This is a genomic window from Brevibacillus sp. YAE8 (assembly GCF_057543335.1).
In genome coordinates, this window is sequence record NZ_BAAIYG010000006.1 from 1 (window position 1) to 115343 (window position 115343).

The window sequence follows — 115343 nt, forward strand, 5'->3', positions numbered from 1 at the left end:
TACCGTTCCATTCCACTGTCCATGTAAGCCCACAACTCGCACAGCGCTGGCGATACACGGGAACGGATACCCAGACGGTCCCCCAAGCAGGAACGAAACGATGACGAAGAATACGCCGTCCAGGACGGGCATGGTTGGTACTGGCTCGGAGACAGATCGGACAAAGATAACAAGCAGAATTCGGTTCCAGAACAGCGATCCAATCCGTTTCCGTTGTTTTTTCCCAATGAGTGAGATGGAATGATGGAAGTCTGACAAAGTCTGTGCTAAAATCAAGGCACAACGCAGATTTCCTCCTTTTCAGTGGTTGTCTCGACAACTCCCACGATAGAGGAACATCTGCGTTTTTTCAATGTCTAGCACGGGTTATGGTGATGAATCTAATTTATTGGAGAAGGAGGGATTCAAGTGAAAAACCGTTTTTGGTTTTGGCTCTCTTTGCTTTGCGGCCTGCTCGCTTCTGCAGGCTCCCTTGTTCTGTGGTACGTTTTGCTTTCTGAAAAGTCCCCCAGTTCTGCGCTGACGTTTCTTTGCCTCGGGCTTCCGGCGTTGCTCGGCTTGGTTGCTTCCTTTGTTAAGCCGCCCGTCATTCTGCTTTCCTTTGTCGTCTCTTTGCCGCTTTGCCTGTACTTGTCCATGAATGCAGACAAATTTTTCTTTTTCCTCATTGCCTCCTTGCTGTATTTGCTGTCCGGCGTGTTGAAATGCAAGACGGCAAAAGCCAGTTGGCTACCCTGGTAACTGGCAGCTTTGCGCTTTGTGCTTTCCGCAAACAGCCTGTCACCTCGCCTTCATCCTTTGCCCCGCAAGAGCCGGGCGACCGCAAACAACGCCCGCTCCAACTCGTCGTCTGCCGCATACGCATACGACAAGCGCAGATGTTGGCTGTCCGTCTGGTCGTACACGAAACCGGGATTGAGAAGGACGCCATCTGCCAGCGCCTGCGTAAACAGCTTGCGCATCGACACGGGCTGGCGCAGACGCAGCCAGATGTAAAAGCCGCCCTGCGGCATCTGCCAGTCGGCCAAGTCGGAAAACCAACGTTCGAGAAGCTCGCCCATCCGCCCTCTTCTCTCCTTGAGCGCCGTGCGGATTCGTTCGAGGTGACGTTGATAGCGCCCGCTCGTCAGCCATTCTGTCGCCGCCCATTGCGAGAGGGCGCTGGACCCGTAGTCAATCTGCATTTTCACATCGGCCAGCCGTTCAATCACAGGCTGCGGCCCGACGATCCAGCCGATTCGCAGGCCCGGGCTAAGCGTTTTCGACAAGCTGCCAAGGTAGAGCACCAACCCGCTCTGATCGCTCGCCTTGAGCGGCGCTGGCCCCGGCTCGTCCAGCCACAGCTCGCCGTACACATCGTCCTCCAGGACAGGCAGCCGCTCCTGTTCGCATACGGCCATGAGCTGCCGCTTGCGCTGTTCGCTCATCAAAATCCCGGTCGGATTGTGAAAAGCCGGGATCGTATAGAGCAGCGCTCCGTTATGAAGCTGCTTCTGCCGGACGACAGAGGCAGGCGCTATCCCTTCCCCATCCATCGCTACGCCAGCCAGCCTCATCCCTGACGACTGGAATAACGGCAGCGAAAACAAGTACGAGGGCTGCTCCAGCAAAATCGTCGAGCCACGGTGCAAAATCCCGAGCGAGATCAACTGCAAAGCCTGCAACGCACCGGATACAACCAAAATGGACGCCGGGGAAGCTTCGACCCCTCGCGTGCGCAGGTGAGCGCTGATCGCCTCGCGCAGCGGCAAAAGCCCCTTCGGCTCGGAGTAGCCGAGCTGAATCATTTTTCCCCGCAGGTCGCCAAGCACTTCCTCCATCTCCGCCGTCGGGATCAGCGCGGGCGAAAGCTCTCCTGTACCCAGGCGGATGAAGCGCGGGTTTGGCTCATAACGGTTAATGTCCTGGATCGTCGGCGAATTGGGCAGGTGCGTGCCCGCCCGCACATAGCCCAGCCAATCCGGCGGCGGTGTGGTCGTCAACAGCGACCATGTGTTGTTGCAGATGACCGAACCGCTCCCGACCGTCGATTCGATCAGCCCTTCCGCTTTCAGCTCCTCCAATGCAGTCACAACCGTGCTGCGGTTCACCTCGAAGGCAGCAGCCAATGCGCGCTGTGTAGGCAGCTTGCTGTTGACCGGCCACTCCCCTCCGGCAATTTTTCCTTTGATGTACGCGACAATTTGCGCGTAAACAGGCATGTCACCGGATTTGTCCGGCTTCCAGTCAATCGTCAGCATCCGTTCCCCTCTCCTTTGCTCTATTGTACAAATTGGTTGGTCCAGGAGTAAACCAATTGGCTGGAGACATTCTGCCCTTCCTCATGAATAATGTCCATAGCGCCATTATTTTGTTTGCTTCTATCGTAAAAGGAGGAAGGAATTGTGCTGGAAGCCATTTTGCACGGGTTTGTGCTCGCCTTCGGGCTGATTTTGCCGCTGGGTGCGCAAAACGTGTTTGTATTCAACCAAGGGGCCGCACAGCCTACGCTGTGGAGAGCCGCTCCCGTCGTCCTGACGGCAGCCGCCTGTGATGCGCTCCTGATTTTGCTCGCCGTCCTCGGCGTTTCGCTAGTCGTCTTGACTGTTGCCTGGCTGAAAACCGTCTTGTACGTCATCGGGGTTTGTTTTTTGCTGTACATGGGCTACCTGACCTGGCGCAGCCGACCAAGCCTGGATAACGGGGAAAAAGCAAGCTTTTCCGCCAAAAAGCAGATGATGTTCGCCGCTTCCGTCTCTTTGCTCAATCCGCACGCGATCCTCGACACAATCGGGGTCATCGGGACCAGCTCGCTCAGCTATGTCGGTGCAGAAAAATGGGGCTTCACCATCGCCTGCATCCTCGTCTCCTGCCTCTGGTTTTTCGGCTTGTCCGTGGCAGGCAGAATCATGGGCAAGCTGGATCGGTCCGGGTCCTTGCTGCGCAGCCTCAACATCGTCTCTGCGCTCATCATGTGGGGCGTCGCCGCCTACATGGCAAGCCAGCTATATTTTGCCTAGCTCTGCGAAAAGTGCATAAATGCTCCCGCCTCCACTTAAAATATCCCTAGTCGGATTCCTATGTGGAGGTCTTTTTATGCTTTTTACCAAATCGGACGCCCTGCTGGATGAGTTATACGCCATCGCCAAAAACGTGTACGACTCGGCCATTTATTTCAATAAGTATAAAATCAAGTCGCTGGATACGCTAAAACGCTTTTCCGAGGAAATGAAAGAGTATGAGTCAAAAGGCGACAAACTGATTCACGAGATCATCGTCCGGATCAACAAAACGTTTATTTCCGCGATTGAACGCGAGGACGTGCTGAATCTGGCCGTCAAGCTGGATGATGTGCTGGACGGCCTGGAGGGGTGTGCCGCTCGCCTGTACATGTACGACATCATGGAGCCGGATGAGACGATGGTCAAATTCGGCCAACTGATTGAGGATGCGACCCAGCAAATTTTGTTCGCGATTGAACTGTTGCAAAAACAAAAGCTGCCCGGCATGAAGGAGTACATCATTCGCATCAACGATCTGGAAAGCGCCGGCGATGAGCTGGTGCGGGAAAGCATCCGGCGGCTTTTCAAGTCGACGAGCGATCCGATTCACATCATGCAATTCAAGGAAATTTACGATGTGCTTGAGGATGTCATGGATCATTGCGAGGACGTCGCCGATGCGATGGAGACGGTGATTATGAGCAATACATAAACGAAGGAGGCTCCCTTCCATGCACACTAGCCTGCCTCTTGTGATCGCTGTCATTGTTCTGGCCGTTTCCTTTGACTTCATCAACGGCTTTCACGATACAGCCAATGCCATCGCCACCACAGTCTCGACCAAAGCTTTGCCGCCGAAAACCGCCATCGCCCTGGCCGCGATCATGAACTTCGTCGGCGCGCTTGCTTTTACAGGAGTCGCCAAAACAATCGGGGGAAAGATTGCCGATCCCGCCAAGCTGGAATACGGCGTGCTGATCGTGCTGGCTGCCTTGGTCGCGGCGATTTTCTGGAATCTGGTCACCTGGTGGTACGGCATTCCGAGCAGTTCGTCCCATGCGCTCATCGGTTCCGTCGTAGGTGCCGTTTTCGCCTCGGCTGGCGTTTCGCAAATCAACTGGAACGGCTTTTTGGAAATTTTCGAGGCGCTGATTTTGTCGCCGATCATCGCGCTTGTGGCTGCTTTTCTGCTCATGAAGCTGGTCTACGCCCTGTTCCGCAGCATCCAGATACCGCCCGCCAAAGTAAACCGGGGCTTTCGCTACTTCCAGATTCTCACCGCCGCCCTGCAATCTTTTACCCACGGCACCAACGACGCGCAAAAAGCAATGGGGATCATCGTCTTCGCCCTGGTGGCTGCCGATTTGCATGCGGATACCGCGTCGATTCCGTTTTGGGTCCAGCTTATTTGCGCGATTTCCATGGGGCTGGGAACGTCTGTCGGCGGCTGGAAGATCATCAAGACGGTCGGCGGCAAAATTACGAAAATCGAGCCGATCAACGGCGCTACCGCTGATTTAAGCTCCTCCACGATCATTTTTACATTTACGCAGTTGGGGCTTCCAGTCAGCTCGACACACGTGATTTCCTCGGGGATTATGGGGGTCGGCGCAGCGAAACGGTTGAAGGGCGTCAATTGGGGCGTCGCCAAACGGATCATCATCACCTGGTTTATTACGCTGCCGATCTCCGCACTGATTTCAGCGGCGCTCTACTACATGCTGAGTTTGTTTTTTTGAGCGAAGGCGATTGTAACCCTCTCTGGTATATAATGGACGAAAACCTGAATACAGCGGAGGATTGTTCATGACCATTCGCACAGAAGAACCGCAAGACTACCATACGACCGAGCAGGTGGTGCAAGCAGCGTTTGCTGGCCAGCCTTTCAGCGATCAAACGGAGCATCTGCTCGTCAAGCGCCTGCGGGAATCAGCCGAGTTCGTGCCTGCGCTCTCGCTCGTTTTCGAAGAGAACGGCCGCATCGTCGGCCATCTGCTGCTGAGCAAAATCAAGATCGAGCACGATGGCGGCTCCTTTGACGAGGCGCTTGCTCTCGCCCCCGTCTCCGTACTCCCCTCTCATCAGGGAAAAGGCATCGGGGCGGCACTCATCAACCATTCGATCAATGCCGCCCGAGCGCTCGGCTACAAAGCGCTTGTCGTGCTCGGACATGAGCGCTACTATCCCAAATTCGGCTTCCGCCCCGCCTCTCATTGGGGCATCCGCGCTCCGTTCGAGATTCCCGACGAGCTGTTTATGGCGCTGGAGCTTGCGCCCGGCAGCCTGGACGGGGTTCATGGCACGGTGCGTTATTCGCCTGCTTTTTCTGGCTGAAAAAAGCGTACAAAAAAGCCTTTTCCCTTCATCGCAACTGCTTTGCGCAGAGCGTAGACGGGAAAAGGCTTTTCTACTTCACGGCCATGTCCCCTCGTCGCCGACCGTGTTTCATCTCCCGCTGGTATTGGGCGAAGAGGCGGTCGACCAGAGAAGATGCGCCTTTTGGCTTTGGCCTCCTACTGCTTTTCCTCCAGCGCCTTCACGCCTTCTTGCAAAAACCGGGCATCCTGCCATTTCTGCTGCACGTTTGCGCGCCATTTTTCCGTCGTCAAAAGCGCTGCCAGATCGTCCCCGAACAGTTGCTGAATCCGGGAGCGAGTGACAGTCAGCGTCCGGTCCAAAAACCGGTAGTCAATCGTCTGCAAATTGTCGATCAAGGCGAAGGCGGCGACCGAATTGTAGAGCAGCATCTGCCGGATCGCTTTTTCATCCTCGCGCAGCTCGTCGGATTCGTAATGAACTTCTATGGCAAATTCGTCGGAGCGCAACTGATACGACCGTTTCAAGTCTTTCAACGGCAGATGGTTGAACAGATTCAGGTTGGAAACATCGCCCATGTACTTGTTTTTGTACGGCAAAATCGTTTGCAGATCGTGCGTCAGCGGGCTTTGCTGGTCAGCGAGGTACTGCTCGGCAGCAAGCTCCTTTTTCGGGAGAATCCAGCCTTGAATGACAGCAAACAGGCCAATCCCGAGCAAGGCGAGCAACAAAATCAGCTTATTTTGCACGTCACTCCTCCTCTCTCGCTTCGCATTTCATGATCGCTTCTGGCAGCGCGTGCAGCAAAAGCGGCACGATGATCGACACGGCGGGCAGCACGTACTCTACCGCTACCGTGGCAAACTGGTAAGGCCCTGACAGGCTGACCGCTCTGGCGAACCATATATGGCTGGCAAAGTGAATCGCTGTCGTGTACGCGAAAGAAACCGCCATATACAGCGCCCACAGCGACCACCCGATTTTGCGCAACCGAAACGCCGTGCGCAAATTCAGCTCGCTCTTTTTTGCGGCAGCGGACAGGCGCTTGCTCCGGAGCAAGACGGCGTAGACGATTCCTTCGAGCAAACACAGTACCAACAAGCCGTGGTTTACCGAAATGCCCATCCCCCAAATGCGCAGCGGCATCGTCGCAATCCAGGCTACCAAAGTGTAGAGCAGGGCCCGCTGCAGCAGCTCTTGCCAAAAAGCAAGGACGTAGACCGACCGGCTTTCCCCGACGAGCGAATCGACCGAGGGAAGCTGGTCTGTCGCCTTTTTCACCGCCTGTTCCAGCGGCATCCCGTCTGCGACCAGATCCGCCACTCGCGCCTCCAGATTGCTCAGCACTTCCCACTTCAGCTCTTCGATTTGCCTGCTGCTTTTGTACTTGGCGAACAGCTTTTCCACATGGATTTGCAGACTATGCATTACGCTTCCTCCCGCCTTTCGATAAGCTGATCGATTAATTGCCTGGCAACCTTCCAGGACGCGAGCGCACTGGCATACGCCGCTCTTCCTGCCTCGGTCACCTGATAATATTTGCGCCTTCCGCCCTGGCTCTCATCGCCCCAGTACGACACGATCAGCTTTTGCGCCTCCAACCTTTTCAGGCTCGTGTACAAGGAAGGCTCTTTCAGCTCGTATTGTTCACCGCTGTTTTTGAAAATCGTTTTGATGATCTCGTAGCCGTAGCTGTCTTTTTCGCACAGCACCCGCAAAATGATCGCATCAATATGCCCGCGAATAATGTCGCTGCTGATGCTTTTGTCGCCCATCCGGTTCACCTCGCATGTACAGCATAACACATATTACTATGCATGACAAAGTAATGTGTATGAAGAAGTATGGCGCGCATGCTTGAGCGCCCGCCGCCGCCCAGGCGCACTGGACCGATAACGCCGGAAGCTGTGCTGCTGTGCCCGTGCGCAAAACAAAAAAGCCCTCTTTTGCAAGAGAGCTTTTGCCGTCTGTCTGCCTGTATGCTGCTATTCGATCGCCGCCAGCTCGCGTCCGAGGAATTTGGCTACTTCCAGCATGCCGTAAATTCCCGAAGCCGCTTCGGCGTCCGAGTTGTAGTTCGTATTCGTGTTGATGTCATAGGTGAAAATTTCCCCGTCGCGGTTGCGGATGAACTCGATGCCTGCGACCTGGATTTTGTTCGCCGCCAAAAAGCGCTCGTACTGCTGGATAATCGGATCAGCAAAGCCTTCGATCACCTGGAATTTCGGCTTCGCAGGCACTTCCTCGCCCACCGGGCAGAACAGGTCGCCGATCTGGCACGCATCTGCCGGGCACAGCTCGAAGCCTTCCGACGTATCGACCTTCACCGCATAGATGAAGCGGCCGCCCACGAACTCACAGCGCGTAATGCACGGCTCCGGCGCCTGGATGTACTCCTGGATCAGCGTAATGCCGTCTACCGGCTCGTCAAAATCCGGGCCGTTCACATAAGCCGCCAACGCTTCCTGCGAATGGAACAACTGTACGCCCAGACCTTTTCCTGCGCGGTTATGCTTGGTGATGAACGGCTGGCCTGCAAACGACTGCGCCGCATTTATCAGTTGCTTGCGCCCGACGGTGGCGATCGTCTTCGGCGTGCGAATCCCGAACCCGCCAAGCGCGAGGTATTGCGCCACCTTGCTCACTTCCAGCCGAAGCGCGCTCGTGCCGTTAAACACCTTGCGCCCGTGGCTTTCCAGCCAGTTCAGAACCGCTGCCGTCAGCTCCGGCGCATAGCGATGGTCGCGGGTGTGGGAGGAAGCGCTCATGCGGCTGTAAAAAACGCCATTCGGCGGCTCTGCCGTCAAATCGACAGCGCCCTCGTCCAGATGCCATTCCTCATACGGCAGTCCCAGCTCTTGCAAACGTTTGGTCAAATGCACGGTCCACTCGCTGTTTTCATGGATGACGTAAATCTTTTTCATCGAAAAATCTCCTCTTTTCTGTCAGACTGCCCGCTCATCGCTGTGACCGGAACGGATGGCTTACGAAAGGCTGTGGCTCGCTTCGCGCAAGCTCTCTACCAGCGGCATGACTTCTTTGGCAAACCGCTCCATTTCCTCCAGTTGCGGCGAAAATTGCAGCAGCAGAAGATCAATGCCCGCTTTTTCGTAGGCGAGAATCGTCTTGGCGATATGCTCCGGCGTGCCGACCAGATTCGGGCGCAAGCCGCGGTTGGAGACGGAATAGTCCCGCAATTGAATCTGCGTTTCCAACTGGGATTTATTGATAAAGTCCTGATAGCCTGCATAGCCGCTCGATTCTTTCACGTCGGTGATGCGCGCCAGCTCCTCCTGCGCCTCTTCCTCCGTCGCGCGGCAAATGACGTAGGCCGCCATGCCAAACGCTGCAAACGGCGCTTGTCCCGTCGCCTGGCGACGCTGTTTCATGTCGTTGATTTTTCGCTCGATTTCCTCTACGGTGCCGCCGTGCATGACATAAGCATCGCACGCTGCGGAAATCACCTGCTTGCCACGCTCGCTTTCCCCGCCCGCGTACAATACCGGATTCGGCTTTTGCACTGGTTTTGGCGCAAGTTTGGCTTCGCGAATTTGATAAAATTTTCCGTCGTAGCTGAACGTTTCCTGTGTCCACAACCCTTTTAAAACGTCCAAAAATTCCAACGTTCTCTCGTAGCGCTCGTCGTGCTCGGTAAAAATGCCGCCGTACTGCCGGGCTTCTTCCTCCCACCAGGCCGAGACGACGTTCAAGGTAAAGCGTCCGTTGCTGATGTGGTCGATGTTTGCCGCCATTTTTGCCGTAACGGCCGGGTTGTGAAAACCAGGGCGCACAGCGGTCATGATCTCGATTTTTTCCGTCACGGCTGCCAGTGCCGCTGCTGTCGACCACGCTTCGAGCGAGTCTTGTTCCGGACCTTTGATGTCGTTCAAGTACAGCTCGGCGATGAGCGTCGTATCGAATCCCCACTTCTCCGCTGACTGGATGACTTGTTTTGCGTAATCAAAGGTAGGCGGCATTTGTTCATCTTCCACATTGCGAAGCCAACCGCCAAAGATCGGGAGCCAAAAGCCGTATTTCATCGTTCTCTACTCCTTTGCACGTGCGGGAATCGTGTTGCGCACTATAAAAGCAAAGTAATCCTACTACAAAAGTAAGGATATTTCAATACGGAGAATTGGCAAAGTGAGCGCGTATTTGCCGCTTGGAAAATTCCTCCCCCGCCACGCCTTTTGTTGCACGCATGCCAACATGAAAAAACTCCCGCCAGGAGAAAATCTTCCAGCAAGAGTTCGGGAATGCCCATCGTCTGTCGATGAGGAAAAATGTGTTTACTGTTCACAGAGTGGGGACAGGATAATAGTAACTTCATCATGTTATTGCCGCAAAGGAGCTGATTTGCAAATGTCTCGTCAATGGTTCCGGCAGCTTCGCTATCCCCTCATCGCACTGGCCGTAACATTAACGCTGCTTTGGACGCATCATCACCAGCGCTTGCATACTTCCTACGCCGCCACTACGCGGTCGCACACCGTCACGATCTCCAGCGCCGGCTTTTTGCCCAACCAGCTATCGGCGCGGGCAGGCGAGCGCGTCTCGTTAATGATCGTCAACGCGGATACGCGCCCGCACAATCTCTCCATTCGCGATCTGAACCTGTCCTCGACAGAGCTGAAGCCGACGCAGTCTACGATGCTGCAGTTTTCTGCCGATAAAAAAGGGCGGTTTTTCTTTGTCTCGGACGCCCCCGGCTACCCGGAGAGCGGCTACCAAGGCATGCTTGTCATTGAGTAGCCTCGACTTTGTCGTCGGGAGCCGCTTGCTTCCACGGCCCATACGTAATCAAAACAAGCGGAATGATCCCGATTACCGTGATGATGCCAAAAAACAAATAGATGCCTAGCGTAGAATACGAATCTTTGATCCAGCCAGCCACGAGATTGCACAGCATCGTCCCCAGCCCGCCTCCTACCGAAAAGAAGATGGCCAGCGCCGTCACCTGCAGGGAGGCGGGCGTATTTTCGCGCACAAACTGGGCAGCCGTCGCCAAGTAAAAACCTACCGAGATGCCTTGAATGAAAAACATGGCGATAACGAACGTCGTGCTGGGTGCCGAGCTGTACCAGAGCCAGCGCGCCGCCCCGCACACAGCAGCGAGCAGCAGCGTCAGCTCCAGGCCCCACCTCCGCACGAAAACGCCTGCCAGCTTCATAAACGGCGCTTCACTGCCTGCAAACAGCAGAAAAGCCAGCCCCACTCCCGCCACCGTGCCGCCAATCTCCTGATAAAACAAGGAAAACCAGATGTTGTTCGCGTTCACCGCGCCAAGCACGCAAAAGGACGCCAGCAAAAACAGCAGGTAGCGCGGAAGCCGCAGCAAATCCCGCATGCCAGCCAGCATGCCGACGCGAAAGCGCGACGTCTCCTCGGACTCGTCCGGCACCCGCAGCAAAAACAGCATGGCGATCAACAGCGCGAGACAGTAGGAGTAAAACAGCACGGATGGCCCCCACTGTTCGACGAGAAGCCCTGTCACAAAGGCGGCGAGCGCAAAGCCAACCGCTCCCCACAGCCGGATGTCGCCGAATTGCAGGCCGTTTTTTTTCGCGTAGCCCAAAGCCAGACTGTCCGAAATCGGAATGACGGCGCTCTGAAAAAATGAGAGGATTAAATAGAGCAGGAAAACAAAGGCGAAGCTGGACACGCCGACGAAGAAAAGTCCGGCCAGTCCCGAAGCGACAAGCGTCAGAATCAAGACAGTTTTGCGAATTTGAAAGCGGTCACAAAACAGCCCCCACATCGGCTGGGCGACAATCGAAACGATGGGAGCGACTGCGCTAATCAAGCCGATCTGGGTGCCCGTGAGCGAAATCGAGTTGTAGTACTGCGTAATCAGCGGAGAAAACGCACCAAACCCGTAGTAAACAAAAAGATAAAGGGCGCAAAGACTGAAGTATCTTCCGCCAGCGCCCGAAAGTCCCATACCGGAATGTGATCCTGGCATATCGTTCTCCTATTTCACCCTCGGCAATATTTTCTCCATGTCGACGGTTCGTTTCTTCTCCCATGTAGCCGGGTTGAACTCATCGAATTGCTCCAGGAAGGTAATCACTTCTTTGGTCAAAGGAGTTGGCGTGGAAGCGCCCGACGTCACCGCGACGTTTTTCTTTCCGCGCAGCCACTCGATGTCAAGCTCGGACAAATCCGCAATCCGATAGGACGGCACATTCGCGATCTCTTCCGACACCTGCGCCAGACGGTTGGAGTTGTTGCTGCGCGGATCGCCCACGACAATACACAGGTCTGCCTCGCCCGCCTGCGTCGCGACTGCTTCCTGGCGCACTTGGGTAGCCAGGCAAATTTCGTTGTGCACCTCTACCCCAGGGAAACGGTGCAGGATGGCATCCATTAAATGTTTGACATCCCACTGGCTCATCGTAGTCTGGTTAGTGACAATCAGCTTGTCGGTCGGGACGTCGAGCGCGTCCAGCTCTTCCAGCTTTTGCACGAGATGCACGCGGTCCGGCGCGATGCCGACTGCCCCCTCCGGCTCCGGATGCCCTTTTTTCCCGATGTAGATCACATGGTAGCCATCCGCAATTTTTTCGCGGATCAGGTCGTGCGTCTTCGTCACGTCCGGGCAGGTCGCATCGACAACGGTCAAGCCTTTGTCCCGCGCTTTTTTCCGCACCTCCGGAGAGACGCCATGGGCGGTGAAGATGACGGTTCCTTCGTTCACCTGGTCCAAAAGCGCCAGCCGATCTTCTCCATCCAATGTCTTAATGCCTTGCTTTTCAAACGCCTCGACGACGTGGGCATTGTGTACGATCATGCCCAAAATGTGAATCGGGCGGGGAAGATCAAAGTTTTGCGCTGTACGCAGCGCCAAAACCATGGCATCGACAACACCGTAGCAATATCCGCGGGGGGAAATCTTGATGACTTCCATCTGTACCCCTCCTAAATTTCTAATGACGTTCGCCCACTATTATACCTTATTTGCCTGCTGCCCGCTTCTGTTCGTAAACCTTCAGATTATTGTAGACAACTTTCAGGAGCGGCGTGGACAAGCCTTTTTGTTCGGCGTGCTTCAACAGGTAGCCTTGCAGGTGGTCGGCTTCGACCGGGAGTCCTTTTTCCATGTCGCGCAGCATGGACGATTTCGCTTGCGGGCGCTGGTTTTGGAACGTTTCCATTTGCTTTTCCACGATATCCGGCTTGATCGGCGCTTCCAGTGCCTGCATGACGGACACGATCTCCTCCGCCAACTGTCTGGTCAGCTCCACGCCGTAGGCGGACTCGCGAATCGGACCGACAGCCGAGTTCATGAGCGTCGTAATTCCGGAGAACGTCGCGATGAACAAATATTTGTGCCAAGCTTCGCGCTGGATGTTGTTGCTCGCCCGCATCGTTCCATTGATTTTGGAAAAAGCTTGCTCCAGCCGCTCTACGCGCTCGCTTTTTCCGCCTTCCCACTCGCCGAACACCGCATCGTGAATCGGACTTGTCTGCACGACGTCGCCTTCTGCGTTTAACGTCGTTTCAATGAAACAAAGGCCGCCAAGCACCCGTTCGCGTCCAAAGCGATCCCGTAGCGGCTCCATGTGAGCCATCCCGTTCAACAGCGGAATCACGATCGTGTCGTCTCCGACATAAGGGGCAATCGCATCCATGCTCTCTGCGAGCGTGTACGCTTTGTTGGACAAAAGGACGACGTCGAACGGCCCTGCCACCTCGCCCGCCTGAATCATCTGCGGACGCTCCAGGTGCAGGTCGCCATGGATGCTCTGCACCCGCAAGCCTCGCTCCTGCAGTTGCTTGTATCTACGTTCAAGCACCAGAAACGTTACATCCACACCCGACTCTGCCAGTCGGCCGCCAAAATAACCTCCGATTCCTCCTGCCCCCAGTACCAGTACCTTCATCATGATCGCCTCCGCGTTTATTCATAATAGTTCGTCTATATTCTACAAAAACGGAACCAAATTCTAAACCCCGCAATATCATGTTAGAAAAACTAACATTTGGAGTAAGAAAACATCTTGACGAACATTGTCTGTTATAGCTATAATTCGAAATATAGAAATTCACGAAAACACGAACAATAAATACTCAAATACGAAAATATTTCGCGAATGGAGTGGGTTGTTTTGGATATGAAAACGGTCTTGTCCACCATTGATGCAGAAAAAGTGGAATATGTGGACTTCCGCATTGTCGATTTGCTTGGCCGCCAGCACCATGTTACGGTTCCTGCTTACGCAGTAGACGAAGGCACTTTCCGTAACGGCGTCGCCTTCGACGGCTCCAGCCTCATCGGCTACAAATCCATCGAAGAGAGCGACATGGTCGCGATGCCTGATCCTTCCTCCGCTTTCATCGATCCGTTTGTCGAAGCGAAAACGATGAACATCATCTGTAACATTGTCAATCCGGACAACACCACATACACCCGCGATCCACGCGGCATTGCCCTCAAAGCAGAGGCGTATCTGCAACAAACCGGACTGGCTACGGCCGCCTACTTCGGCCCGGAATCGGAATTTTTCCTGTTCGACAGCGTGCGCTACGACTCCGGCCCATCCGGTTCGTTCTTCCACATCGACTCGGAGGAAGCGTTCTGGAACACCGGAAAAGAAGGGCAAAACCTGGGCTACAAAGTGCGCAACAAAGGCGGCTACTTCCCGGTACAGCCAACTGACTCGCAAATGGACATCCGCAACGAAATGTGCACTCTGATGACCAAAGCCGGCCTGCATGTAGAGCGTCATCACCACGAAGTGGCGACCGCCGGCCAAGGCGAGATCAACTTCCGCTTCGACACGTTGACTCGCACGGCTGACAACCTGCTCTTGTTCAAATACATCGTGCGCAACGTAGCAGCGAAGCACGGCAAAACAGCGACCTTCATGCCCAAGCCAATCGTCGGCGACAACGGTTCCGGCATGCACGTCCACCAAAGCTTGTTCAACGGCGACACTCCGCTGTTCTACGAGCAAGGAGGCTACGCCAACCTGAGCGAGACAGCGCTCTACTACATCGGCGGCATTTTGCACCACGCCCCAGCCCTGATCGCGCTGACCAACCCGAGCACCAACTCGTTCAAGCGTCTGGTTCCTGGCTACGAAGCGCCTGTTAACCTGGTCTTCTCCAAAGGAAACCGCTCTGCCGCCGTACGGATTCCAGTCGCCGCTGTAACGCCAAAAGCGTCCCGGATCGAATTCCGCACGCCAGACTCCACCGCCAACCCATACCTGGCCTTCGCTGCCATGCTGATGGCTGGCCTGGACGGCATCAAGCGCAAGCTCGACCCGCGCGAACTCGGCTACGGCCCGCTGGATCGCAACATCTACGACCTGTCCGACGCAGAAAAGCATGAAATCAAGCGCGCTCCTGGCTCCCTGGAGGAAGCCTTGACTGCCCTCGAACAAGACCACGCTTTCCTGCTCGAAGGCGACGTCTTCAACAAGGAAGTCATCGAAAGCTGGATCGCCCTGAAGCGCGCGGATATTCAACAAGTAGAGCGCACGGTGAATCCGAAAGAGTTTGAGTTGTACTACGATCTGTAAGATTTGTTCATACAAAATAGCCCGTTAATTACGCTGGTTTTTCACCCTTGATTCCTCAAAATAGGGACACTTCGGTGATAATTTACACAAAAAGGCACAGGTTTTACCCATAAAACAACTTAGCCCTTCCCGTTTGGGAGGGGCTCTTTATATTGGCGGGAACAATTTCTCGTAGGTAGGTAATTAATAAGATTAGAAATTTCGTTTGTGACAGAGTATTGAAAATAGTTAATATAGCCATAATGTTTCTTTGCAAATAGCTTGCAACAAACCACGGTTACTTCTCCCCTTCTTCTATCAATTGCCCCTCTTTTGTAGCCTTTTCTACCTCAGACATTTTTGCCTCCACATCAATAATATCCTTATCATTCTCCGATACGTTGCCAAACCAATCCTCCAGCTTTTGAACGGCTTTGAGCCTGACTGTCTTGTCGATATTTAACGCCACTTGTCCAATGGCAAACATCAGTACAGCGAAGTCATCCGTGTATCCAGCAGCAGGAATAATGTCTGGCACCAGGTCTACAGGAAAAGCGAGGTAGCCGAGCGCTCCGTAGATGCGAGCTTTGGCCCATGCAGACACTTTTGGATTTTCCAGAGCGTAATAACCGAGAAGGGCGGTATATACGACTTTTTTTCCTGCTTTGGCAGCATGCTTTGAGAGCTTTTCCCAAAAGGATTGTTCAGAGTAGTGCTTTTCATAATCTTTCGGATCAAAGTTCACGCTAACCCCTCCATGCTTTCACTATCTGCTCTTTTTCTTTCACCTAAACAATCTCGTAAAACGTCCAAAAAGTAAAGTCTTCCCCCTTGCCTTCCCGCCAGCGTCATCGTTTAGCGTTGATGTCAGTCATTCCGACTCACATACGAAAGGGGATTTTGTCATGTCTGATTATTACGTCATGCCCATGTTTGTAAAAGTAGAGGTCAAAAGCGTTTGACGAAGTCATGGGAGCGATGCGCTAACGGAGGCCACACTTTCCTTTCGCTCCTATCCGAAACCAAGACATGAATACAGTCGTATATACAAAAAAAGGATTTTTTGGAGGGGAAAACCGGATGGAATTGCTTTTTGCTTTGTTCGAGTTGATTGGAAACGTCATAGGGATGCTGCTACTGAAGAACGAGCGAAGCAAAAGCTAGCTCCAGCAGGGACAACTGCGCCTTCCACGTTTTCCATGTGCGGAAAGCTGCTTCCACACAGAAGCAGCCTCCCCAAAATCATTCGACTGTCAGGTGGAGGAAACCAAATGAGCAAACTGGAAAAGGGAATTATTTATTTGTTCAGCTTTATTTTTTGCCCCGTCGGGTTGATTGTCTGGATCGTTTCCATGTTTAATCAAAACCAGCAATTCAAAAGCGTCGGGCGAGTCGCCTTATACGTCGCCGCTACTTCTTTTTGCCTCCAGCTTATCATCGGGGTTTTGAATTTTGTTTGGTACTCAAACATTAAAATTTATTGAGACGGACTATACCTTCCATGCATGCTGCTACAAACTTACTTATGGATTGACGCAGGCAAAAGATTAGAGCCGTTTCCCGATTAAAAAATCGTCACGGCTACGGATCGGGGCCGCCAAACGTTTCGACATAGCCGCTCCCCCCACATCTCCGCCACATAAAAAAACGGCGCCGACCATGCTGCTCGTTTAGTCGCGCGCCTATCCCCAGTTGAACTTATACTAGATGACATTATTCATATCGACGGAATGGCGGCTGGCTTTCACATCTAAATAATGGAAATGCTCCCACGCTTCAGGCAAACCCTTTTTTCCACTTCTCCATCAAATCCCGATACGTCTCGCCGTATTTAATAGCGTGCTCGATGTGCGAATAGTTCAACACCATATCGTCGCCCTTGCTCTCGCAGCAGGCGAAAAACAGGCTTTCCATCAGGTTGTGGTTTTCGATCGAGTTCGTAATATGAATGCAATCATCAAGAGCGTCACTTGCGTCGTGCTTGTAAAACAGAAACGTCCCTTCCTTGAACGGCCCTTTTTGCGTGGCGTCCTTCCAGATCAGCATGCCGAGCGTAATGAAATAGCCCTCCTGAAAGCGGATGACTCCCGTAATCACAGAATCAATCGTGGTGGGAATGATCGCGATCGAGCTGCTTAGCCGATGGACGTATTCATACAAGGCTTTGTTGGTTTCTTTCAAATCAAAGCTCGAAACATGAACGAGCTCTTTATCCCTTAACTTCTCGACAAGCTGTTGCACACAGAGCGTCTTGTTCAAAGCTGAAATCACAATCTCACCACTTCTCCCGTTTTAAGTAGGTCCCTTCTCTTTTATTCGCTAGAAAAAGACATATCCCTACAAAATTCGCCGACTTTCTCAACGACCCGCTCGGGAGCCTGTCTCCGTACAGGCAAATGCGGCCCCGTCAGCAAACGAACAGAACAAGCGGTTAGTAAGTCAACAGGATAACGGGGAGTAAAACGACAGGACAAGCAGTAAGCGTGACGGTCCCAGACGGCTGCGCATAAGATAAAAAGGGCGGATATCCCTACGGAAATGAGGCTGGAAAATGAAGCAGAACAATGGTTTTTCTGCGGAAGATCTGGCGTTGATGGCTGCCGTGCTGGTTCTGTTGGGCGATTTTTTGGCCTTTTTATCAATCCTGAAAGACCGGCAGGAAAAAGCAGAAAAGAAGGACAAGTAAGCATGCAAAACAAGCGTGTTTACATACGCACCTTTCGCTACAGAAAAAAGGAAAAGCCCTTCTCGTCTTGTGCAGGCCGAGAAGGGCTTTTGGCGCGGGCTACGACTTTCCTGTCAAATACTCGTCTTTCGCCTTTTTTTCCTGTTCTTCGTTGGTCATTTCTTTTTCCAGGACATTGAACATGAGCTGGTCTTTGACTTTGCCGGGGAATTCTTTTTGCTCCACGCCAGCAAGCCCTGAGCTCAAGGAATCGTGTTCCATCGCGATACCTCCAGAGGAATTTTGAGGTTAAGATGCCCCAAAAAAACAGCGGCCATGCACGGCGCTCGGAAACCACCCATACACGGCGTTCGCCACCAATCAGCGCAATCCCCGTTATCCGGCAGGCAGGAAAAGCCCCATTGAAGAGAATGAGACAGCGCCAAGCAAAAGCGGTCATCCAAAACGTCAAACCGACCACAGGCTCAGCAGCCGCCCCCCTTCCTTATGCCCAAAACCGCGCGACGTTTGGCACGCAAAAAAGCGGCCGCCGAGACGACCGCTTGCCTGTACCTTATCTACCGGACCATCACCTGTCCGGCCAGCCGTGTTTTTAATTCCTCCAGCGAACACGGAATCCGTTCGCCCGCCTCCCGCCTCCATTCAGGCGGCAACGCTTCCCACAGCTCGGCGATCAGCGGCATGCCCAAATGCAGGCTTTCCAGCATTTCTCTTCGCGCCAGCGCCTCCTGGGGCTCTCCGGCAAAAATCAGCCGGCCTTCATCCATGACGCAAATCCACTCCGCCCATTCGAAAGCGATGTCCATATCGTGGGTCGCCATCAGCACGGTCGTGCCGTTTTGGTGAATGGCATCCAGCTCGCGCAGCAAATTTTTGGTCTGGTAACGGTCGAGGTAGGCCGTAGGCTCATCCAACAGCAGCAGCTCCGGCGCAAGCACCATGACCCCGGCAAGGGCGAGACGCCGCTTTTGTCCCAGGCTGAGGTGGTGAATCGGAACGTCCGCCAGCTCTGTCATGCCAAACGCGTCCAGGACAGCCCGCACTTTCTCGCGGATTACGTCGGCGGGCAAGTTCCGGTTGCACAGCCCGTAGGAAATATCCTCGGCGACCGTGCTGGCGATCAACTGATGCTCCGGGTCCTGGAAGACCAGCCCGACTTTTTGCGTCATCTCTTGCAAGGCAGCGCGTTTGTAGCTGAGGGGCGTTCCTCGCCACAGCACTTGCCCTTGCTGCGGCTGGATGATGCCGTTCCCGTGCAAAAACAAGGTGGACTTGCCGCAGCCGTTTCGCCCGAGCAAGGCGCATTTTTTCCCCTCCGGAATGCCCAGGGACAACCCTTTCAGGACAGGGCCACGGCCGCCTGGATAGGCGTAGTGCAAATCAACAAATTCCAACAGCCATGATGTCAAAGCATTACCCTCCTGTCCACCACTCCAGCAAAATCAGCAAAATACAGCCTGCGATTGACTCTGCTTCATATCGGCCGGAGCGAGAATGAGTGTGCAAGGAAAGCACCTGCAGGCTTTCCCCGAAGCCTCTCGCTGCCATCCCTTTGTACAGCGCATCGTACTTGCGCATGGACCTGACGAACAACTGCGCGGCCAGTCCGCTCGCATCCCGCAGCATCGCCCGGAACCCGCGATGGCCTCCGCGCGCGCGCTGGGCAATCCACAGTTGATGAGAGACGCCGAGCAGCACGAAAATAAAACTGTACATAATCATGAGCAAATCCGTCACGATGACCGGAAGTTTCAGCTTGCGCAGCACTTGCAAAATCTCGGCAAACGGCACGGTAAACAAGACAAAAGCAAAGCAGGCGAGGCTGGCCATCGTCCGCCAAAAAAGCAGCCACACCTTGTCGAGCGCGCTTGCCGGAACGTAGACCAGATACGGCCCGATCTTCCACGCCGCAACTGCCTGGACGACCGCCCCTGCATCCGCTCTTACTGCTTCCAGCAACAGCGCCGGAAGCCCCAGGACAAAAAACGACAGGGACAAGATGAAAAATCCGAAATAGAAACGGACGGGAATACGGGCATACACCATTACCCATACTCCCATCCATAGACAAATCGCCATCTGCAACCATTCATGTCCCGTCAAAACGAGCAAAATCAGCACGCCCGCAAACAGGAGCTTGTGCTCAGGCGGCAAAAATCGCAGCCGGTTTTGATAGGAAAGCGAATCAAGCTGCTGCCAATTCATTTTTTATGCTTATCCAGCCGGCCCTTGTACAATCCCACGGCATAGCCGACAACGCCCGCCCCGAGCGCCGCTTGCACCGCGAACAGCAAGCTCTCTGTCTCGCCGCCTGGCGGTTCAAGCAGCGGCTCGAACCACGGCTCGTAAGCAGGGGCGATTTCCTTGATCGCTTCCTCAGCCGCTCCATCTGCTCCCCCAAACTCCGAATCCTGCACCAACAGCAACGGCACAACCGCCAGCAAGACTACGCCCAGGAGCAGCAGCCAGTTCATCCCTTTTTTCACAGCGATTCCTCCCGTTTCAGCAGGCGAAGTTGCGCCAGCTCTTTTGCATTGTAAGACTGCAGCCAGTTCCAGACGAGCACGGTCAAAAGCCCTTCGCTGATCGCCAACGGAACTTGGGTGATGGCAAAAATTCCTGCGAATTTCGCGAACGATGCCATAACGCCGCCGGATTCAGCCGGGAAAGCCAAAGCCAACTGCACGGAGGTCACGACATAAGTAGCCAAGTCTGCGAGCGCAGCAGCAGCGAATACGGCCAAACGCTGTCCGCCGTTTCCGCGCACGATCAGGCGATAGACGCCGTAAGCTACCATCGGCCCTACTACTGCCATGGACACCGCATTGGCTCCAAGCGTCGTCAGCCCTCCATGCGCCAAAAGCAGCGCCTGGAACAGCAGCACCAGGCTGCCGAGCACGGACATGACCCACGGGCCAAACATGATCGCGCCAAGCCCGGTTCCCGTCGGGTGCGAGCTGCTGCCCGTCACCGAAGGAATTTTCAGCGCGGACAACACAAAGGCAAACGCGCCGGATACGCCGATCAGCAGCTTCATTTGCGGATGCTCCTTGACGATTTTGTTCAAGGAACGAATGCCGAGAATAAAAAATGGAATAAATACTACCCACCAAAACAGCGCCCAGCCCAGCGGCAAATACCCTTCCATGATGTGCATCGCGTGGGACGTCTGCGGTTCATTTACGAGAAAATAAAGGACAAAGCCTGCAATCAACAGACAGGTCGAAACGAAACGGGATCGATTCAAGACATTTCCTCCTCCTTTGCTGTTCTTTCTTTTTTCACCAACAAAAAAACCTCATCCGCTAGCAGACGAGGTATGCGCACAAAAACAACAGACCGTTGGCACAGTCCTATTGCTTCGTATTCACCGCTCCTTTCCGCGAAGGTATTCCTGGGTGTGGCAAGTAGGTAGGTCTCCTGGCTTTCAGCTCATCGCGCTCTTTGTCCTTCCCCATATGAATATGAGTGGCTCTATCTCAAAGAGAACTCCCTGATTACAGTGGCGGGACCGCTCGGGACTTTCACCCGATTCCCTGTTACCCTTTATGCGGCTTGCACATAAAGGCACCTATCGCCGACGATATGCAATTGTTAGATAGTTCTTGCTTGTCCCACATTATTATACAGAATCAAGGGAAAAAGCGGAAGAATATAATCAGCGGAGTATAACTGCGTAAAAAAACCGATGCCCCGCCATTCCGGGAGTCATCGGTCTTTGTTGCATCCGCTTCTTTTTTATGCTTACGACCTGGCGTCCACGCCGACCGCTTCGCTGATGTGGGAAAAGCCGTCGCGCTTCAACAGTTGCAAAAGCTTTTTGTTGATTTGCTTGGAGATGCCCGGGCCTTGATAAATCATTCCGGTGTACACTTGCACGAGACTTGCGCCCGCCCGGATTTTCGCGTACGCATCTTCCCCCGTGAAAATGCCCCCTACGCCAATGATCGGCACCTTGTCGCCCACTTCCTGGTAAATTTCTTTTACCCAGGCAGTCGAACGCTCTGTCAGCGGTTTTCCGCTCAGTCCTCCCGCTTCCTCGGCATAGTGATGCCCTTGAACGGCTTCACGCGACAAGGTCGTATTGGTGGCAATAATGCCGGAAATGCCCTCTTCCACCGCTCCTTGCACGACATCGCGCATGTGCTCGTCGGACATGTCGGGGGCTACTTTGAGCAGAATCGGCTTTTTCTGAATGCCGCGCACTTCCATTTCCGCCGCTTTTTCGCGCACCGCCCGCACCAGCAGCCGCATGCTCTCGGTTTCCTGCAAATCGCGAAGATTGGGCGTATTCGGAGAGCTGATATTAATGACGAAATAATGGCCGTACGAATAGAGCATGTCCAGGCATTTGATATAGTCAGAAGCCGCTTCCTCATTGGGAGTGACTTTGTTTTTGCCAATGTTGATCCCGATCGGAACATCGGAATACGCGTAATCAACCAGATGCTGCGAAGCCAAATAAGCACCGTGGTTGTTGAAGCCCATCCGGTTGATGATCGCCTCGTGCTCAGGCAGGCGAAACAGGCGCGGCCGCGGATTGCCCGGCTGTCCTTGCGGGGTCAATGTCCCGACTTCCACGAACCCGAACCCGAGCGCACCCAGTGCATGATACACTTCGGCATTTTTGTCAAAACCGGCGGCGAGCCCTACCGGATTGGGAAACGTCATTCCCCACAGCTTTGTGGCAAGACGCTCGTCCTTCACCTGAAACATCATTCGCAGCAAGCTTTTTCCCGGAGCAGAATCTTCCACCAGCTTCAGGGCACCAACCGTTCTTTCATGAATCTCTTCCGTATCCATCTGGAACAGATATTTTCTAATGAGCTTATACATCCCGGCTGCACTCCTTACTCCATTTTTACCTCATTGTAGAATACCACACTTTATTTATCGTGGGCTAACCTTTATACGCGATACATATTTCCAGCCGGGCAAACAAACCATAACAAAACCACCAAGTCGGGGGGACGTTGGTTCATGAAAGCAGACGGAAAAATCGGGATTGGCCAAGCGATCATGGTGATGATGCTGTCGATCGGAATCACCAATCATGTCACCCTTATCCCCCTGCTGCTCAGCAAAGCCGGGCGCGATGCCTGGCTGAGTGTCATCTTTGGCATGATCCCCTTTTGTGTTTGGGCGTACGCGCTCTATTTCATCAACAGCCGCATCGGACAGCAGTCGTTGTCCCACTGGCTCTTGCTCCGGTCCGGAAAAGCCGTCCGCTTCCTGCTGCTCATCCCCATCATGCTCTGCCTGTACATGATGGCACTCGTCAATCTGGTTGATACCCAAACGTGGACAACCGTCAACTATTTGCCGCAGACGCCCGAGTGGGTGACTGCGCTTGCCCTGATGATCTTGTGCGTTCTCGCATCCTACGGCGGCATTGCCTCAGTCGGCATTACTTCGGGCATATTGCTGCCCATTGTCTCCTTGCTTGGCATGTTCGTCGCATTCGGCAACGTACCGAAAAAAGACTACTCTCAGCTCTTGCCGCTGTTCCAGAACGGAATTGCCCCTACCGTGCACGCCATGGTTTTTGTCGGGGGTGGCTTTACCGAGCTGTTCCTGCTGCTGTTGCTGCAGCATCACGTGCGCAAACCGCTGCGGCTCATCCACTACATCGTCATGATTGCCATTACCTTGGTCCTGACGCTCAGCCCGCTGACGGGAGCCATCGCCGAGTTCGGGCCTGTGGAGTCGATGCGCCAGCGCTTTCCTGCCTTTGAACAATGGCGGCTTTTGACGATCGGAAAAGACATCGAAAACATGGAGTTTTTTTCCATCTTTCAATGGCTGTCCGGCTCGTTTATCCGCATTACGCTTTGCCTGCTGCTGCTCGGGGAGCTGCTGGTCCTGAAAACGAAAAAGCAGCGCAAGTACGTCATGCTCGCCCTCGGCGCCAGCATGATCGTTCTCACCAGCCTCCCCTACAACGACATGCAGTTCGTCACGTTTCTGTCGAAGATTTACTATCCGCTTTATTTGCTGGTTATGGTAGCTGTCACGCTCGTCTTGTTCCTGCTGTCGCTGCGCAAACCAACCGGATTGGAGGATGTGAGCCATGACCCTTGAAGAAGAGCTGCGAGAAAAATTCACGCATTGCGCGGATGTCATCTTTTTGCGGACAGTCACCCCCAACGATCAGTCGGTTCTCATGCTGTACTGCGAAGGTCTGGCCGACGTACGGCATTTGCAAGAGACGGCTTTGCCGCAATTGGAACGCTGCCTGACCGCCGGAGACTTGCGTTCGCTCCCGCTGATTCCGCTCTACACCAATCCTGAGCTGTGGACGGAGCGGCTCTTCTCGGGAGATTTGCTCATCTTTTTGAACGGGTCGCCGCCTTTTGCCTGGGACATTTCCAACCGTCCGCAGCGGGGCACGGAAGAAGCCAACACGGAGATTTCGATCAAAGGGCCGCGGGACGGCTTCGTGGAAGACTTGTCTACCAATGTGGCACTCATCCGCAAGCGGCTGCGCACGATCACGCTCGCCTATGAGCCGTTCATTCTCGGCACACGCTCTCGCAGCCGAATTGCGCTGATGTACATGACCGACAGCGCACCGCCTGACCTGGTGGAGATGATGCGCGACCGGCTGCTCTTCTGCGACAACAAAAAAATATTGAACAGCGCTCTTTTGGAAAAAATGCTGAGCGACAACCGCAATTCCTTGTTTCCTCTGGTAGATTACACAGGGCGGCCCGACTTCGCCATTTACATGCTGCTGCAAGGAAAAGTAATCGTGATGGTCGACGGCTCGCCTCTGGCGCTGATTGCTCCCGTCTCGCTGCTGGAGCTGATTAAATCTCCCGAGGACGACCAGTATCCGATCGTTTACGTCTGGCTGGAGCGCTTGCTGCGCCTCGGCGGGTTTTGGATCGCAGCGTTTCTCCCGGGGTTTTGGATTGCCCTGTCCGCCTACAACGTGGAGCAGTTCCCGTTTCAACTGCTCGCCACTGTCACCCAAGGGCGAAAAGGCTTGCCTTTTTCCGCGCCCATGGAGCTGTTCATGATTTTGTTCATCTTTGAATTTCTGCGCGAGGCCGGAGCCCGTCTGCCGAAAAACGTCGGTCAGACGCTGGCGCTTGTCGGCGCGCTGATTATCGGGGACGCTTCCATTCGCGCGGGACTGACTTCGCCCTCGATGCTGTTCGTAGGCTCCTTGACTGTCGTCGCATCCTTCACGCTGGTCAACCAGGCGCTCAGCGGCGCGGTTACGGTCGCCCGCTTCATTGTGTTCATCCTGTCCTCCACGATCGGCATGTACGGGTTCGTCATTGGCATGATCGCGATTATTTATTACTTGTCCACCTTGACCTCGTTCGGCAGACCATACTTGTTGATGGGCTCGTCGAACGTGCTCTCTGATCTGCACCTTGTCTTGTTCCGGCCGCTGATCTACTTTTTCCGAAAAAAACCGATGCGGAACGGAGGTGCCAAATGAAGGCCGCCCGAATCGCCTGTGCGCTGCTGCTCTTGGCCACCACGCTCCTCAGCGGCTGCTGGGACCAGAAATCGATTCAGGATTTGAGCTATTTGTCCGCGTTCGGCGTTGACTTTATCAACAACGAATACGTCCTTTACGCCCAGTCGGTCGACCTCGCAAGCGTAGCCAAACAGGAGACGAGCGCCACCCCGAAATCGCCTCCCGCCACGATTTCCATCGGAAGAGGCAAGACGCTGATGACCGCGTTTGACAATCTGCAAAAAAACTCGCAGATTCCGCTGTTTCTCGGGTTTGTGTCGTCCCTCGTTGTTCACGAGCGCATCTTGCAAAAAGGCATTATTTCGACGCATGACATTTTGAACCGCTACGGCTTGATTCGCTATACAAAATGGGTGTTCGGGACGCGGGAGCCGATCGACAAGGTGCTTGGCAACCATTCCCTTTCCGGCTTCTCCCCGCTTACGTCCCTCTTGCATCAGCCAAAGGACGTCTACGAGCAGCGCTCCTTTATCGAGCCGATGCAGTTTTACCGATTCATCTCCAATTTCTGGGAACCATCGAACACGGTGCTGCTGCCCAACATCACGATCTACGAGCGTTCCTGGAAAGAAAACAACCACTATGTTTCGCGGCTGACCATAGACGGGGTACACGCGCTCCACCGCGGCACATGGAAAGGGTATTTTCCGAGCCGGGACCTGATGGGACTGCGCTGGATGGACGAGGATACCGACTTTGCCGGACTCATCATCCGCGATGGCAACACCCCGAAAGCCACGATCCGCATCAAGCACGTCGGGCTGAAAATCGTCCCGGTTACGACCGGGCCTATGCCGCGCTACCATTTGCACGTCCATTTGCTCGGCTTCATTCGCGAGCTGATAAGCCCCGAGATCAGTCCAGAGCAGATCCAAAAAAACTCGGAGGAACAAGTGCGTGAGCAAATCCGCGGAACGTTTTTGAAGGGGGTGCAAAAAGGCACCGATCTGTACGGACTGGAAAGGGAGCTGTTCAAAAAAGACTACCGGGCGTGGCGAATGTATGAAAAAGCGCAGCGCACCGCGCCTACGCGCGACTCGATTGCCAGCATCCAAATCCACGTCCATTTGAGCGACTCGGGCAAGATGAAAATGGAATCCACCAAATACCCGTCCCCGCTCGGACGCGAGTAACAGCCCAGACAGCAAAAAACTGCTTGCCGACATCTGCGGCAAGCAGTTTTGTTTTCAGAAAACCGGATTAGTTTTTCACCAGCAGAACTTCTTCCACGGAAGCGTATGGCAGGTTGTGCGCATCGGCTACCGCTTTGTAGGTTACTTTTCCGTCGATGACGTTTACGCCTTTAGCCAGCGCGCGGTTGTCGCGGATCGCTTGAGCGTAGCCTTTGTTCGCCAGTTGCACAGCGTAAGGAACGGTTACGTTGGTCAGCGCCAGCGTGGAAGTGCGAGCTACCGCACCAGGCATGTTCGCTACTGCGTAGTGGATCACGCCGTATTTTTCATAAGTTGGGTTGTCGTGCGTCGTAATGCGGTCGATAGTTTCGATAGAACCGCCTTGGTCGATCGCCACGTCTACGATCACGGAACCAGGTGTCATCGCTTTGACCATGTCTTCCGTTACGAGACGAGGTGCGCGTGCGCCAGGGATCAGGACAGCGCCTACGAGCAGGTCTGCTTTTTTCACCGCGTTTGCGATGTTGAAGGAGTTGGAGATCAGCGTTTGCACGCGACCTTGGAACAGGTCATCCAACTGGCGCAGACGGTCTGCGTTCACGTCGATGATCGTTACGTTTGCACCGAGACCGAGCGCCATTTTCGCAGCGTTTGTCCCTACGATCCCGCCGCCGATGACGACGACCTCGCCTTTTGGCACGCCAGGTACGCCGCCGAGCAGCACGCCTTTTCCGCCGTATTGTTTTTCCAGGAACTGCGCCCCGATTTGCACGGACATGCGGCCCGCAACTTCGGACATCGGCATCAAGAGCGGCAGAGCGCCGTTGTCGAGCTGGATGGTTTCGTACGCGATTGCGATTACTTTTTTATCAATCAGTTCACGAGTCAGTTCAGGCTCTGGAGCGAGGTGCAAGTACGTGAACAGGATCAGACCTTCACGGAAGTAGCCGTACTCGGCTGGAAGCGGTTCTTTTACTTTCATGACCATGTCAGCGGCCCACGCATCTGCTGCGGTCGCGACAATCTCAGCGCCTACTGCAGTGTAGTCTTCATTGGTGAAACCGCTGCCTTGGCCTGCGCCGGTTTCTACGCGGACAGAGTGTCCGTTTTGCACCAGAGCGGCTACGCCTGCAGGCGTGATGGCTACGCGGTTTTCGTTATTTTTTATTTCTTTTGGAATGCCAACGATCATGATAGGTAGTCCTCCTTGGAAACGCCGATTTAATAAGATTACTATCATTGTACAGCGACAGTTGGTAGCGTTTCCTTGGGGATTCCTTTAATTTTGCCGTCCTTCTTTTTGTGAAAATTCACAAACGAACTATTGTTCCTGATCGAGCTTCGCCATTTTCAGCTCCAGGTAGAGCGCCGCCCGCTGGTTCATATTTTCCAGATCGACCCGCATGATTTCCTCGATCCGCCGCAGCCGGTAGCTCAGCGTGTTGATGTGGATGTGCAGCCGCTGGGCCGTTACGTTTACCTTGCCTGCGGCATCGAGAAACGTCTCCAGCGTCTCCAGCATCGCCGTCTGGTTGTCGCGGTCGTACTGCCGCAGCTTCTCCAGCCGTTCATTTTCGTAGCCTTGCTCCGCTTCCCACTGCTTCAACTGCAAAAGGTAGCGGTAAATGCCCAGCTCGTGGTAGCCGTAAACGCCTTCGTTTTCCTTTGGGAACAGCTTTTTGATCTTGAGCGCGTGCAGCGCCTCCCTGTAGCTTTTCACAATCTCCGAGTACGTCCGGTAGCCAAGCCCGTATCCGGCAACTACCTGGCGCCCTTCTGTGACGTGGGCTTCCAGCTTGCCCAAGGAATCGGCTAAAAACTGCTCGACCTTGCGAATCAGGACTTCGCGCACATCTTTTTTGCCGTCCTCGCTAAGCCCGATCAGCAGGATGATTTGCGAGCCGTCCACGACCCACAAAAGCTTGTCGCGCATGAGGAGCGGGTACAAATACTGGTCGAGCCGCGCTCCGGCCGCTTCGATAATGCATATCAAATAAGAGGTCGGAAGCTGCATTTGCAGGCTGTCCGCTTTTTGCCGGATGGCGCTCTCGCTCTTGTGGTTGCCGAGCAAAAGCTCCCATAAAAACTCCTTGCGCCGCTGCTCCTCGGCCTTGCGCTTGCCTTGCCGCTGCATGAGCCGCGAAACCGCTACCCGTGCCGCCTGGCGCAAAATCTCATCGTCTTCGGGCGTAATCGGCCGATTCACTTCCTGCGCCCAAATATACCCGAGCACATCGCTGCCCCGGCGAATGGCGATCGCCACCCGTTTGCCCAGGCCGACTTCATCCTTGGCCGGGATGTGCACCGGATCATCCTGCGTCAACAGCTCCTGAAACACGCCGTCCTTCCACAGCCGGGTCAGCACCTTTTCCGGCACCCTCCGCCCCATGATCGTCGACCAGCGCGCCTGATCCGTGCTGTCCCCGTGAGAGCTGTAGGCAATCAGCTTGTGATCCGCATCTTCAACCGTAATCGGGTTTTGCAAAAGCTCGCCAATCACATCGGCAAGTTCGTCTATATCGGCATGCTGATACTGTTGAAAATAGTTAGGCTCTACGGACACATTTCCACCTCTTTACCGCGCTTTCATACGTGTGCTTTTATTATACAAGAAAGCAGGAGAGGGACGCACTTTTTCCGGCGCAGCAGCGCATGGCTGCTCTCTTGGTAATCTCCCCTCATGGCAAGACTCAGGCATGCCTTTTCCTTGTTTTGGAGCAACTGGAGGGGGCCGCATAACAATGAGCCATGCGGATACTGCGCATAAAACAATCTAATGACGATCGACGAGACGTGGGTGGACGATCCGCCAAGTATGGCCGCCGTCTGTTGTCTTGAATAATTGATTTGGCGCCACTTGACTGGAAATGACGATCCATCCTACTTGATCCGTAACAAAATCAATCGAGACAATCCGGTCGCTATCCGCAACGGTTTTGTCGACTTCTCTGTTCTTGACCAGCATTTTCCAACTCATTGCAGAATCATTCGTGTGATACAAGTTTTCCCCGTCCGTAGTCCAACCAGTATGGATGGATACAAAATCGTAATTCATGTAAAAATTCGGGTTGTTGTATTTTAATACTGTATGATGGACCCAACTATCTCCGTCATTTGTTGTTTGGAAGAAATAGGTACACTGTTGGCGCTCACATTCACTGTGGAATACGAGGATTCCTTCTTTCTCGGAGAAAAACTTTGGCGAATCAAAAGTAAAGGGGGCAGGTTCCTCTAGTTTGGGAACAGTTAGGTACTGCTTCTTCCACGAAAGTCCCCCGTCTTTCGTATGAGAAAGCCAGGGTAATTCCTGCACCAATTGGACAGAACGAATCCAGCCAGTAGACCTATCGCGGAAGGAAATGCCCGTCTTATTTCCCTCTACGGGGACATTTCCTGTTTCGGTTGATTCCGATTCTGCAACCGTTCTCCATTTTCCACCACCATCTGTCGTTTGCAGAATTTGGACAGAATCCGCATTCATGGCTCTTTTAATCGATACCATCATCCAACCGCTTTTCTCGTCTGTGAAGAAAATCCGCGGAAAAATTCCTTTGGTTTTTATCTCCCCCATCGTTTCCCACGTTTTTCCTCCATCCCTAGTATGATGGATCGTTACCGTTGATTCATGATCTGATGCAATCCACGCTTGCTTATCGTCCAAGATAAAATACTGCCCTTCTGAAACTTTTACATCCGTTGGACTTGCTACTTTCCAATGGACGCCTCCGTCCGTTGTCCGTAAGAGTGACTCCTGAACAACCGACCACCCAATGTTTTCCGTGTTCATTATGATTTTAGGAAGGCTAATTGCTTCCGTGACATTTTCTGTTGGGGGAGTAACCGAGCAGGCGATTAATGTGGAAAGGCATAAAAGGATTCCTATATAAATCAGCTTGTTTAGTTTGCTCGCCAAATGTACGACCTCCTGTCATGTATAAAACACCTGAAGTCCGCAGACGCTATTCTCCATTCAGACCAGGAACTCCCCTGTTCAGCTTTATCTTGAGAAACCTGACAGCAAAACTGCGGCACGCACGGCACGCAAACCCATTGGCGAATACATCGACTCCCCCAACGAACGTCCCCGCAAAAAACTCGGCGACCGCTCCCCTGCACAATACCGGGAAGCGATCGCCGCATAGGTTGACCATTTTTCTACTGCTCTTTTTCCGCAACCGAATTGACGCACAAAAAACGGACGACCTCTCCGGTGCGGTTCAGCCAGTTGTGCGGCGTGGAGGACTCCATGTGGATGCTGTCTCCCGGGTACAAGTCGTGCTCCTCCTCGCCCAAAAGCAGCGTCAGCACGCCCTCCAGCACGTAGATGAACTCCTGTCCTTTGTGCACAAAAGGCGTTCCGTTGTCCTCATGCGGCTGTAAGGTGACGAGGATCGGCTCCAGCAGACGAGTCGCCAGATCGCCGGACAAGTCCTCGTACACAAACGGGAAGTCGCTTGGCGCAGCCGGCTTGTTGCCGCCCCGGCGCACACGGTCAGTCCTGTTCGCGGGCTTCTCCGAAAAGAAATAGCTCGGGCTGACCTCCAGCGCCTCCGAAATTTTTTTCAGCGACTCCAGCGTAATCGAGGACTTCCCCCGTTCCACCTGGGACAAAAAGCTTATCGACAGTTCGGTTTTTTCCGATATTTGCTTCAGGGTCTTTTTCTTGCCAAGCCGCAACGACTTAATCAAGACGCCAATAGTAGGTTTCATCCGCTCTACCTCGAATTGAATTTTGCAGGATAGGTTTATCATACCGTGTGTGCAGAAAAGGTGCAAAACGCTCTTGCGGCAAATATTATTATCTTTTATAATCTTTACTATTATCAGACAAAAAGCGCTTTCGCTTTTTTTTACGCCCGAAAATTGAAGTGTCACTTCAACTATAAATTGAAGTATCACTTCAATTCGGTGTCGCCAGCTTCCCTTTTCCTTACTTGTGCAAAAATCCGGAAAGGCAGGTGGTCTGCTGCGCCACGCACCCACTTTACAACTAACATCATCCTACACACCAAGGGAGGATCTGAAAACTGATGGCACTTCAACCACAAGCGGGAGTTTCCAGGCAAGTTCAAAACAAGGCGCTGTTCGCCAGTCTGATTGGCAGCTCGATTGAATGGTTCGACTTTTTTCTTTATGGCACGATGGCGTCTCTCGTCTTCAACAAGCTGTTTTTCCCTTCTACCGATCCAACTGTAGGCTTACTGCTCTCTTATTTGTCGTTTGGTCTTCCTTTTTTCATCCGTCCGCTTGGCGGGGTCATTTTCAGCCACATCGGTGACAAGATCGGCCGCAAGAAGACGCTGGTGCTGACGCTCTCGCTCATGGGCAGCGCGACCGTGCTGATCGGCTTGCTGCCTGATTACGACTCCATCGGCGTCTGGGCTCCGATCTTGCTCGTGCTCATGCGTCTGGTCCAGGGCTTGGGGATCGGCGGGGAGTGGGGCGGCGCGCTCTTGCTCGCGGTTGAGTATTCCGGCAAAGGCCGTCGCGGCTTTTTCGGCAGCATCCCGCAAATGGGCGTAACGATTGGCATGCTGCTCGGCACTTTGGCGATTTCCTTGATGAGTGCGCTTCCCGAGGAACAGTTTTTGTCCTGGGGCTGGCGTGTCCCGTTCATTTTGAGTGCTGCGCTCGTTTTCGTGGGATTGTGGATTCGCAATGGCATTGACGAAACGCCGGCGTTCCAGACGGCGAAAGCCAGTGGCAACATCGCCAAGGTGCCGATTGTCGATACGTTCCGCTACCATTGGAAGTCCGTGCTGATTGCGGTCGGGGCAAAAGTCGTGGAGACGGGGCCGTTCTACATTTTCTCCACGTTTGTCATCGCCTACGCGACGAATTACTTGGAGTACGACCGGATTACCGCGCTCAATGCCGTCACTATCGCCACGCTGGTCACGACGATTGCGATTCCGTTCATGGGCAAGCTCTCGGACAAAATCGGCCGGAAGCCGCTGTACATCGGCGGTACGATTGCGATGATGCTCTTTGCCTTCCCTTACTTTTACATGCTGTCCACGAAGTCTGCGCTGTGGCTGACAGTCGCCACGGTCATCGGTCTGGGCATTCTCTGGGCTCCGGTGACGGCCGTGCTCGGTACGCTTTTCTCCGAGATTTTCAGCACGAATGTGCGCTATACTGGGGTAACTGTGGGGTATCAGCTCGGTGCAGCCCTGGCTGGCGGCACTGCGCCGCTGATCGCGACTGCGCTGCTCAGCTCTTTTAACTCGTGGGTTCCTGTCGCCCTGTACATTGTGCTTTGCGGAATGATCTCACTCGTTGCCATCTTCGCAACGAAGGAAACGAAGGATTTCGATTTTGACAAATCCTGATGGAAAGGATGAGCAACATGTTGGTCTTGAGCCGCGAAAATATTGAACAAATCTACACGATGAAAGATTGCCTGGAGGACGTGGAGCACGTCTTTCGCGCCCATATGCAAGGAGAGGTCACCACGCCTGTGCGGACCGCGATTGACCATCCGAAGTACGGCGCCACCAGCCTGTACATGCCTTCCTACCTGGCTGGCGACGACTATGTGGCGGTGAAAGTCATCAGTATTTTCCCGGAGAACCACAAGCACAACATCAAGTCGCTGCAGAGCGTCATCCTGCTGACCGAAGCCAAAACCGGACAGCATGTCGCGATGATGGACGCGAGCCTTTTGACCGTCATGCGCACAGGGGCAAGCAGCGGCGTCGCCACCAAATACTTGGCAAAAGAAGATGCCGACACTTGCGCAGTGCTTGGCTGCGGGGCCCAGTCCATCGGCCAGATTCAGGCGGTCATGGAGGTTCGCCCGCTGCGGCGCATTTTCCTCTACAACCGCACTCGGGCAAAAGCGGACGAAATGAAAGCGAGCCTGCGGGCGCTCTATCCGGATTGGCAAGGAGAGCTGACGGTCGTGGACAATGCCGACGAAGCGGTCGCGCAGGCACAGATCGTCATCTGCAGCACCAAAGCGACCGAGCCGCTGTTTGCCGCCGCGAGCCTGCGCCCTGGCACCCATATCAATGCCATTGGCGCGTTTCTCCCGCACATGCGCGAGGTGGACGCTGCCACGGTGCAAAAAAGCAAGGTCGTCGTCGACACGCTGGAAGGCGCCGAGCACGAGGCAGGCGATCTGCTCATTCCGATTGAGCAAAACGAATGGAGCTTCGCGCAATTGCATGCGGAATTGGGCGAAATTTTGATCGGCGCAAAGCCGGGCAGGGAAACCGAAGAGGAAATTACGTTGTACAAGTCGGTAGGAATCGCCTATCTCGATACAGCGGTAGCCAAGACGGTGTACGAACGGGCCAAAGCCGCCGGAATCGGCACGGAAGTTTCCTTGTAACGCGTCAAAAGTTGCACGCAAACAGCCGCCAGAGCACATCGCTTTGGCGGCTGTTTCCTGTTCGCTTACAGCAAGCGTGAAATCGCATCGAGAATTTGCTCTTTTTGAAAAGGCTTGATGACGAAGTCGCTCGCCCCCGTCTTCATCGCCTCCAGCACCTTTTGTCGATGGCCGACTGCCGAGCAAATCAACACCTTGGCATCCCGATCGTAATCCAGTATTTTGCGCATGGCTTCAATCCCGTGCATGTGCGGCATCGTGATGTCCATCGTCACGATGTCCGGCTTCAATTCCTTGTATTTTTCAATCGCTTCCAAGCCATTGCTCGCCTCTCCGCAAATTTCGTGCTGCTCGCCTAGCATATCCGTCAGCATCCTTCTCGTGAAGGCTGCGTCATCTACAATCAGCAATCGGGCCATGGTGTCCTATCCCCTCACATCTTGCTCGCATTCTACCTATTACTTTTGCAGAAATCGCAAGCCTTGTCCACGAGAGAAAATGACTTCTTTTGTCGAAACAAACGTTTGCAGCACACTCCCCTATGGAAGAAAGCCGATTGGCCCTGTAGCATCTCCTGTACCGCGCTCGCCAACCGACTGCTCGCCCGCGCCCGAAGCAAGCGGACTCTCCGGCTTCGGGTGCGGGGTCGTCTCGCCTATTTCCGGCAAATCGACCTGTCTCACTTCATCCGGTATATCGGTTTGCGGGATTTCCACGATCTCTTTTTCCATGACAGACGCCTCCCTTTTTTATCGCTTTTGCTGCGTATTTTTCCTCCTTAGCGTGTCCTGATCCGTTTTTTCCATGCAGCTCCACCTGCCTCCATCATTTCCTCTTTTTTTCATCGCGGCACTTTTCCGATATAATAGGAGTGCACTTCTTTGCCGATTACTTGAATCTACGCCTGTTTCCTTTGGAGGAGAATTTATCCATGCTCAAGCTGAAGCCTTTTTTTGCCCTGTTCACCGCTTTGGTTGTCGGGCTGCTTCTGCTCATTACCAGCCAGTTCATCACCAGTATGAAGCATTTGGAAGAGGTCATGAATGAACGCGGGCCTTCTTCTGACATATTGCGTGTGGCCTTGCTGCTGGAAGGTCCTACCTACGACCAGGGCTGGAACAGCAGCGCGATGGAAAGCATCACGGAAATGCAAAAAAGATTCGGCTTTTCCCTGGAAATCGCGAACAATTTAAAGCCGGAGCAAATTATGAACGTGGCGCAAAAATACGCCGCCAATGACTACGATCTCATCCTGGGACATGGCGTGATTTTTTCCGAACCGTTTACCCGCGTGGCGCTGCAATATCCGCATACCCGCTTTGTTTCTTTTAACGGGGAAGCCCCGCATCCCAACCAGACGACGATTCGCTACGACATGAAGCCCGCAGGCAAGCTCGTCGGCATGCTCGCAGCGAAAATGTCCCGCGCCCGCAAAGTCGGCTATATTTTGGTGGACAAACCGCCGGAACTTGCCCAGGCCGAGGGCTTTCGCGAAGGGGTAAAAAAGGTTTCCCCGAAAACGGAGGTCGTGATCGGAAAAGTGTCAGATTTTAATGACATAGAAAATGCGGTGCAGAAGACACGCGAGATGATCGCCCGCGGCGTCGATGTCATCTACACGACCGGCGACAGCTTCAACCTCGCCGTCATTACCGAAGCGCAGCGGGCCAAGGTGTACACCATCGGCTACATCGCGGACCAGCGCTACATTGCGCCGGACTACGTTCTCGCCTCGCTGGTGCAGGACGTGCGCCAGTGCTACCGGATTATTTTGGAGCAGTACATGGCAGGCCGGCTTCCGAGCGGCAAAGTCGTGTACGGCCTGGCCGAAGGCGTGAACCATTTCAGCCCGTTCGGCCCGATGGTGCCCCCGGAAATTCGTGAAGATATTGAACGGGAATTGCAGCGTCTCACTTCTTCCCGTGGCTCATTTGGAGGTTAATTTGCATGTCCCTGTTCAGCAATCTTGGATTTCAGAAAAAAATCATGCTCAGCTATCTCGTCATGATGCTTTTGATCGGATGTGTCACCAGCCTGTTCAGCTACCAGATGACAAAGGTAACCTCCGATGAAGTGCACCTGACGCAAAACGTCTTGCCGCAAACGAGCGCGCTGTTGGAGGTCAAAAACCAGATTTACACCAAGACGTACGCCCTGAACATGTACACCTTGACCCGCGACGAGTCGTATCTCGACCAGTATTACACCAATCTGATCGACACCGCCCGCTTTGCCTCGCTGACGAAAACAGAGGAAAACAGCGGCTTGTTCTCCATCATCGAATCGATTTCCAGGCTGGATTTTCTTTTTTTGAACAAAATCAATCCGCTGCTCAAGGCAAACAACGTGCCCGCGGTCAGCTATGTGCTCAGCCAGGAAGTCCAGCCTTTGATCGACCAGTTGGAGCGAGACTTGTCCTTCTCGCTCAACCAACTAGAGTACAAGACGAACAAAGAGTTTAAGCACACGAACGAAAGCATTCGCGTATCGCTCATTCTCACCTACACCGTTTCGGTCGCGGCGATTTTGTTCGGCTTTTTCTGCACGTTTTACTTCCGCAACGAGCTGCTTCGCCCCATCGAGTCGTTGATGCAGCAAGCTCGCGAAGTGTCCAAAGGGACGTTCGGGCAGCAAATCGTGTACACCCACCAGGACGAATTCCGCGAGCTGGCCCACGAGTTCAACAAGATGTCGAGCAACATCGCCAACTTGTTTGCCCAGGACGCGATGCAACGGCAAATTTTGACGGAAGAAAAAAATATTCGCGAGCAAATTCTCAACTCGTTGCCTGTCGGGATCATTACCCACCCGCACGCCGGGGCTGGCATTCACGTCAACAAGCTGGCAAACCATCTGGTCAAGGTCGACGAGGCGGGCTATCCGATGTGCAAGGACGCTTCGTTTGCGGCCTCGACCGGCAGCGAGGAATCACCCTGGTTCGTCAATCGCAAAATGACGCTGTACAAGCAGGATGATACGCCATTTACCGCGCTCGTCTCGTATGTACCGCTGCACAATCACCAGCACGATCAGGAGTCGGGCTGGATGGTCGCTTTTCTCGACATAACAGAGCAGGAGCAGATTCAAGAATACTTGAACCAGTCGGAAAAACTCGCAATGGTCGGCCAATTGGCAGCCGGAGCCGCGCATGAAATCCGCAATCCGCTGACGGTCATCTACGGCTTTATCCAGTTGCTGGAGCAGCGCCTGTCCGATCAGGAGCGGGACCGTTACTATCTCCCGCTCATTTTGCAGGAAATCGAGCGCGTCAACCGGATTGTCACCGAGCTGTTGATGCTCTCCAAGCCATCGAAGCCGGACTATCGCGAGGTCAATCTCGCGAGCGTCATCCACTCGATTCTCCCGTTGATGAACGCCGAGGCCATGCTGCACGGCATCGAGATCGTGGACCGCTGTGCGCCCAATATTCGCCTGCATGTCGATGTCGAGCAGCTCAAGCAAATTTTGCTGAACCTGATGAAAAACAGCATCGAGGCCATGAAAGAAGGCGGCCTTCTTGCGATCGAAAGCCACCTGGACGAAAAAGCGGTGCATATAAAAGTGAAAGATACGGGAGAAGGGATTCCTCCGGAGTATCTCGTGCGGATTTTTGACCCGTTCTTCTCGCTGAAAGAAGACGGAACCGGACTTGGCTTGCCGATCTCGCGCCGCATGGTCGAAAACCACGGCGGCGAGCTGCAAGTGAAAAGCAAGCCCGGACAAGGGACGGAGATTACGATTACTTTGCCGCTCACGCCGAAGGACGACTAGGGCGATCAGGTCGCAGCCTGCGCGGAAACGGTCCGCTCCTGGCCGCGTTCATCCAGCCAGGCGAACATTTTGCGCGTGTACAACTCAATCTCTTCTCCGACAAACAGATGGCTGGCCCCTTCCGCCAGCCATTTTTCGTGGCGGACACCGGCCTGACTGAGCGCCTCTGCCAGCCTGTGGGCATGCTCCACGCTCACGTTTTCATCCTCTGTGCCGTGGATGATAAGCACCGGGCAAGCGATCTCTGCCGCCCGATGCAGCGGCGTGCGGTAGCGGTACGCTTCCTCCTGCTTGCGCGGGTGCCCGATCAGCCTACGTAGCATTCTCCGCATGTCCACCCGCTCCTCGTACGTCAACACCATGTCGCTGACGCCGCCCCAGACGACCGTCGCCAGCAAGCCTTTGCACTCCATCGCCGCAAACAACGCCATGACCCCGCCCCGGGAAAAGCCGTACGCGCTGATCCGGCGTGCGTCGACGATGTTCAGCTTGCCAAGCAGCTCGTAAGCCGCAAACACGTCCTGCCGATCGGCTCCGCCAAACTCGTCGCGCCCCTCCCCGCCTTCGTTTCCCCGATAGTGCGGGGCGAGGATCACGTAGCCAAAGGCCGCCATCTGGCTGATCCGCTCCGGCCTGACCCGGCCAATCCCTTTGATCCCGCCACGGCAGTAGAGCAGCGCCGGGAGTCTGGCCCCGTCGGCCAGAAAGCTCTCCGGTACAGCCAAAGCCGCCTTGACCAACAAGCCGTCGCTGTAGTAGCTGACCGTGTAGAGCGCGACGTTCGGCACTACCGACTCTTCGCAAGTGACAGCAACAAATGGCGATAAATCAACCTGCATCCTGCTCACGCTTCCTCTCTCTTCGCTCTTTTTGACGTCCATTTTTCTACAAGAAACTGCATCGACGGGGACAGCCACTTCTTTTGGTGGTAGACCAACTGGATGAAAAACGGAGGCTTGTCGTTTTGAAAAGGCACGGCAGCAAGCACCCCCTCCGCCTGCTCTCTGCGCACAGCCATGGACGGCAAGAGCGCTACTCCCAACCCGCAGCGCACGCACTGCTTGATCGCTTCCGGGTTGCTGAACTGGCACGCGATCCGATGAGCAATGCCTTCTTCGTTCAACACGTCAATCAGCATTCCCCGGTACGTGCAGCCTTCCTCTGTGAGAATGAACGATTCGTTTTCCAGATCGCGGGCGGTGAGCGTAGGCAAGCCCGCCAGCCGATGCTCGGGAGGCATGACGATCACGAGTTCCTCCTGGGCAATGGTCTCAGCGACAAGCTCTTTGTCGGTACAGCGGCGATCAAAAATGATCCCGAGGTCCAGATATCCTTCGTGAAGCTGCTGCAAAATCGCTTCCTCGCCGGCCGTGCGCAACACGAGATCCACTTTGGGATAATGCTCGCGAAAGCTCTGCAAATACGGCGGCAAAAAGAAAGCCGCCAGCGTGTCAATCGTGCCAATCGTCAGCGGACCGCTCTCCTGGCGGTTCACGACCTCCTTGGATTCCCCATATAGCCGAATCATTTCCCTCGCATACGGCAAAAGTGCTTCTCCAGCCTGGGTCAGCCGCAGTTTGCGCCCATAGCGCTCGAACAGCGGCACCCCGTACGACTGCTCCAGTTTTTGCATCTGGGCGGTCACCGTCGGCTGCGCATAGCCAAGCTCCTCTGCCGCCCTGGTAAAGCTGCCCCATCTGGCCACCTCGCGAAACGTATGCAGATACACCAGCTCCATGGCGGCTCCCTCCTGTTCATCTATAGAAATGGATGATGATGTTTATTGAATAGTATAGATAACGGTGATGATTCGATCAATGCTAAGCTGAAGTTGAAGTTGAGATCATCTCAAGCCAAGGAGGATGTCACATGTCCATGCGAATCTCAAGCGTATTGCAAACCCCAGCCGCTCCCCTGGCGCAAGCGCAGCGTCATTTTCTCGCCAAGCTCGCTCTGGAAACAGATGTGTCCAACGTTGCGCACGACCTGCAAAACGGCGTAGCCGATTTTGTCATTCTCGACGCCCGCAGCGAAAAGGCGTATCGAGAGTGCCACGTTTCTGGCGCCTTTTCGCTGCCCCACCCGCTGATCTCAGCAGAGACGACCGCTTTCCTGGACCGTTCCAAGCTGCTCGTCGTCTACTGCTGGGGCCCGGCCTGCAACGGTGCAGCGAAAGCGTGCGCCAAGCTTGCCGAACTGGGCTTTGCCGTCAAGGAGATGCTCGGGGGATGGAGTATTGGCAGCGGGAGGGGAAGGGGGTGGAACGAACGCCCCATGATGGCGTTAGCGACTGCTCCCAAGCCTGAAAGCTCGTCTAATCAGGTTGTTAATAAAAACGGGCAACAAGAAGAGATGGCTGTCATCCATGTAGAAGGATAACAGCCATCTTCTTCCCGTCCGTCTTGGTGTGGCAGCGGAGTTTGTTTATGCCAGGGGCATCACTTGGCTTAACCGCTGCCAAATGGTCCATCCTGCCAAACAAATCCTGCTACGTATTTCCTTTTTTCTCGTATTACATTTCCTGTTTTTTCTATTTATGCAATTTTATATAACAGAATTTGATATGATGGGAAAGTACGAAAACCGTGTTTTGCACGAAAAGGGGGGACTTCCGTGCGAAAGTGGCTTCTTTCCTTGCTGCTTTTCATCCTCGCTCTGACGGCCTGTTCATCCAAGGATGATGTGAAACTGCGCTGGCTTACTACTCCAGAAGCAGCCATTCAAGACGGTCTTGAGCTTGAGGGCTTAACCAAAAGTGACGTGCTGGATGAAATCGCCAAAGATGGGGAGACACTCATTATTTATAAAATGACGCTGCCTGATGGCACAGGTCTTGGCGTCGCAAGCCTTGCCAAAACAGAAGGCAAGTTTGCCTGGTACCGAACGAACAATCCCGTTCATGTTCAAAACAACAATCAAGAACCCGCACCTGTCGCGAAAACAACTGTTACGACACGATCAAACAAAACTTTTACAATCTACCTTGGAGCAACGAGAAATCCAAACCAAACCATTGAGACTGAAAACGGCGTTGTCACGCCGATTATCGACCAAAAATCGGGTCTTTTTTATTGTTTGGAATAATCCCTGCCACTTTCATCAAGTTGGCCTTTAACCAACCAGCAATTCACTGGTTGGCGGGCATAAGCTAGATCTCTCCTTTTTTATTTCGCAAACAACGGCGTCTCTGCCTGCCGCACAAGCTTGTCGATGTCTTCCAGCTCCTGTGCACTGAGCCGCTCATCTATGTAGCGCACAGCTTCCGTCACATGCGTGGGCCGGGATGCGCCCAAAATGGCGGAGGTCACCACAGGGTTGCTCAGCACCCAGTTCAGCGCCAGTTGGGGCAGCGTCCAGCCGCGCCTCTCGGCCAATGGCTTGAGTCCCTCGACGATGTGAAAATGACGCTCCTGCTCCAATAGAGCAAGCAACCGCTGCTCGCCTGCGGCCCCTCGGCTGCCCTGCGGCGGCGCTTCTCCCTGGCGGTACTTCCCGGTCAGCAGCCCTCGCCCCAACGGGCTGTACACAATCACGCCGACCGACTCCGCCTCGGCAAAAGGCAGCAGCTCCTGCTCGATGTCGCGCCTGAGAATGCTGTACTCCGGCTGGATGCTCTCAAAGCGGTGCAGTTGGAGCCTGTCGCTGATGCCGTGCGCCTTGGCCAACTGCCACGCCGCGAAGTTGGAAGCCCCGATGTAGCTCACCTTGCCTTGGCGGACCAGGTCGTCCAGCGCCCGCAGCGTCTCCTCCAACGGCGTCTGCGGATCAAAACGGTGTACCTGGTACAAGTCGATATGGTCGGTTTGCAACCTGCGCAGGCTGTTTTCGACCGCGCGAATGATGTGGAAGCGGCTCAGCCCGGCATCATTGACCCCGTTGCCCACCCGGCCGTTTACTTTCGTTGCCAGCACGACCTGATTCCGCTTTCCTTGCAGCAGCCTGCCCAGGATTTCCTCCGATTCGCCCGTCAAAAGCGGATTGTTCTGGTCCATCCCCCTGCCGTACACATCTGCCGTATCGATCAGGTTGATTCCGGCATCCAGCGCCGCATCGAGCACCTGCCCCGCTTCCTGTTCCCCGATCCAGCGCCCGAAGGCCATCGTGCCCAGGCTTACTTTCGACACTTTCAAGCCTGTCCTGCCCAGTCGTTGATACTGCATTCCCCTCGCCTCTTTCCTTCATGATTGATCCCGTCTTCCAAACCGTTCTGGCTGCACCGGATGAATCCCTGCCAGCACTGTACGGGTTTACCCGCTGTAATGGTCCCGCCATTTAAGCCACCTTTTCTCCAAATAGCGCACCAGCGAATCGGTCGCCTTGCCGACCAGCGCAAAGATCACGATGCCGACAAACACGATGGCCGTTTGGGAAAACTGGCGGGCATCCATAATCAGGTAGCCGACTCCTTCGCTCGACCCCATCAATTCCGCCACGACCAGCCCCAGCCAGGCGGCTCCCAGGGACAGCCGGACGCCGAGCAGGATGTTCGGCAGCGCCGCCGGAATAATCAACTGGGTGATCTGCTTCCAGCGGCTGAACTGAAGCACTCTGGCGACGTCAAACAGCTTGGCGTCCACACTGCGTATCCCCAGGAATGTATTCACGTAGAGCGGGAAAAATGCTCCTTTGGCAATCAAAAGCGCCTTGGACAGCTCGCCGAAGCCAAACCACAAAATAAACAGCGGAATCACCGCCAGATGCGGAATCGTTCGGAGCATTTGCACCGATGGATCGAGCGCATGCTCCACCCGGCTGGAAAAGCCGACCGCAAGTCCTGCCAGCAACCCGACCGCCCCTCCGAGCAAAAAGCCTGTCGCCGCCCGCATGATGCTGATTTGCAAATGCCCGAACAGCTCCCCGCTCGCCAACAACTCGCCCGCCGCAGCCAAAATTTGCAGCGGTGTCGGAAGCATCGTTTCCGACACCAGCCCAAGCTCGCCTGCCGTCTGCCAGACGAGCAGGACGGCAGCGGGCAGGACCAAGCCTTTTAACCAGACAGCCAGCTTGGCGTTATTGCCTGGCTTCGCTTTTGCTTTCGTCGGCAGGACGGGTTTGGCAGAAGCGGTCGCGGCGGCCTGGATTCCTTCTGCTTGATTGCTCATTCTCGTTCACCTCCGTCAAATCCCTGAGCTATCGACCAATTCCAGTTCGTCCACCTTTTCAAACTCGTTCAAGACGAGGTGGCGCAGCTCCTGAAAGGAACGATTTGCCTTTTTCCGGGGAAAAGGCAGGTCGATCGGGACGATGCGCTTGATGAAACCTGGGCGCGCGTTCATGATGACGACCCGGTTGCCCAGGTAGATCGCTTCGTCGATGTCGTGTGTCACGAAGATCATCGTCGTCTTGTTTTCCTGCCAAATATCGAGCAGCACCTCCTGCATGTGCGAGCGGGTAAAGGCATCCAGCGCCCCGAACGGTTCATCCAGCAAAAGCACCCGGGGACTGCGCAAAAGCGCCCGGGCAATCGCCACCCGCTGCGCCATCCCGCCTGACAGCTCGCGCGGATACGACTTGGCAAATCCCTCGAGACGGACAAGCCGGATCAGCTCATCTACGCGCTGGCGAATCGCCGGATCTTTGAGCGACAGGTTGGCGGCGATGTTTTTTTCTACCGTCAGCCATGGAAAAAGCCGCGGCTCCTGAAAAATGAAGCCTTTGTCGATACCGGGGCCGCTCACTGGCTGTCCGGCAAGCTGGACGCTCCCGGCGTATTCCGTGTCCAGCCCGGCAATGATTTTCAGCAGTGTGCTCTTCCCGCAGCCGCTCGGCCCGATGACGGTGAGGAACTCGCCTTCCTTGACAGTCAGCCGGATGTCGCGGAGCGCCTGCGTCGCTCCTTTGGCCGTTTCAAATGTCTTGTCGAGTCGCGTGATCTCCAGGAGTGCAGTCATACGCGGACTCCTTTTGCCTGCTGTCTTTGCTCCAGCTTCTGTTTGACGGCAGGCAGCAGCAGCTCGCCAGTAATCGCCGCTTCCTCCAGATGGGGGTACCCGGACAAAATAAAGGACGAGATGCCCAGATCAATGTATTCCACAATGCGGTCCGATACTTGATCCGGGGTGCCTACGAGCAGGACGGCGCCGCCCCCGCGCACGGTAGACAAGCCCGACCACAGATTGGGGCCGATGACGTAGTTGTCTTTTTTGGAGGCTTCCCGCAGCTCGTTTTGCCGCTTTTGGCCGATGGCATCCGTCTGGGTGAACCGCTGGCCGGACTGCTGGAGCGCCTCCGGATCTACCTTGCTGATGATTTCCCACGCCTCTTTCCACGCTTCTTCCTCCGTCTCGCGCACCAGCACCTGGGCGCGCAGTCCGTAGCGCAGCTCGCGGTCGCGGCCAAGCTCTTGCTTGAGCGCCTCCACCTCCGCGATCTGCTCGCGAATCCACGCCAGCGGCTCCGCCCACATCAAGTAAACGTCCGCTGTCTGGACCGCCACCCGTTTGCCTGTGGGCGAGCTGCCTCCGTAGTAGAGCGGCGGGTGCGGCTGCTGCACGGGGGCAGGCAGGCTTGCCCCTCCCTTGATCTCGTAGTGGCGGCCGGAATAGTGAAGCGGCTGCGTCCCCTGCTGGGCAGTCTGGTTGCTCGCCAAAAACCGCTCCGGCTGGGCGTGCGAATTCGTCCAGACGCTTTTGACAATCTCCAGAAACTCCCGCGTGCGCTCATAGCGACCGTCATGATCGTGAGCGAGCGGATCGCCTGTGGCGAGCAAATCTTGCGGGCTGCCGCCTGTCACGACGTTAATCAGCGCCCTGCCGCCCGACACTTGGTCCAACGAAGCGGCCATCCGCGCCGCCAGCACAGGAGCAATCAGACCGGGACGCATGGCGACCAGCGGCTTGAGCACCTGCGTGTGGGCGGCGATTGTGGACCCGACGATCCAGGAATCAATGCAGGCTCCCCCTGTCGGAATCAAGGCAAAAGTAAAGCCTGCCCGCTCGGCTGTTTGCGCCACCTGCACCATGTAGTCCGCAGTCGACTCGCGCTCCGGCTTGACGCCGATGTACTTGCCGTCTCCGGTCGTTGGAATGAACCAACCAAATTCGACTTGGTGTACGGATTTCCCCATCTGCTCCACTCCTTTAATTGATTTGGAACGAAAAAAGAAGGCACAGTCGCGGTCCACGAGACTGTGCCTCCAGTTTTCTGGTTGGCAAAAGCATATTATTCACACTAGAATGGTCGGTATTGTGCGTAATCGTACCATCGGCTTCCAAACGCTGTCAATAGGGGCAAAAAGAAATTTAACTCGCTATTCCCGCTATTCTCACTATTTCCAGTTGACTCCTTTGCCTTTTGTTGCTATCATCCATTTCATACTTTGCAACTCGGAATTTCCTCACTCGCCGACCGGATCACTGGAGGCCTCCTTCCAACAGCGCATCATCGCTGTTTGGGACGAGGTCTTTTGTGCGTCCTGCACTCCCAACTTTTCCTAGAGGTGATAGACATGGGCAATCAAAAACGCAAGCTCCACCTGAATCTGTTTTTAGCGAGCATGGGTCATCACGAGGCGGCATGGCGCCATCCGTCCTCTCCCGTGCAGGACATCATCGACTTTTCCCACTTTCAGCGGCTGGCGCAAAAAGCGGAGCAGGCCAAGCTCGATTCCCTCTTTTTGGCCGACCGCTACGCCACCTCGCGCAAAGCGGTCAAGTACGGAGCGATCAGCGGGCTGGAACCGCTCACCCTCCTGTCCGCGCTTGCCGTCGTGACCAGCCGGATCGGGCTGATCGGCACGGTCTCTACGAGCTTCAACGAACCGTTCAACGTCGCCCGCCGCTTCGCATCGCTCGACCATCTGAGCAAAGGCCGGGCGGGCTGGAACATCATCACGTCCGGAACAGATGGCGAGGCGCAGAACTTCAACTACGAACGAATCCCCGAGCATCACGTTCGCTACGAACGGGCACAGGAGTTTCTCGACGTCACCCTCAAGCTGTGGGACAGTTGGGAAGCCGACGCGCTGCTCCAGGACAAAGCCTCGGGCATTTACGCCGACAACAGCAAGGTGCACGAGTTCAACCACAAAGGCAAGCATTTTGCCGTGCGCGGCCCGCTGAACTTGCCGCGCTCGCCCCAGGGACGCCCGCTGCTCGTCCAGGCCGGCTCTTCCGAGGACGGAAAAGATTTCGCCGCCCGGTATGCCGAGGCTATTTTCACGGCGCAGCAATCGCTGGCGGATGCCCAGGCGTTTTACGCGGACGTCAAATCGCGCGTCGCCCGCTACGGACGCTCCCCTGAGCAGGTCATCATCTTGCCCGGCATTTGCCCGATCATCGGCGAGAGCGAAGCAGAGGCAAAAGAAAAAGAAGCCCAGTTGCACGAGTTGACGCATCCCGCCTACAGCCTGCTGCAGCTCTCCAACCGAATCGGCCACGATCTGTCCGCCTACCCGCTGGACGGCCCTTTGCCCGAGCTGCCCGCAACGGAAGAAATCGTCGGCCACCAGAGCCGTACCCAGTTGATCCGCGACCTGGCCGAGCGGGAAAACTTGACGATTCGCCAACTGCTGCTGCGGCTCGCCGGAGGGCGCGGCCATCGGACGATCACAGGCACTGCCGAGCAAGTGACAGACGAACTGGAGGCGTGGTTTACCCAAGGCGCGGCTGACGGCTTCAACATCATGCCGCAGTTGACGAGCGGAGGGCTGGAAGACTTCCTCGACAAAGTCGTGCCAAAGCTCCAGCAAAGGGGGTTGTTCCGCACGGAGTACACCGGGAACACCTTGCGCGAGCATTACGGACTCGACGTTCCAGCCAGCCAGTTTGCCAGTGCCTCTCAAGTCTATTAAGTCCTCATTGACCATCAGAAAGGATGAACAAACATATGCAGCCATCTCTCCCCAAAATCGGCTGGCTTCGCCTGGCCATAGTCCTGTCCTTGCTGCTTCTGAGCGCTTGCGGCAAGGCGTCGGCGCCCCAGCAGGAGCAGACCTCTGCCAGCGCGGAGGCAAAAGAAAAAGTCGTCGTCAACATCGGCATCCAGGGCAGCACAGGCATTTTTTCCTACGCCCGGGACAAGGGCCTCTTTGAAAAAGCGTTTGCCCAGGCCGGAGCCGAAGTGAAGTGGCATGAATTTGCCAGCGGTCCTCCCCACTTCGAAGCGATTGCCTCCGGACGGCTCGACTTCGGAGCGACAGGCGGCACCCCGGTCGTCTCGGCGCAAACCGGAGGCGTCGATTTCCGGGCGATCGCCGTCACCAGCGACGGCAAGCGCAACAACGCGATCGTCATTCCGAAAGACAGCCCGATCACTGACATCAAGCAGCTCAAGGGCAAAAAGATCGCCGTCGCCAAAGGCAGCAGCGCCTACAACTTCCTGTACATGGTGCTGGATCGGGCCGGGCTGAAAGACAAGGACGTGGAAATCATTCACCTGCAGCCGGATGAAGCGCGGCCCGCCCTCGACACCGGAGCCATTGATGCGTGGTCTACCTGGGAGCCTTACGTGACGACCGCCGTCGTGCAAACGCAAGCCAAAACGCTCGTGACAGGGGACGATCTGAACATTTTTGCTCCCGGCTTTTTGATCGCGCGCACCGGCTTTACCGCAGACCACCCTGAGCTGACCGTCCTGTTCCTCAAAACCTATGAAGAAGTGCGCCGCTACTACGTCAGCCACCTCGACGAAGTGACGGATGAATTTGTCAAAACGAAGAAGCTGGAGCGGGAGATCATCAGCAAGGTTCTGCAAAACTCAGACCCGATCCTCTCCCCGATCACGCCGGAATTTGCCAAGGCCCATCAGGAGCAGGCCGACTTCCTCTACTCCGTGGGCGCGATCAAAAAGAAGCTGGACACTTCCCAGGTCATGGAGAGCAAATTCGTCGAGCAGGCGTTGAAGGAGCTTGGGAATTAATCTATTAGCGCACGCAAAAAGGCAAGGGATTCCCTTGCCTTTTCCTAGCTTTCAAGCGTAAAAAAAAGACGGGATATCCCGTCCTTCTTCCGTTATCACAAGGCCACAAAGCGCTGGGAACTCTAGAAAGGAGTTAGTATCCATCGATGCAAAGAAGGGATCTAAATATATTCGTACAGCCATAAGAAATATAAAACATTTATAAATTTTACATTTTTATACAAAAAGCTTTTTGTATGGTATAAACAAGTTAAGAAGGGAAGTGATTTCTAGTAAGTAAAAGATATAGTAAGGTTGTCACCCAGTCATTTATGGTAGGCTTACTTATTGGAGTAAGTGCAACGGCAGTTTATGCATCTGCTGCAGAAAGCCGAGTGTACAACTTTGGTCCAATTGGTGGCTATTCATACTACAATCAGGCAACTGTTGAAAAAACTGGTGACAACGTGTATTATACAGCAGAGATTGGAAATCAAAATTCGGGTAAAATACCAGTGGGATATATGAGTGCAGGTCCAAGGCTGTTTAAAGGAGATGCTTTGTGTAAAGCTTCAGAAATGACTTACAACTCTTCTGCAACAGCCTCCATGAGGGTTGGAACGTATGGCAACTGCGGCTCAGGTATCTATAACAGCCGAGGTGCAACTGAAGTTTTTGATGGTAGCGGCTATCGAACCTATCTCACAAACGTTACTCCAAATATCAACTTTTAGGAGGTGAACCCAATGCAAATTAAGCGACTTGGTGTACGAACTGTAATTGTCTATGCTACTTTGTTAACCGGGATTGTAATAGGATCTTTTGGTTCTGGCATTGCATTAGGACTTGATAAAGACCCTACACCTGTTCCAGAGTTCCCAATAAACGAGCAAGGACAAACTTATGGTTCTGCATTAAATGTCACTTCCCTAGGGGCAGAGCCGGATTTAATTAAGGCATATGGCGTGGACGGGACTCTTGGATACGTTCGCTCTGAGGATTTAAGAGGGGTGAAGCCCAAGAATCCGAGTGAAGCAGTAGCCTTGACCAAACAGCTTAATGCGAAGGGAAGTCGCCACATCCCTCTGTATGACGTTGATGGAAAGACTGTTATTGGCCAATTTAGCATCGGTGACGGAAAAGTCACTGAGGAACGGATAAAGGAATAGTGCAAAATAGACAAAATGACCGCCTTTGAGCTTTGACAAGCCAAGGCGGTCATTTTGTTTATTTTGCAATTAAGCCTTAAACAAGGGCCGACTTTTGTACCACCGGACATCGTGTCTTTCCACTGTGTCGTTTTTTTGTAAACCCAAGAAGAACAAGGTAAAGCCAGAACTCGGGAATTAATCTATTAGCGCACGCAAAAAGGCAGGGGATTCCCCTGCCTTTTCTTAGCTTCCAAGCGTAAAAAAAAGACGGGATATCCCGTCCTTCTTCCGTTATCACAAGGCTTTAATAGCCACGTTTTGCGTTCTTTTTGTTGATAGTCGCAAGGTTCTCTTCGCTGTGCTTCAACCATTTTTTCAATTTGTCCTCGAAGGAAGCAGCGCTATCGCGTTTTGTATTTCCTCCGCGGTCGCCTCCACGATATCCACCACCACGGCGCTCTTCGCGCTCCGGACGCTCAGGCGCTGGGAGTGCGGCGCGAACCGAAAGCGAGATTTTACCTGCATCATCAATGGAGAGAACTTTGACCTTTACTTGTGCCCCCACGGTAAAGTGATCGTTGATATCCTTTACAAAACCGTTTGCTACTTGGGAAATGTGGACCAGCCCCTGCTCGGTTTCGCTGACTGCTACGAACATCCCAAACGGTTTAATCGCTGTCACTTTTCCTTCGATGATGCTTCCCACTTGTACTGCCATCCAGTTTGCACTCCTTTTATTATTTCAGAAAAATGGTGAGAACCTCAAACCAGAAGCCTCATTCTCCTAGTATAGCAGAGAAATTCCAATACTGAAAAGCCTATTCTTTCTAGGTGACGCACTTCAAGCTATTGAAAAGACAGCTCGTAGGCGTCTGTAGCCATTACAAGCTCCTCGTTGGTAGGAATTACCATGACCTTTACCGGAGAGTATTCGGTACTGATAAACGCTTCGCCTTTGCTTGCCCGGTTCGCTTCGCGGTCCAAGTTGACCCCGGCGAATTCCAGCCCGGTGCAAACCATTTCACGGACGGTAGCACTATTTTCTCCAACACCTGCCGTAAAAATAATTCCGTCGACGCCATTTAGTCGCGCGAGATACAGCCCGATATGTTTATGCAGGATCGTCGTGAACAATTCCAGGGCAAGCTGGCTGCGGTAATGCCCTTCTGCCGCCTTTTCCATGACGTCGCGCAAATCGTTGGAGACGCCGGAGACGCCCATCAGTCCGCTCTTGTTGTTCAAAATCGTAATCGCGCCCGCTGTGTCCGTCTTTTCGATCTCTTCAATGTAAGGAATGATGCCAGGGTCGATGTTGCCGCTGCGCGTTCCCATCGACAGTCCCGCCAACGGCGTCATGCCCATCGACGTGTCAAACGATTCTCCGTAGCGGATCGCCGTGATGCTGACGCCGCTGCCGATGTGGCAACTGATAAGCCTGAGCTGCTCCTTCGGCCGGTTCAACATCTCCTCTGCCCGGCTCATCACATAGCGGTGGGACGTGCCGTGGAAGCCGTACTTGCGGATGCCGTAATGCTCGTAATACTCGTATGGCAACGCGTACAAGTAAGAGGATGGCGGCATAGTTTGGTGAAACGCGGTATCAAAAACAGCCACGTGCTTCAGTTCAGGATAGATGCTTTGCGCGATCTCGATCCCGGTCAGGTTGATCGGGTTGTGCAGCGGCGCAAAGCGGGACAGGCTGCGAATCTCCGCTTTTACCTGTTCGTCGATGACGACGGACTGTTTGAATGCTTCTCCGCCGTGAACGACCCGGTGCGAGATAATGTCAATGCGGTATTGCTTTAATGTTTCAAACACGCCACGAATCGTATCTTCGTATTCGTCGCGTTGAATTTGTTGTAAATAATCTTGGGCGAGCAATGTTTTGCCCGGCATCTCATAAAGCTTGTACTTCACCGAGGAACTGCCGCAGTTCAGTACGAGCACGTTCTTTTTGTCTGACACGAATCTCATCCACTCCCTAATCTCTCAATAAGCAACAGCCCCGGTCAGGATGGCGGTCGCTCACTTCATTTTATAATGATATGCTCTTCGTGAATACATGTAATTGAGAAGAATTATCAACAACATCGTGACAGAACCCGACAAATCCAACAGAACGTCGTTCACCATTCCTGTCCGATCCGGGGTAAACGTCTGATGCCACTCGTCCAAAACCGCCGCCAGCAAGCTGCAAAAGGCGCTCCAGGGCAATGCTACAGCAAATGCAAGACGGTGGGAAAACACGCGGTAAAAGCTGAACGCCAGCAGGGCAAACACGGTAAAATGCGTTCCTTTGCGGAGGAAAAACTCGATAAAGCCTGCGGCTCCCTTGTTCTCGACGCTGATTTCGCGTCCGGCATACGGAATGGTAATCCCTTCCATCCGTTCGTTCCAGCTTTTTTCATCTACGACTTTGGATATGGTTCCCCGCAAATCCTGTTTGTAGTATGGCTGGGAGGACGACAGGAACAAGCCCACCAAAATCGCAGTCAACAGCAAGTAATCCAACAGTTTTCGATAGCGGCGCACGCCTGGGTTCCCTCCCATACTCCGTTCTTCCCTCATCTTACCCGAGATCGCGCCAAAAGTCCTTGCCGAGCCTGTGAACAAATAAGAAAACCTTTATCATCGCCTTCTCAAAGCTGAGCGACCGCGTTTCAGCGGAAGGTTGTTTCAGTCAAGAAAAAGACGCCAGCCGTTACGGCTTGGCGTCGTCTGTGCCTGTCGGGAGCGGCAAAAAGTCCTCCTGCGACAAAGCTTTTTTCGAATTGGCGGAGCTGTCCTGCTGTTCCTTGCGCAGCTCGTTTGCGAGCTGCTTTTGTCTGCGCTTTACTTCCCTCAAGTCGCGACGGCGAATCCGCTCGTTGTCCTGCCAGTCGCGAAGGCGTCGCACGAGCACGGGCAGCGACAAATCCGACTGGACGTTCTCGCGCCATTGGGCTGCGTGCTGCATGCCCGGCACGAGCACGAGGGTGACAAAAGAAGCGAACACGGTCCCGAACAACAAACTGCTGGCAAAAGAGGCAAACGACTCGCCGCCTGCCATCCACCTGCCGACAACGGGCAGGCAGGCGATGGCGACCGCAGCGGCCACACCCGCCTGAGCTGCCCACGCGCGTTTTGCCCCGACACGCACACCTTCCCAGATGCTCGGCTGCTCGTCATGGGCTGCCGACAGTTCGTCGAGGTGAAGCAAGGCCAGCGAGATGAGCAGGGCAGCCGCTGCCGCGATGCCGTAGAAGCCCATCACGTTCATCGGGTGATCCAGCAAAAGCAGCCCGAGCGTCACTCCCCCTGACAGGACGGGCAGCAGGATCAGGGCGAACCAGCCATCCCGCGTTCTACGCCGCAAGAGCAGGCTCGCCATCAGGACGACAGCGACCATCGCGATCATCACGATGAACCGGCCGCTCCAGTCTTTTTTGTCTGACTGCTCCTCGCTCAGCTTTTTCAGTTCATCCTCGTTGAGAATCGTATAGCCTTCCGGGACGTTGATCTTTTCTTGCATCGCCAGCGGCAGGTTGTACGCGAGGTTGTCAATCCACCTCGGGTCGGCGATGGCGCTGCTGACCTTGACCACGTACATGCCGTCCTGGCGCTCATACACTTGCGGCTGCCCGCCGCTGGACCAGTCGACCAGATCGGCCAGGCGAACAGGCCCTTGCTGGGTGCGGATGAGAATCTGCTTCACCTGCTCCGGGTGGTCCATCCACTTGTCCGGGAAGCGGGCGACTACGGAAACATTGCGCTCGTTTACGTGGATGCTTCCCGCCCGCTTTTCCCCCAGATAGCTTTCCAGTTGGCGCTTGATCTCCTCTTCGCTCAGATGATAGCGCGCGAGCATCTCCGCTTTCGGGCGAATGTCAATCAACGCGGTTTGCGGCTTCGGCCCGATCCGTTCATCGGTCACGATCTCCCGGCCGTCATTGTCGCGCCACCTCATTTGCTGCAAGTATTCGAGAATTTTCTTGGCAATATGGTTCGCCGTCTCCTGCGAAGGGCCCTTGACCGTAAATTCCAGACGCGTTTTCTGCTCCTCGTTGACGACCAGCGCGAACGGGTCCGTCTGCGGGATATCGCGCAGCCTTTTGTCCAGCTCTTTTTCCAGATCGAGAACGGAGCGGGTCCAATCCGCTTTGTCCGTCAGCTTCAGATGCATCGTCAACCGCTCGCGCGAAGCAACTGTGTACAGGTCAGCCACCTCTGCCAGGCCGCGCAGCCGTTCCTCGGCCGTCTGGGCCGCCTTGATCGCATCGTCTACGGTGCTTTCCTGAACCATCGGCAGCGACAACGTCTTGCCGTTTGGCTTCACGTCGCGAAACGGCTCCACCAGAACAAACGATTGCAAGAGCAAAACAAAGACGACGGACGATACGAGCGTAAGGCCAAATGGCAAGTAGCCTTGCTGCACCAGCCGCTCCCAGCGGGCAACGAGTGTGCGCGTCAACCGTCCTGGCGCGCGCGGACTGCTTTCGTCCGCTGGCGTCTCTCTTGCTGTCAGCCACGTTCCGGCCAGCACCGGAACGACCCAGCCGTACACGAGCGCAAGGCTCGCCGCACCCAAAACGAGCACGGGCCAGGCGTCGAACAGGACGACCTTGTCTTCGGCTTTGAGCATATCCGTCATGACGACGGTGAACCAGGCGGCCGCCATGACGACAAGCGCGAGCAGCAGCGGCTTCATCACCGTCCAGGCGGTCTTCAGGCTGCCCGAGAACGAGTAGGCGCCAAGCCTGTCCAGACGGGAAAAGAAAGCAACGCCCGCAATCAGGTAAACAATCGTAAACACGAGCAGCGGACCCAGTGTGAAGAAGGTCAGTTTCAGCCCAAACAACCACATGCCGCCCAGCACGCCCCCCGCCGCCATGAACACTGCGAGCAGCGACAGAACAGCAGGGCCTGTGCGTTTCAAGGAAGCGAACAGGAAAAGCGCGCAGAGCAGCGCAGCCAATCCTGCGAGCAAAGCCAACTGCCCGGTCGCCGCCGAGATGGGCAAGGCGTGATCTTCGAACAGATCCAGCTCATACTTGCCAGCCGCCTCTTCGTTCAGCTCGGCCACCATGTTGGCTATTTCTTTGCGGATGGAAGGGATTTGTCCCACTTCCGCCGCGTAGACCGAGATTCCTACCGCCGGGGAGCCGCGATATACACTCACCTCTTCGCCTTTGCTGCCTCGCGTGTCGCGGATATCCGCCAGCAGCGAGAGCGGCACATATCCTTTGCCAGTCGCGATCAGTTGCTTGCCGAGCCCTTGTGGCCCTTCCGTTTGGCTCGTCCACGTAAAGGCGGTGCGATCCGCCGTCTTTCCGACTGTACCGATTTCTTCCCCGATCACGTCACTCGGAAGCTGGTTCAGCACATCCCCCGGAGTCAAGCCATACACGAGCAGCATGGAAGGGCGAAAAACGACCTCGATCTGCTCGCGAACCGGCTGGCCGTCCACTTCCACACGGGCAACCCCCGGCGTCTGGATCAGCTTTTCATAGACGGTATAGCGCGCAACATTGGACAGCGTCTGGACATCGCTGCCATGAAGCAGGTAAAACCCGACCAGGCTGTCTCCCAGCTTTTCCTGGCTGATGCTGTACTCCTGGACAGGCAGCGTCTTCGCGACCTGTGACAGCTTCTGTTCCAGACGTTCCTTGTAATCGGAGCCGAGGTTTTCCGCCGTCTGCACCGTAATCGTGCCCGCGCCGGGGCGAGAGTCGGTGGAAATCATCACAGCGCTGCCCATCGCGCGCACGGCTTCCTCGACTTTTCGCGTGACCGACGCTTCTACCTGATCCGCCGTCAGTCCTGGCGCGATGAGGTTGATGTTGTACTCCGGCAATCCCCGGTCGGAAAACGTCTGCACATCCATTCTGAACAAAGCGCTGATCGCAAACAGGCAGAGAAGCACAGCGATCAGGCGGGCGAGGGCAGGAGCTATTGACAGAAACGCTTTGTTATTCATCCGCCACCTTCACCGCCTCGCCGTCCACCACGTAGGAAAGACCCGATCCGACAATCTGATCGCCCGGCTCAAGCCCTTCCAGGACTTCGTAAAACGTACCGTGCAGCGCTCCTACTTTGACAGGTGTCTTTGCCACGGTGTTCTCGTTGATTTTCATGACGTAATACTCTTCTTCCGCAACGCCGATGCTTGCGACGGGCACGAGCACCCCTTGTTTCCCGGACAGCGCGTACTGGCAAGTGACCGTCATGCCGCCCTTCCAGTTCACCGCGCTGCCGTTGACCGTCACCTCGACCGGATACGCCCCTACATTTTGATCCATGGTCGGCGAGACAAACGTCACTTTGCCCTCGGCCTCGCTGCCGTCCGCCGCTTTTACGTGCACGGTCGCCCCGGTCTGCCAGTTGCCGATCTGCTCGCTGTCCACCTGCAGCTTGACAATCCAGGTGCTCGTATCGACCAGGCGAATGACTTCACTGCCAGGTCCGGTCTGCTGGGTGGCAACTTGCGAGATTTCGGCCACGACTCCGGAAAAAGGCGCTTTCAGCACGGCGTCGGCCGCCTCTTGCTTCGCGCGGCTGAGCTGGACGTTCGCCTGGCTCACCCCGACCTCTGCCTCTTCGACGTCCAGTCGATCCGCACCCTGCATCAGTTTGTTGTAGGCGACCTCTTCTTCCTCCAGGCTGAGCCTGGCCTGCTTTTGCGCCAGAGCCAGCCTGTCCAGCTCATCCTTGGAAATCGCGCCGTTGGCAAACAGTATGGTGGCTTGCGAATATTCCCGCTCGGCCTTCAAGGCCAGCTCCTTCGCCTTTTCCACTTGCAGCTTTTGCGTCTGCACCTCGTGGCTCTCCGGCCCGGACAGCGCCTTGCTGCGCCTGATCGCCGCGCTCGCGACTTGCCCGGAAGCGGCCTGAATCCCCGCCTGCAATCCCGACTGGTCCAGCGTCGCCAACGTCTGGCCCGCTTTCACGCTCGCCCCCTTCTGGACGAGAATGCTCGCGATTTTCCCAGAGGTGCCAAACGACAGCCCCAGCTCCTGGCGAGGCGTCACCACGCCGGGCACCTCCATCGTGCGCACGTTCTGGTTATCCTCTACCGTATAAGCATTTACCGTTTTTACCTTAATCACAGTCTCTTCTTCCATCCGCTTGAGCTGTCCGGTTCTTTCGTCCAGCTTTTCGCAGCCTGTCAAAAGCAGGGCAACAATCGTGAGGCTGATCCATTTTTTCATACTTTCACTCCTGCAACCTTCCATAATCCGCCCGCTTCATCCAGCGAACGCCTCGCTGAACAGCGGCAAGTCATCTGACTTGAATCAAGAAGAATAATCATTGACAAAATATATTTTACAGAAAATAAAAACAGTTGTATCACTTTTCTGTCATTTTTTATATTTTTTTATTATCGGGCGGATTCTCGTCACTTGTTTGTAACTCGTATCTTGTATGATGGAAGGGCGGAAATATTCAAGCAATTGTCCGATTGCTTGTTAGCGCTTACAAAAAGCCTTTACTCGCGTACAACGACATTTTTTCATGGTGGGAGTGATCGTCATGGCAAAAATTTACTCTTCTTATGCGGAGATCGTGGCAGATATTCACGATGGAGCTACCCTTTTGGTCGGCGGCTTCGGACTGGTCGGCATTCCGGAAAATCTCATTATCGCCCTGCGCGACAAAGCAGTGAAAAACCTCACTGTCGTCTCCAACAACTGCGGCGTGGATGATTGGGGCCTGGGCCTGCTCCTGCGCGAAAAGCAGATCAAAAAAATGGTCTCCTCCTACGTCGGGGAAAACAAGGAATTTGAACGCCAGTTCCTGTCTGGCGAACTGGAAGTCGAGCTGACGCCGCAAGGCACGCTGGCGGAAAGAATCCGCGCTGGCGGCGCTGGCATCCCTGCCTTCTACACGCCTGCGGGCGTCGGCACTCCGATTGCGGAAGGCCGCGAGACGCGCGTCTTCAACGGCAAGGAGTATTTGCTGGAGCATGCGATCACGGGCGACTTCGCGCTCATCAAGGCGTGGAAAGCCGACAAGATGGGCAATCTCGTCTTCCGCAAGACCGCGCAAAACTTCAATCCGATGATGGCCGCCGCCGGAAAAATCACGATTGTCGAGGTAGAAGAAATCGTGGAAACAGGCGAGCTGGACCCGGATCACATCCATACGCCAAGCGTGTACGTCCAGCGGCTGATTCAGGCGCCATCGTTTGAAAAACGGATTGAGCGGCGCACGGTCCGCTCCTAACCGACGACACGATCACATACAAAGGTCATTCAAGGGAGGAAACAGATATGTCGCTTACTCGTGAGCAAATTGCCACTCGTGCTGCCAAAGAAATCGAGGATGGCTTTTACGTGAATCTCGGAATCGGGATGCCTACACTCGTCGCCAACTACATCCCGGAAGGAAAAACCGTCGTGCTGCAATCGGAAAACGGCCTGCTCGGAATCGGCCCTTATCCGACCGAGGACGAACTCGATCCCGATCTGATTAACGCCGGAAAAGAAACCGTCACGGCGATTCCCGGCGCGGCTTACTTCTCCAGCGCCGAGTCGTTTGCGATGATTCGCGGCGGGCACATCGACCTGGCCATTCTCGGAGCCATGGAAGTTTCTGCCGAGGGCGATCTGGCGAACTGGATGATTCCCGGCAAGATGGTCAAAGGGATGGGCGGAGCGATGGACCTCGTGCACGGCGCGAAAAAAATCGTCGTCATCATGGACCACGTCAACAAACATGGCGAAACGAAAATTTTGAACAAGTGCGCTCTCCCGCTCACTGGCAAAAAAGTAGTCAACCGGATCATCACGGACAGAGCCGTTCTCGATGTGACACCGGACGGCCTGCTTTTGGTCGAAGTCGCGGAAGGCTATACGCCAGAAGACATCCAGGCGTGCACAGAACCGAAGCTACTCATTTCGCCAGAGCTGAAAACGATTGGCCTGTAACCTTTTGACCAGCCCTACACCTGACAGCTTCATTCCTGCTCGCCGCTTTCACAAAATCGGCCTCCTCCTACCGGGATGGGGCCTTTTTGCTTTCACTCGCAAGCTGCACCCGCGCAGTCGCTTCTCGCCCGCATTCGGTATATAATACGTACACAAAGCAAATTCCCAACATTTGAGAGGAAGAGATTACGATGTCAGGAACAGTCGGTTGTCTGCTCATCCACGGATTCGCCGGAGACATCAACGACGTTTTGCCTCTCGCCAAAGCGCTGCGCGAGGCTGGCTACCAGGTCGAGTGTCCCACTCTGGAAGGGCACGGGACGACTCGCCGCCAAATGGCCCGAAGCACCCGCAAAGACTGGCTGCGCTCTGCGGAGGAAGGCTACAAACGCCTCTCCATGCGCGCAGACACGATCGTCATTATCGGGTTTTCCATGGGCGGCCTGCTCGCCTTTCATCTGACGACCCGCTACCCTGTCGAGCTGCTGATTACGATCAATACTCCGTACAAGTACTGGGACGTAAAGGAAGCCATACACTACTTGCGCGAGGACTTCCCTACCCATTCGCGCCGCTACGTAAGAAGCATCGGCAGAATCCCTGTCAGCAGCATGCTGGAGTTTCGCCGACTTTTGTCGGAAACGAAGCCGCTCCTGGGCCAGATCAAGACCCCGTACCTTTTGCTGCAGGCAAAGCGGGACGACACGGTGCATGCTATCAGCGCACAGCTTCTCGCCAAAAGCGTAGACGAGTCCGCCTCGCCGCAAATCACCTGGTACGAGCACTCCAATCACATGCTGCTGCACGGCCCGGACAAGGAAGCGGCCATCGCTCGCGTCCTCGCTGCGCTCAAGGAGCGCTTTCCAGACTCTCCCGTCTCTGTCTGACGCTCCACGCCGCAGCTATAAGCAGAAGCGCTGCGGCAAGCCCGACGTACATGACGGACAGCCCGGCATGCTCATCAAGCCAAAAGGCGAATAGCGGTCCCAAGGCTGCTCCCAGGTCTGTGATGACGGAATAAAACGTCATTACCGCTGTGCTGTTCGCATGCCTGGCTGCTTCATCTGCCGCGAGCGTGTCCATCACCGTGGTGATGATCGTCGCGGTCAACTGGATGCCGAGCAGCACCGCAAACCACGCGCCAAGCGGCACCCCCGCCTGAATGAGCGCAAACAGCAGCGCGCCTGCAAAAAGGGTGGCGGCAAACATTTTCCTTCTGCCGTACCGATCCGCCAGCCTGCCGACAACAGGCGCGGCCCACGGCTCCCAGCACCAGCGCAGCCCTTGCACCAGGCTCGCGAGCACGGCAGCTCCCAGCACGATGCCCCCGAGCGCGAGAAACGGTGTCCGCTGCTCTACCAGCCTGCTCAGCGTGGACGCAAACATCCCTTGATAAATCATGGTGACGAGCAGCGCGGTCAGCATGGTCTTTTGCATGGCCGCCTGTCGCCACAACCTCAGCCTGTGCGACTCCCCGCCTTCCTCTACGGCTGCCGCCGTCCGGTTGGTAAAGCCCGGGCGAATGTAGAGAAAGACGAGCAACAGCGCAAACAGCGAGCAGCAGGCGAGCAGAAGCGAAGCCGGCAGCAAGCCGTACCAGGAGGCGAACAGCGCCCCCGCGAGCATTCCCCCCAAGCTGCCGAGACGGTACAGGCCGTTGTACAGCCCCATCAACTGCCCGCGGTTATGTTCGTCTGCGACAGCCACAATCAAGGAATACGCCCCCAGCCGCAAAAACGTCCAGGCGACGCCCCACAAAGAGCGCATCAAAAGCCACAGCCAAAAACCTTGGAAGCCGTACGACAGCGTCGTCACAAAAGCAAGCACCACTGCGAGAACCAGTCCGGCGCGCCCTCCCGTCCGCTCGTACCACTTCCCGACGAGCGGCCCGAGCGGAACCCGGACGAAGCGATTGATCGACAACAGCACGCCCACTTCCCACAGCGAACCAAGCCCGGCCTCCTGCCAATAGAGCGGCAACACCACATACAACATCGAATCTCCGAGCATGCACAGCGCCGTCACCAATGCAACCGCGACGACCTGCGTTTTCCCGCTGATTTCTCTCATCTCTTTTTGCTCCTTTACTTCCCGTCGTCCTATGGATTACCATACAAGGAATCATTCATCGGATCTAATACATATTGTTGCGCAATTCATAAACAACAGTTATGAATGGAGGAGCAAAATGAACCTGCATGCCTTGCGAATTTTTGTGGAGGTAGCCTTGCGCCAAAGCGTGACCGAAGCCGCCGCTGCCCTCGCAATCAGCCAGCCGGCGGTCAGCGCGCAAATCCGCAAGCTGGAAAACGAGCTGGGCGTTGCGCTCGTCGCCCCTCGCGGCCGGGGAATTGCCTTGACCGACGAAGGCCGCTTCCTGTTGGAAAAAGCCCGCCGCATTTACGACTGGGAGCGCGAGATCGAGTGGCAGCTCGCAGAAATCAAACAGGGCAAAAAGGGCAAACTGCGCATCTCTTCCACCTACCTGCCCTCCCACTATCTGGTGCCCAAGTGGCTCGCCGCATTCAAGCGGCAGTACGAACAGGTCGATGTGGAAATCCGCACCCGCAACTCCGCCCAGTCCATCGAGCTTTTGCTCGGCGGGCAGGTCGATCTGGCCATCGTCATCAAGGAATCGTGGGACGAGCTGCCCGTCCGGCGCGTACACATGACCGATGTGCTTTACTGGTTCATCCTGCCTGCCGATCACCCGTATGCGGGCAAAGAGGTGAGCATGGAGCAGCTTGTGCAGGAGCCGTTTTTGCTGCGGGAGCAAGGCAGCTCGACGCGGGAATGGCTGTTTTCCCTCTGCCGCGAGCACGGCGTCAAGCGCCCGCGCGTCGGGCTGCAATACCACGGGCTGGTCGAGTCGATCCAATCTGTACGCGCAGGGTACGGAACGATGCTTGCCCCTGCGCTGGCCGTCAAGGAAATGGTCGATCGCAACGAAATCGGGCGCGTGACCGTCCCCGGCGTGGAGATCAAGCGCCCTGTCTACATCTGCACGCGCGAGGAGGAAGTCAGCCATCGCCCGGTGGTGGAGCGGTTTTTGGGGATGGTTTTGGGGACTGCCGTTTCAGATAAAAAAGCTGATCCATAGTAGTTAATGGACCAGCTTTTGCTCCAGAAAGCCAGTCAAAACCGACTTCCTGGACAGATTGGTAATATTCACTGAATACTCGATAAGCTAATCTTTCTTATTGGTTATTTTGTTCTTTAATGTTTCGACTGATGAGTTGATTTTTTTAAGTGTATTTAAAATACTTAGCAAAATAACGAACAGAATAATAAATGCAACAGTAAAATTTAAATCCAAGAGAATTCCTCCCTATATATAAATTAAGTTTTTCTCATTCATTCTCGCTATTTCACCGTTTCTCAATTTCTGACTGGAACGATAACGAACTCAAATTCGCCATGATGCTCCGTGGCACCGTGTCACCTCCCGTATTCGCTCGTTACCGTCTTCTCGGTCTTCCTGTTGCGACTGCATCATGCTTTTCATAGTTGAATTCCGTGTTGAGTTCCGTTTCTAGCAACGACTGCAGAGTTTCCGCAAACAGCTTTTTCAGTGTATAGGTGTCCGTTAGTTACGCAACTTGCGGACACCTCGCACCGTACCAAGAGGGCTCTTTTTCTTTCAAATTCCAAATTATTTACTAATGGAATGGTCCTGAAAATCTTTAATTTATTTCAAGTTCACTTAATAGAGAGAGAGATAAATAAGTAGGAACTATTGAGGCCATTTCTTCTTCATTTATACTGTATTTATAGCCGCCGTTACTACCTTGAAATTTTTGCAGTATTTTTACGGGATCTAATTTCTCAAAGTTACTATTTAATATCAATAGTGATTTAATTGCTGAGTAATTTACCATAAAGCTACTATCATTTTTATACGTAAATAAACCAGAAGTGTGATCATACTTATTTATTATAAAATTGAATGATTTTTTTCTACGACAGACCAATTAACTAACAAGGATTTCCAATGCCTCTTTCGAAGTAGTAAATAGCTATTTTGATGGAGGTTTTCATATGCCCTTGCCCAAAAATCGTGTCATTCCTGAAAGGAAGATTTATTTTCGTCCGGAAATTCAGAATTGCCCTCATTGCGGTACGAAGCTTAAACGGCATCATACTGCATGGAAAAAGAATATTATTACGCTCTCCGGCGTTATCCAAGCTTGGAGCATGGCTTATGCTTGCAGAACTTCGGATTGCCTGCACCCCAAGACCTACTATAAATCTGCGGAAGCGGAACTTCTCAGCATGAAACATACTTCCTACGGTTTTGATGTGCTGGCGCTCGTCGGACAGCTTCGGTTTCAGCAACACATGACCATCGGCGAAATTACGAAAGAGTTGAATCAACGAGGGGTAGCCACGTCAGAACGCAATTCCCAAAGACTGTACGAACGTTATCTAACCTTGCTCCGCACAAGCGTTACGGATCACATAAAACAAGCATTAAAGCAAGTGGTTACGGACCATGGCGGCATCATGATTTCCATGGATGGAGTGCAACCCGAGAAAGGAAATGAGACGCTCTACGTCATACGAGAAATTTTCAGCGGTACCATTCTGTCAGCCCAAAATCTCAAGAGTAGTTCCGCCGAAGAACTGAAAAAGCTCATCCTTCCCGTTATCGAGTTGGGCTTTCCCATCATTGGGATCGTTACGGACGGCCAGCAATCCATTCGACTGGCCATGGAATCGCTGTTGCCGGACGTACCGTACCAATACTGTCAGTACCATTACCTAAAGGATATTGCCAAGCCTGTTGTCGATTTAGACCGCAAACTCAAGACAGGGATTAAGAAAAGCCTTCGCGGGATACGCGAAATAGAGAGGAAAATCGGGAGCGACACATCTGCCGACGCTAAGGTCGCTAAGGAATACGTAGCGGCCATTCGTTCCGTGCTTCTCGAGGATGGCAATCCACCGCTTGATCTGCCGGGCATACGGGTTTATGAAAATGCAAAAGCCATTCAGGCTTCCCTCGAGCGATGCCTGGATAAAAAAGGGGCCCTCCCTACTCCGAAACCTAATCGGAATTTTCGGTAAATTACACGACTTCGAGGAGCAGTATGCTGCGGTGAAACGATGGGCGTTCCCGATTCATCGCGTTGCCGAAATCTTGAATCCAGACGTAGACAAGCGCAGTGAGACGGTTCAATGTCCCCCGAACGAACAATGACCATGAGCGCTTCTTTCGTCAAACGAAAACCCGGCATCGACGGACGACCGGGTTACGAAGTTGGAACGAATATATTCTACGAAGCGGCGAGATGGTCGTGTTTGTCGATGATGCACTCTGTCAGAGTGATGTCTTGAGCAGACTTCAAGCTGTCGACTACCTTGCCTATCGCGATGAATGTTTTCGCTGGTCTTCTCGGTTGAGTGAAGCGACGAAACGCAGACGCTTCAGAACTAACCCTGAACTATACCTACAAAGGATAGAAGAAACTTATTGTATATTAATTGGTCAGCCGTAGAAAAAAAACAAATTGCAATAACTAAAATAGAAATGAGGGGATATTGATGAAATTACAAGTTCTTTGTCTAGTATTACTCTGTTTAATTGGATGTGAAACGAAAGATAACATCCATTCTTTGTCCTCTTCCTCCATCGTGGACCGTGATAAACTTGTAGATCAGTACCATCTCATTCACGATTTTAATTCTGGTGAGGAGTTCGACTCACAGAAACTAAGCGAAATACAAAATGATTCAAATCGGCAAGATTATAAAAAAGTGCTCGATGATTTCCTCACCCACCATTTAGAGAAAGAGATGGAGTCATTTCAAACGATTCATAAAAGCGAGCATGAACGCCACATTCTTGTTATAACAAAAGATCAGTGGTTATTCAGAGTGAGTTTAAAACAATGGCCAGATTATAAGAATATTTGGACAGTAGATATGTATGGTGGGTTCCCGTTGTCCCAGTAAAACGGAGAATGGGAGGAGCTATTTGCCTCCGCTTTTGTACACGCCCCGTCCACTGACAGGTTGCATTCATCGCTACCAAGCAAAGCATCTTGAGCAGGGCCTTATCCGAAGGGAAATACTCTTTCCTTTCGTGACCTTGCGAAGCTGACGACGGTAACTCTCGAACCTGTGTGCAGTGGAGATCAACTTGCGGATTTCTTGCGGATCCTTGCAAAAAGGTGGGAAACTCCTCTCTGTTGTTACGCCAAGAGCGGACAATCAGGAGTATTTGTTGAAAATATAGGAAGAAAGGGCAAAATGAAAAATGAAAAGAATGTTCCTGTTCCTTTTGCTTGTTAGTTTGTCTCTCCTGATAACCTCCTGCACTACAAATTCATCCGAACCATTACATAATCAATTTCAAATTACGTTAACGGATGTATGGAAACATCAACATGCACATTTGATCTATCAGTTCGAATTTATTACGAACGAACTGTCAAAAGGAAAGGACAAAGAAAAATTTGCTTATCTCTCAGGAATGATTGATAGCAATCTCATTGATAATCCCACTTTCCTTCCAGTGGCTATCTTAACCAATGAGGAAACCAAACAAATCATAGCCGATGAACAATTGCAATCTCAAGTCTTGATACTCTATCAGAATATCAAAGATTATCTTACAAAGTTGAATCGCTCATAGAACAGTATGATCTAATCGAAATCCAAAACAGGCAAGAAGAATTAAAGAAACTCAGTACCCTTATGGAGAAAATCAATGATAGTCGGCTTTTCAGTCATGAGCAGTCAAAAATCGAGTCCTATAAAGAAGACCTCGGATTGGTTATCCAACAATTTCCGAAGTAACGGTATTTACCACACGTCCCGTATCAGCTGTGGCGGTTCCGCCACTTGGACGGCGACCGAGATCAACAACAGCTTTCCGCTTCAGTGCCAACAAGCTTCCCCGGGCAGGGAAGCTTGTTGGCCTATTCAGCAAAACAGGCAAAACAAACAAGCCGTTTTGCCCGCTACCATTTTTACGGAAACACAATCGTCTTGTTGCCGTACACCAGCACACGGTCTTCCAGATGCCAGCGGACGGCGCGCGCCAGCACGGTGCGCTCCACCTGGCGTCCGAGCTGCTTCAACGCTTCGACATCCTCCTGATGCGAGACGCGCTGCACGTCCTGCTCGATGATCGGACCTGCGTCCAGCTCCTCGGTGACGTAGTGCGCGGTCGCCCCGATCAGCTTCACGCCGCGGCGATACGCCTGCTCGTAAGGCTTGGCACCCACGAAGGCAGGCAGGAACGAATGGTGGATGTTGATGATCCGCATCGCGTAGTCCGTAAGAAAGCGCGGGGACAAAATCTGCATGTAGCGCGCCAGGACGATCAGGTCGACGCCCGCTGCCGCTTCCAGTTGTTCTTGTTCCGCCTGCGGCTTGTTTTCCTTCGTCACCGGAATGCAGCGGTACGGGATGCCAAACGACTCCACCGTCTCCTGCATGTCCGGATGGTTGCTGACCACAACGGATATATCCGCGTGCAGTTCGCCGGACTTCCAGCGCCACAGCAGCTCCAACAGACAGTGGTCTTCCTTCGAAACAAACAAGGCAACCTTTTTGCGCTTGTTCGCTTCGACCAGGGACCAGTCCATGCCGAAGCTGTCGGCTACCTGACCGAACTCCGCCTTGATCGCCTCGAAGCGCTCTTGCAGGTTGACCAGATCAAATTCAATCCGCATGAAAAAGCGGCCTGTCTCCGGGTCAGTCGTGTACTGGTCAGACTGGACGATGTTTGCGCCCTGCTGAAACAAAAAATTCGAGACCGCCGCCACGATCCCCGCACGGTCCGGGCAGGAAATCAGCATGCGCGCGCGGTCTTTGTTTTTTTCCCGATACGCGAGCCATTCTCTCTCTGATAACAAATGCATGGTTTCTCTCCTCCAAAAGCAAACAGCAAAAAGTTGTTTGCAATTATACCATTCCTCGGCGGATTTTCTAGAGGCAATTTGAGAGAAAACGCTTGCTTATCGATAAAAAATCATTTTCCAATCCCGTTCAGCAAAATATCGACGGTCATAGCAATTTGCTCTTCATCGCTGTAGGCTGCATAATCGTCCTCGTCCAGCACCTGGCGAAACAGCACCAGGCCGATCATCGCAGACAGCACGACGCGAAAGACCGCCTGGCTCGGCAGCGGACGCAGCTCGCCCTCAGCCACTTTTGCTTCGATCAGCTTTTGCGCCATCAGTTTGGCATCCTTAAAGACAGTCGCGATCAGCGCTTCCCGAATCTCGTCGTGGAAAAACGCCTCCTGGAGCAAGATGCGAATGTGCTTTTCGTTGGCGACGACCAGGTTCAGGCGATTCCGGTACAGCTCCGTGACGATTTCGCCAAACGGCTTTTGCGCCTGCTCCTTGAAGATCTCGCGCACGTCCTTCAGGATGAACGGCGCCGCGAATTTCACCAGCACGGGTGCCACGACGGCAAGCAAAATGTCTTTTTTCGATTTGTAATGGCGGAAAATCGTCCCTTCAGCCACTCCCGCCTCTTTGGCGATTTCCGAGGTAGAGCTGGCATGGAAGCCTTTTTCCGCGAACAGCTTGACGGAGGCCCGCAAAATATTGCGCTGCTTTTCCGTCATCTCGCTCTCGTCTTTCAGCTCTTCCACATATTGCAACAGGCCCTCTTCAAACGACGGCGGCTTGTTCATACGACGTTTACGCTCCTCTATTCGATCTTTTTGCGGAATCTGCCGATGGCAACGGCCAAAATGACCAGGCTGAATGCGCCCATCCCGACGATCTCTTTCCAGAGTGCCTCGGCGCCTACGCCTTTCAAAAAGATTCCCCGCAAAATTTCCAGAAAATAGGTCAACGGGACAAGCCCGCCTAACCATTGTATCACGACCGGCATCGAATCGCGCGGGAACATGAACCCGGACAAAAGCACGCTGGGCAGGATGAGCGCGAAGGCCATCTGCATCGCCTGAAGCTGCGTCTTCGCTACGGTCGAGATCAAAATTCCCAGCAGCAGCGTGGTCACGAGAAACAGGACGGACAAGGCGACCAACAGGCCAATGCTTCCTTTGACCGGAACCCCGAACCAGGCAGTCCCAACGAAGAGCACGAGGCAAAACGAAAACAGCCCGACGCCGACATACGGCGTAATTTTGCCAAGCATCAGCTCCAGCGGGCGAATCGGCGTCACGACGAGTTGCTCCATCGTGCCCCGTTCTTTTTCACGGACGAGCGAAAAGGCGGTCAAAATCATCGTGACGTTTTGCATAATCAGCCCGATCAGGCCAGGGATATTGAAGACGATGCTCTCCATATTCGGATTGAACAGCACGCGCGTCTCCAGCGCAAGCGGCAGCGTCAGCTCGCCCATTCCCTGCTTTTCCAGCTTCTTTTCCTGCAAGCTGATCGCCTGGTGCTGCACGATCAGTTGGGCGTTGGACACAGCCGTGCGCGCGATGTTCGGATCGGAGCCGTTGACGAGAAGCTGAATATGCGCTGGCTCGCCGCGGTCTTTTTGCCGCGTGTAGTCCGGCCCGATCACCAGCCCGACATCTGCCGTTCCCTCGTCCAGCATCGCCTCCAGCTCCCGGTAGCCGCCGACACTCGCCGTCGCCTGAAAAATTTTCGTGTGCACGAACTGATCGACCAGCTCCCGGCTTGCGGCTGACGGACTCTGGTTCCAGACCGCCATGCGGATGTCGTTCACATCCGTGTTGACTGCGTACCCGAACAAAAACAAAAGCATCAGCGGCATGACCAGCGCAATCGCCAGGCTGGGCCGATCGCGTTTGATCTGGATCACTTCCTTTTTGACGACGGACCAGTAGCGCCCCCAGACAAACCGTCTCATCGCGCTCCCCCCTCCGCTACCTGCCGCGCTTCTTCGCGCCGCACCAGCTCGATGAACACGTCCTCCAGATTGTCCGCGCCCATCTGCTCGATCAATTCCTGCGGGGTTCCTTCCGCAAGCAGGTTGCCGAAAAAAATGAACCCGATCCAGTCGCACGTCTGGGCCTCATCCATGTAGTGCGTCGTCACCAGCACGGTAATTCCTTGCTCAGCCAGTTCGTGAATTACTTCCCAGAAAATGCGCCGCGATACCGGGTCGACTCCGGCCGTCGGTTCGTCGAGAATCAGCAGCTCCGGCTTGTGCAAAAGGGCGCAGGACAAGGCGAGACGCTGCTTCCAGCCGCCGGACAGCGAGCCTGCGAGTTGCTTCTCCCGGCCTGTCAGCCCTGCCATTTCGATCAGCTCCGCCTTTCTTTTCCGCCGCTCTGCTGCGCCAAGCTGGTAGACGCCCGCGTAAAAATCGAGGTTTTCTTCCACTGTCAAATCTTCATACAGGCTGAACTTTTGCGACATGTAGCCGATGCGTTGCTTGATCTCTTCGCTCTGTGTCATGACGTCATAGCCGAGCACCGTTCCGCTGCCCGTCGTCGGCGTCATCAGCCCGCACAGCATGCGAATCGTCGTCGATTTTCCCGAGCCGTTCGGGCCGAGGAAGCCGTAAATCGAGCCTTTTGGCACCGTCAAGGTCAGGCTGTTGACGGCGACCCGCTCTCCGAAGCGCTTGGTCAGTTGCTGGCACGTAATGGCGGCGGCGCTCATCGGCCTCCCTCCCCGTCTGGCAGCAGCACATCGGCAGGCATGCCCGGCTTGAGTTTGTCCTGGCCTTTATCGACGTCAATCGTGACGGCAAACACAAGCTTGGTCCGCTCGTCTTGCGTCTGCACATTGCGCGGCGTAAACTCCGCTTTGTCCGCGATGCGGCTGATCGTGCCCGTAAACGTCTCATCCGGGTACGCATCGACCTTGATGCCGACCTCCTGCCCTTTTTGCACCCGGTTCAACTGCGCTTCCGGGATGTACACCACGAGCTTGAGCTGGTCTGCCTTCATCATCGTAAACAACGTAGCCCCCGGTTTGGCGACCTCTCCCTGCTCGATGGAGGAGCGCAGCAAAACGCCGTCTTCTGCGGCGACAATCCGCGTCTTTTCAAGCTGCAGCATCGCCTGGTCGAGCCTCGCCTGCGCCTGCTCCTCCGCTGCCAGCAGTGCCCGGATGGCGTAGTCCGTACTGCCTGCCCGCACCAGATCAAGCTCGGCTTGCGCTCCTTGCTGCTGGGCTTTTGCTGTGCCGACCTGGGCAGCCGCCGCAGCCGCGTCCTCCTGGGCAAAACGATACGCCGCCTTGGCCTGCGCCACCTGTGCCGTCCACTGGTTCAACTGGGTAGTCGCCTGGCTGACCGCCTCTTTTTGCGTATCCAGATCCTTTTGCGAGATCGCTCCTTTTTCATACAAGGCCGTCGCCTCTTGCAGCCGTTTTTGCTGGTAGCGCAGCGTCTCTTCCGCTCCTGCGCGCTGTGCTTCGGCCTGGGCCAGTTGCTCCTGCGCCCGGGCAATTCCAGCCTCTGCCTGGCTTTTTCTCGCCTGCGCCAAACGGATGCTGGCATTCGCCTGCTGAACGGCGGCCACTCCCTTCTGAATCGTCTGGTCGCGCGAGCCTGCCTTCGCTTCCTCCAGCCTGGCCCTCGCCTGCTCCCATGCTGCCTTGGCCTCCGCCACGCTGATCTGGTAGCTGCGCGGGTCGATTTCCGCCAGCACCTCGCCTTTTTTCACCTCGCTACCTTCCTCGGCGATCACCTTCGTCACCAGCCCGCCTACCTCGGCCACGATCGGCCATTCATCCGCCTCGATTGTCCCCGACAGTGGCTGCTGCTTTTCCCCGAGCAGGCCGCAGCCTGACAGAGCGAGAATCAGGCTGCCGATACTTACAGCGCGCAAGACACGTTTCATGCAGAACCTCTCCCATCTGTAATGAGTGAGTAATCACTTTATTTTTACGGCCAAAAAACGGGCAGTTTGCCCTCTTTGTGCAGATCATGATGCATGTCGCCGGATGAACTTCACGAAAAGCGAGTGATTACTCACTTCTTACTGTGAGTATATGCCCCCTGCGCCTAACTTGCAATTTTTATTTTGTGAACACGCGTCAACAGCCAAAAACGCTCCCGCCAGAACCAGGGATTCGTCCCCAGTCCGACCGGAGCGTTTTTGGCTGGCGGAGGTTTTTTGGTAGTGGAGCGTTCTTTGTTGCTGCAGTGCCGGGACCTGGGATGCCACTCGACGAGCGCATCCGTCAGCGGCTCTCGCTGGCTTTCGGCGGCGTTCCGCGGGCTGCTCTCCCCCCATTACGCCAACTGGGACTGGGAAGCAAGCGTGTAATGGCTTTTCGTGTACACATACCCTTCCAAAATCATCCGGGCTGTGCGCACAACTTTGATCGCGCTGATGTGGCCCGCGACAAATTCGGCCTTCGTTTCGATGATGCCGCCGGGATGCGCGAGCCGCAGCACCTCCCGCTTGATGTCGATCAGTTCGGAGAGGACAGTGCCAGGCAGAAAAGCGGCCGCCGTGGTGCAGATCGCTCCCGTGATCGCCAGCGCCTGGTGCGGCTTTTGCATCGACATCATGCGAATGGAAAGATCCATGTCCGCCGCTTTGCGATAAGTGCCAGTCAGGTCGGTGTAATCCGTCGGCGCCGCGACGATGGTCAGCTTCGGTACAGCCGGTGACTTGAGCGTCGCTTCTTTGCGGTCGGCGAATTTGCACATCTCGGCGGCAATCGAACGAATTTCCTCCAGCTCCTGCAACTTGCTGGCCGTGAAGTCAGCAGGCAGCTCTGTTCCGGTAAGCCCGATGTCTTTGGCCCGGACGAAGACAAGCGGATTGGCGACGTCCACAATCGACACGGGAATCAGCCGCCCGTTGGCTTTTATCATGTCGATCGGATTGCCGGTCGGAAAAAGCTTTCCGGTCACTGCTCCCTCCGCTTGCGTAAACGACAGGTAGATCGGCGAGCCTGTGCCTGGAACGCCTGGAATCGCGCACTGTCCCTCTACCTTTACCCGTCCGTTTTCCACCTCGACTTCGGCGACAATCAGCTTTTTCGTGTTCGTGTTCCAGATGCGCACGGTCGTGATCGGCTCCTGCGGCTGCACAAGCCCTTGCTCGATGGCATACGGGCCTACCGCTGCAGAGATGTTCCCGCAATTCCCTTTGAAATCGACCATTTGCTGGTCAATACTCACCTGGGCAAACGTATATTCCACGTCAAAGTCCGGCGAATCGGCTTTTTTGATAATCGCCGCCTTGCTCGTCAACGAATTGGCCCCGCCCAGTCCGTCAATCTGGCGCTGATCGGGGCTGCCCATCACATCGAGCAGAAACGGTTCCCAGAGCGACTCGTTTTTCGGCATATGCGCGTGATTCAAAAAAACTCCTTTGCTTGTACCGCCCCTCATGATTACGACAGGTACTTTCATCGCCACAACCACCTTTTCTTGTTCAATGAAAGTATCGTATGATAAGCTATATCATAAGTGAAATACATGTTTTTTTCTGATTTTGATAAAAAACTTTTATAGTCTGTTTTGGAGGCGAATGCGCTTGGATGAAAAAGATTGGCTGGCCATCCGCGTTTTATATGAGGAAAAAAACATCAGCCGCGCTGCAGAGCGCCTGTATGTTTCCCAGCCGGCCCTGACCTATCGGCTGAAAAATCTGGAGAAGGAGTTTGGCACAAGCCTGTTTTACAAGGTCAAAAACGGGATTGAATTTACGTCGGAAGGCATTTACCTGGCGGACTACGCGGAGGAAATGATTAAGAAGCTGCAAAAGACAAAGGACTACATTCTCAACATGCAAAACGAAGTGCGCGGCACGCTGCGGCTCGGCGTCTCCAGCAACTTCGCCCAGTACAAGCTGCCGAAAATTTTGAAAAAGTTTTCCGCACAGTTTCCGCACGTGCAGTTCAGCGTCCATACAGGCTGGAGCACCGATATTATGCATCTGTTAAACTCTGCGAGCGTCCAGCTTGGCATTTTGCGCGGCAATTACGAATGGTACGGCCTGAAAACGCTTTTGCACAAAGAACGGCTCTGCCTGATTTCCAAGGACGAGGTCGATCTGGACGACCTGCCTTCGCTGCCGTTTATCAACTACAAAACCGACAGCTCGCTGAAAAACTTGATAAACGGCTGGTGGCGCGACCGCTTCTCTGACCCGCCGCTGGTCACGATGGAAAACGATCGGCAGGAAACGTGCAAGGAAATGGTGAAGCAAGGTCTTGGCGTCTCCATCCTGCCGGAAATTTGCCTGCAGCCATCGGACAATTTGCATACCTACGGGCTTTCCTACAAAAACGGCGAGCCTGTGCTGCGCAATACCTGGCTCATGTACAACCAGGATGTGCTGCGGCTGTCTACCGTGAAGCATTTTATCGACTTCCTGAACAAGACAGCGAGCCTCTAACCTTGATACGACGCAAGATTCGCTCTTGCGTTGTTCGTTTATAAGTTTTTTTTTCGAAATCAGCAAAAAAATATGTATTTCCTTTATCTCGCCATTTGCTCTAAGCTACGAGTAACCATTCACCATACCCCAATATGAAAGCGATTGCTTCTTTGAAGGAGGGACTCTTGTGTTAACTTTTCTCGGATTGGCTATGGTCATCATCTTTACGTACCTTATCATGACAAAGCGGTTAACCCCGGTTGCCGCGCTCACGGTTGTACCGATTGTCTTTGCCCTGCTGGGTGGCTTTGGTTCCGAGCTTGGAGAAATGATGCTCAGTGGATTGAAAACGGTTGCACCATCCGCCGCCCTGCTCCTGTTTGCAATTTTGTTCTTCGGGGTTTTGATCGATGCCGGGCTGTTCGATCCGCTCATCCGCAAGATACTGAATATTGTGAAAGGTGATCCCGTCAAAATCGCCATCGGGACAGCCGTACTGGCCCTGACCGTCGCACTCGATGGGGACGGTACCACGACGCATATGATTACGATTTCAGCCATGCTGCCGCTCTACAAGCGCCTGGGGATGAAGCCGCTTGTGCTGGCGACGATCTCGTTGCTTTCACTCAGCATCATGAGCGGCATGACGCCTTGGGGCGGGCCGGCGACGAGGGCGATTACTTCGTTGCGGCTGGATGCGAGCCACTTTTTTATCCCGCTGTTGCCGACCATGCTGGGCGGTATCGTCTGTGTGCTCATGATTGCCTATTTGCTCGGCAAAAAGGAACGGGAGCGCATCGGGGTAATTGATACGCTGCAAACAGGGCAGGAGGATGCCCCGCTCTCCGAAGCTGCTGCGGCCTCCGCTGTCCAGGAGGACATCAAACGTCCGCGCCTGATCTGGTTTAACTTTTTGCTCGTCATGACGGTCATGGTCCTCCTCGTTCTCGGCACTCTCCCGGTTCCGGTGCTGTTTCTGATCGGGTTTGTCCTCGCCTCGATGGTGAACTATCCCAATCTCGAGCAGCAAAAGGAACGGATGCTCGCCCATGCCGGAAACGCGCTAACCGTTGTGACGCTCGTGTTTGCCGCCGGCATTTTCACAGGGATTTTTGAAGGGACAAAAATGGTCAATGCGATTGCCAACTCGCTCGTCGCCATTATCCCCGAATCTCTCGGCTCCTTTTTCCCGCTCGTAGTTGCGCTCACGAGCATGCCATTCACCTTCGTCTTGTCAAACGATGCCTATTACTTCGGTGTCCTGCCGATCCTGGCCGAAGCCGCTGCCGCTTACGGCATTGATCCGGTCCAGGTCGCACGCGCCTCTGTTCTCGGGCAGCCTGTCCATTTCTTAAGCCCGCTGGTCGCCTCTACGCTGCTCTTGGTCGGGATGGTCAAAATAGACCTTGGCGAGTTTCAGCGCTACGCGATCAAATGGGCCATTCTCTGTTCCTTGTTCGTCATTCTGGTAGGGGTTTTGACAGGCGCGATTTTTTAACAGCGAAAAGGACGGAATTTCGCTTTCCGTCCTTTTGTCTGTTGCTGCCTTACCCGCTAAAGCATGTGCCAGCAACGGCTGCGACGCAGTGCCATGACCGTGCTCAGCCAGCACTTGCGATCACGCTGACCATCGTTTTCGCCAGCTTCCTCACCGTATATAGGCGGGTATCATTTAAAAACTGCGTGGCTGGCAATGGATCGAGATAGTTGACTACCCCCGTCAAATGATAGTCCCCTACAGGCGGCAGCATTTTTTGCAAAGCCCGCCCCGGAAGCAGCGGGCCTTCCTTCAAAATGACCGCGCCCACCTGCTCCTTTTCCCCCAGCCCGGCGTCAATGCCAATGATGAGCGGCTGCCGAAACTGTCGCTTGATCGCCTTCAAGGTGGGCTCCAGATTGAAGGCATGAACCGGCTCTTCCAGCGTTCCGAAAACGCGGTGGGTGACACCCGCCTCCAGCAGCATCGTTCCAACCAATGGCCCGAGCGCATCGCCAATCGAGCGGTCCGACCCGATGCACAAAAAGACGACCTCTCTTTGTTCCCGGCTCGCCTGCTGGATGAGCGTGTCCAGAAATGCCGCCATCGCGGCGGTTTCCTGCCGGATGGTTCGTTCGTTGTCATGGATAGTCAACAGGACGCTTGCTGTTGCTTTTGCGTCTGTTTCTTCTTTGCGACTGCCAAATAGCCCCATGTCGATCCTCTTTTCTTTCGCGAGCTGTTGGTTGTGTGCGTGCATCCTCCCTTCTATTCTACACTTCCTGATATTGATATAGCGACTTATCCTTGGCACGAGGTAGCAGGACCTCATTGACCCATTTGGCAAACAGCTTGTTCATCTCTTCTACGTCCAGTTCATCTTTTTCATAATGAAAGATCACAATATCTTCGGCTGTATCCGATGGCCCCAGATCATGAAAGTGATCCGCAAATAATACAGCCCATCCCTGACCGTTTTTCTTTTTCCAGGCGCTTCCTTCAATATCGTACCCGTCCTCACAGTATGTAACATGGAAGTGGCGATCCATTTCGTATTTTTGTTCCATTTTACCCCAGTTCAACATGCAACCTGTACTCCTTGTTGTAGCGGTATCGACGCAGGAAATGATAGGGTCATTCAGTTGCAAAAAGCTTCCCCAGGCAAGGAAGCTTTTTTACCCAAACAATCGTCTTGTTGCTGTCCGCAAGCGCAAGAGACGGGCCAAGACCAACCTCCCTACTCGAATTTGAACTTGGAGAGCGCGTCCTTCAGCGCGAAGTTGATACCTTCGTCGCTCTCCTTCTCCTGCGATTTCAAATACTTGGCGACTTCCTTCTTGGACACTTTGCTGCCCTTTTCCTTCTCTCTGCGCTCCTTGAACGTCGAGAGCTTTTCCCTGTGCCCGCAAGCGCAAACGAACATTTGTCCTTCACCCTCGCCGCGCAATTCCAGCCGCTTGTGGCATTTCGGGCAGCGGGCGTTCGTCTGCTTGGCAATGCTTTTGCGATAACCGCACTCCCGGTCTTGGCAGACGAGCATCTTGCCGCGTTTTCCGTTTACCTCCAAAAGAAGCTTGCCGCACTCCGGGCATTTGCTTCGCGTCAGGTTGTCGTGGCGGAATGTTTTGTCGCTGTTTTTGATCTCCTGGACGACCTCTCGCGCGTACGTTCTCATCTCTTCGATGAAGGCGCGCTTGCTCAGGCTTCCTTTGGCGATGGCGGCGAGCTTTTGCTCCCATTGGGCGGTCAACGTCGGTGATTGCATCTCGTCGGGAACAAGCTCCAGGAGCTGCTTGCCTTTTGCCGTGACGAAAATATGTTTGCCGCGCTTCTCCAAAAGGAAGCTGTTAAACAGTTTTTCGATGATGTCGGCGCGCGTCGCCACAGTACCGAGTCCGCCTGTCTCGCCGATCGTTTTGATTAGCTCCTTGCTTTCGTTTGCCATGTATTTCGCCGGATTTTCCATCGCGGACAACAGACTGGCCTCTGTAAACGGCTCCGGCGGCTTCGTCTCGCCTTTCGTTTGCGCGATGCTCTGGATAGCGAGACGATCGCCTTTTTCGATCTTCGGCAGCCACTGCTCCGCCAGTCCGTCCTGTCCTTCCTCGTCTTCGACATCGTGGTCGTAGGCTTCCCGCCAGCCTTGGGCCAGCACGGTCTTGCCTCTGGCCAGGAACAGCTCGCCGCCGATTTTCGCCTGGATCGTCGTCTGTTCGTATTCAAAAGGAGGCAAGAGCACAGCAAGGAAGCGCTTCACGATCAGGTCGAAAATTTTGCGCTCCTTGTCGCTCAAATCGCCGAGAAACACCGCTTGCTCCGTCGGGATGATGGCGTGGTGGTCGGAAACTTTGCTGTCGTCCACAAACGACTTCGCCGCCTTGATCGGCGACCGCAAAATTCTCGCCGCGAGCGGCGCATACGGCTTCATCTGCACAGCCTTGATCCTGTCTGGCAACGTCTCGACGATATCGGACGAGAGGTAGCGGGAATCGGTCCGCGGATACGTCACTGCCTTGTGGTGCTCGTAGAGGCTTTGCATGATGGACAGCGTCTCTTTCGGCGAATAGCCAAACATCCGGTTCGCGTCCCGCTGCAACTCGGTGAGATCGTAAAGTTGCGGGGCGTACGTCTTTTTGTGCGTGCGGGTCACATCCACGACCTCTGCGCTTTTTTCCTGCTTCAAGGCAGCGAGAAGCTGGTCCGCCCGCTCTTTGGAAAACGTTTTGACGTCCTTCGTCTTCTGGTCCTGCCATTGCAGCGAAACCGACTGCTCTGCCACGGCGCGCAGGCCGAAAAACGGCTTGGGCGTAAAGCGGCGAATCTCTTCTTCTCTCGCCGCGACGATGGCCAGCGTCGGCGTCTGGACGCGCCCGCACGAGAGCTGGGCGTTGTGCTTGCACGTCAAGGCGCGAGTAGCATTGATTCCGACGAGCCAGTCCGCCTCGGCGCGGGCGGCCGCAGAAGCGTACAAGTTTTCGTACTGCTTGCCGTCCTTCAGGTTGCGGAAGCCGTCGCGAATCGCCTTGTCGGTGACAGACGAAATCCACAGTCGCTTGATCGGCTTTTGCACATGCGCCATCTCGATGATCCAACGGGCAACCAGCTCGCCTTCGCGCCCGGCATCTGTCGCAATCACAATCTGGCTGACGTCGCTGCGCCGCATTTGCTGCTTCACGGTCTGAAACTGTTTGTTGCTCTCGCGGATGACGACGAGCTTCAACGGAGACGGCATGATCGGCAAATCCTCGATTCGCCACGAGCTGAACTGCTGCCCGTAAGCTTCCGGATCGGCCAAGGTCACGAGATGCCCCAAGGCCCACGTCACAATGTATTTATCTCCTTCCAGAAAGCCGTTCCCTTTTTTCTGGCACTGCAATACTTTCGCGATATCGCGGCCGACGGATGGCTTTTCCGCCAGCACAAGCGTTTTGCTCATCAGTGACACCACCTTACATCTGCTTCACATTCCTGCTATGTGTTCTCATCCATTGTAGATGAGAACGCGGGTTACGCCAAATCTTTTGCAGCATTTGGCAATGGCGGCGGCTGTGACCCGCTGTCGCTTTCGGGCAAAAAGAAGAGCGGCCCTGCGCCGCGCCCCAGTAAGCGGTTGGGCCAAACTCATCCGCTTTTATTTGAAGACAGGTTCCAGCTCCCGGCTGATAAAAGTCCCTGCCTGCTCCCCACGGCAAATTTGCGCCATCGCTCCGGGCTGGTCGAAGTTGAACACGTGCAGCGGCAAGCCGTGGTCGCGCGCCAAAATCATCGCGGACTGGTCCATGACGCGCAAGTCTTTTCTGACCACCTCGTCAAAGGACACCTCCACGTATTGCCGCGCCGATGCGTCCTTGCGCGGGTCGGCCGTGTAGACGCCATCTACCCCGTGTTTCGCGACCAAAAGCGCGTCGGCCTCCACCTCCAGCGCCCGTTGCACAGCCGGATAGTCTGTCGTCACATACGGCTGCCCGTTTCCGCCCGCGAAAATGACGACGTAGCCCTTTTCCAGATGGTGCACGGCGCGCAGGCGAATGTACGGCTCCGCGACGGCATTGATCGGCACGGCTGTCATCACTCTGACTTCCCGGTTGACGCGCGCCTTCAGCACGCCTCGCAGCATCAGGCTGTTGATGACAGTCGCCAGCGTCCCGATGTTGTCTGCCTCAACCCGCTCGATCCCCCACTGGTCCGCCATGTTGCCGCGAAAAATGTTTCCCCCGCCAATGACAATCGCTACCTCGACGCCCATGTCGAGCAAGGAAAGAATCTCCCCCGCGATATGCTCCAGTTGTCCCGGGTCAAATCCAAACCCGTTCTCCTGCGCGACAGCCCCGCCGCTCAATTTGACCAACACCCGCTTATACTTCATGGCGCCTCCTCCTCGATCGTTGTCTTTTACGTTTTCGAAATCTTTGGTTCCCTCTACCAAAAAAAGAACGAGGGCAGCAGTTGCCTTCGTTCTTGAAAAAAACAGGGGAAATCGGCTGGCATCCTCTTTTTTTGCATCCCGCTTCCCCTCCTGCATGTGGATTCATTCCAAACTCTTCCTCATTTTATGCAAAGCACCTACTTTATGCAAAGAAATTCGGAAAGTCAAAGGCATCCCGCTTGCCTGCCAAAATATCCCGCAGGAGCTGATCGGCCACCTCCGTCGCGAAGCTGTGCTCGTCGCTGTCGATGACTCCTTTTTGCAGCGCTTCGTCCAGTTCGTCCTGGTCGAGCAAATAAACCTCGCCCTGCGGCAGCACCACAATGTCGAGGTAGAGATCGTCATACCAGATATGGCCGTTCTCATCTTTGCCATGCGCCTTGCAAATATCAATGTACCACTGCACGGTGTTGCCAAGCTCGTCCATCATTTTCGTGACGGCATAAGGCTTCTGATCCGGAAAGTATTGCAGGTACACATACCCTCTGTCGCCTACGCACAACAGTTTTTCACCAACAGGCATGTAGGCGGGCTCGGTTACTTCGTCCAGGGTCAAACGGACAGCGTACCCGGAAAAAGACAAAGCCTCTACCCACTTTTCCTGATAGCCCATTCGCTTGACGCGTCTCCATCCAGGTCGGTCTGCTCGTTTTCGCTTCATGGCCTGTTCTCCTCGTCAGTTTGGTTCCTTTTACTCTACCATGAATTGGATGTTTTTGTCAGATGCAAACAAAGACATGTCCCCAGGAGAACATGCCTCGTTTTTTTGCTATTTGCCGTATTCGCCATCCCGCAAATGGCTGTGCCTGCGTCCGTACAGGAAGTAGACGACAGCGCCTGCAGCCAGCCAGCCGAGAAACCCGATCTTCGTGACAGCAGGCAAGCTGTAGACCAGGTATCCGCAGAAAAGCACGGCGAGAATCGGGACGAGTGGAACGAACGGCGTGCGAAACGCACGGCGCAATTCCGGATTCGTCCGGCGCAGTACGACGACGCCAATGGAGACGAGAATAAACGCAAACAGCGTCCCGATATTCGTCAGCTCAGCCAGCTTGTTCAACGGCAGCAATCCGCTGAAGATCGCAACCAAAATGCCGACGATGAGCGTACTTTTTCGCGGCACCTGCGTGGTCGGATGCACCTGCGAAAAAACGGCGGGCAACAGACCATCGCGGCTCATCGCGAAAAACAGCCGCGTCTGTCCGTACATCATCACGAGCAATACAGTGGTGATGCCCACGATGGCCCCGAGGGAAATGAATCCCGCTACCCAATCTTGTTTCACGTAGTTGAGCGCAAAGGCAACCGGATTTTTGACATTGAGCATGTCGTACGGAACGATCCCGGTCAGCGTCAAGGAGACGGCGATGTAGAGCAGCGTGCACACCAGCAGCGATGTGATAATGCCAATCGGCATGTCACGCTGCGGATTGCGCACTTCTTCTGCGGCCGTGGAAACCGCGTCAAATCCGATAAAAGCAAAAAAGACTGTCGCAGCGCCCGTCGCGACCCCGGCAAAGCCAAACGGCATGAAGGGACTCCAGTTTTCCGGCTTCACATAGCCGATCCCGACGATGAGAAACAAAAGGATCACCGCGACCTTGATAATGACCATCAGCGTGTTGAAGCGGGCCGACTCCCTTGTCCCTTTCATGAGCAGAAGCGTAATAACAAAAATGATGACAACAGCAGGCAAGTCAATGATCGTTCCTTTAGAAGCGTCGAACGCATTCGTCAAAGCGACAGGCAGATGAATGCCGAAGCCTGCAAGCAAGCCTTGCGCATAGCCCGACCAGCCGCTCGCCACCGCTGCGGAAGCCACCCCGTACTCCAGGATCAGGTCCCAGCCGATCATCCACGCCACCAGTTCGCCAAACGCGGTGTAGCTGTATGTGTACGCGCTTCCGGACACGGGGACGGTGGAAGCAAACTCTGCATAGCACAGCGCCGCAAATACGCAAGCGAGCCCCGACAGGACAAACGACAGCACCAGCGCAGGCCCCGCATGCTCGGCCGCAGCGACTCCAGTGAGAACGAAGATGCCCGTCCCGACAATCGCGCCGATGCCAAGCATGGTCAAATCAAAAGCGCCCAACGTTTTTTTGAGCTGCCTGCTCTCAACCTGTGCCATCAAGCTGGCAACCGATTTTTTTCTCAACAACTGTTCTTTTAACGACATATTGTGCGTACCTCCCGCCCGGACATTCCAACTCCAGCAGCTTCAATCGAAACAGTTGGAGTATGGGCAGGCAAGAGGAAAATTATGCATGGGGGATCAAGTTGGATGGTTGCAGTCGCGCGAAGGTGTGGACGGCGTGGCCTTTGTTGCGGACTGGCACTGGCAGGGGCATGTGTTGCTTTGGTGCACACCCGCGAAGACGCGAATCGCGTTGCCTTGTTACAAACTGACGCTGGCGTGGCGGTTCCTTTTTGCCTTGCCTGCATTCCGGCGCAAAATTACAACGAAGCAGTCCTGGGTGATGCGCCCTGTCCGCGCAAAACTCGCTGCCTTACACCAAGTTCCTGCCAATAAAATTGGCGGAGACTGGCGTATAGCCAAGCTCCCTGGCCCAGATCGACAGTTGCCCCATATGGTGAATCTCGTGCGCGATCACATGCCGCATGATCTCCCCTTTGGCGTACTCCTTGTCGCTCCATGCCACGCGCACAGGCTCCCGCTCCCAGTCGTCTGTCCAAGCCTCGATAAAATCGCGCAGCTCTTCCCGCCATTGAGCCGCCAGCGCCTTTACTTGCGCAAGCGACTGGTGTTCCTCGTAAGGCACTTGCACATCCGTCTTCCCCTGTACGCCCCGCAGCCAACTGTACTCCACATCTGCAATATGAAACAGCGTGTACAAAATCGTCCCGGCGCCTCCCACTCTCGTTTTCAGCAGTTCTTCTTCCGGCAGCTTTGCACACCAGGCAAACCATTCATCCCGCACCATCCAGTTGTACGCAAACAGCTTTTTCACCCTGAATCCTCCCATAGACCGAAATGTCAATATTTTCTATATATTAGCACGTACGTTCGCCATTATCCAGCCTGCTTGCCGCTTTTGTTATCTGTTGTCCTGAACTTCCCCCGCTCTCCTGAGCTTCACCCGCTCTCCCGAACTTCATCTGCTCTCCCGAACTTCATCTGCTCTCCCGAACTTCACCCGCTCTCCCACAACTTCATCCGTTCCCCCGACTTTGCAGAGGGAGCGTTAGCGTGTTTTCGCACATGACAAAGAGCGCCGTTTTCGATTCGCTTCAAAAACGGCGCTCTTATGCTCGGCAGTCTTGTCTGCCTTTACGTAAACCGGATGGAGAAGCCGCCGGAAAGCAAATACAAATAGCTCTCCACTTCCTGAGACGGCTTGATGATCTGCCTGATCGCCCGAACGTACAAGCTGATCTGGCCGCTGTACCTGCGCTCCATCTCTTCGATTGCTTCGGCTGAGGCTTCCTTGGCCATCCAGTCAGTCTTGAAATCAATCAAGACCAGCCGATTGTCGTCTTCCTCCAGCAAACAGTCAATCACACCCTGGACGATAATCCGCTCCGAAGTTGCTTCGCCCAGCTCCGGCTCCACTTCATGCGCGGGCAGCACCAGCGTAAACGGCAGCTCGCGGTGAACCGCCTTGGCCCTTTTCATCCGCTGCCCCAGAGGGTCGGCAAAAAACGTGGCAATTTGTCCGACATCCACCGCCTGCACCTGCTCCTCTGTCAAAAAGCGGCGCGCCGCAAGCTCTGCCACCTGCTCGCGTATGTCGGTCTCATCCAGCGGACGCTGCAAATCGAGATGCTGGAAGACCAGGTGCGTGATCGTGCCTTTCTCGGCTGCTGTCAGGCGGTGCGATTTTTGTTCCGCCAAAAACTTCGGCTTTTCCGTAATCGAAGGCAGTGTGAGCGCCTGCCCGCTTTTGCTGACCTTGGCATGCCGCTTCAGCTCGCTGACGCTCCATTTGGCCGCCACGCGCGAGGCAACCGGGTGCGGGTCGGTCCAGCCCAGTCTCGCTTCTACCAGCTTGCGCAGCGCTTCGTCGCCTGGCCGTTCTGCAATCTCCTCCCGCCTGGTCGCGCGCTCCCACAGTGCCATGTCATCGCTCATGGCCTCCTGCTGCGCCTTCAGCTCGTCCGCCTGATGAAAATGAAACGACCAGACGGAGTCATCGGGAACGGTTCTGACTCGCACTTCTTCGCCTGCGCCTTGCTTCGCAGGATACGCGCGCAGTTCGCCTGCTGCCGGATGTCGCAGCAAGGCGCGGCCTACCCAGTCAAAATAGCCTTTGGCCTGGATCAGATCCTCGTCGCTGAGCCGCTCGCCATCACCTTGTCTGCCCCAGTCCATGACGCTTTTCGCCAAGTCTTTGGCTGAACCGACGAGAATCAGCTTCTCGCGCGCACGGGTCAAGGCGACGTACAGCACGCGCATTTCCTCTGCCAGCATATCCCGGCGCAACTGCTGCCGAATGCCCAGCGCCGCGATGCTCGGGTAGCGCAACTGAATGGACGGCTCCACGGCCATCGGCCCGAAGCCCAGGTCCTTGTGCAGCAAAAACTGGCTTTTCAAATCCATCGTGTTGAACTGCTTGCCCATGCCCGCGACGAAAACGACGGGAAACTCCAAGCCTTTGCTCTTGTGGATCGTCATGATCCGCACGACATCCTCGTTTTCCCCGATCGTGCGCGCTTCGCCCATGTCATTTCCCGCCTCCTGCAGCCTGTCGACGAAGCGCAGGAAGCGGAACAGCCCGCGATAAGAGCCTGCCTCATACTGTCTTGCCCGGTCGTACAAGGCACGCAGGTTGGCCTGCCGCTGCTGTCCGTTTTCCAGGGCAGCGACGTAGTCGAGATAGCCCGTCTCGCGGTACAGCACGGAAAGCAGCTCAGACAGCGCTCCCCTGCGCGCATGCGTCCGCCACCCTTCCAGCTTCGCGAAAAACTGGCGCAGCCGTTTTTCCCACGACTCCTGCGGCGGGCGCTCCTTCACGTACTGGATGACAGCGAGATGAAAAGGGCCCGTCGGATACTGGATGCGAATTTGGGCAAGCTGTTCCTCGCGCAAGCCGACGATAGGCGAGCGCAGCACCGCAGCGAGCGGAATGTCCTGCAACGGATTGTCGATCACCCGCAACAGCGAGAGCATCGTCTCTACTTCTGTCGCCGCAAAATAGCCTGCCGTCTGCTCGGCGTACACAGGGATTCCCGCCGCATGCAGTTCCTCCTGCATCGTCTGCCCCCAGCCGGACGTGGCCCGCAGCAAAATGACGATATCCCGGTAAGCGAGCGGGCGCATTCCCCCTGCCTTTTTATCGAACACGAGCAGCGGCGACTCGCCCTCGCCCGGCTCCATCCAGCGGCGAATCCGGCTGGCAATCAGTCGCGCTTCCAGTTGCGCGACGCTCGCTTCCTCGCCCGATTCGCCCGTCGCCTCGGGGATTCCCGCCAGCTCGGCCTCTTCCGTTGCCTCTGCAGACGCCTCCTGCCCCGCTTCTTGCTCGACGTTGCGGTTAATCAGGTGCACCTCTGCCTGCAGCCTGCCCGGCTCTGCCTCGGGATAAGAGGCGCGGTTAATCAGCTCGGCCGACGGATCGTAGTCGATCTCGCCCACGCCCGGCGACATGATTTGCCTGAACAAAAAGTTGACCGCATCCACAACCTCGCGTCTGCTGCGGAAGTTGGCGGCAAGGTCGATCCGCCGTCCCGGAGCGTCATCGTCCGCATCCTGCTCGCCTGCCGCGCCTTTTTGATAGGTCAAGTACTTTTCCAGAAACAGCTTCGGCTCCGCCAGACGGAAACGGTAAATACTCTGCTTCACGTCACCGACCATAAAGCGGTTGGCGCAAGCACCGTTCGTTCCGTCGCGGGAAACCATGCGCAAAATCGTCTCCTGCACCAGATTGATATCCTGATACTCGTCGACCAGCACTTCTGCGAACTGTTCGCGAAGCTGCTCCGATATCGGCGAAGGAACCGCCTCGCCCGCTTCGTCCGCTGCCGTCAAAATGCGCAAGGCCAGATGCTCCAGATCGCCAAAGTCGACGATTCCGCGCGCCCGCTTTTCCAACTGAAACGCGTCGGAAAACTCGGTAACGAGCCGGGCCAGCGTCTTCATGTGCGGGGCCAGTCGCTGCAAATCAGCGGCATATTGCTCGGCCGTCATCGAAAAATACTGCTCGATCTGCTCCGCCAGCTCCTTTTTCACGCCATTTCTGAGCGCCTGAACCTGCTCCTTGATCTCGGGATCGGTTCCTTTGACTGGCGGCAGCTTGGCAAAAGCAACGCCACGGATAGCCTGGCTCGCTGCCTCCCAACCTTCCTTGCAAGCCGCAGCCGCCTGCCTCAAAGCCGCTGCTTCCGCTTCCAACATCGGCAAATAAGCCGCCGGACCTTCCGGGGAGGCTGCCAGCTCTGCCGCCCTCTGCAGCTTGCCAGCCATGCCGACGAGCAAAAGCTCCACAGACCGCAGCACGCTTTTCGCCCAGACGAGCCCGTCCAGACCGGCCCCAGCGCGAATGTCAAACATGTCGGCTGCTTCCGCAAGCCAGCGCTCAGGCGACGGATGACTGCGGGAAAACTCGTACAGCCGCAACAGCAAAGTCGCCAGCGCCTGATCGTCCTGTCCGTCCAGCATGATGTCGGCCAACGCCTGGAAGTCCGGGTCGCTTTCGTACCAGCCCTCCAGTTGCTCCTCCAGTACGTCCTGCCGCAGCAGCTCGCCCTCCATCTGGTCGGCGATGCGAAACTCCGGGTCAAGCTCAATCAGGTAGTAGTACTGGCGCAAGATGCCCAGACAGAACGAGTGGAGCGTCGTAATCGTCGCTCGCTGGAGAAGCGCAAGCTGCCGCCGCAAGTGGGCGGAATGCGGGTCTTCTTTCAGCGCCTTGCGCAGCGCGTCGCCAATTCTGTGCCGCATTTCCGCCGCCGCCGCATTCGTAAAGGTCACGACCAGAAGCTGGTCGACGCCGACAGGCTCGCTCTCGTCCATGATGCGCCGGATGATCCGCTCGACGAGCACCGACGTTTTCCCGGAGCCTGCCGCAGCCGCTACCAGCAAGTTGCCCCCGCGCTGAATAATCGCTTGCCATTGTTCATCCGTCCATTGTTCAGGCTTGGCCTGCACTTGTTGCTCCGCCATCGGTAGCACCTCCCTCTCCTGCCAGTTGCTGCTCGGCCAGCATGCTCCAGATTTGTTTGTTGTTCCATTTGGAAAGCTGTCTGTGCTCGTTGCCGCCTGTCTCCCCGTCGAACTGGCACACAGGCTTGTACGAACAGTAATCGCAGGCAGTCATCGTCCCGTTGGAATACGGCTTGATCTGGATTTCCCCTTCGGTCATGCGCGTGCTGATTTGCTTCACCGTGTCGCGCACATACGTCGTCAGCGTCTGGAACTGCTCGGCTGTAGCGACAGAGGAACGCGAAGAAAGCGTCCCGTCCTTTTTCAGTTCAAACGGAACCAGCTCGGACGGCCCCTGCTCCACATACCCGTCCATCATTTTCGCCAACTCGGGATCGGCGAGCATCAAGCCTTTCATCCGCAGGCGCTTCGCCCGCTCCTTGGCTGCCTCGTCGGACGTCAGCAGCCGCTTCGCCGTCACAAACGGATCGGCCACCTGATAGTAAAAAACGCCGCCCATCTCGGCTTTTTTGCCCAGCCATTCCTCCGCGTTTGCCACGACGACGTCCAGGTAGACGAGCAGTTGCAAATTCAAGCCGTTCCACACGTCTGACAGCGACAGTTGCTTGGGGCTTGACTTATAGTCGATCACGCGCAAATACGGAACCTCGCTGTCCAGCGACTGGTCCACCCGGTCGATGCGGCCGATCAGTTGCAGCTCCACGCCGTTGTCGAGGGTGAGCACGAGGCCCGGCAAGTCGGAGTTTGGTCCGAAAGAAACTTCCAATCCAACCGGAGCGAAGCGGCTGCGCTTGGCGTGCTCGCCCAGCACGTAGATCGCCCGGCCAACCGCCCGCATCAGCTTGCCCGCCAAAAAGCGATAGCGCGCTGTTCGCGTGAGAATGCTGCTTCTGGTCTGCGGCACCAGCTCGGACACTACCTCGCTCGCCAGTTGCATGCTGTGGTCTTCCGTCAGCTTGCTCCACTCCAGATGTTCCTCGTTCATTTTTTCGACCGCGCGCTTGAGCGAGGCGTGGAACAGCTCGCCCACATCGAACCGCTCCAGCTTGTACATCGTTCTCTCCGACAGCCTCAGCCCGTGCGAGGAAAAATGCGAGAACGGGCACGCCTGAAAGCGCTCCAGGCGCGACACGCTCATTTTCAGTTGCTTGCCGTACAAGGTCGTGCTCGTCTGCCTGTCCAGCCCGTCCGGGAGATTCCGGTAGCGCAAGCCGGACAGCAGCCATTTTTCCCGCAATGCTTCTGGGGAGGAACGGACGAACCAGTCGTACACCTCCCACCAGAACACCGGCAGCTCGCCTGTCTTTTTCATCGCGCGCAACAAGGTCAGCAAGTGGCGGAACACCCTTCTCGGCTGTCCGAGCAAAAAAGCATCTGTGTCCGCCTCGCCCGTCGGCTCGTTGTAAAACATCTGGTGCGAGATGTCTGGCAGCACCTCCTTGATGCGCGAAAACACCGAGGAAGGAAGCAGCGCCTTGCCTTCCTCATCGGCCAGGGCACAGCTCAGCATCAGCCGCTCGGACGGCCGCGTCAGCGCCTGGTACAAAAGGTACGGCTCCGCCATCAGCTTCTGCTTGGCGCTTGGCGCGAGCACCTGGCCCATCTCCGCCAGCCGCTCGCGCTCCGCCTCGTCCAAAATGCCTTCTTCCTTCGGGCGCAGAGGGATGATGCCCTCGTTCACCCCGAGAATAAACAAAGCTTTGACATCAGGCTGACGGGAGCGCTCCATCGCCCCGACCAGCACCTGATCCAAGGCCGGAGGGACAAGCCCAAGCTCAATCGTTTCCAGACCGCTGTCGAGCACGCGGGCAAACGTAGCCAGCTCCATGCTCTCGTCGCCCATGACCTCAACGACCTGGTCCATCAGCTCGACCAGACCCGTCCACACCTGGCCGTGCACCTGTGCCGCATCGAGGTCGCCCTCCTGCTCTGCCTTGCGTTGCCAATATTCCAGCTTGCCCGGCACGTCCAGGGCGATCAGCAGATTGTACAGCGCCACCGTCATTTCCCGCACGTTTTTGCCTGCCGCCTGCTTCATCTCTTTTTCAAAAGCGAGCAAGGGAGCCGCGTATTTGCGCCTCAGCTCGTCTGCTTCCGCATCCTCGGCGGCACCGGACGGCCCGCGAAAACGCCAGGCCGATTCCTCCGCCCACTGGTAGCCGAAGACGCCGTGAGCCAGCACGTAGTTTTCCAAGCGGTCGATCTCCTGGCGGGACGTGCGCTCATGGGCGAGGTCTGGCGTAAGCAGATCTGTCTTCAAACAGCGAAATACTGCGTCATACCGCCATCTGGTGACGATGACCTCCAACGCCGAGCGCACCAGCTCCACCAACGGATGGTTCATCACGGTCCGCTTCTGGTCCAGGAAGTGCGGAATGCCGTAATCGGTAAAAACGGCGGAAATCTCATCGGCATAGGTGCCAATTTCCCGCAGCAAAATTGCCATGTCCCGCCAGCGGTAGCCTTCCTCTCGGGCAAGGGCGACAATTTTCAGCGCGACGGCCTCTACTTCAGCCCGCCTGTTCACGGCAGAGAGCAAGGCAACCTCATCGTTGCGACGAGGCTCGCCGACTGCGGGCGGCGCCCCCCATTGAAAATAAACCTGTTCGAGCTGACGCAGCCACGGGCTGTCGGCAAAACGGCGCGTCTCGGTCAACAGCAGCGGCTTGGCAACGGAAACGCCCGATTCCCGCGCCATCAGCGACAGCGCCTGGTACGTGCGCAAAGTCGGGTGGAACAACCCAAGCTCGTCGACAGACGCGTCGCGCTCGTCCGGGTCCAGGGTGAGCGCAATCGTCACCTGTTTGGCGTGCAGCATCAACTGTTCGATCAGTCGCAGCTCCTGGTTGGTGAAGCCCGTAAAGCCGTCGATGAAAATTTCCGCCTGTCTGATGTAGGCCGAGTCGCGCACCATGACAGCGACCCGGTTCAAAATATCGTCAGCATCGCAGTACCCTTCTGCCATGTACCCTTCGTAGGCGTTCATAATCAGGCGCAGGTCGCTGATTTTTTGATTGAGATTGGCTCCGCCCCAGTCCACGTTTTCCGAATCGGCAAAAGAGACGCCGTACGACTTGCACTCGCTTATCAAACGTCCAAGCTGAGAGGCGAAGCCCGGCTGCATGGCCGAACGGCCAAACACTTGCAGCTCTTCCTTGTGCCGCTCCAGAAGCATGCGCAGTACCATGTGCTTCCCGAGATCGTCGACCGCCACCGTCGTCAGATCGCCCAGCTCCTGCAGCAACCGATGAGCCAGCCGGCCGAAGCTGAGCACTTGGGTCCCTATCACGCCGCCCAGCCCGGGCAGGTTGGCGAGGGCGTATTCCTCCTGAAAGCTGGCCTGCTCCGGCACGAGCAAAATCATCGGGGAGCCGAGCGGCGTATCGCGCAGCCGCTTTTGAATCTGCTGATGAATCTCCTCCGTTTTTCCCGTGCCTGCCCGTCCCAGTATGAATTGGACTGCCATGTTTTTTCCCCTTCCCTACTCCATCTCCAGTTGCAGCGTGCTGCCTTTGCCCATCGGCTCTGCCGGCGTCACGACCAGGCGGCGCGGCATGCGCACGCGTATTTCCGGGACGTGACTGATGACGCCGATCGTAAAATCGTCCATCCGCAGCCGCTCCAGCGCGTCCATGACGACCTCCAGAAGCTCCGGATCGAGCGTTCCAAAGCCTTCGTCCAAAAAGAAAAACTCCAGTCGGCCGCCGCGCATCTGTATCTCCATCGACAGGGCGAGCGCAAGCGCAAGCGAGGTCAAAAACGTTTCGCCGCCGGACAAGGTGCTGACCGGACGGCGCATCCCGCCCGCGCCTTCATCGCGCAGTACGAATTCGCCCTCGTCGCCGATTTCCAGACCGTAGCGATTTGCGGTCATCCGCTTCAGGTGATAGGATGCATCCCGTGCGATGGACACGAGCTTTTCTTCTGCAATAAACTGGACGAACGCCTTCGCTTCGAACAGCTTTTTCAATTCTTCCAGGCGGCTCTGCTCGTCTTGCAACTCGACGATTTGCTGATGCAGCTCCTGCCACCTGCTATGGTTTTTCTCCATGCGCTCGACGTGCTCTTTGGCGACGGCGACTTGCTTCTGCGCCTCCGCAAAAGACTGCTCCCACGTCTCCCACGCTTCTTTGGCGCTCACAAGCTCCTCGTGCGAGATCGTACGGCCTGCAATGGCTTGCAGCAGCCTGTCTTCCTCGTAGCGAAGCTGTCCCAAAACGCGCGCATACGCCTCGACCTGCTCCTTCGCCTGAGGCAGCTTGCCGCGCTCTGCGTACTTTTCACGCACTTGCTCCAAGGCGGCAAAGCCCGTCTCCTGCAGCCCCTGATACAAAGCCTCATGCGCCTCTGTGCGCTGTCTGGTCAAAACGGCCAGCGTCTCCGAATGCTTGACCAAATCGTTTTGGACTGCCTGTCTCGCCTCTGCCGCTGCCTTGCGCTTCGCCTCGGCCTCTGTCAGCGACTGGCGCAGCGAGTCTAGCGTCTGTTCTATCTGAGCCAGCCCCTCCTGCGCAGGAATGCCGCCGGTCCGCTCCAGCCACTGGGCATGCTTTTGCTCCCACATCCGTTTTCGGTCGGCCAGCTTTTCCCCGAGAGCGGATTCACGCGATTTCCAATCGGCTTTTCGCGATTTGGCAGCCTCTACTTGTGTCATAAGCTGGCTGCGCAAAGCTTCCTGCTCGGCGCGCATGCGCTCTAGCTCTGCCAGCTTCCGGTCCAGGCGGCCGATTTCCTCGTAGCGCTGTTCAATTTCCTCGATCAACATCTCTTGGCGCACCGCATCCAGCTCTTCGCCAGACTGCTTCGCCGCTGCCACAGCAACGGCAACGCGGGCAATGCTCTCATCCAGTGCCTTTTGCGCATGTTCGAGCAGCAGGCCGCTTTTTTCCATCAACCGCTTCTTCTCGGCTTCTTCCTCGCGCAGCACTTCCAACTGCTTTTGCAGGCGCTCCCGTTCTTCCCTGGCCTGCTCCCGCTCGGCGTGCTTGGCCGCCAGCTCCTTTTCCTCGCGCTGGTAGACGGCAATCAGCTCTTCAAACGTCTCTACCAGCCAAGGCTGCCCATGTCCGTGACACTCCGCCTTGACGGCGGCCAGCCGCGCTTCCAGCTCCTTGTACTCGGCCTGCGCCGCGGCTGCTCTCTCTTCGGCAGCAGCCAGTGTCCCCCTGGCCGTCACCCACGCTTCTTTCGCCTGCGCTGTCTTTTGCTCGGCTGCCTTCACGGCTTCTTCGGACGCTTTGATCCGGGCGCGCAGGTCGTCACCCGCCGCTTTTGCTTCGCCGTCTGCCGGATGACCCTGGCCGTCCAGCGGATGATGCAGCGAGCCGCACACCGGGCATTCCTTGCCTTCTTCCAGCCGCTCGCGCAAGTAGCGGGCCATGTTTTCCTGCTGCCAGCGCTCCCACTCCTGGCGCAGCCCTTCGCGTTCGGCAAGCCGCGCAAGAGCCTCGGCTTCGCACGCCTGAACCGCCTCAGCCAGCTCCTGGTAACGCTTCGCCGCTTGCTGCCGCTCCTGCTCGATCTGCTGCCACTTTTCCTGCCAGCTCGCGATCGCCGTCAAGCCTTCGCGCCATTGGCGGCCTACCTGCTTCATTTCCGCCAGCACATTGCGCGACCGCTCCCATTCCTCGTCGCTCATGAGCGGTTTGTCCACCGCTTTTGCCAGCCGTTCTTTGAGCTCGGCCAGCCGGTTTGCGGACTGTTCCCAATCGCGTGTGTCCACACTGGCTCTATCCGTCGCCGCCTGCAGGCGAGACACGGCCGTTGCCTGCTCCGCTTCCAGCTCGCGCAGCTTCTTTTCTTCCCGCTCCCACTGCTGCTTCGCTTCCCGCGCCCGCGCGACGCGATCTCGCCACTCCGGAGCCACCATCGCCTGCCTGCTTTCTTCCGCAAGCTTGTTCCACTCCTGCTCCCACTTTTGCAGAGCGGCTTCGTCCCGCTCAAGCTGCGCCTCTGTCTGCGCCAGGCCAAGCGATACTTCCTGCCATTCGCGCTCCAGCACAGACTGCTCTTCGCGAATCGCTTTCAGCTCTGCTTCCCATTCCTGGGCCTGAACCAGCCTGCCTTTTTGCTGGATCAGTTGCGGCTCCTGCGCCGCCAGCTCCGCCTGCGCCCGCGCGTACTCGGCTTCTGCCGCTTCCAGGGCAAGCCGTGCTGTCTCCTGCTGTTCCCGGCTTTGCTCCAGCGCCTGCCCGGTCACGCTCCATTCCTGATCGAGCCGCTCGTACTGCTGCACCAGCGGCCACAGGCGAATGCTCGCCTCCCACTCGCGGATGTTAGCCGTGAGCAGAGCGATTTCCGCCTCCTTCGCTGCCTGCTGCTGCAACTGCTGCTGGACTTGGGCAAGCTCCCCTTGCCACTGGGCGAGCTGCTCCAGTTCCTTGAGCTTTCCGGCCAGCTCCTGCTTTTGCTCCGTGAACGACCGCTCCATTTGCGCTGCTTCCTCAAAAGTCTGTCGCGCCTGCTCCAGCGCTTCCGGCCCCGCTTCTCCCAACGCCGCCGTCTCGAGCTGCAGACGGTGCATCTGCTCCTTTGCCTGGTCGAGAGCGTGCCGCACGCGCTCGCTCAGCTTTTCCCCGTAGATGTGCAGCCGGAACATCCGCTGCAGCATCTCATTGCGCTCGCTGCCTTTGAGCGTCAAAAAGCGGGAAAACTGCCCCTGCGGCAAAACAACCGCGCGGGTAAAATCTTGCAAAGTCAGGCCAATCAGTTCCTCGACCGCCGCAGTAGCTGCCGTCGCCTTCGATTCCAGCACGACATCCGGCTCTCCGCTCAACGCGCCGGACTGAATCAGTCGCACCTCGGGTTGGCGTTTGTTCCCTTTTTTATCCAGACCAAATTCCCGTTCAATCGTATATCGCTTGCGCTCATTGCCTGTGCCCAGCTCAAACGTAAAGGAGACGAAGACGCGCTGCTCCAGTTGATTCAGCACTTCCTTGGGATGGTTCCCGCCGCCGAGCCGGACGACCTGTCCGTACAGCGCCAGCGTGATCGCATCCAGTATCGTCGATTTGCCGCTGCCCGTCGGCCCGAAAATGCCAAACAGTCCCGCCTGGCACAAAATTTCGAAGTCAACCTCTTGCATTTCCCGATAGCTGTGCATCCCTGCCAGCTTCAATCGAATCGGCCTCACGCTTCTTCCCCCTCTCCCCCGGTTTCCGCCAGCAGCCGCTGGAACAAGGCAACGAGCCGCTCATCCGGCGCCGCTCCCTTTTTGCGCTCATAAAAACGGCGAAACAACTGATCCGATGTCAGCTCCGTCAATTCCACCCGCTGCGCCTCTTCCTCGTCGCGCTCTTCGCGAATGACGACGCGCTGGATTTTCAAAAAGTCGTCCGAGAGCTTCCGTACACGCTGAAACTCCGCCGGGTCGATCACGTCTGTCACGTGCAGCTCCAGGTCGATCCAGGAGCCTGCGTCCCGTCCTTCGGCAAGCCAGCGCTCGACCTGGGCGATTCCTTCTGTCGCCTTCCAGCGCGCCAACGGACGGCCGCTCGTCAAATAAATGATTTCCTCCCGCACGTCCTGCCCAGGCTCCACCTCGACCAACACCACCGCCTTGCTCTGCCCCGCCTCGGAAAAGCTGTACGAGAGCGGCGAGCCGCTGTAGCGCACGAGCGGCTTGTCGCTGAGCTTTTGCAGGCGATGCAGGTGGCCGAGCGCCACGTAGTCGGCGTTTTTCGGAAAAGCTTGCGGAGACACCGTCAAAGCGCCGCCAATTTGAATCGGCCGCTCCGAATCCGTCTCCGTGCCCCCCATCACAAACAAGTGGCTCGTGACCAGATTCACAGTGTCCTCGCGAAAATGGACGGACAAATCGGCAAACAACCGAGCGATCCGCTCCGAAAAGGCGAGCTGCATCTGCTCCTGCGTAAAGCTCTCGCTGAGCAGCTCCTTCAGCCGCGACTCGGAAGGGTACGGCAGAGCGAGCACCACTGCATGATGCTCACAGCCCGGCACCTTCAACTCCAGCCAGGAAGGGCCTCCCTGGACGACCTGTACCCGGTCCGGGGACGGTGACTGTGCGATCAAAGGCGCTTCCTTCGGCAAGCCGAGCAAAACGATTCCGTGCTTCGCGGCAAGCGGCGATGCTGCCCGGACCCGCTCAGGCTGGTCGTGGTTGCCCGCGATCACGATAACCCCCCGGCGGCCTTCCGCGGACAAGCGCTCCAGCGCCTCGTAAAAAAGCTCCTCCGCCCACGCTGGCGGGTTTACCGAATCGTACACATCTCCCGCCACCAGCACCAAATCGACTTCCCGCTCTTCCGCGATCCGGCAGAGCTCGTCCACAAATGCCGTCTGCTCCGCCCGGCGGTCGCGGCCTTCGAGCTGCCGCCCGAAATGCCAGTCGGCCGTATGTAAAATGCGCATGACTCCCATCCTTTCTCCACGATCATGTGTTTGCTTTTTATTGTAACAAAAGACAGAGCGGTGCGTGGTTGAAATTTACGGTACTTGCCGGTAACTTTTGCGCTCTGCCTGCGTCTTTCTACTAGATCCCTGTTCTTTCCAACCATCCGCCGAAAGGAGCTTGTTACCCTTGTTGGTTCGCCGCCTGCTGTTTTTCACTTTCACCGGACTGGCTCTTCCCTGCCTGGTCCACGCTGCCGCTCCCTTGTCGCCCGCTTCCGTCTCCCCCACACCTGAGCAGGTCATCAACTGGATCAATGCAAGTGCCCATGATCCTGTTGACCTGCCTCACGTTGATTTTGAACTGGTCAATCTGGATGAAGACGCTGATTTGGAGATTATTGCCAAGCAAAATGCAAGCGTACATATCGGCTCGTTTTACGTCCTCGATCAAAAGCCCGACCGCACGTATTCGCTCATCGCAGAAAAGCGGTGGAACGTCCCGCAGTTGCAACCGGAACGCTGGGATTATGCACAGGAGGTAAACCATCCCGGGCTCGACCCGTATTATTTGGACAGCCGCATCGAGCTGACAGGAACGCGTCTGCTTGAAACGGTTGACCATACGGGAGGAACCGGACTGAGCGTCTACGAAGCTCACCTCTGGTACTTGGAAAAAGGCAAGCTGGTGGAAGCCTGGAGCGGACTGTTGAAGCAAACCTCCTCCGTTCCCGGCGGTCAGCTTTTCCAGACGCTCGGCAGCTACCAGATTATAAGCGGAGAGATCCCGCAGCTATACTACTGGACGACAGAGCAAGAGCTTGACCCGGACAGTGGAATCCCCCTCCCCGGCAAGACCGCAACCAAGCTTGTGGTCTACCAATTTGACCAGGGCGTCTTCACCCCTGTTCCGTAAAGCCAGTTCGCAAACGTAAAATGCACAAAGCCGCACCCCCTGCACAAAAGCGGGAGTGCGGCTTTTTTCAAGCGCGAATCACTGTCTCTATCTTCTCAGCTTGCCTGCTTGCGGCGACTTGTGCGACTGCAAGCACATGTAGCTGATGACCCCGAAAAGAATCGTAATAATCATCGAGTGGAGCAGCGTAGCATAGAGGTGAAGCTGGAACAGAACCACGAATCCGCCGCTGAACACCTGGAGGATGACCAGCACGAAGGCGAGAATGCTTGCGCCGTACAGATCGCGGCGCTTTTCCTTGAAGTGGCGCATGGCATAAATCATCGTTCCGAGCAGCAAAAACACGAGAAGCAACGCGCCCAGCCGGTGGGCAAAATGAATGCCTGTCTGGCCGGAGAGCTGCGGAATCAGTTGCCCCTGGCACAGCGGCCAATCGCTACAAGCCATGCTCGATCCGGTATGCCGGACGTACGCTCCGAGATAGACCACACCGTACGTATAGGCCGCCACGGCCCACATCCAGTTGCGAAAACCCGTCGATGCCGTATCTTGCACCATGCTCTCCATCTTGTCCCGCTGCAGCACGAACCCGGTCAAGAGGAACACGCCGGTAAAAGCCAGCAGGGAAAACCCGAAGTGCAGAGCCAGCACGGATGACGATTGCGGCCAAATGACCGCAGAAGCGCCGAGAATGGACTCCAGAACGATAAAAAACAGACCGAACAGGGCGAGATTGCGCACTTCCTGGTTGCCCCGATAGTGGCGCCAGCACAGCACGGAAAAAACAACCACAACGATGCCAGCCACACCTGTAATCAACCGGTGCATGTATTCAATAATTGATGCCAATGTATATTCCGGGACCCACTTGCCATTACAGAGCGGCCAGTCGTTTCCACAGCCCAGACCGGAATCCGTTTTGGTCACAAGCGACCCGGCGATCATGACGATAAACATGACGAGAGTAGCAAGAACGGCTAGAGGTTTCAGCCATTTTTCCATAGTGAATACACCCTGTTTCCTGTGATGTTTGAGACTCACGGTGAAGCAGCCTCTTAACTGTTGCCCTCTCTTACATTAATGAAACATCCCCTGCTAAGCAAGGGATGTTCCGTGAACATTTCGTGAGTGTTTCGTGTCAATAATGGTACACCATTGTGCTGATGACAATGACGGCACAAAAGATCGTCAAATACAGGATCGAATAGCCGAACAGCTTGCGTGCCCAGGCGAGATCATCCTTGGCCTTGAAACCTTGGAACAGCAGCACCATGTACACGATGCCCATCAAGCCCATCACAGCCAGGTAGACGTAGCCTACGCTGCCGTGGATGAAGAGCAGGAGCGAAGCCGGGAACAGGACAGAGCCCCACAGCACCATTTGCCGCTTTGTTTCGGCGAAGCCTTTGACGACTGGCAGCATCGGCAGATTGCCTGCGCGGTATTCTTCTGTTTTCAGCATCGCCAGCGCGAGGAAGTGCGGCGGCTGCCACAGGAACAAAATCAGGAACAGCAGCCACGCTGCCGGGTCCATGCTGTTTGTGACGGCTACCCAGCCGATGACTGGCGGAGCCGCACCGGAAATCCCGCCAATGACGGTATTCAAGGTAGTCACACGCTTGAGCGGTGTGTAAATCAGCACGTAGAAAATATGGCCGATCAGTCCCCAGACAGCAGCCAGCGGATTCGCGAATACCGCCAGCACGGCCAAACCTGCGAGCAGCAAGCCGATTCCTAGCAGAATCGCGGTGCGCGGAGAAATCCGCCCTGCTGCGAGCGCGCGCCCTTTGGTCCGCTTCATTTTTTTGTCCAGATCGCGGTCATAGTAGTTGTTTAACGTCGCACCCGACATAATCACCAAAGCTGTACCGAGCATGGTGAAAATCGCCAATTTCCAGTCTGGAAAACCGTAAGATGCCAGCCATAAAGCAGCGAAAGTGGTCATCAGGTTGGACATCGTAATTCCAGGCTTTGTCAGTTCTACGTAGTCCCGAAAAGTTGCCGGCTCTCCCGGTTGTGCGTGCAGGGGCGTCTCAGTATCAAGCGATTCCTGCATTGTCACTTGCTGGTCCACGTTTTGTACCTCCTGTCTGAATCTATCTGAACATGCGAATATCCAATTGGAAAAACTAACTTTCATTGTATCGAATGCCAAAGAAGCTAGTCAACTTGAAAAGCGCACGCCCTACTTGCCAAAAATAACATCCAGAACGCCGGCTGTCTCGCCGCCCGGATAAATGATGTAGAGCAAGGTGTACACCGTAGCTCCGGTAATGGCGGTGACAAACCAGACAATCGACGTCCACGGCCCGATTTTTCTGTGGGCGGCAATGTTGTTTTTGTAGGCGTGTCTGAGCGTCACCAGCCCCATTACTCCCCCTACCGTAGCCAGTACGATATGAAAGATCAGGAACGTCTGGTAGATTGGCTTCAAGCTGTCAGGCCCACCGAAATGCGTGTTTCCGACAAAAGCCGTTCTGGATACATACGTGATAAAGAAGATCGTTGCACAGATGGCAGCCCATTTCATAATCTTCATGTGTTTGTCAATTTGTTTCTTCGCGACCGCATACCAGCCACAAGCGACAAGAATACCGCTGATGACGATAAACGATGTGCTTATCGTAGGCAGCAAGATGGACATTTCTACACCTCATTCGAATAATCTATCTATAATTCTATACCCTGCCTTCATCCGTAGCCGGCGTTTTCATCAGCAGGGCACCTGGCTGTTCATCCATGGGCAGGTCGTCCTGCTTCTCCTGCTTATACCAGTGGTAGAAGACATAGGCGAGTACAGAGCCGTACACAAGCTCCTGCACCAGCTTCATGATGATTCCGCCAAGCCGCTGGTCGCTGAAAGTGCTGAGGCTCGGGAACAGTTGCGGAGCCGAGATGTACGTCGCATACAGCGGATCGGACGCGAAAATAATCAGCGCACAGGCGGGCGTAATCAGCACGCCGTTGACGAAGATGTACGCCAGCTTTTTCAATCCGGCCAGTTGTCTCTTGCTGTCGGACAACGGGCTGACAATCGGCCACCACATCGCAAAGGCAGCCAGGATCAAAATAACGTGATAGACCGTCATCCATTGATGATGAAGCGCCGCCGCGTCAAAAATAAACGGGATGTGGTAAAACGAAAACAGCGTATTGAACAAAAGCGCAGCCACTAACGGATGTGTAAAAGCTCGCAGCATCGCGTTGAGCGGCCGTGGCTGAAAGATTTTTTCCAGAAGCCACTCAGGCATCGCCAAAAGCACGATGGGAGGCAGGGCAAAGTATAAGATCGATTGCTGCAGCATGTGCAAGCTGAACAAGTAATGATGGCCGTAATAGCTGATCGGGCTCCCTTGTGCTGCGTAAAACAGCAACAGGGCAAAAACAAACAGCAGCTTTTGCCTCGTGGTTGCCATCGTGGCATTTTCAAAACGTTTATGCATGGGACCTGTCACCAGGAAATATACCGTAGCGATAAGCAGAGTGAAAAGCATCACATCGGGACTCCACAAATCTGAAAAGGATGCCGTCGCGTTCATCGCTGACAGCTCGTGTTGATGCTGACCCATTCAAATCCTCCCTTCCTAATAGTAAAGCCTGGGGCTTCGCCACGTCAGTCGTTGCGGGGCCAGCGCTCCCAACCGGGCGCAAGTCTTGCTGCCCGCTTCGTTTTACAATCTGGCCGAGCTGCGCGCTATGTCGATTGGAATTTTTTAAATTCTAATCTACCTAACTAAGGGTGCCCTCTATACAATCTCCATTATACCGCTGATTCTCTTCTTCTTTGATAAGAAAAATGAACAAAGTGTTGACAAATGCGCTGACATTAGAAAACTTGGCTGGGCCAAGCCGTTGGCGCAGCCTTGGTTGTCCTAACTTATCTGTAAAAAAAAGAGACCAGATTCCTCTGGTCCCGTAAAAAAACTCGCTTGGCTTACACTCCGAAGGAAACGAATTTCGTCTCCAAATACTCATCCATGCCGTAGCGTCCGCCTTCGCGTCCGATACCGCTTTCCTTGAATCCGCCGAACGGAGCTTGCGTCTGGGTCGGCGAGCCGTCATTGATGCCGACAATGCCGTACTCCAACTGCTCGGCCATGCGGAAGCAGCGCTGGTTGTCGCGCGTGTACACGTAGGCAGCAAGGCCGTAGCGCGTGTCGTTTGCTTGTCGCACCACGTCTGCTTCGTCTGTGAAGCGAACGAGCGGAACGACAGGGCCAAACGTTTCTTCGCTGACGATCTTCATCGCTTCTGTCACACCCGTGATGACCGTCGGCTCGCAATAGAAGCCGTTCGCGTATTCGCCTTCGGTCAGTCGGCTGCCGCCGTACACGACCTGACCGCCTTTTTCCTTGGCGTCCTCAATGTGCTCCAGCACTTTGTTCAGCGCGCGCTCGTTCACCAGCGGACCGATTTCTGTCTCCTTCAGGCGTCCGTCCCCTACTTTTGCCCGTTTCAGGCGCTCGACCAGCTTTTCGGTAAACGCGTCTGCCACATCTTCGTGGACGTACAGGCGGTTTGTACAAATGCACATTTGCCCGGAGTTGCGGAACTTGCTCTCAAACAGCCCTTTGACCGCCGCGTCCAGATCCGCGTCCGGGAATACGATGAACGGCGCATGTCCGCCCAGCTCCATGCTGACGCGCTTCACCTGCTTTGCTGCGCCCTCCATCAGCAGCTTGCCGACGCGAGTAGAGCCTGTAAAGCCGATTTTGCTCAGTTTCGGATTTTCGATAAACTCCTGGCCGATCGATTCCGGCTTGCCGATGACGAGGTTGACGACGCCTTTCGGGAAGCCAGCCTGCTCGATCAGCTCAAACAGGCGAATCGCAGACAGAGGAGTAGACTCCGCAGGCTTCAACACCACTGTGCAGCCTGCCGCCAGAGCAGGAGCGATTTTGCGAGCGACCATGTTCACCGGGAAGTTCCATGGGGTGATCGCCCCGACCACGCCTACAGGCTGGCGGAGCACCATGATCCGCTTGTTCGGCACGGACGAAGGAATCGTCTCGCCGTAGACGCGCTTCGCTTCTTCCGCGTACCAGACGAAGTTGTCGGCCGCGCCCAGCACTTCGCCTTTTGCCTCGCCGAGCGGCTTGCCCATTTCGGCTGAGATGATGCCAGCCAGCTCATCGCGGCTTTTTTTGACCAGTTCGGACAAGGTGTACAAATATTTGGAGCGCTCGCGAGCAGTCAGGCGAGACCAGCTTCCAAACGCCTCATGTGCGGCATCAATCGCTTTTTTGGCATCGCGATCATCCCCAAAAGCGGCGCTTCCCACGACTTCGCCAGTAGCCGGATTGACGATCTGAATCGATTCGCCGCCCTCGGCGGAAACCCATTCCCCATTGATATACATTTGCTTGTACTCTCCCATGACTATCGCTCCTCTCAATCTCTCTTCAATAGATTGGCTTTAGGGCCTCAAACGGATTTTTGCAATGCCGGCAGTACAAAATGCTGCGGCATGCGGCAGGGCCAAACAGGTTGTCAATCTGTGTATATGGGGAGTCGCAGTAAGGACAGGTTACCTCCCAGACATCTCCCGGTTTGAAATCGATTGGCGGCGGTGCGATGCCAAAGCTTTTCAGCTTGCCTCTCGCCTCTGGCGCGATGCGATCGGACGTCCAGGCAGGGTCGTAGACAAACTGAACTTCTACTTTGCTGATGCCTTCCGCCTCCACCAGTTTTTCTGCGATGTTCTTTTTCATGATCTCAAGCGCGGGACAGCCGACAAAGGTAGGGAGCACGTCGACATGCGCGACATCGTCCTCTACCCGCACCTGGTGGATCATCCCCATCTCTACCATGCTTATGACCGGAATCTCCGGATCAGTCACTTGCTGCAGCAGTTCCCAGCATGTCGCTTCCAGCCCATCGTGTACGTGCATTCCTTCCTGCGCCATGCAGATCACCCCTTTTTACCAGTTCGCGGCCGGATCGATGCGATACACTTCCGACAAGGTAGCCAAAGCTTGCGCCAGCTCAGCCGTATGCTGTCCATGACGGCCGCGCTCCGCCGGCACTCCCGGCTCTCCCGGCCAGACAAGTCCCGCTTTTTCGAAAATATCTTGCGTAAGCGTCAGCCACTTCTGCTTCAGCTCGCTCTCAGCGGCAATCAGGCCACAGCGGACGATGCTGTCCGCGTTCGGACCGAGCTGGCTAAGCTCTCCAGCATCCTGCCATACTTTTGCAATCGCCGCTTCCAGCCGTTGCCGCGCTTCCGGCGTGCTGTTCGCAAGCTGCTTCAGCCACACTTGCCAGTGCATCAGATGGTAGCGATGCTCGGTCAGCATTTTGCGGCTGACCAGCGTGAGCGGCACATAGGACGATTGCAGCAACGCCTCGAGGCGCACTTGCTTGTGCAAGCCGTACACGTAGCTGCGGACAATCGCATACGCCCAGTCGTAGTGTGGATCGCTGTTGTAGTCGCCTTCCCCGTTTTTGCGTTCGACCAGAATCGCGTTGCGGAACGCATCCGCTTCGCGAAGCTGCGCGAGATCGTCTGCCTTGCCCACGCCAAGCTGCTCCAGCATTTCATAAAACATCACGGCATGGCCCATCATGTCCTGCGACATGGAAGAAAACGCGACGTCCTCTTCGATATGCGGGGCAAGCCCGAGCCATTCCGAGCCCCGGTACGCGAGAATAAAATCGTCGTCAGCCAGTTGGAACAACAGATCAGTCAAGGCTTGCGCGTATTCGGGATTCTGCTTTGCCGCTTCTACTGTCTCTACTCGTGAAAAGTCGCCCATGATTGTTTCCCTCCTGCTTAGCTGCCGCTTTCCGCATGCTTCTGTTTTTCTTCGTACTTCTCCCGGTGATGGCGCCATCTCGCCTGCAAGTCCCCGTAGCCTCTCGTCTCCCGGTAGCTCTTGTTGTCGATCCGCTCCAAAAACGGGCGCTCCTCCGGCGACAAGCCGTAAATATCGTCGCGCTTGACGACCCAGAGATTAAAACATGTCTCGCGGCGCAAGAAGTTCTCGCGCGCCATCGCCAAAGCCACTTCCTTGTTCGGAGCCAGAAGGCTGAACTGATGGACAAACGAAGAGTTTACGCTTTTTTGGCTGAATACCTCGTATATGAAAAAGTTGTTTTTGGCTTCTGTTTCGTTGTTCATATTCATTCACCTACCCTACGTGGCGGCCGTACGACATAATCGCATCGCGCACCCATTTTGTTTCTTCATACGATGTTTCCCGAAGGTTCAGACGATGAGCAGAGCGAGGGCCGTTGCCTTTGACGATCTGCTTGAACGCTTCCCAGTCAGGCTGCTGATACACCCACTCATCTTTTTCTTCGTCGAAGTGAATCGTATCGTCCGGAACCGTGAAGCCCAGGTGGAAAATGCGCGGCAAATACTTTTTCAAAAAGACCTGACGCAGCTCTTCGTTGGTCTGCGTGCGAATCTTGTAGCGCATGTTGGTCGATTGGTTGCTCGTGATCGTGCCGTTCTCAGGCGGTCCGAAGAACATCAACAGCGACGGCCACCAGCGGGTAATCGCCTCTTGCAGCATCTGGCGCTGTTCCTCCGTGCCTTCTGCCAGCTCCAGCACGATGCTCTCGCCATGCTGCGCATGGAATTTTTCCTCCGCACAGATGCGGTGCAAAGCCCGCGCATACGGCGCATACGATGTATCGAGCGACATGGACTGAGTGATGATCGCGGCTCCGTCAACCAGCCAGCCGATCACCCCGGCATCTGCCCAGGTCGGCGCTTCCATGTGGAACACATTGTGAAATTTCAGTCTTTTCGCGAACAAATCTTGCATCAAGTCTTCGCGCGTCTTGCCGAGCGGCGCCAGCAAATCTTCCGCTACTCGCAGCAAAAGCTGTCCGTGTCCCATCTCATCCTGTACCTTCGCCATGATCGCCAGCTTGCGGCGCAGTGTCGGTGCCTTGGGAACCCATTCCTTTTCCGGCAAAGCGCCCATGATCTCGCTAATGCCGTGCATCGAAATCAGCTTAATCAACTGGTTCCGATAATCGTCTGGCATCCAGTCATCCGCTTCGATCTTTTCTCCACGATCGATTCTCGCTAAAAACGCTTCCATTTTTTCGTTTTCCGTCAAATCAGAACGTTCCATCTGTGTTTGCATGGAGAAAACCTCCTTTTACCCGTTGTCCATTATGATAATTTTATAATACGTTTTTATAACGTTATAATAACATAACGTCATACGTTTTTGCAATACGCTTCCGTCGTGAACCAGCTCATTCCAGCCGTCCGGACAGGGCAGCCGCCTTCTTCAACTGCTCTGCCATATGCCGCAGCTCCTGCATGACCGCATCCAGCTCCTGTATGCGCGTAGACTGCTGCAGGCTGTGGTTCAGCGTCTTTTCCATCTCCCCGGACACTGTGGCGACGAGTTCGTTCATCTCAGCCAAAATGCGAAAAATATCCTTCGCCGACGTCGAAGTCGTTTGCGAGAGCTGGCGAATCTCCTCTGCGACGACGGAAAAGCCCCGCCCGGCCGCTCCGGCACGCGCTGCTTCCAGCACAGCATTCAAGCCAAGCACGTTCGAACGGGTGGAAATGTTGCGAATCAGCTCGTTGATTTGCGTCGTCTCCGCGATCTTCACTTCCATCTGGCTCGCTGCGTCGCTCAGCGTGTGGCTGGCCTGCGCCAGATTTTCCGCGTCTTTCGCCAGGCTCTCGGTATGCAGGGCGATGTTTTCCAGCGCGCTCGTCAAATTTTCCGCCAGGTTGCGCAAACGGTCTTCCTGGTCAGTCGTTACGCCAGTTGCCAGGCAGCCCACCACTTGTCCCTTTTCGACGATGGGATAGCCGACTGCTATGTACGGAATGCCGTAAATTTCCTTGGGGATCTTCTTCACGACCCGCTTGTTTTCTGCAATCGCCGTCGCATTGATGCTGCCCGGACGCAGCGGGTCCCCTGTTTTGATCCCGAGATTCAGCCCTTGGGCCGGATAGTAGGCGAGAAATTTTTCCCGGTCGGTGACCCCGACCATGCAATCGAACAAAAACGCTTTTTGCAAAATGGGCGCGACCGTAAGCAAGCTGTTTAAAAGCTGCGACATGTTTCTTCCCTCCTGGCGCGGGGACGAAAACGGCTATTCTCCCCGCCATCGTCAAGCCTGCGGAAAGAACAGCCATCGTCTCCTACTGCCTCATCGATTTTGCTACTTTACAATCTGGAATTTGCCATCCTTCACTTCGACCATAATCATGCTATCTTCCGTCAGGCCGTTGTGATCTTCTGCCGAGAACGTAAATTCCCCGGTAACGCCTACGTACTTCACTTTTTCCAGGACTTCACCCAGCTTGGAAGCATCGCCGCCTGCCTGCTTCAAGCCTTCCACGAGCAGGTTCAAGCCGTCATAGCCGTATCCGGCAAAGCCGTCCGGCTGCGTGTTGTACGCCGCCTGGTAGCCTTCTGTGAATTTTTTGATGATAGCCGCTTGCGGGTCGTTCGCATCGACCTGATCGGGCACGAGCAGCTTGCCCGCTACCATCAGGACGCCTTCGCCCGCGTCGCCAACCAGCTCAAGAAACTTGCTGTTCGCCGACCCGTGGCTGCTGATGATCGGAATGCCGAGGTTCAACTGCTTCGCTTCCTTCACAATCGTCGCCGGGCCAGGGTTGGTACCTGCCACGATCAGCGCCTGTGCATCCGTGCCTTTGATTTTGGTCAACTGGGAGCTCATGGACGGGTCCTTCGTCCCGTACTTCTCTTCTGCCACAATCGTAATGCCGTACTCCGGCGCGTATTTTTGCAGTTGGGTCGTCCAGCCGCTACCGTACGGATTGCTGTCGTTGAGCGTTGCGATTTTCGTAATGCCTTTTTCTTTCAAATATTTAAAAATGCGCTTCGTGCCGTGCACATCGGTATGCGGTGTTTTGAAAATGCCTGCGCGCACAGGGTTGGTAATCTGGTCCGCGGCTGCCATCGAGATCAGCGGCAGCTTCTCGGCTGCGGCAAACTCCGCCATCCCCAGGGAAGGGCCGCTGCCGGACGAGCCGAGCACAGCGACTACTTTTTCTTTGGAAACGAGCTTCTTGATCGCTTTGACCGCTTCGGTGTTATCCGACTTGTCGTCTTCGAACACAACCTCTACCGGACGGCCATCCACACCGCCTGCTCCGTTGATTTCCTTGACCAACAGCTCAACTGCCTGCTTTTCCGGTACGCCGAGCGGGCTGTTCGGACCAGTCAGGGAGAAAATCGCCCCTACCTTGATCGGTTCTTTGCTCTCTGTCGCTGCAGTCTGCCCGCCGCCGGATTGTTGTGCTTGCTGCCCGCCGCCGCCACAGGCGCTGAGCATGACGAGAGAAGCAATCGCAACCGGGTACAGCCACTTGCCAAACGTTCGTTTTTTCATCGTAAAACCCCCTTCGATTATCTATCTTCTATAATGTCAAACTGCCTGATGGGAGTGACCCAAATAAGCAGATTGCACTCGCGGATCGTTACTGATCTCTTCAGCGCTACCTTCGAGCATGACCTCTCCCGTACTCAGGACGTAGGCTCTGTCGGAGATGGCCAGCGCGGCGCGAGCGTTTTGCTCGACCAGCAACACCGTCGTGCCCCACTGGGAGCGAATCTCCTGCACGATCGTCAAAATTTCCTTGGCAATCAGCGGAGCGAGGCCAAGCGACGGCTCGTCCAGCAGCAAAAGCTGCGGTCTGGATAAAAGCGCCCGGCCAATCGCAAGCATTTGCTGCTGCCCCCCTGAAAGCGTTCCCCCTAGTTGCCACTTCCGCTCCGCCAGGATCGGAAAGCGCTCGTAAACTGTCTGCATTTCTTTGGCGATTTCTTTTTTGCTCGTCTTCGGCATGCGATGAGAAGCGCCGAGCCACAAGTTGTCCTCTACGGTCAGCGTGGAAAAAATTTGCCTGCGCTCCGGCACGTGCGCCATCCCGCGCGGCACCACAAGCTCGGCCGGAATCCCCGTAATGTCTGTATCGCGGAACCAGATTTTCCCTTCCTTCGCGCTGTGCAGCCCGCAGATGCAGTTCAACAACGTCGTTTTGCCTGCGCCGTTTGCGCCGAGCAGCGAGACGATCTCCCCTTCGTTGACTTGCATCGTAATGCCGTGCAACACTTCTACGGGACCGTAGCGAGCCGTGATGTTGTCCACTTTCAAAATCGCTTTCTCCATCTGTTTTCCCCCTACTCTTCTTCCGTTCCCAAATAGGCCGCGATGACGCGCGGGTTCTCCTGGATTTCGCGCGGGGTTCCTTCCGCAATTTTCGTGCCCTGATCGAGAACGACGATGCGGTCTGCGATCGTCATAATCATGTCCATGTCATGCTCTACCAGCAAAATCGCCGTGCCGCTGTCGCGAATCTCGCAAAACATCCGGCTCATCTCCGCCGTCTCGGTATGGTTCAAGCCTGCCGCCGGCTCGTCGAGCAAGAGCAGCTTCGGTCCGGCGACCATCGCCCGGGCAATCTCCATCAGCCTCAGCTTTCCGTACGGCAGGCTTCCCGCAAGCTGCGGGGATTCCGGCGCCAGTCCGACACGCCCGAGCCAGGCGTGCGCCTTTTGTTCCATCATTTTCTCTTCTCTTTTCGCGCTGCCGAGGTTCATGCCGCAGGCAAACAGGCTGGAGCGCGTCTTCGTATGCATCCCGACCATGACGTTTTCGAGTACGGTCATATCGTCAAACGTCTGGAGGTTTTGAAACGTGCGGGTGATCCCCAATCCGGCGTATTCGTAGCCGGGGACTCGCGTCATCGGCTTGCCTTGGAAGCGAATCTCGCCTTCGGAGGGAGGAATGACGCCCGACACCATGTTCAGCACGGTGCTTTTCCCCGCGCCGTTCGGGCCGATCAGCGCCAAAATCTCGCCTTCCCGCACTTGAAAGTTCACCTGGTTGACAGCTCGTACCCCGCCGAAATCGCGGGACAGCTCCTGCACTTCCAACAGAGTTGTCATGTTGCCGCCTTCCTTTCTACCCGCTCGCCAGACTGCGTCTTCGCGGCCAGTTCTTTTGCCTTTTTCGCTTGCGCTTTTTCATAGGCGGAACGAATCCGCGGCACAAGTCCCTCTGGCATGAACATGACGATCAAGACGAGGATGCCGCCGAAGACGATCGTATCGACGTCGCCCTGCAAGCCTGGAATGACTTCGCTGAGCAGAATCAATCCTTCGCTGATAAAGCCGATCAGTACGGTGCCGATCAGCGCCCCCCATATACTCGTCATCCCCCCGATGACGACCATGGTGAGAAATTTGATCGATTCGTGCAGTCCGAACGGCTGCGGATCGAGAATCCCCATGTAGTGGGCGTACAAGCCGCCGGAAATTCCGGCGAACATCCCGCTGACCACGAAGGCGTTCAGCTTGAACTTGCGCACGTCAACGCCCATCGAGGTTGCGGCAATCTCGCTTTTGTGAATCGCGCGAAAAGCTCTGCCGACCCGCGAATGCATAAGGTTGAGCGAGAATAACAGCACACAGGTAACGATCGCCCAGATCAGGTAGTACATGGACAGCTCGCTGCCGCCGAACAGCGGCACCTGCGGAATGCTAATCATCCCGCTCGCCCCGCCAGTGACCGGCTCCCACTCGGTAATGCCGATCTGGACGATGTAGCCAAAGGCCAAGGTCGCCATGGCGAGGTAGTAGCCTTGCAGCCCGGCGATCGCCCTGCCGAGAATAAAGGCGAACAGGCCGGGAATGATTGCGGAGGCGACGAGGCCGACGAGCGGCGACAGGCCGTACTTCGTGGTCAAAACGGCGGACGTGTATGCACCGATTCCCCAGAAGGCTGCTTGTCCGAGCGAAATCTGTCCGGCAAGCCCCATCACCAGACAAAGCCCGATCGTCACGATAGCATGCAGCCCGATAATAATCCCGACGGAGCGGTAATACTCATCCGGCATCACGAACGGGAACACCACCATCAAGGCGAGATAAATGCCGAAGCCTTTTCCCCATTTCGTCAACAACCGCTTCATCTACAGCCCTCCTTTTCCTACGCTGCGTTCTCCAAAGAGGCCGGATGGCTTCACCAGCAGCATGCCGATCAGAACGAGAAACGCGATCGCGTCCTTCATCCCGGAGCTGACGTAGCCTGCTCCGAGCGACTCGACGATGCCGAGCAAAAAGGCGGCAACCGCTGCACCGAGCGGATTGCCCAGACCGCCCAGAATGGCTGCGGAGAATCCTTTGATTCCGAGCAGCACCCCGATGTCGTAGGAGGTCACGCTAAGCGGGGCAATCACGATTCCGGCAATCGCTCCGGTGGCTCCGCTGATTGCGAAGGCGAGCATGCTCATCTTCGTGGGTGAAATCCCCATCAGGCGGGCAGCCATCGGATTGACCGAACAGGCGTTGATCTTTTTCCCCAAAATCGTCTTATCCATCAAGTACCAGAGAAGAAACAGAATAATAAGGACAGCGGCCAAAATCCACACGCTTTGCGTAGCAATCGTCACGCCCCCGAACGAGATCGGCTCGTTGCTCGTAATCGGCTCCAGCGCAAATGCATCCTTGCCCCATATAAAGCTGGCGATGCCTCGAATCAAAGTGGAAATGCCTATTGTCAAAATTATCAAACTAATAGGACTGGCCTTTTTCACATAAGCGATGACATACTTCTGCATGATGATGCCGATTGCCGTCACTGCTATGATGGCGAGCAGCGCTGCTAATCCGTACGGCAGATTCATCCCGATCAAGGCAACCGTCACCATTCCGCCCAGCATCAAAAATTCTCCCTGTGCGAGATTAATGACTTTGCTCACGTTGTAAATCGTGATGAACCCTACCGCGACGATCGCATAAATACCGCCGCTGACGAGGCCGTTTGCGACATACTGCAACAGTTCCGTCATATTCGTGCTGTACCCCCTTTTGTATCGCGTCCGAACAAAACTACCATCTAAAACGCTTACATTTTATTTATTGGAAATATTATTGCAGAAGAAATGCCCTAGCATATTGACTAGGGCGCTTTCTTCGTAGCAACCGCCTAATGTACGGGTGCAGCTTCATACACCGTCTCGAAGAATCGAACTGCCCCTGGATTCAAAAGTTGATAATAGTTTTGGAACAATTGATCCGCTTCTTTGCCCAGCCACAGATCCGGCAGCAGTTCCTGCGGCAAGTCCGGGTCGATAAACAAAAATTTGCGATATTCATGGACGAGCTTGGTCTTTTCCACGAAGCAATGGCTGTCGGCTACTTCCTCGCCGCTGCTGATCTTCGCGGATAGCTGCTCGAACTGCTCGCGATACGTATCAATAAATTCTTTGTACTTCGCGTTGATCTCGTCGATGTTCCAGCACTTCTGCACCAACTGCTTGGGATCGCTCCAGCCCAGGTGCCCTGCGCTGAAAATTTCGACGTGCTCCGTGATCTCGTGCGACTCGGTCAGTTCTTTTACCCGGTCGGCGAGGTCGTTCGGGCTGATCCACGTGCTCGTCGTCAGCATCCCGAAGCCCATCCAGCCCAGTTCCTTGCGCAGTTGGTCGCGCAGAGCGCGGCGCTCCTCCGGTATGTTGTAGCTGGCAATGCACCACTTGCCATCCCACACGTCTGTCTCGACTTTATAAATGCGGGCCGCCGCTTCCTCCAGCCGTTTTTTCCCACGCTCGGATACCGAATAATAGCTCTTGTTGCCTACTTTTCTCGACTCCAGCCAGCCCTGGCGGAGCATCCGGGAGATCGCTGCGCGAACAGCAGGCTCGGACAGGCCGAACTCTCCCATGAGCCGCGTCAGGCTGCCGATCCAGATTTCGCTCCCGTAATGACGGACGTATTCCCCGTAAATCGTAAAAAGCATGGATTGTGGCTTCACGTTTCTTCAACCCCCAGATCGATTCATACCTATTCGCTGTGAAATTGTACCATATTCTCTAGTGAGTGCGTGAATCGATTGAGAGTATGACGACAAAATGATATTACGTTATTTTAACGCAATTATATTAAAACATTTTAAAAGAGTCAATTTATTCTGGATGATTTATTTTTCAGCGCTGATTTCGGCTTGCAATGCCTCAAAACGCTGCCTGATTTCGTGCTTGTTGAAGATCGCCTGGGTAAACGTTCCGACCCCGACGCGATTGCGGGCGGTGTCCGCTGTCACCTCGCACACCACCCGTTTTTTCGTCACTTCCTGGCAAACCGCCTTGAACGTCACTGTCTGGCCGACTACTGCGGGGCCGACATGGCGGATGTCCACAGCGAAGCCGGAGCCTTCCTCATCCTCTTCCAAAAACGGCAAAATCACCTGGCGTCCTGCCCATTCCATGTAGTAGATCATGCTGACGGTCGACATGACCGGATGCACGACCTCGCCTTCAAACTTAGGCAGCATGTCTTCGGTGACGGTCACCGTAAACTCGGCCGTCGTCCCCGGTTGCAGCCCTTCCTTCACACGCCTTCGCCTCCAGTCTCCCGCAAGCGCCTATACGCGCTCAATGATGGTCGCAATCCCCTGGCCCACACCGATGCACATCGCAGCCAGGCCATAGCGGGCTTCACGGCGCTCCATCTCATACAGCAAGGTCGTGAGGATGCGCGCGCCGCTTGCCCCGAGCGGATGGCCCAGCGCAATCGCTCCGCCGTTGACGTTGACCAGCTCCGGGTTGACCCCCAACTCGCGCACGCAGGCTACTGCTTGTGCGGCAAACGCTTCGTTAAATTCGAACAGTTCGATTTGCTCAATCGACAGGCCCGCCTGCTTCAACGCCTTGCGCGTTGCCGGAACCGGCCCAATGCCCATCACGGACGGATCGACCCCTGCCACTGCGGACGCGACGATGCGCGCACGCGGCTTCAGCCCGGCCGCCAAAGCCGCCTCCTGCTCCATGACGAGCAGGGCGCTCGCCCCGTCATTCAAGCCGCTGGAATTGCCCGCTGTGACCGTGCCGTTCGCCTGAAAAGCAGGTTTCAGCTTTTGCAGTTGCTCGATCGTCGTCTCCGGACGCGCGTGCTCGTCGCGGTCAAACAAGGTCACATCGCCTTTGCGTCCTTTCAGCTCGACCGGAACGATCTCCTGCGCCCATTTTCCTTCTGCGAGGGCGCGGGCGTAGTTTTGCTGGCTGCGCAGCGCGAACTCGTCCTGCGCTTCGCGGCTGATGCCGTACTGTTCCGCGACCTTCTCCGCCGTCTCTCCAAGGCTGATCGGCGGGTACAGCTCGTTCATTTTATCGTTGACCAGCCGCCAGCCGAGCGTCGTGTCGACCAGTTGCTGATTTCCGCGCTGAAAAGCAGTCCCCGGCTTCATCATCACCAGCGGAGCGCGCGTCATGCTCTCCAGCCCGCCTGCGATGTACACCTGACCTGCGCCTGCCTTGATCGCATTCGCGCTCTGATTGACAGCTTCCAGGCCGGAGCCGCACAAGCGGTTGACCGTCACGCCCGGCACTTCGACAGGCACTCCGGCCAGCAGCAAAGACATCCGCGCCACGTTGCGGTTGTCTTCGCCTGCCTGGTTGGCGCAGCCCATAATGACGTCATCAATCGTCTTCGGATCAATGTCATTTCGTTCCAGCAGCTTTTGAATGACCAATGCCCCCAGATCATCCGGGCGCACTTCTTTCAAGGCGCCGCCAATCCGTCCGATTGGCGTCCGCACAGCATCGATAATGACCGCTGTTTTCATCTTCCACTCCTCCAATGCAGTAGGACTTCTCTTCTGCTACAGCGCTTCTACCAGCGTCGCCAGCCCTTGGCCGCCGCCGATGCACAGCGAGACGATTCCGTATTTTTTCTGGCGGCGGCGCAGCTCGTACAGGATCGTGCCTGCCAGCCGGGCGCCGCTCATGCCGAGCGGATGGCCCAAGGCGATCGCTCCGCCGTTTACATTTGTCTTCTCCGGATCAAGCCCCAGCTCGCGCATGCAGGCGAGCGACTGGGAGGCAAACGCTTCGTTCAGCTCGAACAGGTCGATGTCCTCTACCGTCATGCTGACTTCGGCAAGCAGCTTGCGGATGGCTGCGACTGGTCCTATGCCCATGATGCGCGGATCGACTCCGGCGCAGGCAAAATGCACGATTCGCCCAAGCGGAGCGACTCCTGTACGCTTCACCATTTCTTCGTTCATGAGCAAAAGAGCCGCCGCGCCATCGTTAATCCCCGAGGAGTTGCCGGCCGTCACGCTGCCGTTTTTGCGAAAGGCAGGGCGCAGCTTCGCAAGCGACTCGACCGTGGAGTCGCGGCGCGGAAACTCATCTGTGTCAAACAGCGTTTCTTCCCCTTTTTTCCCGCGCAACAGGACGGGAATGATCTCGTCCTTGAACAAGCCTGCGTCAATCGCGGCGATCGCGCGGCGCTGGCTCTCGGCGGCAAACAAATCCTGATCCTCGCGGCTGATGCCAAACTGCTCCGCCACGTTTTCTGCGGTATCGCCCATGGTCAAATCGCCGTAAAGCGACACAGGCGCAGAGCGCGGCCCGCCAAACGATTCGATCAGCGTCTGGGCGCCGCGCTGGTACGGCTGCTCGAATTTTTCCATGATGTACGGGGAACGGGTCAAATTTTCTACTCCGCCTGCGAGCATGACCTGGCTGTGTCCTGCCTGGATGGACTGGGCAGCGAGATTGACCGCTTCCAGCCCGGACGCGCACACCCGGTTCACCGTCAGCCCTGGAATCGTCTCGGGCAGCCCTGCTTTGAGCAGACCTACGCGAGCAATATTGATAAACGGCCCCGCCGAAATGACATTGCCCATGATGACGCCATCGACAGCATCCCCGGTTTGTCCCGCTTGCGCCAATGCTCCGTTCAGCACGATGGCTGTCAGGTCATCAATCGGCGTATGCTTCAGACTGCCTCCCAGCTTGCCAATCGGCGTGCGCACGGCAGCCGTTACGTAGACGTCACTTTTTTTCATCGTCATGCCTTCACACCCACTTTGCTCTCATAGGTGTAAAAGCCCTGTCCGCTGCGCACGCCGACGCGTCCTGCCAGCACGAGCTTTCTGAGCAGTGGTGCCGGGCGGTAACGCTCCTCCGCCAGATCGCGCTGCAAGCCTCTGACAATGGCAAAAATCTCGTCCAGCCCGATGCGGTCCGCCCATTCCAGCGGTCCGTACGGATAGTTGGTGCCTTTTTTCATCGCGATGTCGATATCGCTGGCCGTCGCCGCCTTCTCCATCAGCGTGAACGCCGCCTCGTTAATAATCAGGGAGAGAATGCGCGGGAAAACCAGTCCCACCTCGTCCGCGACGATTTCCGTCTCTTTGCCGAGCGACTGGAAAAAGACTTCGGCCGCTTGAAGCGTCGCTGGCGCTGTTTGCAGGGCAGGCGCGATCTCGATCAGCTCCCGCTCCGCGAGCGGCACGAGCGTCCCGAACCCGCACACCCGCTTTGGATGCTGCGCCCAGGAGGCCACCTCTGTCGCCGTGATGGCAAGCGAAGTCGTGATAATCGGCACCTCGGGAGCCAGCAGGCTGTCCAACGCGCGAATCAGCTCTGCCTTTTGCTGCAAATCGAGGTTGCTGACTTCTACCGCAAGCGAAACCGTCCCAGGCTCTGCCGCTGCCTCAGCCATCGAGAGCACCTGATAGCCGTTCGCTGCAAAAAGCTGTTGAAGCTCTGCAAAAAGCGGACTTGTACCCGCGAGCACGACCGCCTTATTTGTCATAGTCATAGAAGCCTTCCCCCGTCTTTCTGCCCAGGCTGCCGGCCTGCACCATCCGCTGCTGAATCCGGCTGGGCTTAAATCGTCCTTCATGGAAGAAGTCGGTATAGACCGATTCGGTCGTGGCAAAATTGATGTCGATGCCGATCATGTCTTGCAGCTCAAACGGTCCCATTTTGAACCCGCCTGCGCGCTTCATGATCCGGTCGACCTGCTCTACCTCTGCGACATGGTCGCCCAAGATGCGCAGCGCCTCGTTGTAGTACGGACGCGCGATGCGATTGACGATGAAGCCGGGCGTATCCGTCACCAGCACGGGCACTTTGCCCAGCTCCGTTGCGAAGCGATACGCTGCCTGCACGTTTTCCTCGCTCGATTTTTTGCCGCGAATGACTTCCACCAGCGGCATGACGGGCGCCGGGTTGAAAAAATGAAACCCGAGAATGCGCTCGGGATGGGGAAGCCCTCCGGCAATTTGCGTGATGGAAATGGAGGAAGTATTGGTGAGCAACAGCGCATCTGCCCGGCAAATCCGGCTCAGCTCGCTGAAAATGCTTTTTTTCAGGTCGAGGCGCTCCGGCACTGCTTCGATGACGATGTCGCACTGCGCCAACTGCTCCATATCCGATACAAGCTTTGCCCGGTCCAGTGTGTCTGCCCGCTCCTGCTCGCTGATTTTGCCTTTTTCCACGTCCTTGCCCAAAATGGATTGCAAATAGGCGAGTGCTTTGTCCAAAACCGCCTGATTGGCGTCCAACAGCACTACCTGATGCCCTTTGCGGATACAGACGAGAGCGATGCCCGCTCCCATCGTTCCCGCACCGATGACGCCCACTGTTTTTGTATTCACTAGACTTGTGCCTCCCTTCGCTCCTAACGGCCGGTAAAACGGGGAGCGCGCTTTTCCATGAAGGCCGCGACCCCTTCCTTGTGGTCCGCTGTGCTGCCTGCGACCTCCTGTGCATACGCCTCGTAGTCCAACGTCTCTTCCAGTCCCATTTCAAGCCCTTTGTACATCGTGCGCTTGATGAGGCCAATGCCTCGCGTCGGGAGGGCAGCGAGTTTTTCCGCATAGGCTACCGCTTCTTCCATGAAGCTCTCCGCCGGATACACCTTGTTCACGAGTCCGATGCGCAGCGCTTCCTCTGCCGATACTTTTTCTCCAGTCATCGCCAACTCCAGCGCCTTGCCGATGCCGACGATGCGCGGCAGGAAGTAGCAGCCCCCCGAATCGGGCACAAGCCCGATGCCCACAAACGCGTTGACAAATGACGCCTTTTCCGAGGCCAGGCGAATGTCGCAGGCGAGCGCCAGGCTCATGCCTGCACCTGCTGCCACGCCGTTGACTGCCGCGACAATCGGCTTCTCCGTCTTTTGCAACTGAAGGATCATCGGATTGTAGCGCTTGCGCAAAAATCCGCCGAAATCCACGTCTCCGCCGGATACTTCGCCAAGGTCCTGTCCGGCATTGAACGCCCGCCCTGCTCCCGTCAGGAGAATGCAGCGCACAGCGTCATCCTTTTGCGCCTCTTTGAGCGCCGCAATAATTTCTTTGTGCATGACCTCTGTAAAGGCGTTGAATTTGTCCGGCCGGTTCAAGGTCACGACTGCTACGCCTTCCGCTACTTCATAAAGAATGGTTTCGTACATGGCCGCCTCCTATTTACCCGTAAACCGGGGTTTGCGCTTTTCCAGGAAAGCTTGCATGCCTTCCTTGCGATCCTCGCTGGCGAGCAGCAGATAGAAGCCGTTGCGCTCGTAATCCATGCCTTCTCCCAGCGGCACATCGTCTGCTTTGTGGACCGCTTTTTTAATCATCTGCACGGCGAGCGGCGGCTGTGCGGCGATTTGCTTCGCCAGCTTGCGGGCCTCCTGAAAGTACGCCTCTACCGGCACGACCCGATTGACCAGCCCGTAGCGCAGCGCCTCCTTCGCCGAGATCGGCTCGCCCGTGAGCAGCATTTCCATCGCCTTGCGCAAGCCGACCGCGCGGGTCAGCCGCTGCGTGCCGCCTGCCCCCGGCATGACGCCCAGCTTGATCTCCGGCTGCCCGATCACGGCTGTTTCCGAAGCGATGACGATATCGCAGTTCATCATCAGCTCGCAGCCGCCGCCGAGCACGAAGCCGCTGACTGCGCCGATAATCGGCTTGGAAATGAGCGACATCCGATCCCAGACGGCGAATTGGTCCCGCTTCATGATCTCGATCGCGGACGCCTCGGCCATCTCGTTGATGTCGGCTCCGGCTGCAAATGCCTTGTCATTGCCCGTCAAAATGATCGCGCGAATGTCCGGGTCCCGGTCCATCCGCTCCAGCTCGGCAACCAGCTCATCCACTAATTGCAAATTCAGTGCGTTGAGAATCTTCGGTCGATTCAACGTAATAATCCCGATTCCATCCTCGCTGGCTGTTAGGATATATTCGTAAGCCATGCGCTTTTCACACCCTTTTTCGCAGGTAGTCGATCCGACAATCGCAAGCTAAATCGCAGCCTGAGCCTTGCCCCGATTGTCTACGATGCGGATTGCTTTTCCTTCGCTGCGCGTCAAGGAATTCGGCGGTTGAATGCGCAGCACGACGGATACGCCCAACGTATTTTTAATCATGTGCCCAATCTCTTTTACAAGATGCGACAAAGCAGCGCTTTCATTTCCGCTGATCTCGCTGGCGTACTCCTGTGTCAGCTCGCAGTGGACTTCAAACCGATCAAGCGCTCCGTCGCGTTCGATCACAACTTGATAGTGCGGTGTCAGTTGGTTGAAGGTCAGCAAAACAGACTCGATCTCTGTCGGGAATACGTTGACGCCGCGAATAATCAACATATCGTCTACGCGCCCTTTGATCCGCGACATGCGCATGGTCGTGCGGCCACACTTACAGGGCTCCGGATTGAGCGAAGCGATGTCTCCTGTGCGATAGCGGATCACCGGGAACGCTTCTTTGGTCAAAGAGGTGAAAACAAGTTCGCCTTCCTGTCCGTAAGGCAGCACTTCGCCTGTATTCGGATCAATAATTTCGGCGTAGAAATGGTCTTCTGCGATGTGCAGTCCATCCTGCGCTTCGTGGCACTCGATGGATACGCCTGGCCCCATGACTTCGCTCAAGCCGTAAATGTCCAC

General features: G+C 55.4%; 106 protein-coding genes, 1 pseudogene and 1 riboswitch (1 of these 108 running past the window's edge). Of the genes and pseudogenes, 30 read left to right on the top strand and 77 right to left on the bottom strand.

The genetic code is table 11. The features are described 5' to 3' along the window. Positions 1-408: 408 nt before the first annotated feature. Positions 409-741: a hypothetical protein gene (locus tag AC27IT_RS11265; RefSeq protein WP_327920559.1), complete on the top strand. Its 333-nt coding sequence runs from the start codon at positions 409-411 to the stop codon at positions 739-741. A gap of 50 nt (positions 742-791) precedes the next feature. On the opposite strand, the gene AC27IT_RS11270 is transcribed toward AC27IT_RS11265, so the two are convergent. Beyond that, entirely contained in the window at positions 792-2240 is a 1449-nt protein-coding gene (locus AC27IT_RS11270) for an aminotransferase-like domain-containing protein (protein ID WP_431809685.1), read from the bottom strand. A 144-nt stretch (positions 2241-2384) separates the two neighbouring features. Here AC27IT_RS11270 and AC27IT_RS11275 point away from each other — a divergent pair, with 144 nt between their 5' ends. The 4 genes from AC27IT_RS11275 to AC27IT_RS11290 all read left to right on the top strand — a co-directional run bounded on the left by AC27IT_RS11275 (position 2385) and on the right by AC27IT_RS11290 (position 5315). Continuing rightward, complete coding sequence (locus AC27IT_RS11275; protein WP_026556993.1) at positions 2385-2999, top strand: LysE/ArgO family amino acid transporter; 615 nt, start codon at positions 2385-2387, stop codon at positions 2997-2999. A gap of 76 nt (positions 3000-3075) precedes the next feature. Continuing rightward, complete coding sequence (locus AC27IT_RS11280) at positions 3076-3693, top strand: DUF47 domain-containing protein (protein WP_005833675.1); 618 nt, start codon at positions 3076-3078, stop codon at positions 3691-3693. 19 nt (positions 3694-3712) lie between these two features. After that, the gene (locus AC27IT_RS11285) at positions 3713-4720 is read left to right on the top strand and encodes an inorganic phosphate transporter (protein WP_005833676.1); all 1008 of its coding nucleotides are present in this window, start codon (positions 3713-3715) and stop codon (positions 4718-4720) included. 67 nt (positions 4721-4787) lie between these two features. Further along, a complete protein-coding gene (locus tag AC27IT_RS11290; RefSeq protein WP_221842275.1) occupies positions 4788-5315 on the top strand; it encodes a GNAT family N-acetyltransferase in 528 nt (175 codons plus the stop codon). A gap of 179 nt (positions 5316-5494) precedes the next feature. Here AC27IT_RS11290 and AC27IT_RS11295 read toward each other — a convergent pair whose 3' ends face one another. The 5 genes from AC27IT_RS11295 to AC27IT_RS11315 form a co-directional block, all read right to left on the bottom strand. After that, the gene (locus AC27IT_RS11295) at positions 5495-6046 is read right to left on the bottom strand and encodes a DUF4825 domain-containing protein (protein WP_283858236.1); all 552 of its coding nucleotides are present in this window, start codon (positions 6044-6046) and stop codon (positions 5495-5497) included. Between the two features lies 1 nt (position 6047). Continuing rightward, entirely contained in the window at positions 6048-6725 is a 678-nt protein-coding gene (locus tag AC27IT_RS11300; RefSeq protein ID WP_025846277.1) for a permease prefix domain 1-containing protein, read from the bottom strand. Beyond that, positions 6725-7072 carry a PadR family transcriptional regulator gene (locus AC27IT_RS11305; RefSeq protein ID WP_005833681.1) on the bottom strand — a complete coding sequence of 116 codons (348 nt, stop codon included), beginning with the start codon at positions 7070-7072 and terminating at the stop codon, positions 6725-6727. The genes AC27IT_RS11300 and AC27IT_RS11305 overlap by 1 nt, the downstream gene beginning before the upstream one ends. A gap of 210 nt (positions 7073-7282) precedes the next feature. After that, a complete protein-coding gene (locus AC27IT_RS11310) occupies positions 7283-8221 on the bottom strand; it encodes an ATP-grasp domain-containing protein (protein WP_221842271.1) in 939 nt (312 codons plus the stop codon). Positions 8222-8281: 60 nt separating this feature from the next. Then, positions 8282-9337 carry an LLM class flavin-dependent oxidoreductase gene (locus AC27IT_RS11315; protein WP_487091797.1) on the bottom strand — a complete coding sequence of 352 codons (1056 nt, stop codon included), beginning with the start codon at positions 9335-9337 and terminating at the stop codon, positions 8282-8284. Between the two features lie 322 nt (positions 9338-9659). On the opposite strand from AC27IT_RS11315, the gene AC27IT_RS11320 reads away from it, so the two are divergent. Further along, positions 9660-10049 (top strand): cupredoxin domain-containing protein, encoded by a 390-nt coding sequence (locus AC27IT_RS11320; protein WP_487091798.1) that lies wholly within the window; start codon positions 9660-9662, stop codon positions 10047-10049. Here the strand turns inward: AC27IT_RS11320 and AC27IT_RS11325 are convergent. Genes AC27IT_RS11325 through AC27IT_RS11335 form a run of 3 tightly spaced genes read right to left on the bottom strand, consistent with a single transcriptional unit; the run spans position 10039 to position 13180 of the window. Beyond that, on the bottom strand, positions 10039-11259 hold the full coding sequence (locus AC27IT_RS11325; RefSeq protein ID WP_025846280.1) for an MFS transporter: 1221 nt from the start codon (positions 11257-11259) through the stop codon (positions 10039-10041). The genes AC27IT_RS11320 and AC27IT_RS11325 overlap by 11 nt on opposite strands. 9 nt (positions 11260-11268) lie before the next feature. After that, entirely contained in the window at positions 11269-12204 is a 936-nt protein-coding gene (locus AC27IT_RS11330) for a 4-hydroxy-3-methylbut-2-enyl diphosphate reductase (protein ID WP_005835719.1), read from the bottom strand. A 46-nt stretch (positions 12205-12250) separates the two neighbouring features. After that, on the bottom strand, positions 12251-13180 hold the full coding sequence (locus AC27IT_RS11335; RefSeq protein WP_487091799.1) for a ketopantoate reductase family protein: 930 nt from the start codon (positions 13178-13180) through the stop codon (positions 12251-12253). A 225-nt stretch (positions 13181-13405) separates the two neighbouring features. Between AC27IT_RS11335 and glnA the strand changes: the two genes are divergently transcribed. Further along, positions 13406-14824: a type I glutamate--ammonia ligase gene (glnA, locus tag AC27IT_RS11340; RefSeq protein ID WP_005835723.1), complete on the top strand. Its 1419-nt coding sequence runs from the start codon at positions 13406-13408 to the stop codon at positions 14822-14824. 277 nt (positions 14825-15101) lie between these two features. Here glnA and AC27IT_RS11345 read toward each other — a convergent pair whose 3' ends face one another. Both AC27IT_RS11345 and AC27IT_RS11350 read right to left on the bottom strand, forming a co-directional pair. Beyond that, positions 15102-15548 (bottom strand): YkvA family protein, encoded by a 447-nt coding sequence (locus AC27IT_RS11345; RefSeq protein WP_487091800.1) that lies wholly within the window; start codon positions 15546-15548, stop codon positions 15102-15104. A 1031-nt stretch (positions 15549-16579) separates the two neighbouring features. Then, the gene (locus tag AC27IT_RS11350; RefSeq protein ID WP_005835726.1) at positions 16580-17074 is read right to left on the bottom strand and encodes a hypothetical protein; all 495 of its coding nucleotides are present in this window, start codon (positions 17072-17074) and stop codon (positions 16580-16582) included. A 280-nt stretch (positions 17075-17354) separates the two neighbouring features. On the opposite strand from AC27IT_RS11350, the gene AC27IT_RS11355 reads away from it, so the two are divergent. Beyond that, positions 17355-17489: a hypothetical protein gene (locus tag AC27IT_RS11355; protein ID WP_007785753.1), complete on the top strand. Its 135-nt coding sequence runs from the start codon at positions 17355-17357 to the stop codon at positions 17487-17489. A gap of 99 nt (positions 17490-17588) precedes the next feature. Here AC27IT_RS11355 and AC27IT_RS11360 read toward each other — a convergent pair whose 3' ends face one another. The 6 genes from AC27IT_RS11360 to AC27IT_RS11385 all read right to left on the bottom strand — a co-directional run bounded on the left by AC27IT_RS11360 (position 17589) and on the right by AC27IT_RS11385 (position 22325). Continuing rightward, the gene (locus AC27IT_RS11360) at positions 17589-17750 is read right to left on the bottom strand and encodes a hypothetical protein (RefSeq protein ID WP_005835728.1); all 162 of its coding nucleotides are present in this window, start codon (positions 17748-17750) and stop codon (positions 17589-17591) included. A 296-nt stretch (positions 17751-18046) separates the two neighbouring features. After that, positions 18047-18898 carry an energy-coupling factor ABC transporter ATP-binding protein gene (locus tag AC27IT_RS11365; protein ID WP_007785755.1) on the bottom strand — a complete coding sequence of 284 codons (852 nt, stop codon included), beginning with the start codon at positions 18896-18898 and terminating at the stop codon, positions 18047-18049. A gap of 4 nt (positions 18899-18902) precedes the next feature. Beyond that, a complete protein-coding gene (cbiQ, locus tag AC27IT_RS11370) occupies positions 18903-19694 on the bottom strand; it encodes a cobalt ECF transporter T component CbiQ (RefSeq protein WP_487091801.1) in 792 nt (263 codons plus the stop codon). Then, positions 19691-19975, bottom strand: a complete 285-nt coding sequence (locus AC27IT_RS11375; protein ID WP_005835876.1) for an energy-coupling factor ABC transporter substrate-binding protein — start codon at positions 19973-19975, stop codon at positions 19691-19693. Before AC27IT_RS11375 ends, cbiQ begins: the two co-directional genes overlap by 4 nt. After that, positions 19972-20736, bottom strand: coding sequence for an energy-coupling factor ABC transporter permease (locus AC27IT_RS11380; RefSeq protein ID WP_283858244.1), 765 nt, complete (start codon positions 20734-20736; stop codon positions 19972-19974). Before AC27IT_RS11380 ends, AC27IT_RS11375 begins: the two co-directional genes overlap by 4 nt. Before the next feature lie 146 nt (positions 20737-20882). Next, a riboswitch (cobalamin riboswitch) is annotated at positions 20883-21079 on the bottom strand. Between the two features lie 154 nt (positions 21080-21233). Next, on the bottom strand, positions 21234-22325 hold the full coding sequence (locus AC27IT_RS11385) for a quinone-dependent dihydroorotate dehydrogenase (protein WP_007785759.1): 1092 nt from the start codon (positions 22323-22325) through the stop codon (positions 21234-21236). 144 nt (positions 22326-22469) lie between these two features. Here AC27IT_RS11385 and AC27IT_RS11390 point away from each other — a divergent pair, with 144 nt between their 5' ends. The 3 genes from AC27IT_RS11390 to AC27IT_RS11400 are packed head-to-tail and all read left to right on the top strand — an operon-like array spanning position 22470 to position 26117. Then, positions 22470-23570: a GerAB/ArcD/ProY family transporter gene (locus AC27IT_RS11390; protein WP_005835871.1), complete on the top strand. Its 1101-nt coding sequence runs from the start codon at positions 22470-22472 to the stop codon at positions 23568-23570. After that, entirely contained in the window at positions 23560-24942 is a 1383-nt protein-coding gene (locus AC27IT_RS11395; RefSeq protein ID WP_283858245.1) for a spore germination protein, read from the top strand. The genes AC27IT_RS11390 and AC27IT_RS11395 overlap by 11 nt, the downstream gene beginning before the upstream one ends. Further along, positions 24939-26117, top strand: a complete 1179-nt coding sequence (locus AC27IT_RS11400; RefSeq protein ID WP_007785761.1) for a Ger(x)C family spore germination protein — start codon at positions 24939-24941, stop codon at positions 26115-26117. Before AC27IT_RS11395 ends, AC27IT_RS11400 begins: the two co-directional genes overlap by 4 nt. Positions 26118-26184: 67 nt before the next feature. On the opposite strand, the gene ald is transcribed toward AC27IT_RS11400, so the two are convergent. The 4 genes from ald to AC27IT_RS11420 all read right to left on the bottom strand — a co-directional run bounded on the left by ald (position 26185) and on the right by AC27IT_RS11420 (position 30827). Beyond that, on the bottom strand, positions 26185-27309 hold the full coding sequence (ald, locus tag AC27IT_RS11405) for an alanine dehydrogenase (protein WP_025845875.1): 1125 nt from the start codon (positions 27307-27309) through the stop codon (positions 26185-26187). 129 nt (positions 27310-27438) lie between these two features. Continuing rightward, complete coding sequence (locus AC27IT_RS11410) at positions 27439-28680, bottom strand: PucR family transcriptional regulator (protein ID WP_005835864.1); 1242 nt, start codon at positions 28678-28680, stop codon at positions 27439-27441. A 210-nt stretch (positions 28681-28890) separates the two neighbouring features. After that, the gene (locus tag AC27IT_RS11415) at positions 28891-30030 is read right to left on the bottom strand and encodes a WD40/YVTN/BNR-like repeat-containing protein (protein WP_283858247.1); all 1140 of its coding nucleotides are present in this window, start codon (positions 30028-30030) and stop codon (positions 28891-28893) included. A gap of 242 nt (positions 30031-30272) precedes the next feature. Continuing rightward, the gene (locus AC27IT_RS11420) at positions 30273-30827 is read right to left on the bottom strand and encodes a helix-turn-helix domain-containing protein (RefSeq protein ID WP_025845871.1); all 555 of its coding nucleotides are present in this window, start codon (positions 30825-30827) and stop codon (positions 30273-30275) included. 320 nt (positions 30828-31147) lie between these two features. Between AC27IT_RS11420 and AC27IT_RS11425 the strand changes: the two genes are divergently transcribed. Together AC27IT_RS11425 and AC27IT_RS11430 are read left to right on the top strand one after the other, a co-directional pair. Then, on the top strand, positions 31148-32449 hold the full coding sequence (locus AC27IT_RS11425) for an MFS transporter (protein WP_221842927.1): 1302 nt from the start codon (positions 31148-31150) through the stop codon (positions 32447-32449). A 17-nt stretch (positions 32450-32466) separates the two neighbouring features. Beyond that, on the top strand, positions 32467-33453 hold the full coding sequence (locus AC27IT_RS11430; RefSeq protein ID WP_007786343.1) for an ornithine cyclodeaminase family protein: 987 nt from the start codon (positions 32467-32469) through the stop codon (positions 33451-33453). A gap of 65 nt (positions 33454-33518) precedes the next feature. Here the strand turns inward: AC27IT_RS11430 and AC27IT_RS11435 are convergent, their stop codons facing one another. Both AC27IT_RS11435 and AC27IT_RS11440 read right to left on the bottom strand, forming a co-directional pair. Then, positions 33519-33872 carry a response regulator gene (locus AC27IT_RS11435; RefSeq protein WP_005835853.1) on the bottom strand — a complete coding sequence of 118 codons (354 nt, stop codon included), beginning with the start codon at positions 33870-33872 and terminating at the stop codon, positions 33519-33521. 120 nt (positions 33873-33992) lie between these two features. Continuing rightward, on the bottom strand, positions 33993-34184 hold the full coding sequence (locus AC27IT_RS11440; RefSeq protein ID WP_005835851.1) for a hypothetical protein: 192 nt from the start codon (positions 34182-34184) through the stop codon (positions 33993-33995). Between the two features lie 200 nt (positions 34185-34384). Here AC27IT_RS11440 and AC27IT_RS11445 point away from each other — a divergent pair, with 200 nt between their 5' ends. After that, on the top strand, positions 34385-35395 hold the full coding sequence (locus AC27IT_RS11445) for a BMP family ABC transporter substrate-binding protein (RefSeq protein ID WP_025845865.1): 1011 nt from the start codon (positions 34385-34387) through the stop codon (positions 35393-35395). Between the two features lie 5 nt (positions 35396-35400). Continuing rightward, on the top strand, positions 35401-37224 hold the full coding sequence (locus AC27IT_RS11450; protein ID WP_007786337.1) for a sensor histidine kinase: 1824 nt from the start codon (positions 35401-35403) through the stop codon (positions 37222-37224). 5 nt (positions 37225-37229) lie between these two features. Here AC27IT_RS11450 and AC27IT_RS11455 read toward each other — a convergent pair whose 3' ends face one another. Further along, the gene (locus AC27IT_RS11455; protein ID WP_340673138.1) at positions 37230-38063 is read right to left on the bottom strand and encodes an alpha/beta hydrolase family protein; all 834 of its coding nucleotides are present in this window, start codon (positions 38061-38063) and stop codon (positions 37230-37232) included. Between the two features lie 5 nt (positions 38064-38068). Beyond that, positions 38069-38962 (bottom strand): LysR family transcriptional regulator, encoded by an 894-nt coding sequence (locus AC27IT_RS11460; RefSeq protein ID WP_340673139.1) that lies wholly within the window; start codon positions 38960-38962, stop codon positions 38069-38071. A 131-nt stretch (positions 38963-39093) separates the two neighbouring features. Here AC27IT_RS11460 and AC27IT_RS11465 point away from each other — a divergent pair, with 131 nt between their 5' ends. Both AC27IT_RS11465 and AC27IT_RS11470 read left to right on the top strand, forming a co-directional pair. After that, positions 39094-39603: a rhodanese-like domain-containing protein gene (locus tag AC27IT_RS11465; RefSeq protein ID WP_007786331.1), complete on the top strand. Its 510-nt coding sequence runs from the start codon at positions 39094-39096 to the stop codon at positions 39601-39603. A 234-nt stretch (positions 39604-39837) separates the two neighbouring features. Next, a complete protein-coding gene (locus tag AC27IT_RS11470; RefSeq protein ID WP_431809681.1) occupies positions 39838-40308 on the top strand; it encodes a hypothetical protein in 471 nt (156 codons plus the stop codon). An 80-nt stretch (positions 40309-40388) separates the two neighbouring features. On the opposite strand, the gene AC27IT_RS11475 is transcribed toward AC27IT_RS11470, so the two are convergent. From AC27IT_RS11475 to AC27IT_RS11490, 4 genes are all read right to left on the bottom strand, one after another. Next, on the bottom strand, positions 40389-41384 hold the full coding sequence (locus tag AC27IT_RS11475) for an aldo/keto reductase (RefSeq protein ID WP_487091802.1): 996 nt from the start codon (positions 41382-41384) through the stop codon (positions 40389-40391). Between the two features lie 87 nt (positions 41385-41471). Further along, complete coding sequence (locus AC27IT_RS11480) at positions 41472-42326, bottom strand: ABC transporter permease (protein WP_487091803.1); 855 nt, start codon at positions 42324-42326, stop codon at positions 41472-41474. Positions 42327-42341: 15 nt separating this feature from the next. Continuing rightward, positions 42342-43115 carry an ABC transporter ATP-binding protein gene (locus AC27IT_RS11485; RefSeq protein WP_283858252.1) on the bottom strand — a complete coding sequence of 258 codons (774 nt, stop codon included), beginning with the start codon at positions 43113-43115 and terminating at the stop codon, positions 42342-42344. Next, on the bottom strand, positions 43112-44290 hold the full coding sequence (locus AC27IT_RS11490; RefSeq protein WP_487091804.1) for an LLM class flavin-dependent oxidoreductase: 1179 nt from the start codon (positions 44288-44290) through the stop codon (positions 43112-43114). The genes AC27IT_RS11485 and AC27IT_RS11490 overlap by 4 nt, the downstream gene beginning before the upstream one ends. Before the next feature lie 381 nt (positions 44291-44671). Between AC27IT_RS11490 and AC27IT_RS11495 the strand changes: the two genes are divergently transcribed. From AC27IT_RS11495 to AC27IT_RS11510, 4 genes are all read left to right on the top strand, one after another. Then, the gene (locus AC27IT_RS11495) at positions 44672-46015 is read left to right on the top strand and encodes an LLM class flavin-dependent oxidoreductase (RefSeq protein WP_283858254.1); all 1344 of its coding nucleotides are present in this window, start codon (positions 44672-44674) and stop codon (positions 46013-46015) included. Positions 46016-46050: 35 nt separating this feature from the next. Further along, positions 46051-47082, top strand: coding sequence for an aliphatic sulfonate ABC transporter substrate-binding protein (locus AC27IT_RS11500; protein ID WP_283858255.1), 1032 nt, complete (start codon positions 46051-46053; stop codon positions 47080-47082). A 311-nt stretch (positions 47083-47393) separates the two neighbouring features. Beyond that, positions 47394-47795, top strand: a complete 402-nt coding sequence (locus tag AC27IT_RS11505; protein WP_157179511.1) for a hypothetical protein — start codon at positions 47394-47396, stop codon at positions 47793-47795. 12 nt (positions 47796-47807) lie between these two features. Continuing rightward, on the top strand, positions 47808-48230 hold the full coding sequence (locus AC27IT_RS11510) for a hypothetical protein (RefSeq protein ID WP_005835697.1): 423 nt from the start codon (positions 47808-47810) through the stop codon (positions 48228-48230). A 286-nt stretch (positions 48231-48516) separates the two neighbouring features. Here AC27IT_RS11510 and AC27IT_RS11515 read toward each other — a convergent pair whose 3' ends face one another. The 5 genes from AC27IT_RS11515 to AC27IT_RS11535 all read right to left on the bottom strand — a co-directional run bounded on the left by AC27IT_RS11515 (position 48517) and on the right by AC27IT_RS11535 (position 55399). Then, entirely contained in the window at positions 48517-48930 is a 414-nt protein-coding gene (locus AC27IT_RS11515; protein ID WP_005835695.1) for a S1 RNA-binding domain-containing protein, read from the bottom strand. 128 nt (positions 48931-49058) lie between these two features. Next, positions 49059-50177 (bottom strand): acetate/propionate family kinase, encoded by a 1119-nt coding sequence (locus AC27IT_RS11520; protein WP_005835693.1) that lies wholly within the window; start codon positions 50175-50177, stop codon positions 49059-49061. A 60-nt stretch (positions 50178-50237) separates the two neighbouring features. Continuing rightward, a complete protein-coding gene (locus AC27IT_RS11525; RefSeq protein WP_206699243.1) occupies positions 50238-50762 on the bottom strand; it encodes a VanZ family protein in 525 nt (174 codons plus the stop codon). 151 nt (positions 50763-50913) lie between these two features. Next, entirely contained in the window at positions 50914-54168 is a 3255-nt protein-coding gene (locus AC27IT_RS11530) for an efflux RND transporter permease subunit (RefSeq protein ID WP_483072881.1), read from the bottom strand. After that, positions 54161-55399 carry an efflux RND transporter periplasmic adaptor subunit gene (locus AC27IT_RS11535; protein ID WP_026557994.1) on the bottom strand — a complete coding sequence of 413 codons (1239 nt, stop codon included), beginning with the start codon at positions 55397-55399 and terminating at the stop codon, positions 54161-54163. Before AC27IT_RS11535 ends, AC27IT_RS11530 begins: the two co-directional genes overlap by 8 nt. A gap of 322 nt (positions 55400-55721) precedes the next feature. Between AC27IT_RS11535 and AC27IT_RS11540 the strand changes: the two genes are divergently transcribed. The 3 genes from AC27IT_RS11540 (at position 55722) to AC27IT_RS11550 (ending at position 58005) form a co-directional block, all read left to right on the top strand. Continuing rightward, on the top strand, positions 55722-56414 hold the full coding sequence (locus AC27IT_RS11540) for a CoA transferase subunit A (RefSeq protein ID WP_005835687.1): 693 nt from the start codon (positions 55722-55724) through the stop codon (positions 56412-56414). A 47-nt stretch (positions 56415-56461) separates the two neighbouring features. Next, the gene (locus AC27IT_RS11545; RefSeq protein WP_005835685.1) at positions 56462-57118 is read left to right on the top strand and encodes a CoA transferase subunit B; all 657 of its coding nucleotides are present in this window, start codon (positions 56462-56464) and stop codon (positions 57116-57118) included. Between the two features lie 191 nt (positions 57119-57309). Then, positions 57310-58005 (top strand): alpha/beta hydrolase, encoded by a 696-nt coding sequence (locus AC27IT_RS11550; protein WP_005835683.1) that lies wholly within the window; start codon positions 57310-57312, stop codon positions 58003-58005. Here the strand turns inward: AC27IT_RS11550 and AC27IT_RS11555 are convergent. Next, entirely contained in the window at positions 57968-59188 is a 1221-nt protein-coding gene (locus AC27IT_RS11555; protein ID WP_487091805.1) for an MFS transporter, read from the bottom strand. The two genes, AC27IT_RS11550 and AC27IT_RS11555, sit on opposite strands and share 38 nt — an antisense overlap. Positions 59189-59306: 118 nt before the next feature. On the opposite strand from AC27IT_RS11555, the gene AC27IT_RS11560 reads away from it, so the two are divergent. The 3 genes from AC27IT_RS11560 (at position 59307) to AC27IT_RS11570 (ending at position 63073) form a co-directional block, all read left to right on the top strand. Then, complete coding sequence (locus tag AC27IT_RS11560; RefSeq protein WP_487091806.1) at positions 59307-60218, top strand: LysR family transcriptional regulator; 912 nt, start codon at positions 59307-59309, stop codon at positions 60216-60218. 938 nt (positions 60219-61156) lie between these two features. After that, entirely contained in the window at positions 61157-62185 is a 1029-nt protein-coding gene (locus AC27IT_RS11565; RefSeq protein ID WP_283858259.1) for a transposase, read from the top strand. 477 nt (positions 62186-62662) lie between these two features. Then, the gene (locus tag AC27IT_RS11570; protein WP_283858260.1) at positions 62663-63073 is read left to right on the top strand and encodes a hypothetical protein; all 411 of its coding nucleotides are present in this window, start codon (positions 62663-62665) and stop codon (positions 63071-63073) included. Here the strand turns inward: AC27IT_RS11570 and AC27IT_RS11575 are convergent. From AC27IT_RS11575 to AC27IT_RS11605, 7 genes and pseudogenes are all read right to left on the bottom strand, one after another. Next, positions 63002-63335: pseudogene (locus AC27IT_RS11575) on the bottom strand (transposase); the annotation flags it as partial. The gene AC27IT_RS11570 and the pseudogene AC27IT_RS11575 sit on opposite strands and share 72 nt — an antisense overlap. A 757-nt stretch (positions 63336-64092) precedes the next feature. Then, on the bottom strand, positions 64093-64989 hold the full coding sequence (purU, locus tag AC27IT_RS11580) for a formyltetrahydrofolate deformylase (RefSeq protein WP_007784458.1): 897 nt from the start codon (positions 64987-64989) through the stop codon (positions 64093-64095). Positions 64990-65099: 110 nt separating this feature from the next. Next, complete coding sequence (locus tag AC27IT_RS11585) at positions 65100-65771, bottom strand: TetR/AcrR family transcriptional regulator (RefSeq protein ID WP_005836380.1); 672 nt, start codon at positions 65769-65771, stop codon at positions 65100-65102. A gap of 17 nt (positions 65772-65788) precedes the next feature. Next, the gene (locus AC27IT_RS11590) at positions 65789-66928 is read right to left on the bottom strand and encodes an ABC transporter permease (protein ID WP_025848358.1); all 1140 of its coding nucleotides are present in this window, start codon (positions 66926-66928) and stop codon (positions 65789-65791) included. Then, positions 66925-67686 (bottom strand): ABC transporter ATP-binding protein, encoded by a 762-nt coding sequence (locus AC27IT_RS11595; RefSeq protein ID WP_025848357.1) that lies wholly within the window; start codon positions 67684-67686, stop codon positions 66925-66927. The genes AC27IT_RS11590 and AC27IT_RS11595 overlap by 4 nt, the downstream gene beginning before the upstream one ends. Further along, on the bottom strand, positions 67683-68873 hold the full coding sequence (locus AC27IT_RS11600; RefSeq protein WP_487091807.1) for an HlyD family secretion protein: 1191 nt from the start codon (positions 68871-68873) through the stop codon (positions 67683-67685). The genes AC27IT_RS11595 and AC27IT_RS11600 overlap by 4 nt, the downstream gene beginning before the upstream one ends. 395 nt (positions 68874-69268) lie before the next feature. After that, complete coding sequence (locus tag AC27IT_RS11605; RefSeq protein ID WP_487091808.1) at positions 69269-70402, bottom strand: PrpF domain-containing protein; 1134 nt, start codon at positions 70400-70402, stop codon at positions 69269-69271. A gap of 124 nt (positions 70403-70526) precedes the next feature. Between AC27IT_RS11605 and AC27IT_RS11610 the strand changes: the two genes are divergently transcribed. Continuing rightward, positions 70527-71390: a LysR family transcriptional regulator gene (locus AC27IT_RS11610; RefSeq protein ID WP_487091809.1), complete on the top strand. Its 864-nt coding sequence runs from the start codon at positions 70527-70529 to the stop codon at positions 71388-71390. Between the two features lie 169 nt (positions 71391-71559). Then, the gene (locus tag AC27IT_RS11615) at positions 71560-72870 is read left to right on the top strand and encodes a CitMHS family transporter (RefSeq protein ID WP_487091810.1); all 1311 of its coding nucleotides are present in this window, start codon (positions 71560-71562) and stop codon (positions 72868-72870) included. Between the two features lie 103 nt (positions 72871-72973). Here AC27IT_RS11615 and yyaC read toward each other — a convergent pair whose 3' ends face one another. The 11 genes from yyaC to AC27IT_RS11670 form a co-directional block, all read right to left on the bottom strand. Then, positions 72974-73609, bottom strand: coding sequence for a spore protease YyaC (gene yyaC / locus AC27IT_RS11620; protein ID WP_487091811.1), 636 nt, complete (start codon positions 73607-73609; stop codon positions 72974-72976). A 13-nt stretch (positions 73610-73622) separates the two neighbouring features. Further along, positions 73623-73934, bottom strand: a complete 312-nt coding sequence (locus AC27IT_RS11625) for a DUF3986 family protein (RefSeq protein ID WP_487091812.1) — start codon at positions 73932-73934, stop codon at positions 73623-73625. A 152-nt stretch (positions 73935-74086) separates the two neighbouring features. Further along, entirely contained in the window at positions 74087-76285 is a 2199-nt protein-coding gene (locus AC27IT_RS11630; RefSeq protein ID WP_283858264.1) for a DNA topoisomerase III, read from the bottom strand. Positions 76286-76480: 195 nt separating this feature from the next. After that, positions 76481-77215 (bottom strand): UMP kinase, encoded by a 735-nt coding sequence (pyrH, locus tag AC27IT_RS11635; RefSeq protein WP_025848348.1) that lies wholly within the window; start codon positions 77213-77215, stop codon positions 76481-76483. Positions 77216-77417: 202 nt separating this feature from the next. Then, positions 77418-77936, bottom strand: a complete 519-nt coding sequence (locus AC27IT_RS11640) for a ribonuclease FAU-1 family protein (RefSeq protein ID WP_025848345.1) — start codon at positions 77934-77936, stop codon at positions 77418-77420. A gap of 108 nt (positions 77937-78044) precedes the next feature. Continuing rightward, positions 78045-79454, bottom strand: coding sequence for a branched-chain amino acid transporter BcaP (gene bcaP, locus AC27IT_RS11645; RefSeq protein ID WP_122905614.1), 1410 nt, complete (start codon positions 79452-79454; stop codon positions 78045-78047). Positions 79455-79785: 331 nt separating this feature from the next. Further along, a complete protein-coding gene (locus tag AC27IT_RS11650) occupies positions 79786-80247 on the bottom strand; it encodes a DinB family protein (RefSeq protein WP_429776971.1) in 462 nt (153 codons plus the stop codon). 320 nt (positions 80248-80567) lie between these two features. Continuing rightward, positions 80568-84398, bottom strand: coding sequence for a helicase-exonuclease AddAB subunit AddA (gene addA / locus AC27IT_RS11655; RefSeq protein WP_487091813.1), 3831 nt, complete (start codon positions 84396-84398; stop codon positions 80568-80570). After that, a complete protein-coding gene (gene addB / locus AC27IT_RS11660) occupies positions 84367-87864 on the bottom strand; it encodes a helicase-exonuclease AddAB subunit AddB (protein WP_221842481.1) in 3498 nt (1165 codons plus the stop codon). The genes addA and addB overlap by 32 nt, the downstream gene beginning before the upstream one ends. A gap of 15 nt (positions 87865-87879) precedes the next feature. Further along, positions 87880-91530, bottom strand: a complete 3651-nt coding sequence (locus tag AC27IT_RS11665) for an AAA family ATPase (protein ID WP_429776973.1) — start codon at positions 91528-91530, stop codon at positions 87880-87882. Next, the gene (locus tag AC27IT_RS11670; protein WP_238503028.1) at positions 91527-92768 is read right to left on the bottom strand and encodes an exonuclease SbcCD subunit D; all 1242 of its coding nucleotides are present in this window, start codon (positions 92766-92768) and stop codon (positions 91527-91529) included. The genes AC27IT_RS11665 and AC27IT_RS11670 overlap by 4 nt, the downstream gene beginning before the upstream one ends. Before the next feature lie 169 nt (positions 92769-92937). Between AC27IT_RS11670 and AC27IT_RS11675 the strand changes: the two genes are divergently transcribed. After that, a complete protein-coding gene (locus AC27IT_RS11675) occupies positions 92938-93663 on the top strand; it encodes a hypothetical protein (protein ID WP_431809662.1) in 726 nt (241 codons plus the stop codon). 87 nt (positions 93664-93750) lie between these two features. Here the strand turns inward: AC27IT_RS11675 and AC27IT_RS11680 are convergent, their stop codons facing one another. From AC27IT_RS11680 to paaK, 24 genes are all read right to left on the bottom strand, one after another. Continuing rightward, positions 93751-94665, bottom strand: coding sequence for a COX15/CtaA family protein (locus AC27IT_RS11680; RefSeq protein ID WP_026558007.1), 915 nt, complete (start codon positions 94663-94665; stop codon positions 93751-93753). Between the two features lie 136 nt (positions 94666-94801). Beyond that, positions 94802-95737, bottom strand: coding sequence for a heme o synthase (cyoE, locus tag AC27IT_RS11685; protein ID WP_025848327.1), 936 nt, complete (start codon positions 95735-95737; stop codon positions 94802-94804). 111 nt (positions 95738-95848) lie between these two features. Further along, the gene (locus AC27IT_RS11690) at positions 95849-96307 is read right to left on the bottom strand and encodes a DUF420 domain-containing protein (protein WP_005830753.1); all 459 of its coding nucleotides are present in this window, start codon (positions 96305-96307) and stop codon (positions 95849-95851) included. A gap of 34 nt (positions 96308-96341) precedes the next feature. After that, a complete protein-coding gene (locus AC27IT_RS11695) occupies positions 96342-97232 on the bottom strand; it encodes a cytochrome c oxidase assembly protein (RefSeq protein ID WP_007782911.1) in 891 nt (296 codons plus the stop codon). A 365-nt stretch (positions 97233-97597) separates the two neighbouring features. Continuing rightward, positions 97598-99040 carry an NAD-dependent succinate-semialdehyde dehydrogenase gene (locus tag AC27IT_RS11700; protein WP_026558008.1) on the bottom strand — a complete coding sequence of 481 codons (1443 nt, stop codon included), beginning with the start codon at positions 99038-99040 and terminating at the stop codon, positions 97598-97600. A 25-nt stretch (positions 99041-99065) separates the two neighbouring features. After that, positions 99066-99569 carry a 1,2-phenylacetyl-CoA epoxidase subunit PaaD gene (gene paaD / locus AC27IT_RS11705; protein WP_005830748.1) on the bottom strand — a complete coding sequence of 168 codons (504 nt, stop codon included), beginning with the start codon at positions 99567-99569 and terminating at the stop codon, positions 99066-99068. A gap of 15 nt (positions 99570-99584) precedes the next feature. Next, complete coding sequence (gene paaC / locus AC27IT_RS11710; RefSeq protein WP_005830746.1) at positions 99585-100418, bottom strand: 1,2-phenylacetyl-CoA epoxidase subunit PaaC; 834 nt, start codon at positions 100416-100418, stop codon at positions 99585-99587. Positions 100419-100435: 17 nt separating this feature from the next. After that, complete coding sequence (gene paaB / locus AC27IT_RS11715; protein ID WP_005830744.1) at positions 100436-100783, bottom strand: 1,2-phenylacetyl-CoA epoxidase subunit PaaB; 348 nt, start codon at positions 100781-100783, stop codon at positions 100436-100438. Positions 100784-100793: 10 nt separating this feature from the next. Then, on the bottom strand, positions 100794-101762 hold the full coding sequence (paaA, locus tag AC27IT_RS11720; protein WP_005830742.1) for a 1,2-phenylacetyl-CoA epoxidase subunit PaaA: 969 nt from the start codon (positions 101760-101762) through the stop codon (positions 100794-100796). A gap of 115 nt (positions 101763-101877) precedes the next feature. Next, positions 101878-102705 carry a methyl-accepting chemotaxis protein gene (locus AC27IT_RS11725; protein ID WP_327920525.1) on the bottom strand — a complete coding sequence of 276 codons (828 nt, stop codon included), beginning with the start codon at positions 102703-102705 and terminating at the stop codon, positions 101878-101880. Positions 102706-102807: 102 nt separating this feature from the next. Beyond that, positions 102808-104007: an ABC transporter substrate-binding protein gene (locus AC27IT_RS11730; RefSeq protein WP_005830738.1), complete on the bottom strand. Its 1200-nt coding sequence runs from the start codon at positions 104005-104007 to the stop codon at positions 102808-102810. Between the two features lie 36 nt (positions 104008-104043). Then, on the bottom strand, positions 104044-104787 hold the full coding sequence (locus AC27IT_RS11735; RefSeq protein WP_005830736.1) for an ABC transporter ATP-binding protein: 744 nt from the start codon (positions 104785-104787) through the stop codon (positions 104044-104046). A gap of 11 nt (positions 104788-104798) precedes the next feature. After that, on the bottom strand, positions 104799-105566 hold the full coding sequence (locus AC27IT_RS11740; protein ID WP_005830734.1) for an ABC transporter ATP-binding protein: 768 nt from the start codon (positions 105564-105566) through the stop codon (positions 104799-104801). After that, the gene (locus tag AC27IT_RS11745) at positions 105563-106591 is read right to left on the bottom strand and encodes a branched-chain amino acid ABC transporter permease (RefSeq protein ID WP_005830733.1); all 1029 of its coding nucleotides are present in this window, start codon (positions 106589-106591) and stop codon (positions 105563-105565) included. Before AC27IT_RS11745 ends, AC27IT_RS11740 begins: the two co-directional genes overlap by 4 nt. Continuing rightward, the gene (locus AC27IT_RS11750; RefSeq protein WP_005830731.1) at positions 106592-107470 is read right to left on the bottom strand and encodes a branched-chain amino acid ABC transporter permease; all 879 of its coding nucleotides are present in this window, start codon (positions 107468-107470) and stop codon (positions 106592-106594) included. 137 nt (positions 107471-107607) lie between these two features. Then, positions 107608-108435: a phenylacetic acid degradation operon negative regulatory protein PaaX gene (paaX, locus tag AC27IT_RS11755; protein WP_005830729.1), complete on the bottom strand. Its 828-nt coding sequence runs from the start codon at positions 108433-108435 to the stop codon at positions 107608-107610. A 165-nt stretch (positions 108436-108600) separates the two neighbouring features. Then, positions 108601-109014 (bottom strand): thioesterase family protein, encoded by a 414-nt coding sequence (locus AC27IT_RS11760; protein WP_122953275.1) that lies wholly within the window; start codon positions 109012-109014, stop codon positions 108601-108603. Positions 109015-109044: 30 nt separating this feature from the next. Beyond that, positions 109045-110244 (bottom strand): thiolase family protein, encoded by a 1200-nt coding sequence (locus AC27IT_RS11765; RefSeq protein ID WP_025848310.1) that lies wholly within the window; start codon positions 110242-110244, stop codon positions 109045-109047. 36 nt (positions 110245-110280) lie between these two features. Next, positions 110281-111480 (bottom strand): thiolase family protein, encoded by a 1200-nt coding sequence (locus AC27IT_RS11770; RefSeq protein WP_238503006.1) that lies wholly within the window; start codon positions 111478-111480, stop codon positions 110281-110283. Further along, positions 111477-112232 (bottom strand): 3-hydroxyacyl-CoA dehydrogenase family protein, encoded by a 756-nt coding sequence (locus AC27IT_RS11775; RefSeq protein ID WP_221842476.1) that lies wholly within the window; start codon positions 112230-112232, stop codon positions 111477-111479. The genes AC27IT_RS11770 and AC27IT_RS11775 overlap by 4 nt, the downstream gene beginning before the upstream one ends. Next, complete coding sequence (locus AC27IT_RS11780; protein ID WP_026558010.1) at positions 112216-113073, bottom strand: 3-hydroxyacyl-CoA dehydrogenase family protein; 858 nt, start codon at positions 113071-113073, stop codon at positions 112216-112218. Before AC27IT_RS11780 ends, AC27IT_RS11775 begins: the two co-directional genes overlap by 17 nt. A gap of 23 nt (positions 113074-113096) precedes the next feature. Then, the gene (locus AC27IT_RS11785) at positions 113097-113873 is read right to left on the bottom strand and encodes an enoyl-CoA hydratase-related protein (RefSeq protein WP_283858267.1); all 777 of its coding nucleotides are present in this window, start codon (positions 113871-113873) and stop codon (positions 113097-113099) included. 9 nt (positions 113874-113882) lie between these two features. Beyond that, the gene (locus tag AC27IT_RS11790) at positions 113883-114656 is read right to left on the bottom strand and encodes an enoyl-CoA hydratase-related protein (RefSeq protein ID WP_283858268.1); all 774 of its coding nucleotides are present in this window, start codon (positions 114654-114656) and stop codon (positions 113883-113885) included. 48 nt (positions 114657-114704) lie between these two features. Next, a protein-coding gene (paaK, locus tag AC27IT_RS11795) for a phenylacetate--CoA ligase PaaK (protein WP_221842465.1) crosses the window boundary here: on the bottom strand, positions 114705-115343 show its 3' portion. 690 nt of this gene lie beyond the right edge of the window; 639 of the gene's 1329 nt are visible here — the last part of the coding sequence; its start codon lies beyond the right edge, outside the window; the stop codon is at positions 114705-114707.

Excerpts from the sequence above, each read along its gene's own strand:
- AC27IT_RS11270 (WP_431809685.1), bottom strand. The coding sequence starts at position 2,240 with ATGCTGACGATTGACTGGAAGCCGGACAAATCCGGTGACATGCCTGTT.
- AC27IT_RS11280 (WP_005833675.1), top strand. The coding sequence starts at position 3,076 with ATGCTTTTTACCAAATCGGACGCCCTGCTGGATGAGTTATACGCCATC.
- AC27IT_RS11285 (WP_005833676.1), top strand. The coding sequence starts at position 3,713 with ATGCACACTAGCCTGCCTCTTGTGATCGCTGTCATTGTTCTGGCCGTT.
- AC27IT_RS11290 (WP_221842275.1), top strand. The coding sequence starts at position 4,788 with ATGACCATTCGCACAGAAGAACCGCAAGACTACCATACGACCGAGCAG.
- AC27IT_RS11300 (WP_025846277.1), bottom strand. The coding sequence starts at position 6,725 with ATGCATAGTCTGCAAATCCATGTGGAAAAGCTGTTCGCCAAGTACAAA.
- AC27IT_RS11305 (WP_005833681.1), bottom strand. The coding sequence starts at position 7,072 with ATGGGCGACAAAAGCATCAGCAGCGACATTATTCGCGGGCATATTGAT.
- AC27IT_RS11310 (WP_221842271.1), bottom strand. The coding sequence starts at position 8,221 with ATGAAAAAGATTTACGTCATCCATGAAAACAGCGAGTGGACCGTGCAT.
- AC27IT_RS11315 (WP_487091797.1), bottom strand. The coding sequence starts at position 9,337 with ATGAAATACGGCTTTTGGCTCCCGATCTTTGGCGGTTGGCTTCGCAAT.
- AC27IT_RS11320 (WP_487091798.1), top strand. The coding sequence starts at position 9,660 with ATGTCTCGTCAATGGTTCCGGCAGCTTCGCTATCCCCTCATCGCACTG.
- AC27IT_RS11325 (WP_025846280.1), bottom strand. The coding sequence starts at position 11,259 with ATGCCAGGATCACATTCCGGTATGGGACTTTCGGGCGCTGGCGGAAGA.
- AC27IT_RS11330 (WP_005835719.1), bottom strand. The coding sequence starts at position 12,204 with ATGGAAGTCATCAAGATTTCCCCCCGCGGATATTGCTACGGTGTTGTC.
- AC27IT_RS11335 (WP_487091799.1), bottom strand. The coding sequence starts at position 13,180 with ATGAAGGTACTGGTACTGGGGGCAGGAGGAATCGGAGGTTATTTTGGC.
- AC27IT_RS11355 (WP_007785753.1), top strand. The coding sequence starts at position 17,355 with ATGAAGCAGAACAATGGTTTTTCTGCGGAAGATCTGGCGTTGATGGCT.
- AC27IT_RS11360 (WP_005835728.1), bottom strand. The coding sequence starts at position 17,750 with ATGGAACACGATTCCTTGAGCTCAGGGCTTGCTGGCGTGGAGCAAAAA.
- cbiQ (WP_487091801.1), bottom strand. The coding sequence starts at position 19,694 with ATGAATTGGCAGCAGCTTGATTCGCTTTCCTATCAAAACCGGCTGCGA.
- AC27IT_RS11385 (WP_007785759.1), bottom strand. The coding sequence starts at position 22,325 with ATGTATAAGCTCATTAGAAAATATCTGTTCCAGATGGATACGGAAGAG.
- AC27IT_RS11390 (WP_005835871.1), top strand. The coding sequence starts at position 22,470 with ATGAAAGCAGACGGAAAAATCGGGATTGGCCAAGCGATCATGGTGATG.
- AC27IT_RS11395 (WP_283858245.1), top strand. The coding sequence starts at position 23,560 with ATGACCCTTGAAGAAGAGCTGCGAGAAAAATTCACGCATTGCGCGGAT.
- AC27IT_RS11400 (WP_007785761.1), top strand. The coding sequence starts at position 24,939 with ATGAAGGCCGCCCGAATCGCCTGTGCGCTGCTGCTCTTGGCCACCACG.
- ald (WP_025845875.1), bottom strand. The coding sequence starts at position 27,309 with ATGATCGTTGGCATTCCAAAAGAAATAAAAAATAACGAAAACCGCGTA.
- AC27IT_RS11420 (WP_025845871.1), bottom strand. The coding sequence starts at position 30,827 with ATGAAACCTACTATTGGCGTCTTGATTAAGTCGTTGCGGCTTGGCAAG.
- AC27IT_RS11425 (WP_221842927.1), top strand. The coding sequence starts at position 31,148 with ATGGCACTTCAACCACAAGCGGGAGTTTCCAGGCAAGTTCAAAACAAG.
- AC27IT_RS11430 (WP_007786343.1), top strand. The coding sequence starts at position 32,467 with ATGTTGGTCTTGAGCCGCGAAAATATTGAACAAATCTACACGATGAAA.
- AC27IT_RS11435 (WP_005835853.1), bottom strand. The coding sequence starts at position 33,872 with ATGGCCCGATTGCTGATTGTAGATGACGCAGCCTTCACGAGAAGGATG.
- AC27IT_RS11440 (WP_005835851.1), bottom strand. The coding sequence starts at position 34,184 with ATGGAAAAAGAGATCGTGGAAATCCCGCAAACCGATATACCGGATGAA.
- AC27IT_RS11445 (WP_025845865.1), top strand. The coding sequence starts at position 34,385 with ATGCTCAAGCTGAAGCCTTTTTTTGCCCTGTTCACCGCTTTGGTTGTC.
- AC27IT_RS11450 (WP_007786337.1), top strand. The coding sequence starts at position 35,401 with ATGTCCCTGTTCAGCAATCTTGGATTTCAGAAAAAAATCATGCTCAGC.
- AC27IT_RS11455 (WP_340673138.1), bottom strand. The coding sequence starts at position 38,063 with ATGCAGGTTGATTTATCGCCATTTGTTGCTGTCACTTGCGAAGAGTCG.
- AC27IT_RS11460 (WP_340673139.1), bottom strand. The coding sequence starts at position 38,962 with ATGGAGCTGGTGTATCTGCATACGTTTCGCGAGGTGGCCAGATGGGGC.
- AC27IT_RS11465 (WP_007786331.1), top strand. The coding sequence starts at position 39,094 with ATGTCCATGCGAATCTCAAGCGTATTGCAAACCCCAGCCGCTCCCCTG.
- AC27IT_RS11475 (WP_487091802.1), bottom strand. The coding sequence starts at position 41,384 with ATGCAGTATCAACGACTGGGCAGGACAGGCTTGAAAGTGTCGAAAGTA.
- AC27IT_RS11480 (WP_487091803.1), bottom strand. The coding sequence starts at position 42,326 with ATGAGCAATCAAGCAGAAGGAATCCAGGCCGCCGCGACCGCTTCTGCC.
- AC27IT_RS11485 (WP_283858252.1), bottom strand. The coding sequence starts at position 43,115 with ATGACTGCACTCCTGGAGATCACGCGACTCGACAAGACATTTGAAACG.
- AC27IT_RS11490 (WP_487091804.1), bottom strand. The coding sequence starts at position 44,290 with ATGGGGAAATCCGTACACCAAGTCGAATTTGGTTGGTTCATTCCAACG.
- AC27IT_RS11495 (WP_283858254.1), top strand. The coding sequence starts at position 44,672 with ATGGGCAATCAAAAACGCAAGCTCCACCTGAATCTGTTTTTAGCGAGC.
- AC27IT_RS11500 (WP_283858255.1), top strand. The coding sequence starts at position 46,051 with ATGCAGCCATCTCTCCCCAAAATCGGCTGGCTTCGCCTGGCCATAGTC.
- AC27IT_RS11505 (WP_157179511.1), top strand. The coding sequence starts at position 47,394 with ATGGTAGGCTTACTTATTGGAGTAAGTGCAACGGCAGTTTATGCATCT.
- AC27IT_RS11510 (WP_005835697.1), top strand. The coding sequence starts at position 47,808 with ATGCAAATTAAGCGACTTGGTGTACGAACTGTAATTGTCTATGCTACT.
- AC27IT_RS11515 (WP_005835695.1), bottom strand. The coding sequence starts at position 48,930 with ATGGCAGTACAAGTGGGAAGCATCATCGAAGGAAAAGTGACAGCGATT.
- AC27IT_RS11525 (WP_206699243.1), bottom strand. The coding sequence starts at position 50,762 with ATGGGAGGGAACCCAGGCGTGCGCCGCTATCGAAAACTGTTGGATTAC.
- AC27IT_RS11530 (WP_483072881.1), bottom strand. The coding sequence starts at position 54,168 with ATGAATAACAAAGCGTTTCTGTCAATAGCTCCTGCCCTCGCCCGCCTG.
- AC27IT_RS11535 (WP_026557994.1), bottom strand. The coding sequence starts at position 55,399 with ATGAAAAAATGGATCAGCCTCACGATTGTTGCCCTGCTTTTGACAGGC.
- AC27IT_RS11540 (WP_005835687.1), top strand. The coding sequence starts at position 55,722 with ATGGCAAAAATTTACTCTTCTTATGCGGAGATCGTGGCAGATATTCAC.
- AC27IT_RS11545 (WP_005835685.1), top strand. The coding sequence starts at position 56,462 with ATGTCGCTTACTCGTGAGCAAATTGCCACTCGTGCTGCCAAAGAAATC.
- AC27IT_RS11550 (WP_005835683.1), top strand. The coding sequence starts at position 57,310 with ATGTCAGGAACAGTCGGTTGTCTGCTCATCCACGGATTCGCCGGAGAC.
- AC27IT_RS11555 (WP_487091805.1), bottom strand. The coding sequence starts at position 59,188 with ATGAGAGAAATCAGCGGGAAAACGCAGGTCGTCGCGGTTGCATTGGTG.
- AC27IT_RS11560 (WP_487091806.1), top strand. The coding sequence starts at position 59,307 with ATGAACCTGCATGCCTTGCGAATTTTTGTGGAGGTAGCCTTGCGCCAA.
- AC27IT_RS11565 (WP_283858259.1), top strand. The coding sequence starts at position 61,157 with ATGCCCTTGCCCAAAAATCGTGTCATTCCTGAAAGGAAGATTTATTTT.
- AC27IT_RS11570 (WP_283858260.1), top strand. The coding sequence starts at position 62,663 with ATGAAATTACAAGTTCTTTGTCTAGTATTACTCTGTTTAATTGGATGT.
- purU (WP_007784458.1), bottom strand. The coding sequence starts at position 64,989 with ATGCATTTGTTATCAGAGAGAGAATGGCTCGCGTATCGGGAAAAAAAC.
- AC27IT_RS11585 (WP_005836380.1), bottom strand. The coding sequence starts at position 65,771 with ATGAACAAGCCGCCGTCGTTTGAAGAGGGCCTGTTGCAATATGTGGAA.
- AC27IT_RS11590 (WP_025848358.1), bottom strand. The coding sequence starts at position 66,928 with ATGAGACGGTTTGTCTGGGGGCGCTACTGGTCCGTCGTCAAAAAGGAA.
- AC27IT_RS11595 (WP_025848357.1), bottom strand. The coding sequence starts at position 67,686 with ATGAGCGCCGCCGCCATTACGTGCCAGCAACTGACCAAGCGCTTCGGA.
- AC27IT_RS11600 (WP_487091807.1), bottom strand. The coding sequence starts at position 68,873 with ATGAAACGTGTCTTGCGCGCTGTAAGTATCGGCAGCCTGATTCTCGCT.
- AC27IT_RS11605 (WP_487091808.1), bottom strand. The coding sequence starts at position 70,402 with ATGAAAGTACCTGTCGTAATCATGAGGGGCGGTACAAGCAAAGGAGTT.
- yyaC (WP_487091811.1), bottom strand. The coding sequence starts at position 73,609 with ATGCACGCACACAACCAACAGCTCGCGAAAGAAAAGAGGATCGACATG.
- AC27IT_RS11625 (WP_487091812.1), bottom strand. The coding sequence starts at position 73,934 with ATGTTGAACTGGGGTAAAATGGAACAAAAATACGAAATGGATCGCCAC.
- AC27IT_RS11630 (WP_283858264.1), bottom strand. The coding sequence starts at position 76,285 with ATGAGCAAAACGCTTGTGCTGGCGGAAAAGCCATCCGTCGGCCGCGAT.
- pyrH (WP_025848348.1), bottom strand. The coding sequence starts at position 77,215 with ATGAAGTATAAGCGGGTGTTGGTCAAATTGAGCGGCGGGGCTGTCGCG.
- AC27IT_RS11640 (WP_025848345.1), bottom strand. The coding sequence starts at position 77,936 with ATGAAGCGAAAACGAGCAGACCGACCTGGATGGAGACGCGTCAAGCGA.
- bcaP (WP_122905614.1), bottom strand. The coding sequence starts at position 79,454 with ATGTCGTTAAAAGAACAGTTGTTGAGAAAAAAATCGGTTGCCAGCTTG.
- addA (WP_487091813.1), bottom strand. The coding sequence starts at position 84,398 with ATGGCGGAGCAACAAGTGCAGGCCAAGCCTGAACAATGGACGGATGAA.
- addB (WP_221842481.1), bottom strand. The coding sequence starts at position 87,864 with ATGGCAGTCCAATTCATACTGGGACGGGCAGGCACGGGAAAAACGGAG.
- AC27IT_RS11670 (WP_238503028.1), bottom strand. The coding sequence starts at position 92,768 with ATGCGCATTTTACATACGGCCGACTGGCATTTCGGGCGGCAGCTCGAA.
- AC27IT_RS11680 (WP_026558007.1), bottom strand. The coding sequence starts at position 94,665 with ATGGAAAAATGGCTGAAACCTCTAGCCGTTCTTGCTACTCTCGTCATG.
- AC27IT_RS11690 (WP_005830753.1), bottom strand. The coding sequence starts at position 96,307 with ATGTCCATCTTGCTGCCTACGATAAGCACATCGTTTATCGTCATCAGC.
- AC27IT_RS11695 (WP_007782911.1), bottom strand. The coding sequence starts at position 97,232 with ATGGGTCAGCATCAACACGAGCTGTCAGCGATGAACGCGACGGCATCC.
- AC27IT_RS11700 (WP_026558008.1), bottom strand. The coding sequence starts at position 99,040 with ATGGGAGAGTACAAGCAAATGTATATCAATGGGGAATGGGTTTCCGCC.
- paaD (WP_005830748.1), bottom strand. The coding sequence starts at position 99,569 with ATGGCGCAGGAAGGAATGCACGTACACGATGGGCTGGAAGCGACATGC.
- paaC (WP_005830746.1), bottom strand. The coding sequence starts at position 100,418 with ATGGGCGACTTTTCACGAGTAGAGACAGTAGAAGCGGCAAAGCAGAAT.
- paaB (WP_005830744.1), bottom strand. The coding sequence starts at position 100,783 with ATGAACAACGAAACAGAAGCCAAAAACAACTTTTTCATATACGAGGTA.
- paaA (WP_005830742.1), bottom strand. The coding sequence starts at position 101,762 with ATGCAAACACAGATGGAACGTTCTGATTTGACGGAAAACGAAAAAATG.
- AC27IT_RS11725 (WP_327920525.1), bottom strand. The coding sequence starts at position 102,705 with ATGTCGCAGCTTTTAAACAGCTTGCTTACGGTCGCGCCCATTTTGCAA.
- AC27IT_RS11730 (WP_005830738.1), bottom strand. The coding sequence starts at position 104,007 with ATGAAAAAACGAACGTTTGGCAAGTGGCTGTACCCGGTTGCGATTGCT.
- AC27IT_RS11735 (WP_005830736.1), bottom strand. The coding sequence starts at position 104,787 with ATGGAGAAAGCGATTTTGAAAGTGGACAACATCACGGCTCGCTACGGT.
- AC27IT_RS11740 (WP_005830734.1), bottom strand. The coding sequence starts at position 105,566 with ATGACAACTCTGTTGGAAGTGCAGGAGCTGTCCCGCGATTTCGGCGGG.
- AC27IT_RS11745 (WP_005830733.1), bottom strand. The coding sequence starts at position 106,591 with ATGAAGCGGTTGTTGACGAAATGGGGAAAAGGCTTCGGCATTTATCTC.
- AC27IT_RS11750 (WP_005830731.1), bottom strand. The coding sequence starts at position 107,470 with ATGACGGAACTGTTGCAGTATGTCGCAAACGGCCTCGTCAGCGGCGGT.
- AC27IT_RS11765 (WP_025848310.1), bottom strand. The coding sequence starts at position 110,244 with ATGAAAACAGCGGTCATTATCGATGCTGTGCGGACGCCAATCGGACGG.
- AC27IT_RS11770 (WP_238503006.1), bottom strand. The coding sequence starts at position 111,480 with ATGACGATGAAAAAAAGTGACGTCTACGTAACGGCTGCCGTGCGCACG.
- AC27IT_RS11775 (WP_221842476.1), bottom strand. The coding sequence starts at position 112,232 with ATGACTATGACAAATAAGGCGGTCGTGCTCGCGGGTACAAGTCCGCTT.
- AC27IT_RS11785 (WP_283858267.1), bottom strand. The coding sequence starts at position 113,873 with ATGTACGAAACCATTCTTTATGAAGTAGCGGAAGGCGTAGCAGTCGTG.
- AC27IT_RS11790 (WP_283858268.1), bottom strand. The coding sequence starts at position 114,656 with ATGGCTTACGAATATATCCTAACAGCCAGCGAGGATGGAATCGGGATT.